Raw genomic sequence first — 109985 nt, 5'->3', positions numbered from 1 at the left:
CCGTCGGACCTCGTCGAGGAACTCCGTGGACGTCAAGTGGGCGGGCGTGCGGGCGCCGCTGAAGACGTCGGCGATGACCAGGTCGGCCCAGCCGTCGAGGACCTTGGCGAGCCCCTCGCGAGCATCCGTGGCACGTACCCGGATGCGGGCGTTCGGGTCCAACGGCAGCTCCCGGCGCACCAGTTGGACGAGGGCCGCGTCGCGCTCGACGACCTGCTGGGTGGAGCGGGGGCGGGTGGCGGCGACGTACCGGGCGAGGGTGAGGGCGCCCCCGCCGAGGTGCACGGCGTGCACGGGGCGGCCGGGCGGTGCGGCGAGGTCGATGACGTGGCCGAGGCGGCGCTGGTACTCGAAGGAGAGGTGGCCGGGGTCGTCCAGATCGACGTGCGACTGCGGCGCCCCGTCGATCAGCAGCGTCCAGGCACGCGCCCGCTCCCGGTCGGGTATCAGCTCGGCGAGCCCACCGTCGACCGCCTCGACGACGGCTTCGACACCACCGCCCCGCCGGCCGTTCCTGGACCTACCCATGCCCCCATTATCGACGGCCGCACAACGCCCTGCCCGCTCGGGCCCAGGTCACCGGCGCGAAAGTCGGCCCCGCCCGCCTCACCGGCAGCTGTCCGCCGCCTCGATCGTGCGGGCCGCCTCGCCCAGGGCCGCGCGCAGGACCGTCGGGTCGGTCGCGAGGTCGCAGGCGCCGGGGGGCAGCAGCCAGTCGGAGCCCTCGACGGGCGGCTCGGGGTTCAGGGTGAGTCCGCGGCCGTCGGTCTCCGTACAGGTGCTGCCCGGGACGTCCCAGGCGGCGGCCGTACCGGGCGGGACCAGGAAGCCGAGGGTGGCGCCGCCGTCGTGCAGTACGGGGCCGACCGCCTCGCGGGCCCCCCGGCGCAGGATGTCCACGGCCTCCAGCCCCTGCCGGGCCGGCACGGTGACGAGGTCGCAGGCGCCGCCCGGCAGGGGTGGCGCGCTGTACTCCGGAGTCGGTGTGTGCCCCGCCGTCGTCGGCGGCATCGTCGTCTGCATCCCGGCCTCCACCACGGAACCCCTCCTTGAACGAAGCGGGTCGGGAGACGGGCGGCTCCCGGTCCGCAGTGTTCAACGCACGCGCGCGTCAACAGAAACGGCGGAAGACCGCCGCAAAGGATGGCAGTTCATGGCAGATCCGGGATGAGATATCCGGTTTGTAGCCAAACCCTGCGTGGCGGGTCCGACACAGCAGGTACGTTCTTGCCCGCCGGAAACGGGGAGCCACTCGAACAACTCACCGCAATCCCGGCATGGTTCGACGGTTCGCACGAGAGGACCCGGCCATGGCGTCGTCAGAGCTGACCTCGTCCCAGCCCACCCGGCCACCCAGGCCGAACCTGGCCTTCCGCCGACTGCGCGGCAGGCGCTCACCGGCCGAGTTCGCCGCCGCGGTACGGCGGGCGGCCCGCGAGATCGGGGAGCGGGTCAGCTGTGACGCGCGCTATGTGGGCCGGGTCGAGGCGGGCGAGATCCGCTGCCCCAACTACGCGTACGAACGGGTGTTCCTGCACATGTTCCCCGGCCGCACGCTCACCGACCTCGGCTTCGCACCCCGCTCGTCCGTCCGCGGACGCCGGGCGCACGCCGCCGAGGACGCGCCCCCCGTCCACCTGACCGGCGGGGGGCGCGGGTCCGGTGAGACCGAGGGGGCGTACGAGCCGTATGAGACACCGCACCCGCAGAACGACGAGTTGTACGACGATGACGAGGAGAGCGACGTGCTGCGTCGCGCATTCATGACCGGGGGCGCCACCGTGGCCGCCGCCTCGCTGGGCCCCATCGGGCTCGCCTTCGACGCCGCGGCCGCGGGGCGCCCCGTGCGCCGCCCCGGGGCGAGCGACGCGTACGCGCTCGAGGAGGCCGTCCGCAGAATCCGGCTGCTCGACGACCGGCACGGCGCGGACGGGCTCTACCGGCGCGCGTCGCAGCCGCTGCGCGCCGCGTACGCGCTCCTCGACGCCGGCGCGACCCGGCAGACGACCGCCGAGCGGCTGCACTCGGGCGCCGGTGAACTCGCCATCTCGGTGGGCTGGCTGGCACACGACTCCGGGCGGTTCGACGACGCCCGCTCGCACTACGCGGAGGCGCTCGCGACCGCCCGGATGACCGGCGACGACGCCCTGGAGGCGCACGCGTTCTGCAACACGGCGTTCCTCGCGCGGGACGCCGGCCGGCCGCGCGAGGCGGTGCGGGCGGCGCAGGCCGCGCAACGCGTGGGCCGTTCGCTGGGTTCGGCCCGGCTGATGTCGCTGCTGGCGCTGCGCGAGGCGGGCGGCTGGGCGGGGCTCGCCGACCGCACCGGCTGCGAGCAGTCCCTGGCCCGGGCGCAGGCCCTCTACGATCGGGGCCCCTCGGAGGCCGACCCCGAGTGGATGAGCTTCTACGGGGAGGCCGAGCTGGAAGGGCTGGAGGCGCAGTGCTGGTCGACGCTGGGCGACTGGTCGCGCGCGTCCCGCCACGCCCGGCGCGCCGCGCAGCTGCAGGACCCGCACTTCACGCGGAACATCGCGCTCTACACGGCGGAACTCGCGGACGACCTGGCGCGGGGCGGCCGGCCGGACGAGGCCGCGGCGGCGGGGATGCGGGTGCTGGACCTGCTGGACCAGGTCCAGTCGTCCCGCATCCAGACCATGCTGGCGGGCACCGCACGCGTGCTGCTCCCGCACCGACGGGCGTCGGGCGTGTCGGCATTCCTGGACCGCCACGCCTCATCACCACGCACGCCCTGACCCACCCGGCCACAGCCCGAGCCGTGGGCACGGTCGGAGCCGCCCGGGCACGGTGTGACCCACCGGCCGCCGCCCGCACCACCCGCGCCGCCGTACCACCCGCGCCGCTGCACCACCCGCGCCGCCTGCGCACCGGCCGCGTCACCCGGACGCTGCCAGGCCCACCCGGCCAGCACCACGCCACCGGTCACCGCCCGGCCACCGCCTCAGCCACCCGGGCAGCGTCTGTGCGCTAGCCGCCCAAGTGCCCCAAGTCGTTCCAGCTCTCGATGGCCGGTTCGCCGTAGGCCCAGCCCAGTACGGACAGTGAGGTCGGGTTGAGGCGGATGCGGGCCGCGAAGTCGATCGGGAGGTCCAGCCAGCGCGCGCCGATCGTGCGCAGGATGTGGCCGTGCGCGAAGACCAGCACGTCCCGGTCCGCCGAGCGCGCCCACTCCACCACCGCGTCGGCCCGGGCGGTCACGCGGTCCAGGGACTCGCCGTCCGGGACGCCGTCGCGCCAGATCAGCCAGCCCGGGCGGACGTCCTGGATCTCCTCCGGCGTCATCCCCTCGTACGCCCCGTAGTCCCACTCCAGCAGCGCGTCCCAGAGGGCCGCCCGCTCCCCGAACCCGGCGAGTTCGCACGTCTCACGCGCGCGTGCCAGCGGGCTGGTGCGCACCTCGGCATCGGCCAGGCCCTCGAAGGGCGCGCGGTGCAGACGTTCGCCGAGCAGCTTGGCGCCGCGCCGGCCCTCCTCCAGGAGGGGCACGTCGGTCCTGCCGGTGTGCTTGCCGGACAGCGACCACTCGGTCTGTCCGTGCCGGGCCAGCAGGATGCGCGGTGCCATGAGGAGGAGACCTTCCGAGTTATTCGCAGGCGGAACCCCTCCATCATCGCGCACGCTGTCCTGGGGCAACCCGACGGTCGATCTCTGCGTCTTTGAGGGCCGGGGGCGCCCCACGGGGGCGCACGCGTACGCCGTAAAGTGGCACGACCCGCGACCACGGGACGCCGCGCGAGGATGAAGGGGGAGGCGATCGGATGCCGAAGACCGAGACGACACCTGGCACCGAGGCTGCGGCCCCGCCCACCCGTCTGCGCTGGTGGACCGAACTGCCGCTGATCATGCTGGTGTACGCCTGCTACTCGGCCGGCCGGCTCCTCGCCCGCGGTGACACCTCCGGCGCCATCGACCACGGCCTGGCGATCCTGCGCGTCGAGAAGTTGCTGCACATCAACGCCGAGCACCCGCTCAACCGGCTCTTCACGCGCGAGGCGTGGCTCGGCGTCCCGGCGGACTTCTGGTACGCCTCGCTGCACTACCTGGTCACCCCGGCCATCCTGATCTGGCTGTTCCGCTCGCGCGCCGCGCACTACCGGGCGGCCCGCACCTGGCTGATGACGTCCACCTTCATGGGCCTGATCGGCTTCACCCTGCTGCCGACGTGTCCGCCCCGTCTCCTCTCGGCGGGCCACGGGTTCGTGGACACGATGGCCCAGTACAGCTCGTACGGCTGGTGGGGCGGTGCCGCGAGCGCCCCGAAGGGACTCGGCGGCATGACCAACCAGTACGCGGCCATGCCGAGTCTGCACGTGGGCTGGGCGCTGTGGTGCGGGGTCATGCTGTGGAAGTACGGCAGGACGCGTACGACCCGGGTCCTCGCCGTCGCCTACCCGCTGCTGACGACGATCGTGGTCATGGGCACCGCGAACCACTACTTCCTGGACGCGGTCGCGGGCGCCTGCGTGATGGGCCTCGGGCTGTTCCTGACGCCGTACGTGCTGCGGGGCGTGGACGCGTTGAAGGCGCGGCTGCCGTTCGCCGCAGGGCGCTCTCGCGTCGCAGGTTCCTCAATTGTCAGTGGCGGATGCCAGACTTCCGCGGGTGAGCGAATTCCACGGCAGCGCGAGTCGCGGTTCGGAAGCGGAGCCGAGCCTGGTGCCTCTCCCTCGGACGCGGGGGAAGGCGCTGCGGCAGCGGCTCGCTGAGCTGCGCGGTCCCGACGTCCCGGCCAAGGCGCTGGACGCCCGTGCCCTGGCGGCCCTCGCCGCCAACCCGGGCTGCAGACGGCGCGCCATCCTGGACGGCGCCGGGGTGAACAAGGCGACGCTGGCGAGTTCGCTGGGCTCCCCGTCGGTGTTCGGGCAGTCACAGTTCGCCTTCACCCGGGGCAACGCGTTCGAGGCGAAGGTCAAGGCGGACGGCGGCGCGGAGCTGCTGCGGCTGGCGCACGAGAAGCTGGACCGCACCGCCGAGCCGCCCACCGGGGCGCAGGTGCCCGACCTCACCGCGGCCGGCCCCGAGGGGCGCACGGCCCGCACGGCGCTGGCCCTGCGCGAGGCCTCCGCCGAGCCGGGCGGCTGGACGCTCCTCGACCACCCGATGCTCGCCCTCGACGTCGCCGGCTCCCCCGCCTTCCTGGAGCCGGACGCGGTGGTCGTCCACCCCGACGGCAGCTGGACGGTCGTCGAGATCAAGTCCTTCCCGATGCTGGACGGTTCCGCGGACGCGGCCAAGGTCGGCGCGGCCGCCCGGCAGGCGGCGGTGTACGTCCTGGCCCTGGAGGAGGTCGCCGCCCGCCTCGATCCGGCTCCGGTGGTACGGCAGCGGGTCCTGCTCGTCTGCCCGAAGGACTTCTCCAACCTCCCGACCGCCTCCGCCGTCGACGTCCGCAAGCAGCGCGCGGTCACCGCCCGCCAACTGGCCCGGCTCACCCGCGTCGAGGACATCGCCGACACGCTCCCGGCGGGCACGTGCTTCTCCCCCGACCTGCCCGCCGAGGAGCTGACGGCGGCCGTCGAGTCGGTCCCGGCGACCTACGCACCCGAGTGCCTGTCCGCCTGCGAACTGGCCTTCCACTGCCGCGCCCGCTCCCGCGAGGCGGGCACGGTCACCGCCCTCGGCCGCTCGGTCCGCGCCGAACTCGGCGGCCTGACGACCGTCGAGGAGGTCTGGGCGGCGGCCCAGGGCACAGCCGGCGACCCGACGGACCCTGCCGTGGCAGCGCTGCGAAGGGCCGCCCAACTGCGCGCGGAGGCACTGAAAGCCATGGCGCCGCAGGCGCGGACCGGAGAGTCACCATGTCCCTGATCTCCACGCTCAGCCGGCTGGAGGCCGTCCGTACCGGGCGGGCGCAGCCCGCCGCCACCGTCCGGCACCGGCACCTGGCCGAGCGGCCGCTCGTCTTCGTGCCGTTGACCACCGCCGGTGAGGCCGGTGCCCCGCTGGGCGCGCTCGTCGGCACCGAACGGGACGCGCCCCGGCTGCTCGTCGTGCCGCAGCCCCGCGACCGGGACCTGCGGTTCACGTTCCTGGCCGAGCTGGCGGACGTCGTACTGCCGTACATCGACGCCCACGCCGAGGACGTGGAGGCGACCGAGCGGACCGAGACCGACCCGGAGACCGGCAAGCGGGTCAAGGTCGAGGTCGAACTGTGCGCCGACGCCCCGCAGTTGATCGTCCCGAGCCGCGCCGGCATCGACTTCGTACGGCTGCTCGGCCGCTCCATGCGCTTTCGCCGTACGGCGGAGCAGGACCCGGAGACCCCGTACCCGGCGCCCCCGCGCGTGCCGCTGCTCGGCCGGTGGCTGACCCACTTCGGGGAGCGCGCCCGTGTCCCCGGCTCGTCCCTGCTGCTGGCCATGACCGACGTGCTGTCCCGGCACTGGGCGACCGGCCAGTCCACCCTGGAGGACCAGCACCTGGGGGCCCTGCTCGCCTGGATCGCCCCGCCCGAGGGCATGTCCGGAGCGGAGGCGGCGCTGCGGGCCGAGCTCGCCCGCGGCCCCCGTGACCAACTGTTGTGCCCGCCCGCGGGCCCGGCCACCGACCCCGCGTTCGACAACAAGCTCCTCGCGCCGGCCATCGAGCGCTACGACCGCGCGCGGACCGCACTCGCCGCCGCCGAGGACGGTCTGGAGGCCGACGACCGGCTCGGTGAACTCACCGCCGCGGAACGGGAGATCCGTGACCTGATCGCGGGCGTCACCCGGCCCACCTGGGACCGGGTGTGGGACGGCCTCGGCCTGCTGCGTGCCCTGCCCGAGGGAGCGCATGTCGAGGAGCGGTGGACGCGCGACCGCTGGTCGTTCACCGCCCACCGCGACCGTGTCACGGCCGGCGAGCCTCCGCAGCCGCGCCGCGACGACGCGGTCACCGCCGCGAACAAGCTCGCCTCGCGCGAGCGGGAGCAGGCCCGGCTGGAGGCGCAGGAGGCCCTCGACGATCCGCTGGTGATGGCGGGGCGACGGCTGTCCGGGGAGGCGTTCGCGGGCGAGGTCACGGAGGTCGTGATGGCGTACAGCGAGAGCAAGCGGCCGAGCCCGCGCCCGCTGGTCACGATCCGCACCGACGACCGGCCGCACCTCGGCGAGCGGGCCAAGGCGTACCGCTCGCTGGACGGCAAGCCGCAGTCGGCCGAGTTCGTCGGCGCCGAGGAGTCCGAGGACGGCGGCACGCTCGTCGTGCTGCGCGTGCTCGACAAGATGGGCCGCGGCAAGGAGCCGGAGCCCGGCTCGGTCCCGGAGAAGGGCGACCGGGTCTGCTTCACCCTCTTCGAGCACGAGCAGCGCGGCGGCCCCAAGCTGCCCGATCCGGAGCAGACGCCGTGGACGCACGGCGGACCGCCCGGTGAGGCCGTGGCCGAGGCGGCCGATCCCCTGACCGCGGAGGACGTCCTGTGACCACCGTTCTCGACCCCGGGGCGGCGGCCGCCGAGGCCACCGACGCGATCCTCCACGACACGCTGCACGGCAGTCACCGAGGTGTGGTCGTCGACTCCCCGCCGGGCGCCGGCAAGTCCACGCTGGTCGTCCGCGCGGCGCTCGAACTGGCCGACGCCGGGCGCCCGTTGATGATCGTCGCGCAGACCAACGCGCAGGTCGACGACCTCGTCGTCCGGCTCGCCGAGAAGAGCCCGCAGCTTCCGGTCGGCCGGCTGCACAGCAGTGACGCCGACCCGTACGACAAGGCGCTGGACGAGCTGCCGCACGTGCGCAAGTCGGCGAAGGCGGCCGAGCTGGCGGGGCTCCCGGTGGTGATCTCCACGGCCGCGAAGTGGGCGCATGTGAAGGCCGACGAGCCGTGGCGGCACGCGATCGTCGACGAGGCGTACCAGATGCGCTCGGACTCGCTGCTCGCGGTGGCGGGGCTGTTCGAGCGGGCGCTGTTCGTGGGCGATCCGGGTCAGCTGGACCCCTTCTCGATCGTGGGCAGCGAGCAGTGGGCGGGGCTGTCGTACGACCCCTCGGCCTCCGCCGTGACCACTCTCCTGGCCCACAACCCGGAACTTCCTCAGCACCGCCTGCCGGTCTCCTGGCGGCTCCCGGCCTCCGCGGCCCCGCTGGTCTCGGACGCCTTCTACCCGTACACGCCCTTCCGCAGCGGCACGGACCACGACGACCGCCGTCTCTCCTTCGCCGTTCCCTCGGACGGCTCCGGCCCCGACCGGGTGATCGACGCGGCCGCCGAGTCGGGCTGGGGCCTGCTGGAGCTGCCCGAGCGGCACACCCCGCGCACGGATCCGGAGGCGGTGCGGGCGGTGGCGACGGTGGTACGGCGGCTGCTGGACCGGGAGGGTGCGGCGACGTCGGAACGCTCACCCGTCCCCGCCCCTCTCACCGCCGGCCGCATCGCCGTCGGCACGGCCCACCGCGACCAGGCGGCGGCCGTGCGGGCGGCCCTGGCGGAGCTGGGCGTCGCGGACGTCACCGTGGACACTGCGAACCGGCTGCAGGGCATGGAGTTCGACGTCACGGTGATCCTGCACCCGCTCTCCGGGCGCCCCGACGCCACCGCGTTCCACCTGGAGACGGGCCGCCTGTGCGTCCTGACCTCCCGCCACCGCCACGCCTGCATCGTGGTCTGCCGAGGCGGCGTCGGCGACCTGCTGGACGACTACCCGTCCACGGAACCGGTCCAGCTGGGAACCCTGGTGAAGTTCCCGGACGGCTGGGAGGCCAACCACGCGGTACTGGCACGGTTGGCGGAACACCGGGTGCCCTGGCAGCCCTGATCACCCGCCCGGCTCCACCAGGACAGGCGATCAGCACAACACCCCCACCCGCCGGACGGAGTCCGGCCCGCCGCCGGAGGCGGCCAATGAATACAGCCCCGGACGGCTGGGAAGCGAACCACGCGGTACTGGCACGGTTGGCGGAACACCGGGTGCCCTGGCAGCCCTGATCACCCGCCCGGCTGCACCAGGACAGGCGATCAGCACAGCACCCGCTCGATGCAGGCCGGGGGAATCGGGGCCCTCTTGCATGGGCGCGGGACAATGGACGGTGGCCCGTGCACAGGAGGGTCTTCCGCGACGTACGAGGAGGAGAAGACATGGCGGAGCAGACGCCGCGTCGGAACGAACCGCGGCTGCGCCCCGCGCCCCTGCTTTTCGAGCCCGCCGAGGCGGCCGCCGATCCGGAGCACTTCTTCGACCTGGAGTCCATCGACGACCCCCGCGCCCTGCTGGCCCGCTCGACGGAGCTGGCGCAGGCGTTCCGCGCGGCGGCCGACCGGGCCGTGGAGTTCCAGGCGATGGCGGCAGCGCAGCTCGCCGACCCGCGCCGCTTCGACCGGCTGACGCCGGCGGACATCGCGGAGCGGGCCGAATGGACCGAGGACTACGCCAAGAAGATGGTCGAGTTCGGCCGGGACCTGATGCGTGGGGTCGAGGGTGCCGGGTCCGCCGACCCCGTCTGAGCAGTCTGAATACGGCTCGCTTCGGTTTGGCATATGCCAGGCGGGCAAGATACCCGCTCCCGCCCGCCGCTGTCCCGGATTCCGGCAACCCTCGGAAACCACCCGTTCACAGCCGGTAGACATGTCCTCCATGAGCAGTGAACGCATCGACCCGTTCTCCGACGGCCTCGACGCCTGCGGGGTCACCCCGGACGGAGCCGCCTGGCTCGCCTCCGCCGGAACGTATCCGCGCAGCACGCTCGCCCTCTGGGAGGAGCGCCCGCACGCCCCGGTGGTCCTCGCCTGCGGCTCCGTCTTCGACGTCGTCAACGCGCCCGCGGTCTTCGGGCGCCGGATGGTCGACCGGCTGTGGGACGAGGGGCCGGGCTCCGGCCCGGTCGCGGCCTTCCGGGGCCGCATGCTGCTGTTCGCCGCGCCGGGCACGGCCCAGCGGCTGCCGTCGCTGCTGGGCTGGGAGGAGTTCGGCCGTACGGGCGCGATCCCGCCGCTGCTGTGTCACGGCCCCGGTGACGCGGTGACCGTGCCGGCCCCGCTGGGCACCGCCGCCCCCTCGACCTCCCGCTGGCTGGTCGCCCCCGACACCCGTCGCCCCTGGCTGCCGGGCCCCGAAATCGTGCTCTGGGCTGCGGTAAGGGCGGCCCGAGCCGCCGTCCGCATATCGATTTTTCCTCCCGCCGATCAGGATGCTAAGGTCTACGACGTCAGCAGGCGCCGCTAGCTCAGTTGGTTAGAGCAGCTGACTCTTAATCAGCGGGTCCGGGGTTCGAGTCCCTGGCGGCGCACAGACAGTGAAGGCCCCTCGCAGACGCGGGGGGCCTTCGCCATCGAGGCGAGTCCCCACCGGTACCGGATTCTCATCGGCACGGCAGGAGCGGCTGGGGGTCCGGGGGTTATCCCCCGGGGGATGCAGCATCAGCGGGTCCGGGGTTCGAGTCCCTGGCGGCGCACGATGTCGATGGCGAGGCATGTTCGCGGAAAGCGCGAACGGTCTCGCCATCGTCGTTTCTGCGCGGCTTCGCCGCGCGTCGTGGGGGCTCCGCCACCCACACCCCCGGCAGGCGTCGGCCCGGCGGCCGTCCGCCGAGAGCTCCCCGTTCGTGATCCTCACCGTCCACTCCCCGGGCATACGTCGGCCCGGCAGCCCCCCGCCGAGGGCTACCCGTCCGTGATCCTCACCGTCCACTCCCCCGCGACCGTCCGCCCCTCCGCCTGGACGTGGACCTTGGTGTCCGGGATCGTGAAGGTCTCGCCGGGGGCGATGGGGGCGTCGGCAAGGGGTGGGTAGACGGAGTTCTCCCAGCAGGCCTCGGTGCGGGGGTGGGCGTCGATCACCTGGATGGGGCCGTCGCCGGAGGGGGCGCCGCTGCGGACGCGGTAGACGAGGATGCCGGAGCGGCAGGTCGTCGTGTCGTTGCCGGCCGGCTCGCGCGCCTCGAAGGCGAGCACGCTGTCGGGACCGGTCCGCAGGACCGCGAGCTTGGTGCCCCGCCCGAGCCCGAAGGCGGGCGTCCCGGCAGCTCCCGTGACCGGCGGTCCCGGCGCCGCGTCCAGCGGCTCCAGCGTCAGCAGGGTCGTGCCGGACTCCCGCACGCACACCACCTGCCGCGGCTCCAGCCACCCCAGCTTCCACTTGTGCCAGCCGAACAGGTCCGGGGACAGTCCGAACTGGCTGCCCATCAGGTCCCAGTCGCCGACGTACGTGTCCCAGTCGCCCTTGCCGTCGACCGGCCGGTGGTAGAGGTCCGGCAGGTCGAAGACGTGGCCGGTCTCGTGGGCGAGGACCAGCCGGTCCGGCGGATGCTTCTCGAAGACCGTGACGACGCGGCGGATGTCCCGGCCGTCCGCCCGCAGCGGGACGTCCAGGTTGACGACCTTCGTGGCGTCCGAGTCCACGCCGGGCGCGTCCGGGTCGGCGACGAAGTAGACGACGTCGTAGCGGGAGAAGTCGACGCGTGGGTCGGCGGCGGCGAGCGCGTCGCGCAGATAGGCGGCGCGGCGCTCGGGGTTCCAGTCACGCTGTATGGCGTACGAGGTCGCCGGGTGCGGCATTCGGATCCAGCGCTGCAGGGGATGCGGACGCAGGGTGAACCTGCCGTAGGAGGCACGCTCGTAGAAGCGGGTGGTGGCCGGGAAGTGGTCGGCGGTCAGCTGGGCCGGCGTGGTGCGCGGGGCCGAGCCGGGGAAGGACAGGAAGACCATCACCGCGTCCAGCGCGCGGGTCGGGCGCGGATACGCGGCGTTCCAGGTGTCGAGGCCCTCGGAGTGGTGGGCCTCGGTGCGCTGCAGGGCGCACGGCACCGACGAGAAGGGCTCGGCGACCGACGGCCCGGTGAACAGGGAGGTCGCGGCGAGCGCGGACAGGGTGGTGCACACGGCGGCGGTGCTGCGCAGTCGGGGGCCCCGGAATCCCTTGGGGGGAGCCAAGAACGGGAACTGACGCGGCACAGGGACCTCCGGGAGCGGTACACGGGACACCGCACCCAGCCTGTGCATATTTGTCGTACTACGCCCTGTTTGCCTGCCCCAGATGAGTGAGCCGGCCGACGGATCCTCAGATCCGACACCCCCGAATCGCTCACGGAACGTCACAAGTGGTCTCAGCACCCATGAACCCGTCCAGCTGCGGGCAGAAACGATCTGTCAGATGTGCCGCTGGATCCGGGACACTGGACAGTGGCTGGAAGGCCCTTGGGTCTGCCTCTATGATCGGCACACTTTCCTGCACGGACAGAGATCGAGTGCACTGCGGGAGCTAGCGGTGAGCGGAACGTCCGAAGGGCCGGCGCCCGCGGCAGACCTCGACCGGGGCGCCGTAACAGAGAGTGACAGCATCTATCGGTCCGTCTTCAGGACCGCCTCCGTCGCCATGGCGGTCGTCGACCGCGAGGGCCTGGTGGTCACCGCCAACGACGGGTTCGGCGCGCTGCTCGGCAGCCCGCCGGACGCGCTGACCGGCAAGGTCGCCGCCGATCTGGTGGACCTGGCCTCCGACGCTCGTACCTGGCACGCCTATCGCGAGGTGCTGCGCGGCCGCGAGGCCCGGCTGCGCTGCACCCGGCGCATGAAGCACCCCGACGGTCAGTCCGTCTGGGTCCAGGTCGTGGTCGCCCCGCTGCCGGCCGGCGAGGACGGTGTCCTGCTGTCCGTCACCGACATCAGCGCGCAGCGTGAACTCCAGGGCCGACTGCGGCACTTGCAGATGCACGACCCGGTGACCCGGCTGCCCAACCGCACTCTGTTCTTCGAGCGACTGACGGCCGCGCTGGAGGCGGGGTCGTACGAGGAGAGCGGCACCGGGCGGATCGGCCTGTGCTATCTGGACCTGGACGGCTTCAAGGCCATCAACGACACCCTCGGCCACCGTGTCGGCGACCGGCTGCTGGCCGCCGTCGCCGAACGGCTGACGCGGTGCGCGGACGAGGCCGGGTACGCCAGAGCGAGCGCACCGCTGGTGGCCAGACTCGGAGGCGACGAATTCGCCCTGCTGGTCGAGGACTCGACGGGTACCGAGCAGCTCGCCGACCTCGCCGAGTCCGTCCTGAAGGCGGTCCAGGCGCCCTTCGACCTCGCCGGTCAGCGGCTGTCGGTGTCGGCCTCGATCGGGGTCGTGGAGCGGCACGCGGCCGGCACCAGCCCGACCGCCCTGATGCAGGCGGCCGACACCACCCTCTACTGGGCCAAGGCCGACGGGAAGGCACGCTGGACGCTGTTCGACCCGGAGCGCAACGCCCACCGCATGACCCGTCAGGCCCTCGCCTCCCATCTCCGCCCCGCCATCGAGCGCGGTGAGTTCGTGCTGGAGTACCAGCCGCTGGTGGGCATGGAGGACGGGCGGGTCAACGGCGTGGAGGCGCTGGTCCGTTGGAACCATCCGCAGTTCGGTGTCCTGACGCCGAATCGGTTCATCGGACTGGCCGAGGAGGACGGCTCGATCGTGCCGCTCGGCCTGTGGGTGCTGCGCACGGCCTGCCGCCAGGCCCGGCGCTGGCAGCTCGACCACCCCGAGGACCCGCCGCTGTTCGTCAGCGTCAACGTGGCCGTCCGCCAGGTCTGGGACTCCGACCTGGTCGCGGACGTCGCCCAGACCCTCGCGGAGACGGACCTGGCACCGGGGCTGCTGCAGCTGGAGCTGACCGAGTCGGCCGTGATGGGCTCCGCGGGCCGCCCGCTGCAGGCCCTGCAGGCGCTCAGCGACATGGGCGTCCGCATCGCCATCGACGACTTCGGCACCGGCTACTCCAACCTGGCCTACCTCAGCCGTCTGCCGGTGTCGGTGCTGAAGCTGGACGGCTCCTTCGTCCGCGGCTTCCAGTACGAGGGCGACAAGGAGGGGACGGTGGCGCCCAATCCGGCCGACGAGGTCGTTGTCGAGGCGATGATCCAACTCGCCCACCGGCTGGGCCTGACGGTCACCGCGGAGTGCGTGGAGACCTCGGCCCAGGCGACCCGGCTGCGCCGCATCGGCTGCGACACCGGCCAGGGCTGGCTGTACTCACGGCCGGTGTCGCCCGAGCGGATCGGCGAGTTGATGGGGACTCAGACCGAGGCGGTCGGCAACCCGTAGGCGTCCGCGACGAGTTCGTAGGAGCGCAGTCGCACCTCGCCGCGGTGGGCGTGCGAGGTGAGCATCAACTCGTCGGCGCCGGTGCGCTTGTGGAGGGCGTCCAGACCGGCGACGACCTCGTCGGCCGTGCCGTGCTCGATGTTCGAGGTCCAGGACGCGACGAACTCCTCCTCGTACGGGCTGAACTCGTGCTTCTCCGCCTCGTCCGGGTCGGGGAACAGGCCCGGCCGGCCGGTGCGCAGCCGGATCATGTTCAGGGCCATCGCGCGGGTCTGGCGGCGGGCCTCCGCCGGGTCGTCCGTGGCGAGGACGGAGACGCCGATGAGGGCGTAGGGCTCGTCCAGGACGTCGGAGGGGCGGAAGGACTCCCGGTACAGCTCCAGGGCCGGGACGGTGTTCTGCGCGGAGAAGTGGTGCGCGAAGGCGAAGGGCAGGCCGAGGACGCCGGCCAGGCGGGCGCTGAAGCCGGAGGAGCCAAGGAGCCAGATCGGCGGCCGGTGCGGGGACTGCCCGCCGCCGGGGGAGGTGGACTGCACGGGGCCGGGCACGGCGTGGATGCGGCGGTAGGGGTGGCCGTCCGGGAAGTCGTCGTCCAGGAAACGGGTCAGCTCGGCGAGCTGCTCGGGGAAGTCGTCGGCGCCCTCGTTGAGCCGCTCGGTGCGGCGCAGGGCGGCGGCCGTGGCGCCGTCGGTGCCGGGGGCGCGGCCGAGGCCCAGGTCGACGCGGCCCGGCGCCAGCGCCTCCAGCGTGCCGAACTGCTCGGCGATCACCAGGGGTGCGTGGTTGGGGAGCATCACGCCGCCGGAGCCGAGGCGGATGCGGTCCGTGTGGGCGGCGAGGTGGGCGAGGATCACGGCCGGGGAGGAGGAGGCCACACCCGGCATGGAGTGGTGCTCGGCGACCCAGTAGCGGTGGAAGCCGCGGGACTCGGCGTACCGGGACAGTTCGACGCTGGTGCGCAGCGCGTCGGTGGCGGTGCTGCCCGCGCCTACGGTGACCAGGTCCAGTACGGAGAGGGGGACGGGGGCGGTGCCCTGTACGGTGCCCCGGATCTCGTCTGCCGTCACGGTGGGTGCCTCCTGTTGGTGCGACGCGGTATGCCCGCACCGCTAACAGGAGGCGGTCTCCGCTTTATTCCCGGCGATCCCGACGCCCGACGATCGGCGAGGGGCGCTCACACCTGCACGAGCGGCTCCCTGGTGAACAGCGACCCCATCATCGGCGCGTTCACCCGGCGGTCCGCGAGGCGAAGGCCCTCCCAGACCGTGACCTGGTTGGCGGTGAGGACCGGTTTGCCCAGCTCCTTCTCCAGGGCCGGGATGTGGGCCGCCGTGTGCAGGGCCGTGTCCGGGAGAAGCAGGGCCTCGGCGTCCGGGCCGTCGGCCTCGCGGGCCAGCAGATGGATCTCCGCCTCGCCCCAGGTGGCGACCTCGGCGGCGGTGACGATGCCGGCGCCGCGGACGGAGGTGACCTCGACGCCCCCCGCGCGCAGGAAGTCCGCGAAGAGCTCCGCGACGTCCTCGGGGTAGGTCGCGGCGACCGCCACCTTGCGTACGCCCAGCTCGCCCAGCGCGTGGACGAAGGCGAAGGACGTGGAGGAGGCGGGCATCCCGGCCGTGACGGCGAGGGTGCGCACCTGCTCGTGGGCGCCCTCCCAGCCGTATACGAAGCTGCCGCTGGTGCACGCCCAGACCACCGATTCGGCGCCCGCCATGCGCAGTTCGTCGACGCCCGCCGCCAGCCGCTCGGCCGAGCCCATCTCCCGCAGGGCGTCCACCCGGTGGGCGTCCGTACCGATGTCGGTGTGGACGACGTCGAGGCGGATGTCGCTGCCGAGCAGTTGCTCGATGCGCGGGTAGTCGTCCTCGGCGGAGTGCCCCGGGTAGAGGAATCCGAGTGCGGTCATGACCTGCCTTCCTGCTGCTGTTCACCGTCCGGGAGTTCCGGCACCACGGGACCGGAGCGCGCCGCCGGATCGATCAGCGCCTGATACGGTCCCACCGCCCGGGTACCCATTCGGGCCAGCGCGGCCCACATGGTCACCTGGTTGGCCGAGATGACCGGGATGCGCAGTTCGGCCTCCAGCTGCGGGATGACGTCATAGGTCGGCAGGTTGGTGCAGCTGATGAACAGCACGTCGGTGGCGCGCCGGACCGCCCGGTGCGCCATGGCGACCACATCGCGGTACGGCACCTTCCAGATGTGCCGGGTCAGACCCATGTACGCGCACCCGGTGACCTCGGCCCCCGCCTCCGCGAGGTACTCCTCCAGCGCGCTTGTGACGGACCCGGTGTACGGCGTGACCAGCGCGACCCGCCGCGCGCCGAGCGCCGCCAGGGCCTGAAGGAGCGCGCCCGAGGTGGTGACCGAGGGGACCGCGCCGGCCCGGGTCATCGCCGCGCACATCGCCCGCTCCCCGGCGATCCCGCCGACGAAGCTGCCGGAGGTGCAGGCGTAGGCGACGACCTCGGGGGTGATCGCGGTGAGGGTGCGCACCGCGTCGTCCAGCGTCTGGTGTTCGCTGACCAGCCGGGCCAGGTCGAGGCTGACCTCGACCGGGACGTACGGGGTGCGGGTGAGGTGCAGCGACACCTCGTCGGGGACCCAGCGCCACAGCTCGCGGTCCAGGGCGAAGTCGAACGGGGCGACGACTCCGACACCGCGCTGCGGCCGGGGACCACCCAGGAAGGACACGTCCATGACGGCCACCGCCCTCACTGTGAGAAAGGGGTGAGCAACGGACCGTACGTACGCCCGTGTTGACGAAGGTAGGTTCGGGTGCGAGCGTGGTCAAACCTCGCATGTCAGACGGCCGCCCCGCTCCGGAATCGAGTCCTCGCGCATGACCGTCCCCACCGTCCTGGTCCTGGACGCCGATCCCCTCCCGCGCCTCGGGCGCCTCACGGGTCGCGCCCGTGTCGAGCACGCCGACTCCTCGACGCTGGCCGAGCGGTTGCCGCACGCGGACGTGCTGCTGGTCTGGGACTTCACGTCCCGGGCGGTGCGGGCCGCGTGGCCGGGCGAGGGGCCGCGGCCGCGCTGGGTGCACACGGCGAGCGCGGGCGTGGACCATCTGATGTGTCCGGAACTCGCCGCCTCGGACACCGTGGTCACCAACGCGCGGGGCGTCTTCGACCAGCCGATCGCCGAGTACGTCGCCGCCCTCGTCCTGGCCATGGCCAAGGACCTGCCGAGGACGCTGGAACTGCAGCGGGAGCGGGCCTGGCGGCACCGGGAGAGCCAGCGGGTGGCGGGCACCCGCGCGTGCGTGGTCGGGTCCGGGCCGATCGGCCGGACGATCGCCCGCACGCTCAGGGCGCTCGACATCACCACCGCGCTGGTCGGGCGCACCCCGCACACCGGCATCCACGGCCCCGAGGACCTGGACCGGCTGATCGCCCGCGCCGACTGGGTGATCGCGGCCGCCCCGCTGACCGAGCAGACGCGGGGCATGTTCGACGCCCGCCGCTTCGACGTGATGCAGCCCTCGGCCCGCTTCATCAACATCGGGCGCGGCGGCCTGGTCGTCGAGGAGGCCCTCGCGGACGCCCTCGCCAAGCGTTGGATCGCGGGCGCCGCCCTGGACGTCTTCGAGCACGAACCCCTCACCCCCGACAGCCCGTTGTGGCGGGCTCCGGGCCTGATCGTGTCCCCGCACATGAGCGGCGACACGGTCGGCTGGCGCGACGAACTCGGCGCGCAGTTCGTCGAGTTGTACGAGCGCTGGGAGACCGGCCGGCCCCTGCTGAACGTGGTCGACAAGCAACGGGGGTATGTACCCGGACGCTGAACCGCCGAGCGATGGAGGGCAGATGACGGACCTCGACCTCACCGAGCTGACCGCCGCACGACTCGTCGAGGGGTACCGCAAGGGCGAGTTCAGTCCGGAGGAGGCCACGCGGGCCGCGCTTGAGCGGGCCGAGCGGATCCAGCCGGAGGTCAACGCCTTCGTACGGCTGCTGGGGGACCAGGCGCTCGCCCAGGCGCGGGAGTCGACGGAGCGATGGCGGCGGGGCGAGCCGAAGGGGCTGGTGGACGGGGTCCCGACGACCGTCAAGGACATCATCCTGCTGAAGGGCGCACCCACCCTCAAGGGCTCCAAGAGCATCGCTGAGCAGGGGGGTTGGGACGAGGACGCCCCGTCCGTCGCCCGGCTGCGGGAGCACGGAGCCGTGTTCATCGGCAAGACGACGACCCCCGAGTTCGGCTGGAAGGGCGTCACGGACTCACCGCTGTCCGGCGTGACCCGCAACCCGCACGACCCGTCCCGCACCGCCGGCGGCTCCAGCGGCGGCGCGGCGGCGGCCGTGGCCCTCGGCGCCGGGCCCCTCGCGCTCGGCACGGACGGCGGGGGCAGTGTCCGTATCCCGGCCGCGTTCTGCGGGATCTTCGCGCTGAAGCCGACGTACGGCCGTGTCCCGCTGTATCCGGCGAGCGCCTTCGGCACGCTGGCGCACGTGGGGCCGATGACCCGGGACGCGGCGGACGCGGCGCTGCTGCTCGACGTGATCGGCGTGCCGGACAGCCGTGACTGGTCGGCGCTGGGACCGGCGCCCGGGTCGTTCACGGCGGGGCTCGCGGGCGGGGTGCGGGGGCTGCGGGTGGCGTACTCGCCGTCCCTCGGCGGGCAGGTGGCCGTGCAGCCCGCCGTGGCCGCCGCGGTGCGCCGGGCGGTGGAGCGGCTGGCGGAACTCGGCGCGTACGTCACCGAGGCCGACCCGGACTTCGCCGACCCGGTGGACGCCTTCCACACCCTGTGGTTCTCCGGCGCGGCCCGGGTCACCCAGCTGCTCTCGCCACGGCAGCGGGAGTCGCTCGATCCCGGCCTCAAGGAGATCCGGGCGGCGGGCGCGCGCTTCTCCGCGCTCGACTATCTCGCCGCGGTCGACGTCCGCATGGAGCTCGGCCGCCGTATGGGCCGCTTCCACGAGTCCCACGACCTGCTGGTCACCCCGACGCTCCCGATCACCGCCTTCGAGGCGGGCGTCGAGGTGCCGAAGGGCTCGGGGCACCGGCGCTGGACGGGTTGGACGCCGTTCACCTACCCCTTCAACATGACCCAGCAGCCGGCGGCGACCGTCCCCGTCGGCACGGACGGGGACGGCCTCCCGGTCGGGCTGCAGCTGGTGGCGGCCCGGCACCGGGACGACCTGGTGCTGCGGGCCGCCCACGCGCTGTGGGAGACCGGGGTCACGTCCGGCGGAAGCTGAGCGTCTCCCCCGCCGCCCCCGACCGCCACAGGTCGTTGCAGCCCTCCGCCATCGCCTCCAGGCCCTCGACGACCTGGCCCCAGACGATGCCGGGGACCCAGCCGACGTCGGCGTTGATCAGCAGGTTGTTGCGTTCGTAGAAGAGGGCGAGATCGACGACCGTGGTGCCCGCGCGGACCTCGCGGTCGTAGCCGTAGGCCTTCGTGCCGAGTTCCGTCCCGGCGAAGGAGAAATAGCAGAGATCTCCCGGAATGGGGGTTACTGTCGGATTTTCCAGGGGTGGTTCGGATGTCGCGAACGGAGGGAACAGGGCGTAGATCTCGTTGCGCGCGTATTTCGCGTGATAGACGTCACCCGCCAGCGGCAGGGCGTCCCACACCGCCGCGCAGGTGAGGGGAGCACGGTCGTCCAGCAGTTTTGCCGTGCAGGTGATTCCGCGTTTGACCAGCGAGACTTCCAGGAAACGGTCGGCCATGTCATCCATGGTGCATACATCGCATGCCTTCGGGTAGCCGCGCCGCCATGGCTCCACCTTTTCGGTACGAGAACGATCACAAAAACGACAGAGGAACCCCCGGGACCACGCGCCGGTCGCTGCTCGCGGGGGTGGCGGCGCTCGGCGCGCTGGGGGCCGCGGGCTGCAGCCGCGTGGCCACCGCGTCCACAGTCGAGGGCGGTGACCTGCTCGAACGGCTGCGCGCCGCCGGTGTGGTGCGGCTGGGAATCGCGGGTGAAATCCCCTTCGGATACATCGACAAGAACGGCGAGCTGACCGGTGAGGCACCGGAGCTGGCCAAAGTCATATTCAAGCGGCTGGGCATCGGCAAGGTGCAGCCGGTGCCCACCGAGTTCGGCTCGCTGATTCCCGGTCTGAATTCCCAGCAGTTCGATGTCGTGGCGGCCGGGATGTATGTCAATCCCGAACGCTGCCAGCAGGTGATCTTCGCGGATCCCGACTATCAGATGCTCGATTCCTTCATCGTCCGCAAGGGAAATCCAAAAGGTCTTCACAACTACAAGGACGTCGTCGCGAAGAAGGCCCGGTTCGCCACCGGCACCGGTTATGCGGAGATCCAGTACGCCGTCGACGCCGGATACAAGCAGAGCGACATCCTGATCGTCCCGGACCAGGTCGCGGGCCTGAACGCCGTCGAGGCCGGACGCGTCGACGTCTTCGCCGGTACGGCGCTCACCACCCGCGAGGTGGTGAAGAAGTCGAGCAAGGCCGAGGCCACCAAGGCCTTCGCGCCGCTCGTGGACGGCAAGCCGCACGTCGACGGCGGCGCCTTCGCGTTCCGGCCGACCGAGACCCGGCTGCGGGACGCCTTCAACGTGGAGCTGCGCAAGCTGAAGAAGAGCGGCGAACTCTTCCGCATCCTCAGGCCCTTCGGCTTCACCCGGGACGAGATGACCGACCTGACCGCCAAGGAGCTGTGCGGGGGAGGCAAGAGCGGATGACCACCGGACTGTGGGAACTCGTACTCAAGGGCATCTGGACCACCGTCCAGCTGCTGGTCCTCAGCAGCCTGCTGGCGGCCGCCGTCTCCTTCGTCGTCGGTGTCGCGCGCACCCACCGGCTGTGGATCGTCCGCTTCCTCGCGGGCTTCTACACCGAGGTGTTCCGCGGCACCTCGGCCCTCGTCATGATCTTCTGGGTCTTCTTCGTGCTGCCCCCGGCCTTCGGCTGGCAGCTGGTGCCGCTGTGGGCGGGCACGCTCGCGCTCGGGCTGACCTACGGCGCCTACGGCTCGGAGATCGTGCGCGGCGCGCTCGGCGCGGTCGACCCGGCGCAGAAGGAGGGCGGGATCGCGCTCAGCTTCACGCCCTGGCAGCGGATGCGGCTGATCCTGCTGCCGCAGGCGGTGCCGGAGATGATCCCGCCGTTCTCCAACCTGCTGATCGAACTGCTCAAGGGCACCGCGCTGGTGTCGGTCATGGGCATGGGCGATCTGACGTTCAGCGCCAACCTGGTGCGGCTCGCGCTGCAGCAGAGCGCGGAGATCTACACGTACGTCCTGCTCATCTACTTCGTGATCGCGTTCCTGCTCACCCGGGTCATGCGGGGCCTGGAGAAGAGGCTGAAGGCGGGGGTCGGCAAGGCGCCCGAGCGCAAGGTGACGGTTCCTGAGCCCGTGGGCGCGGGCGTCGGTGTCGTAGGGGGTTCCTGATGAAGTGGGACTGGAACGCCGTGAGCGAGTTCATGCCGCACTTCTGGGACGGTGTGCTCGTCACCCTGCAGGCCCTCGCGCTGGGTTCGCTGATCGCGTTCGCCCTGGGCCTGGTGTGGGCGCTGCTGATGCGGACGCCGAGCCGCTGGGTGCGCTGGCCGGTCGGTGTGGTCACCGAGTTCGTGCGCAACACCCCGCTGCTGGTGCAGCTGTTCTTCCTCTTCTACGTGATGCCCGAGTGGGGCCTGACGATGTCGGCGCTGACCACCGGCGTCCTCGGCATCGGCCTGCACTACTCGACGTACACCATGCAGGTCTACCGCGCCGGCATCGAGGCCGTGCCGGCCGGCCAGTGGGAGGCCGCGACGGCGCTGAACCTGCCACGGCTGCGGACCTGGCAGATCGTGATCCTGCCGCAGGCGATCCGCCGGGTGGTGCCGGCCCTCGGCAACTACGTCATCGCGATGCTCAAGGACACGCCGATGCTGATGGCGATCACCGTGCTGGAGATGCTCGGCCAGGCACGGCTCTTCTCCCAGCAGCACTTCCAGTTCACCGAGCCCCTCACGGTGATCGGCGTGGCCTTCATCGTCATTTCCTATCTGGCCTCCCTTCTTCTGCGAGCCCTGGAGCGACGCCTTGTCCACTGACGCCCCCCTGATGAACGAACCCGACGCCCACGCCAACCCGCCGGTGGACGGCAGCGAGCTGATCCGGCTCGAGCAGGTCACCAAGCGGTTCGGTGACAACACGGTCCTGGACCGGCTGGACTTCTCCGTCGACTCCGGCAAGCACGTCACCCTGATCGGCCCGTCCGGCTCCGGCAAGACGACGATCCTGCGGCTGCTGATGACGCTGACCAAGCCCGACGAGGGCACCATCACCGTCGACGGTCAGCAGCTCTTCCCGGCGCCCGAGAAGCAGGTCCGCGAGGTCCGCAAGAAGATCGGGATGGTGTTCCAGCAGTTCAACCTGTTCCCGAACATGACCGTGCTGCGCAATGTCACCGAGGCGCCGGTGACCGTGCTCGGGATGTCCAAGGACGAGGCGGAGCAGCGCGCCCTGGACCTGCTGGACCTGGTCGGCCTCGCCGACAAGGCCGGCGCCCGCCCCACCCAGCTCTCCGGCGGCCAGCAGCAGCGGGTGGCGATCGCCCGGGCGCTGGCGATGCGGCCGCGGGTGCTGCTGCTGGACGAGGTGACCTCGGCGCTCGACCCGGAGCTGGTGGCCGGCGTCCTGGACGTGCTGCGGGACATCGCCCGCACCACCGACATCACCATGCTCTGCGTGACCCACGAGATGAACTTCGCCCGGGACATCTCCGACCAGGTGCTGATGTTCGACTCCGGCCGGGTCATCGAGTCGGGGCCGCCGGAGAAGATCTTCAGCGAGCCGGAACAGGACCGGACGCGGGAATTTCTGAGCGCGGTGCTCTGACGTCGGAAGTTGAACACGGTTCAATCTCCGAGGTCGGGGGCGCGGGTCATGTCATTGGCATATGCCAGAGTGCCTGCGCCCCTGCTGAGCGCCGTGCACGGGCCCCGTTATCTCGTCAACAACCGCTCACAACAAGCCTCTTGGCCGTTATCGTGGTAATGATTCGCTGACCGGATTACGGCCCAGTAGTGAACGAGCGCAGGGGGAACCGTGGCGCTGAAGCACGAGCCGACCGCGCCGTACCACTCGGCCCAGGACGCCCTGCGCGTCCTGGAGACCGTGGCGCGGCACACCACCGGAATCACCGACGAACGACTCGCCCGGCACACCGACCTCGACCCGGAGCGGCTGACCACCCTCCTGAGGATGCTGCGCCGCGAGGGCTACGTCGAGCAGATCGCCGACGGCGCCTACGTCACCGGCGACGCCCTGACCCGTCTGAGCTCCGCCGAGGGCCATGAGCAGGCGCTGCGCGACAAGCTCCAGCGCACCCTGGACCGGCTGCGCGACTCGGTCGGCGCGGCGGTGTACCTGAGCCGCTACGTCGACGGCGAGGTGCGGGTCTCCCAGTACGCGGACGGGCCCACGACCCCCGTGGTCAACGAGTGGGTCGACTTCCGCTCCTGCGCCCACGCCACCGCGATCGGCAAGAGCCTGCTGGGCCAGCTCGACGTCAACGGCCGGCGCGACCATCTGTCCCGGCACAAGATGGCGCGGCTGACCTCGCGCACCATCACCAGCGACAAGCTGCTGCTGCACCGCCTGGAGTCCCAGCCGCCGAGCGTGCCCCACCTGGACCTCCAGGAGTACGCGATCGGCACGGTGTGTGCCGCCGTACCGATCACCGCCGGCTCCACGGTCGGCTGCCTGGCTCTGTCGCTGCCCGTCCAGGACGCCCACCGGCTCCGCCGGGCCGCGGACGCCCTGAACCGGAGCGCGGCACCGGTACTGCTCTCCCTGGCCATCTGAGGGTGGTCGGAAGCACCCCTCGGGACCAGGTAGTATTTTCTTCGTCGTCACCGGCGGGAAACACTTCGAGCCGGTGACGAGAGTCATGCGCCGCTAGCTCAGTTGGTTAGAGCAGCTGACTCTTAATCAGCGGGTCCGGGGTTCGAGTCCCTGGCGGCGCACAGTGAGTGAAGGTCCTTCGCAGACGCGGGGGACCTTCGCCATTGGGGCGGGGCACAAAAGCAGCGGCTGGGGGTCCGGGGGTTGTCCCCCGGGGAATGCAGCATCAGCGGGTCCGGGGTTCGAGTCCCTGGCGGCGCACGATGTCGATGGCGAGGCGTGTTCGCGGAAAGCGCGAACCGCCTCGCCATCGCCGTTTCTGCGTGGCTTCGCCGCGCACGGTGGGGGCTCCGCCACCCACACCCCCTCAGGAAGGGCCTCTCGTGGGAACGAGGGGACCTGTCGCGTCCTCCGGGGTCAGCGGGCGGTAGCTCCGCTCCCCCGGTGACCGCCACCACACCGGGTCGCCGCAGCGGACACCCTCCTTCCGTAGGCGTGCCCGGTGGATCTTGTTGGTCGCCGTGACCGGCATCCGCTGCACCACCCGCACGAACCGGGGCGCCATCTTCGTGCCGAGGTCGGGCTGCGCGGCCAGGAACTCGGCGAACCCGGCCGGCTCGAAGGACCCCGCGATCGTCGCCATCACCTGGTCCCCGGTCACCGGATCCGGCACCGCGTACACGGCGACGGCGTCCGCGCCCGGATACCGGGCGAGGATGTTCTCGATCATCGCGGCGGCCAGGTTCTCCCCGTCGACGCGGATCCGGTCGTCCGCGCGGCCGGCGAAGTAGAGGTAGCCGTCGGTGTCCCGGTAGAAGAGGTCACCGGTCCAGTACGCACCGTCCCGCCGCCGCTCGGCCTCCGCGCCCGGATTGCGCCAGTACCCCTCGAAGGGGTTCGGCGCCCGGTTGACCAGCTCCCCTATCGCCTCGTCCCCGTTCAGCAGCCGCCCCGCCCCGTCGAACACGGCAGGCGCCCGTTCCCGCCCCGTCTCCGGATCGAGTACGACGAGACCGGGCGCCGCCTTCCCCACCGCCCCGGCCGGCGTCCCCGGCGACCACTGGATCGCCGCCCCGCCCTCCGAGGAGCCGTACCCCTCCACCAGCCGCACCCCGAACCGCCGCCGGAAGGCCGCCGCGTCCACCGCCCCCGCCTCGGTGCCGAAGCCGAGCCGCAGCGGGTTGTCGGCGTCGTCGGCACGCTCCTCGGTGGCCAGGATGTACTGCACGGCCCGGCCGACATAGGTGAAGTACGTCGCCCCGAACCTCCGTACGTCCGTCAGGAACCCGGACGCCGAGAACCGCCGCCTGAGCGCCACCCCCGCCCCGGCCGCCAGCGCGGGCGCCCAGTCGGCGATCACCGCGTTGCCGTGGAACATGGGCATGCAGACGTAGTGCACGTCCTCGCGCCGCACCCCGAACTGCCCGACCAGCGAGGCCCCGGCGGCGGCCAGGCGGCCCTGACTGCAGATCGCCGCCTTCGGGGCGCCCGTCGAACCCGAGGTGAAGTACAGCAGCAGACGGTCGTCGGGCGTCGCCCGGGAGGCGTCCGGCACCGCACCCGCATAGGGCGCGAGCAGGTCGGCGTACTCCGCGGTGTCGGTCAACAGCAGGCGCACCCCGGGGAGTTCGAGGTCCTTGAGGAGCGGGAGGTGGGTGTGGCTCGTGACCAGGAGGCGGCACTCGGTGTGCAGGATGTCCCGGGCCAGCTCGGGGCCGCGGCGGGTGGGGTTGATCCCGGCGACGGCCGCTCCCGCGAGGGCCGCCGCGCTCAACCACAGCGGATATTCCGGGGTGTTGTCGAGCAGCACACCCACATGCGGCTCCGCGCCGGGCGGCAGGAGGTCGGCCAGCAGGGCCGCGCGGGCGGCGGCACCGGCGGCCACCTCGTGATGGGTGAGCACCTGATCCTCGAACCACAGCCCAGGACGGTGGTCGCCCCACCGCCCGGCCACCAGCTCCGCGACCGTGCGCCTCCTGGAGTCCATGGAGCCGCAGGTTAGTTGACGGTCCGTCAGATGTGGAGCGCTACGGCATGACCCCGTCGATGATGCCGAAGCCCAGATGCACGACAACCATGAACCCGACACAGAAGGCGATGAACACGCCGAAGAAGGCCAGCAGACAGCCCTGTTCCGCCATGAGCCGCCCGGGCGCTGGCGGCTTCGCCGTGGCCCGCTCCGGATGCTCGGCCGCGTAGCGCACCATGACGACGTCACCGGTGACGATCGTGCTCGGCCCGTTGCTCTCCTCGAAGCGGACGGGACGGCCCTCGCGGGTCGTGAACTCGTAGACGTGGTGGAGTGTCGTGCTCACGGAGGTCTCACCGCCCCCGCTGGTCGTGGTGTAGGTGTTCAGGCACCGCGCCTCGGCGGTGAGCCCGCTGTTCCAGGCGCTGCTGATGTGCCGGGCGCGGCGGAGCAGTGCGACCAGAGCGGTGAGCGCGAAGGCGATCATGAGCCCGGGCACGAGGTAGAAGAACGCTTCCATGGCATCCCCCGAGGTCGTACGCCGCCTCCGTTCGGCCGGCGTGGGAGGAACCTACCCACGCCGGCCGGGCCACGGACTCAAGAGAACCTCAGAACGTGACGTCCGAGCAGGAGTAGAACGCGTTGCCCGTGTCCGCGATCGTCCAGACGGCGACGATCACATGGTGGCCGCTGAGCCCGGACGGCAGGGTGCCGCTGTGGGAGAGCGTGGCCGGAGGGCGCTGACCGTTGTAGGGGACGGTGAGGAAGGGGGTGGTGTTGAGGTCGGAGCGGGCCAGGTTGTGGTTCTGGTTCCAGCCCTGCCGGGTGACGTAGTACTTGAAGTCGGTCGTGGCGTGCATGGCCGTGAACTGCCAGCGGAAGGTGTAGCTCTGACCGCCCGTAACCCTGGTGGTGGGCCAGGCGCCGCCGGACGGGGTCTTCGGCTTGTCGAGCTGGGAGAAGCGGGCGTTGCCGCCGGAACAGATGGAACCGTCGGCGGGCCCCGCGGCCGGGAAGCCCTTGGGACCCTCGACGCTCTGCGGCTCGTACTGGATGTCGCCGCAGTTCGTCACCGTGCCGTTGGCGCAGAGCTTCTGCCTGCTGATGGGGAGGTCGGTGTAGCCGTGGCTGCTCGCGCTGCCGGCCGAGAGCACGAAGGCCCCGGCCGTGGTGAGCCCGAGCGCGGCGGCGTACCACTTGGTCTTTCCGCGCATGCTGCCGCTCCTGGAGACGTGGGGGAAGTTCCGTGAGAGGTGCAGGTCTAGACCAAGTCCCAGATTATTGCCGTACCTTGAGCATGTCCATACCAATGCTGGGCTGGGTTACGGCCCCTGGGTCCGGCGTACCGGTCACGGCCCCGGGTCCCCGCGCCCCGCGCAGAACGCCACGGTGAGGTCCTTCACCAGGGCCTTGCGTTCGTAGTCGTCCAGCTCCACCAGCCCCCGCACGGTCAGCCGGGTCACCGTGTCCTCCACCGAGTCGACGACCGAGGCGAGCATGCCGGCCCGCTGCCGGGCGTCCAGCGCGGCGATCCGGCGGCGGTTCATCGCGGCGGCGACCTCGGGCGCGTACTCGGTACGCACCGGCCGCACGGAGAACACCTCGAGCCCGACCGGTGCCGCGTCCGCCGCGACCAGCCGGGTCAGCGTGTCCCCGGCCGCCTCGGCGGAGCCCCGCGTACCGCCCGGCATCTCCACCGGCACCCGCGCGAGCCCCGCCGCCACGCACTCGCGCAGATAGGTCTCGTGGTCCTCGACGCCCAGCACGGCCCGCGCGGTGTCCCGCACCCGCCACACCACCAGCACGGCCACCCTGAGCGCGACCCCGTTCCCGTCGGCCGCCGGGATCGGCTCGCTCCTCCAGTGCCGCAGCCGTACATCCACCCGGCGGCGCAGCAGCAGCGGGTTGACCCACATCAGCCCGGTACGCCGGACCGTCCCCCGGTACCGCCCGAACAGACCGAGCACCCAGGCCCGCCCGGTCCGCCCCCGGGCGAGCCCACCGAAACCGAACAGCCCGAGAGCACCGGCCCCCGCGTAGGCGGCCCACTCGACGGGCCCGAGCCCCGCCCCCGCGTGCGCCGGAAGCCGCAGCGCCGCCATCGCGAGCGGCGGCACGATCCCCGCCCACCAGGAGGTCACCGCGCACCCGGCCACCCCGCAGGCCCCGGCGAGCACCCCCACCACCCCGGGCAGCACCCTCGCCCGCCGCTCGACCAGTTCGGGGTCGACCTGGACCGCGGGACGAGCCTTCACCGGGACAGGACGTCGCAGGCGCGGCTGCTCGCCGGTGCCCTGCCGGCGGCCCACGACCGCCGGTCGGGCCGGGACCGGCGCCGGGTCGGGGTCGTCGCGGAAGAGCAGATGGATGGGGATCTCCATGGTCGACTCGTTCTGGATGAGCCGGCCTGGTCTGGCCGGTCCCTCGGACTCGGGTGTCTGTGAAGTGGTCGTCGTGCTCATGCGTGCCTCCAGCCTCCGCGCCAGATGCGTCATGACAGTGGGTTGGGTCGATCGGATCGGCTGCCCTCGAGCAGAAGCGGCTGCGCCACGAGAAGAACCCGTCGCCCTGTCGGGAATTACGAAAAGAGCCGCCGCCAGGTCTCCGGCCCCGGATAGCCGTCCGCCGCGCCGCCCCGCCAGCCCTGGGCGCGCTGGAAGGCCTCGACGTTACGGCGGTCCGCCTCGCTCCAGCGCGGACCGGGACCGGTCGTGTAGTACTTGCCGAACCCTTTCTTCACCAGCTGCCGGCCGAGCTGGGTGACGTACTTGTTGTCCGCCCCGGGCCGGAACATCCCGCGCCCGGGATAGCCGGGGACGCCGTGGGAGGCGGGTACGCCGGGTGCGCCGGCCGCCCCGCCGGTCGCCGGGCCACCGGTCGTGGCCGGTGGGATGTCCTTGCCCTTGCCGGTCACCAGCAGGTCCCAGGTCTGGGGTCCGGGCAGTCCGTCGGCGTCCGCGCCGGTCCAGCCCTGAGCGAGCTGGAAGGCCACGGTGGCCCGCAGATCCGCCTCCGACCAGCGCGGCCCGGGACCGTTGGCGTAGAACCGTGCGCCGCCGCGCGCCACGAGCAACTGCCCCAGCCGGGTGACGTAGGGGTTGTCCGAGCCCGGCCCGAAGAACGCGGCCCCGGGAAACGCCGCGGCACTCCCTCCGGCGGCCGGCGCACTCGGTGTGCCGGGCGTGCTCGGCGTAGTGGGCGTAGTGGGCGTGCTGAGCGTGCTCTGCGTCGGGCCCGCCGCGTTCGCCCCCAGCCCCTTGTACCGGTAGGGCACGTACTGGTCCGAGTGGCTCCAGTAGGCGTACGGCGTGGCCTGGCGGCGGGCGCCCGGGGGCGTCTCCTCGTAGGCGATGTAGTAGGTGTGGGTGTAGTCCGTCCAGCCGCCGAAAATGACGACGTGCGAGCCTTTCTCGGGGTTGGCGGGATTGTGGAACAGCAGAATGTCGCCGGGCTGCAGATCCTCCTTGGAAATGCGCACCCCGTACTTGTCGAGGCTGCCGGTCCATTCGTTCCCGGGCAGTCCCCAGGCCATGGAGACGAAGCCGGAGCAGTCCTGCCGGTAACCGTCCGTCCAGTAGTCGTCCATGCTGTACGGCACCTCGGCGGCGACCCAGGTCTTGGCCCGGTTGATGATCTCCGTACGGGTGGTGGTGGGCACCCGTACGGCGCTCTGCGGGCGCGCGGGCCTGCCCCCGGGGCCGTGCAGGGGGGCCTTGCTCCCCTGCGGGGTCTGGGGTTCGTCACCTGCGGGGACGCCGGGTCCAGGGGGTACGCGTTCAGCCGCGACCGCCGGTGCCGCGTGACCGGCGCCGAGGGCGGCGGAGGCGGCGGCGACGATCACGAAGGGGCGAGCGGCCGGATGCCGGGCCGTCCGTGCCGACGTCGAGTGCCGCAGGGCCGCGCGCCGGTGGGCGCATCCGGGGCAGTCGCAGTCGCTCGCGGGGTCGAATTCCTCGAATACCGGAGTCTCCATGCGATTCCCCTCACACCCGGGACGGAAATGACCGCGTTCATACACATCGATCAGTTTCCCAACTGTCCTCCCGACGCGCATTCTGACGGTCCGAATGACGTACGGCCCCGCCGCGTGCCCTGACCGGGGTGGTCCGGAGCACCCTCCGGGGTCCGGTAGAGTTACGACGTCAGCAGGCGCCGCTAGCTCAGTTGGTTAGAGCAGCTGACTCTTAATCAGCGGGTCCGGGGTTCGAGTCCCTGGCGGCGCACGATGTCGATGGCGAGGCATGTTCGCGGAAAGCGCGAACGGTCTCGCCATCGCCGTTTCTGCACGGCTTCGCCGCGCGCGGTGGGGGCTTCGCCACCCACACCCCCCTTCCCCCGGAACCCCGGCCGCCCGGAGCCCAGAAGCCCACCAGGCACAGCCACGCGCACCGCAACCCCCTCGCCAGAACCCCGGCCGCCCGGGGCCGACAAGCCGCCGCAGCACAACCGCGCGCACCGCAGTCCCCTCGTTTGAACGAGGGGGCTGGCGGCTGTTTGGCCGGATACTCTCTGGCCATGGCAGCGCGTGACCTCCAGGAGCGGATCAAGAAGCTCATCATCGACCGCCGGCTTCCCTCCGGAGCCCCGCTGCCGACGGAGCCCGAGCTGATGGAGTACCTCGGGGCGAGCCGGAACTCGGTGCGCGAGGCGCTGAAGGCGCTGCAGGCGATGGGCATCGTGGAGATCCGGCACGGCTTCGGCACGTACGTCGGCCCCATGTCCCTGGCCCCGATGATCGAGGGCCTCGCCTTCCGCACGGTCGCCGGGCACTACCGGGGCGAGGACTCCCTGCTGCAGCTGCTGGAGCTGCGCGAGGCGGTGGAGACGGGGCTCGTCTCCCGGCTCGCGGGACGCATCCCCGAGCGGGACCTCGCCGAACTCGACGCGCTCGTCTCCCGCATGGAGGAGCAGGCCGCGCAGGGCGGCGCCGGTCTCGCGGACACCGACCGCGCCTTTCACGCCACCCTCTACCGGGGCCTGGACAATGCCCTGCTCGGCGAGGTCCTGGAGGCGTTCTGGGACGCCTTCCACCGCGTGCACACCGACCTCGGGGGCACCCCGCAGGACCCGAAGGTCACCTGCCGGCAGCACCGGGACATCCTCGACGCGGTACGGTCCGGGGACGCGATACGGGCCGAGGCGGCCATAAGGGAGCACTTCGGCAACATTCGCGCCCGGTTGTCCACAGCAGGTCCACAAGACCCCCACACGTGTCCCAATGAACGCGTATGACCGGTAAACACCGCGTTTCGCGTCTTGCGATCATGACGAACGCCGTAGAACCCTGTGTCCAAGATGCCGCGGTTACACGGCAGTTGGGGGAGTAGGAAGCGGTTGCCTGATCTGCGGGGTTAAGGGGGCCCCGTTCACCAGCGGATGCCGAGGGGGGCATTCATGCAACCGGACGGCCGCCGTTCCATGTCCTGAGGTGTGGAGAGTGCGGCGACTGCGGCCAGCCACCGTTGCGCCTGCGAAGGTCGAGGGGGACCACCGGCAGGTGTGAGGAGAACCGACACAACACGCGGCGACCCGCGTGTGGGGGGTAATGACTCATGACGTCGACGCCGACGGGCGCCCGGCATAATTTCGACCCGTCAGAAACCACACAGCTACGAATGCCTTCGCAAAGGAACAGCCACACGGGCCAGTTCCGGCGGATCAAGAGAACACTGCCCAGATACGACTACGAGCACTACAGCAGGCTGGCCGGCCCCCTCACCCAGCCCGACCCCGACAAGCCCTACAAGGTGCAGTACCGCTCACTGCTCTCGCAGGAGCCGCACCGGGTCCGCGCCGCCCTGATGCTGGGCGCCGCGCCGCTGCTGTCGCTGGTCCTGCTCGCCTGGCTGCTGCAGCCGGAGCACTGGACCCAGCGCGACTACCCCACCTTCGACTTCCTGCCGGCGCTGGACGTCGTGATGCTGGTCTCGATCGGTCTGATCGAGTTCTTCCGCTGCATGAACGTGCTGTCCAACGCCCACGCCACCCTGGTCGCCCGCGACCCGGTCCCGGTGGTGCCCGAGACCGGCACGAGGGTCGCCTTCATCACGACGTACGTGCCCGGCAAGGAACCGCTGGAGATGGTGACCAGGACCCTCGAGGCGGCCGTGCGGCTGCGCCACCGGGGCCTGCTGCACGTCTGGCTGCTCGACGAGGGCGACGACGACGAGGTGAAGGCGGTCTGCGCGCGTCTGGGCGTGCACCACTTCTCCCGCAAGGGCGTCGAGGAGTGGAACCGCAAGAAGGGCCCGTTCCGCGCGAGGACCAAGCACGGCAACTACAACTCCTGGCTCCAGGCGCACGGTGACGCGTACGACTACTTCGCCTCGGTCGACACCGATCACGTGCCGCTGCCCAACTACCTGGAGCGGATGCTGGGCTTCTTCCGCGACCCGGACGTCGGCTTCGTCATCGGCCCGCAGGTGTACGGCAACTACGACAACCCCATCACCAAGGCGGCGGAGTCCCAGCAGTTCCTCTTCCACGCCCTCATCCAGCGGGCCGGGAACTTCTACGGCGCCCCGATGTTCGTGGGTACGTCGAACGCCGTGCGGATCAGCGCGCTCAAGCAGATCGGCGGTCTGTACGACTCGATCACCGAGGACATGGCGACCGGTTTCGAGATCCACCGCCACAAGAACCCGGCGACGGGCCGGAAGTGGAAGTCGGTCTACACCCCGGACGTGCTCGCCGTCGGTGAGGGCCCGGCGGCCTGGACGGACTTCTTCACCCAGCAGCTGCGCTGGTCGCGGGGGACGTACGAGACGATCCTCAAACAGTACTGGAAGGGCTGGTTCTCACTGCCTCCGGGCAAGCTCTTCAACTACACCATGATGATCATCTTCTACCCGATGTCCGCCCTCAACTGGATCCTGGCCGCGCTGAGTTGCGCGCTGTTCCTGGGACTGGGCGCCTCGGGTGTGAACATCGACCCGACCGTGTGGCTGATGCTGTACGGCAACGCCTCCGCGCTGCAGATCGGCCTGTACGTCTGGAACCGCCGGCACAACGTCTCCCCGCACGAGCCGGAGGGCTCCGGCGGAGTGGCGGGCATGGCGATGTCCGCGCTGTCGGCGCCCATATACGCGCGCTCCCTGATGGACGCCGTACTGCGCCGCAAGTCCAAGTTCGTGGTGACACCCAAGGGCGACTCGGCCAGCCCGGACACCCTGCTGGGGACCTTCCGCATCCACCTCTTCTTCATCCTGGTCTTCGGCGGTTCGATCGCCGCCGGTCTCACCCTGGGGCACTCGCACCCCGCGATGATCGTCTGGGCCTCCTTCGCCCTGCTGATCACCGCGTCGCCGATCTTCGCCTGGCGGTACCAGCTGCGCCAGGCGAAGCGGGAGCCCGCCGCTCCGGCGCAGGAGCAGGCCGAGCCGCAGGACGCCCCGCTCGCCGTGCCGTACCAGCCGCGACCGCTGCCGGAGCGGCAGACGCCGCGGCACGGCACCGGACAGAAGCCCAACTGGGCCTCCTCGCAGGGAGGTTCGGACCCGGGCGAAGACCAGACGATGCAGATCGCACTCGGTGGACTCGGGGGACGCAAGGAATGAACGACCGTGCAGGCCGCCGCCGCGCCCGCAGGCTCGCGATCGGGACGGCGGTGGTGCTGGCGCTGGGCGGGATGAACGGGCCCTGGCTGTACCGCTTCGGCACCGAGAAGTACCACCAGTACCAGATCAACAGACCCGAGTACAAAGCGGACAACGGGCACTGGCAGATCATCGAGTTCCCGAAGGCGTACCGCCAGGACACCATCCACGCGGCGCTGCTGCGGACGGGCAAGGTGCTGCTGATCGCCGGGTCGGGCAACAACCAGGACAACTTCAACGCGAAGAGGTTCGACACCCGGATCTGGGACCCGGTGAAGGGGACGATCAAGAAGATCCCGACGCCGAAGGACCTGTTCTGCACCGGGCACACCCAGTTGGCCAACGGCAACCTGCTGATCGCGGGCGGCACCAAGCGCTACGAGAAGCTGAAGGGTGACGTCACCAAGGCCGGCGGCCTGATGGTGGTGCACAACGAGAACCCGGACAAGCCCATGACGCTGCCCGCGGGGACCGTGTTCACCGGCAAGGAGAACGGCAAGACCTTCGTCTCCAAGGACCCGGTGCTGGTGCCCCGCGCCAAGAAGGTCTTCGACCCGAAGACCGGCAAGTTCCTGCGCAACGACCCCGGACTCGGCCGGATCTATGTCGAGGCGAGGCTCAGCGGCACCAAGTACGAGACCGGCACCCAGGACAACTACACGATCCACGGGCTGACCGGCGCCGACGCCCGCAACACCTACGGCATCGCGCAGAAACTCGCCCTGGACAAGAAGGACTTCCAGGGCATCCGGGACGCCTTCGAGTTCGATCCGGTCGCCGAGAAGTACATCAAGGTCGACCCGATGAACGAGGCCCGCTGGTACCCGACGCTCACCACCCTGAGCGACGGCAAGATCCTCAGCGTCTCCGGGCTCGACGACATCGGTCAGCTGGTCCCGGGCAAGAACGAGATCTTCGACCCGGCGAGCAAGAAGTGGACGTACACGAAGAAGATCCGCCAGTTCCCGACCTACCCGGCGCTGTTCCTCATGCAGAACGGGAAGATCTTCTACTCGGGGTCCAACGCGGGCTACGGGCCGGACAACGTCGGGCGTGATCCGGGCATCTGGGACGTGGACACCAACCGGTTCACCAAGCTGCCCGGGCTCAGCGACGCCAACAGGATGGAGACGTCCGGGACGGTGCTGCTGCCGCCCGCGCAGAACGAGAAGTTCATGGTGATCGGCGGCGGCGGGGTCGGCGAGTCCAAGCTGTCCAGCAACAAGACCCGGCTGATCGACCTGAAGGCGAAGAACCCGCACTTCGTGGACGGGCCGACGCTGGAGAAGGGCACGCGCTATCCGCAGTCCTCGATCCTGCCGGACGACACGGTGCTGGTGTCCGGCGGTTCGGAGGACTACCGGGGGCGCGGCGCCTCCAACATCCTCCAGGCGCGGATCTACCACCCGGACACCAACTCCTTCGACCGGGTGGCGGATCCGCTGGTCGGGCGGAACTACCACTCCGGGTCGATCCTGCTGCCGGACGGGCGGGTGATGTTCTTCGGATCCGACTCGCTGTACGGCGACAAGGCCAACACCAAGCCGGGCACGTTCGAGCAGCGGATCGAGATCTACACGCCGCCCTACCTCTACCGGGATTCACGTCCGTCGCTGTCCGGCGGTCCGCAGACCATCGCCCGCGGCGGGACGGGGACGTTCACGTCTCCGCAGGCCTCCGCGATCAAGAAGGTACGGCTGATCCGGCCGAGCGCGTCGACCCATGTCACGGACGTCGACCAGCGGTCGGTCGCGCTGGACTTCACGACGTCCGGGAACAAGATCACGGTGAGGATGCCCAAGAACCGGAACCTGGTGACGTCCGGCTGGTACATGCTGTTCGTCGACGACGATCAGGGGACGCCTTCGAAGGCGCAGTGGGTCAAGGTGCCGTAGCCGTCGGCTACTTGCCGGCCTTGGCGAGGGCGAGTGCGTAACTCGCCCACCACTGTCCCGCCTTCGGGCCCCCCTTGCAGGTGCCGTCCGACTCCCCCGGGCGCTTGACCCAGACATAGGCGTCCACCAGGTCGTCCGCCGTCCTGGTCGTCGGGGTCTCGCCCAGCGCCCGGCCCGGGGGGTTGCACCAGCGTTCGGCCGGATCGCCACCCGTGTAGGGGCCGTTGCCGTTGCGGCTGGTGTCGATGACGAAGTGCTTGCCGCCGACCTTGGCGGAGAGCTGCTTGCCGTAGGCGATGGAGTCCTGGGTGGAGTAGAAGTTGGCGACGTTGACGGCGAAGCCGTCGGCCCGGGCGATGCCCGCACGGGTGAGGGGCTGGAAGATCTGGTCCGGGTGGCCCCAGCCGGCGTTGCCCGCGTCCAGGTAGACCTTGGTGGACTTCAGCGACTTCAGCTTACCGATCGCGTAGCCGAGCAGGCTGTAGCGCTCCTCCTGGAACTGGACCTGGGTGCAGCCGTCCACCAGGTGCAGTACGGCGTCCGGTTCGAGGACGACCATCGCCGCGCGGTCCCCGATGCCGGCGGCCACCGCGTCGATCCAGGCGCGGTAGGCATCGCCGTCGGAGGCGCCGCCCTGGGAGTACTGGCCGCAGTCGCGGTGCGGGATGTTGTAGAGGACGAGCAGGGCGGTGCGGCCCGCCGTGTCGGCGGCCTCGGTGAAGCCCCGGGCCTCCTGCTCGGGGTTCTCCGGGCCGATCCACTCGCCGGTCGGCTGCTCGGCGATCTTGCGGATCTGCTCGGCGTCGGTGTCCTTGCCGGACCTCACGTACGCCTTCACCTGCCGGGCCGCGTTGCTGTCCGGGTTGACCCAGAACGGGTCCCGTTCCTTGGGCTGTTGGGTGATCGTCGCGCCGGCCTTCTCGTCGCCGCCGCCTCCCGAGGAGGAGCACCCGGCGACCAGCAGCACTGCCCCCAGCGCGGCCGCACACGCCCCCCTGCTGCCGTACATCCAACCCCCCCTTGGGTGCAACGGTCCTGGTCTCAATCCTGACATACGACCCGAGCCGCCCACGAGGCCGTCCCGCCCTTGTCGGCGACCTGTTACACCTCGGAAGGACCGACAGCCCCCGTGAAGGCGTCGGCCACCAGCGCGTATGACGGAGAGCCACCACAGGGGGACCTGACGTCATCCACCCTCTAGGCTCCGGCACTCATCCGTTCTAGAGTCTTCTCAGATGGCCCGAGCCCCGGCCGGCAGTGCACCACTGCGGCCCTGAACCTCCCGCGCCGGCGCCGGGTCACTCCCGCAGCCCGAGCGCGCGCGGTTGAGGACCAGCCCGGTCGGTGGCTTCAGGGGAGCGGGCCGCCGACCGGGCCGGGTGCCGGGATTCCGGCCGAATCCGCGGTCAGGTCCTGCGGCGTCTGACGACGAACACCAGACCGCCACCGGCGAGCAGCGCGCCCGCGCCCACCGCGGCGGCGACGGGCAGCACGCTGCTGCTGCCGGTGCTGGCGAGGGAGCCGGTCGCGGCCGTGTCGGCGACCGTCTGGGTCGTGGGGGCGTTGCCGTCGTCGCTGCCCGAGGTGGAGGCGGACGCGGAGGGCGAGGCACCGGTACCGCTGTCGTCGCCCTCGACCTTGACGGTGACGGCCGCGGTGTCGTTGGCGTGGTTGTGGTCGAAGGTCATGACGTTGCCGTACGCCGTCATCGCCTTGACCTCACCGGTGGTGGTCTTCGCACCCTTGCGGATCTCCAGGCCGAAGTGGAAGGTACGGGTGTCCCCGACGGCGAAGGCGTTGTCGCGGGGATCGCAGACGTACTGCGGTGCCCCCGGCGTCTGTTCGCCGGAGCCCGCCTGCGCTTCCTCGCTCCACACGCTGCATTCCTTGGGGATCTCCACCGCCTTGGTGCCGGTGGGAACGGTGAACAGCAGCGCCGGCTGGTCGTCGCTGAGGTTGTAATGCACCCAGCCCGGGCCCTCGTCGCTGAGGGAGATGTCGACGGGGACCACGTCACCCGGCGCGCCCTTGGCCTTGTCACCGCCGGCCACCATGTCGGCGGTGCTGTCGACGGTGATCACCTGGCGGCCGGTCCTCGATCCGCCGGGGGTCGCCGTGCCGTCCTCGACCAGGGAGAGCTTGTTGTCGCCCGACAACCTCCCGGCGGGGTCACCGGGCGAGGCCAGGACGTCGTCCTGGAAGTACTCGAACAGCGCCTGGTCGGTGACGTCCAGCTTGACCGGCTCCTGAAGCCGGTAGCGCTTGCCCGGCTCGAGCACCGTGTCGAAGGTGCACAGCGCCTGCTGGGTCGCCTCGTAGTCGGGATCCCTGACCGTGGAGTAGACGCAGTTGGAGTAGCGGTCCGCGTAGGAGAGGCCGGGGGTGGTACGCATCTGCAACTGGGCGCCGTGGGCGGGCAGCGAGCCGGTGTTGCTGATGGTGACCGGGTTCTCGATCGTGGAGCCGGGCTTGTCACCCTTGCGGTCGGTCAGTTTGTTGACGGTCAACTCCACGTTGCCCGCGGTCACTTCGACGTCGGTGGAGACCACGGTTCCGTTCGACGACGTGCCGCTCAGGGTCACCGTGCCCTTGGTGCCGAGCGGGGTGCCGGGCTTCGCGGCCAGGTCCACGATGTAGCCCCAGCCGTTGCCCTCAGGGACGTTGGCGATCGTGGACCAGGTGTAGGTGTCGACCGACTTCCCGTCGGCCGTGACCCAGTCCTTGACCTTGCTGAAGTCCGCTTTGACGGTGACGTCCTTCGCGGTGCCGGGGCCGTCGTTGAACAGGCCCCAGCTGATCTGCGGCGCATCCCCGGCCGGGATGGGAATCCCGATGTCGTCGCTCCGCACCGAGATGTGCACCACCGGACCGTCCGCGGCCTGCGCGGACGTGGCGGGCAGCCATGCGGCGACGGCGGCCGCGAAGGCGGCCAGCACCGCCCCCGCCTTGCGCTGACGGTCGGTCATTAGGTGTCCCTCCCCACGGGACGCCTCTCGTCCCGCCACCCTTCAGACACCCCAGGGACGCCAAGGGTTGTCCAGGAGTTCGAGTCACCGCCGCGCGTTCTACAGCCCGCTGCCCGTCAGGTACGCCGACACCACCACGTTCGCCGTGTAGCTCCCCCGCGCCCGGTCGAAGCTGCCGCCGCACGTGATCAGCCGCAGCTCGGCCCGCCCCGACTGCCGCTGTCCGTAGGCCTTCTGGGCGTCGAAGCCGTCGCGGGCGATGACCCGGATGTCGTCGACGGTGAACTCGGCGACCTTGCCGTCGTCCCGGACCACCCGGACCGTCTCGCCGGGCTTGAGCGCGCTGAGCCGGTAGAAGACGGCGGGCCGGGTCTCGGTGTCGACGTGCCCGACCATCAGCGCGGTGCCGGCCGCGCCGGGCCTGGCCCCGGCCGCGTACCACCCGACCACGCCCGCCTGGTCGAAGGGCGGCGGATCGACCGCCCCCTTCGCGTCCAGGCCCCGCGCCACCACCGGCGCCTGCACCCGCAGGTCGGGAATGTCCAGCCGCTGCGGCAGCGCGTCGCCCAAGGGGCGTACCGCGGGCGGGAGTTGCGCGTCCGGCGGGCGTCCGACCGCCGCCATGTCGCCGGTGGCCGGGGCGGATATGCCCTGCCGCAGGTCGGTGACGCCCCGCCCCCAGAGCCACAGCCCGAGCAGCAGTACCGCCCAGGCCACCCCCGTCAGCAGCCGGCCCGAGCCGGAGGAACGCTCGTGTTCGGACATGGTCAGCCCGTTCCGCGTCTCCGGCGCCCGCTGAGCACGGCGACGGCGGCAGCGGCGGCCCCGGCCAGCACCAGGCCGGTCACCGCGTGGGCGGTACCGGGGCCGGCCGCGTGCGCGTCGGTGGCGGCGAGGTGTGCGGTGCCGCCTCCGCCGGCGGGCACGGGGGCGACCGGCGAGGAGGGTGAGGTGGGAGTCGCCGGCCGGCCCGTGCCCTGGCCGACGGTGATCGTGCTCTTGCGCTCGGAGCTGCCGCAGGTGACCGTCACGTCGTAGGTGCCCACGGTGAGCGTCGAGCGGATGCGCGTCTCGCCGACGAGCGCGCCGTCCGTGACGGCGAGCCGGACGTCCGTGACGAAGGCGGCGGAGACGGCCGTGGCGGTCTTCTCGGCGCAGTCGCCAACTCGCAGGGCGACATCGCTGCCGGGCGCCGGGGAGGCCGGGGTGACCGACACGCCCCCGTCCCCCGCGTGAGCCGCCGGGGCGAAGGAGACGACCGCCGCAGCCACCGCCGCCGCACAGAGAGTGATTCTTGCTGAACCCATCGTGAACCTCCAGACACCTGGAGACTCCCCCGTGCGGCGGGGCCCCGCATCCGGAGCGGGGCCCCTGCTGCTCCGAACGGGTGGTGACGGGTTTCAGACCCGCTCGACGAGATCCGCGATCGAGTCCACGACCTTGGACGGCCGGTAGGGGAAGTCCTCGATCTGCTCCGGCCGGGTCAGCCCGGTGAGCACCAGGAACGTCTGCATCCCGGCCTCCATGCCGGCCAGCACGTCGGTGTCCATGCGGTCGCCGATCATCGCGCTGGTCTCGGAGTGGGCGCCGATCGCGTTGAGCCCGGTGCGCATCATCAGCGGGTTGGGCTTGCCCGCGAAGTACGGCTTCTTGCCGGTCGCCTTGGTGATGAGCGCGGCGACGGCGCCGGTGGCGGGCAGCGGCCCCTCGGTGGAAGGGCCGGTCTCGTCGGGGTTGGTGGCGATGAAGCGGGCGCCGTCCTGGATGAGCCGTACGGCCTTGGTCATGGCCTCGAAGGAGTACGTGCGGGTCTCGCCGAGGACCACGTAGTCGGGCTCGTGGTCGGTCAGGACGTACCCGATGTCGTGCAGGGCGGTGGTCAGGCCCGCCTCGCCGATGACGTACGCCGAGCCGCCCGGCCGCTGGTCGTCCAGGAACTGGGCGGTGGCCAGGGCCGAGGTCCAGATGGACTCGACCGGCACGTCCAGGCCCATGCGCCGCAGGCGGGCGTGCAGGTCGCGCGGGGTGTAGATGGAGTTGTTGGTCAGCACCAGGAAGGGCCGTCCGGACTCGCGCAGCTTCTTCAGGAAGGCGTCGGCACCGGGGATCGGTACGCCCTCGTGGATGAGCACACCGTCCATGTCGGTGAGCCACGACTCGATGGGCCTGCGTTCTGCCATGTGCGCGTTCTCCTGCCGTACGCCCGTGCGCGGTACTGCCTGGGCCCCCCAGCCTAGACACTGGCCGGATCTTGGGGAACGGCCGTCTCAGCGGCGCCTTCCGGGCCTGCGGGCCAGCAGCAGCCCGCCACCGGTGACGAGGAGGACGGCGGTGACGGCGGCGAGGACGGCGCCGGGGGTGCCGAGGCCGGTGCGGGCGAGTTCGTCGGCGAAGGGCAGATCCGGGAGGGGGCCCGGCGAGGCGGAGGGGCTGGACGGGCCGGGGGTGGAGGCGTCCGGGGCGCCCTCCTCGACACGGAAGCGGTAGTCGCCGGACTGGCCGACCCAGTCGCCGTCGTCCTCGTGCCGCTGGACGACGGCCGCGTTGACCGTGACGTCGTTGGGGGCGGTGTCGGGGGCGAGGGCGAGACGGACCTTGACGCTGACGGTCCGGCGAGGGCCGACGGTGAAGCCGGGGAGGCCGTCGTCGAAGGCGCCGACGAGTTCGTCCTCGTCGGTCCGTACGAAACGGACGGGGTGCGGGTGGCCGTCGTGGGTGTCGTAGAAGTCCAGTCGGGGCTGGTCCGGCTTCAGGGCCCGCTTGTCGTCGACGAGCACGACGACGGGGTGGATGGCCGCGCACGTCCGGGTGGTGGTGTTGGTGAGGTCCAGGTACCACGTGCCGTAACCGCCGCCGGCCTCGTAGGTGTCGGGGCCGCCGCGGATCCGGGAGGTGAGGGGGAAGCGGCCGCCCTCGGAGCAGCTCGGGACGGGGGCGGCGGACGTGGGGGTCGCCGCGGGGAGGAGGAGGGCGGCGGCTGCCAGGCAGGGGGACAGGGGCGTGTGCAGTCGCATGAACACATGACCATGCCGGGTGCGGGCGGCGGTTTCGGTGTGCCGCTCCGTACGGCGCCCCCGATCCCCTCGATCGGCCGAGACGGGCGCCGGCTCAGCCGTCCGCCCGCCCGAACAGCGGCGCCAGCAGCAGCTGCGCCGCGCCCTCGGCGACCTCACCGGAGGCGAGCCGCACCGGCACCGGCTCCTCGCCGCCGCGCCGGGCCCGTTCCTCGAGGACGGCGGCGACGCCCCGTACGAAGGCCTCGGGGGCGGCGGCGACGGTACGGCCGCCCAGCAGGACGACGTCCACGTCGAGCAGCGCGACCAGGTTGCCCGCCCCGACGCCGAGCACCCGGGCCGCCTCGGCGAGGTCACCGCGGGCCACGGCGTCGAGACACAGCACCTCGACACAGCCCCGGTTGCCGCAGCCGCACAGGGGTCCGTCGAGCCGGACCACCTGGTGCCCGAACTCCCCGGCGCCGGTACGGGCGCCGCGGTGGACGGTGCCGCCGATCACCAGTCCGGCCCCGAGCCCCGTACTCAGATGCAGATACGCGAACGATCCGCGCTCCCCGGCGACGGCGAGCCCCAGCGCGGCGGCATTGGTGTCCTTGTCGACGACGACCGGCGTCCCGAGCCTCCCCGCGAGCGCGTCCCGCAGGGCGAAGCCGTCCCACTCGGGGAATCCGGTGACCCGGTGCAGCACTCCACGGACGTGATCGAGGGGCCCGGGGAGAGCCACGCCCACGCCGAGGAGGGAGCGGGGCGGAGGCGCGGGCGGGCGTACGGCCACCGACGCCTCGGCAACCCCGCCGCCCGCCGACGGCTCGACCACCCCGGCGCTCTCCATCGCCTCAACGTCCCCGCCGCCCACCGACACCGCGGCAGCCCCGCCTCCCGCCGACGGCTTGACTCCCCCGCCGCCCGTCAACGCCTCGACCTCCCGGGCCACCGTCCGTACCACCGCCTCCGCCCCCGCCCCGAAGTCCAGTGCAGCCCGGCGCTCTCCCACCACGGTCCCCGCCAGGTCGACCAGCACCGCCCGCAGCTCGTCCCGGTCCAGATGCACCCCGACCGCGTGCCCGGCCTCCGGCACCAGACGCAGCACCGTCCGCGGCTTGCCGCCCGTCGAGGCGCGGTGCCCCGCCTCTGCCACCAGACCGTCGGCCCGCAGCCGGGCGGTGATCTTGCTGACGGCCTGCGGGGTGAGCCCCGTCCGTTCGGCGAGCTCGAGCCGGCTGATGCCGTCCGCGTCGGCGGTGCGCAGCAGGTCGAGGACGAGGGCGGCGTTGTGGCTGCGCAGGGCGAGAAGGTTCACCCCTCCATTCAGGTTCACGCCTCCATTGTCTTCGCCACTTGCGCTTTGGCAACAGCGTTGCGAAAGTGGAGGGCATGACTGGTACGACTGCCTCTCCCCGCCGCGTCGGCCTCGTCGGCTACGGGCTCGCGGGCTCCGTCTTCCACGCCCCGCTGATCGCCGCCACCGAGGGCCTCGTCCTCGACACGGTGGTCACCTCCAACCCGGAGCGGCAGGAGCAGGCCCGCGCCGAGTTTCCGGACGTGCGCATCGCGGCCACCCCCGAGGAGTTGTTCGCGCGGTCCGCCGAGCTGGACCTGATCGTCATCGCCTCGCCGAACAAGACGCACGTGACGCTGGCGGCCACCGCGCTCAAGGCCGGCCTCCCGGTCGTCGTCGACAAGCCGATCGCCGGCACCGCGGCCGAGGCCCGCGAGCTCGCCGCGCTCGCCGAGGACCGCGGGCTCCTTCTCTCCGTCTTCCAGAACCGCCGCTGGGACAACGACTTCCTCACCCTGCGACGGCTCCTCGACGCGGGCGAGCTGGGGGACGTGTGGCGGTTCGAGTCCCGGTTCGAGCGGTGGCGGCCACAGCTCAAGGGCGGCTGGCGGGAGTCCGGCGACCCCGCGGAGATCGGAGGTCTGCTGTACGACCTCGGCAGCCATGTCGTCGACCAGGCCCTGACCCTCTTCGGCCCCGTCACCGCCGTGTACGCCGAGTCGGACGTCCGCCGCCCCGGCGCCGAGGCCGACGACGACACCTTCATCGCCCTCACCCACGCGAGCGGCGTCCGCTCCCACCTCTACGTCTCCGCCACCACCGCCCAACTCGGCCCGCGATTCCGGGTGCTGGGCTCCAAGGCGGGGTTCGTCAAGTACGGTCTCGACCCGCAGGAGGCGGCCCTGCGCGAGGGCGAGCGCCCGGGCCCGGACTGGGGGCGGGAGCCCGAGTCGGCGTGGGGCCGGATCGGCTCCGGGGAGTCCCCGGCGACCGGCGGCGGCACTCCCGTACCGACCCTGCCCGGGGACTACCCCGCGTACTATGCGGCCGTGGAAAGGGCCCTCGACGGCGACGGCGCCAATCCGGTGACCGCCGCGGAGGCGGCCGCCGCGCTCGACGTGCTCGAGGCGGCCCGCCGTTCGGCCCGCGACGGAGTGGTGGTGAAGCTGTGACGCACAACACCGAGCTGACCCCGAAGTTCCACCCGGAGCTCACCCCGCCGCTGGAGGAACTGGAGGCGCAGGAACGGCGCCTGGTCTTCCGGCAGTTCACCCACGAGGACGCGTGGGCCCTCGGCTCCCTGCTCGTCGAACTGGCGCGGGAACGCCAGGCCCCCGTCGCCATCGACATCCACCGCGCCGGCCAGCAGCTCTTCCACGCCGCCCTGCCCGGCTCCACCCCCGACAACGACGCCTGGATCGCCCGCAAGCGCCGGGTCGTCGAACGCTACGGTTCCGCGTCCTACCTGGTCGGCGCCCGTTTCCGCGCCAAGGGCACGACCTTCGAGGACTCCTCCCGCCTCGACCCGGACGAGTACGCGGCCCACGGCGGCTCCTTCCCGATCACCGTCGAGGGGGTCGGCGTGATCGGCGCGGTGACGGTGAGCGGACTGCCGCAGCTGCAGGACCACCGGCTGGTGGTGGAGGCGCTCGAGGAGTTCCTCAAGCACTGACGCCCGCAAGGGGAAGATCCTCGGCCCCCCTCCGGTTGGCACCGTCGTACGTGGTTATAAGCGGTTGTACGCGCCACCGACCGGAGGGAAGGGAACCCGTGAGTGACACCCTGAAGGAATCCGTCGGCCGCTACGGCGTCTGGAGCGCCGCCCTGCGCTCGGAGGACCCGTCCCGCCGGGGCGAACTCACGGAAGCCGCCGCCGAGTTGGAGCAGCTCGGCTACGGCGCCGTCTGGCTCGGCGGCAGCAGCGCGCCCCGGCATGCCGCACCCCTTCTCGACGCGACCTCGACGCTCACCGTCGGCACCAGCATCCAGTCCATCTGGCAGTACGAGGCGGCGGAGAGCGCGGCGGGCTACGCCGGCCTGGAGTCGTCCCACCCCGGCCGCTTCGTCCTGGGCCTCGGCGTCAGCCACGCCAAGCTCGCGGACCAGTACCGCCGCCCGTACTCCGCGCTGGTCGCCTACCTCGACGCCCTCGACGAGGCGGGCGTCCCCGCCGACCGCCGTCTGCTGGCCGCCCTGGGCCCGCGCAGCCTGGAGCTGGCCCGCGACCGCGCGGCGGGCTCGATCCCGTATCTGGTCACCCCCGAACACACCGCGTACGCCCGCGAGATCCTGGGCGAATCCCCGCTGCTGGCCCCGGAGTTGAAGGTGGTCCTGGAAACGGACCCGGCCCGGGCCCGCGCGGTGTCGCGCGACTACCTGGCCATGTACCTGGCCCTCCCCAACTACACCAACAATTTCCTCCGCCACGGCTTCACGGAGGAGGACCTGGCCGACGGCGGCAGCGACCGCCTGGTCGACGCGGTCTTCGCCTGGGGCGACGAAACCACCATCAGCACCCGCATCAACGCCTTCTTCGCAGCGGGCGCCGACCACGTGGCCCTCCAGGTGGTCGACGGCGGCAACCGAGACCACCTCCCGCGGGAGGCATGGCGCCGCCTCGCGTCTCTACTGGCCTAGCGACAAGCGCCCCGTCAGGGGCGCGGGGAACTGCGCGAGCAACCACTAACAACCAGCACCCGCCCACATTGCGCAGCTCCCCACCCCTTAGGCGTCTTTGAATTCCTGCCGCTGCCGCCCAAGCCCCGAAATCTCCAGCTCAACCACATCCCCGGCCCGCAAGAACGGCTTGGGCTCGGGCTGCCCCAACGCCACCCCCGCCGGCGTACCGGTATTGATGACATCCCCGGGATACAGCGTCATGAACTGACTGACGTACCGCACGACTTCCCCCACGGGAAAGATCTGCTCCGCCGTCGTCCCGTCCTGCTTCAACTCCCCGTTGACCCACAGCTTCAACGACAGCGCCTGCGGATCCGGCACCTCGTCCGCCGTCACCAGCCACGGCCCCAGCGGGTTGAACGTCTCGCAGTTCTTCCCCTTGTCCCAGGTCCCGCCGCGCTCGATCTGGAACTCCCGCTCGGACACGTCGTGCGCGACGGCGTACCCGGCGACATGCGCGAGCCCTTCCTCCACCGACTCCAGATAACGGGCCGTACGTCCGATGACGACCGCCAGTTCGACCTCCCAGTCGGTCTTCACCGAGCCGCGGGGAACCAGCACCGTGTCGTTCGGTCCGACCACCGTGTCCGCGGCCTTGAAGAAGATGACCGGCTCGGCGGGCGGCTCGGCCCCGGTCTCGCGGGCGTGGTCGTGGTAGTTGAGCCCGATGCACACGATCTTGCCGATCCGCCCGAGCGGCGGGCCGACCCGCAGCCCCGCCGGGTCGAGGACGGGCAGGTCACCGGCGTCGCCCGCGGAGCGAATCCGCGCGAGTGCCGCGTCGTCGGCGAGCACCGTCCCGTCGATGTCGGGCACGAGACCCGACAGGTCCCGCAGCACCCCCTCGGCATCGAGCAGTGCGGGCGTCTCCGCTCCCGCCGTACCGACTCGCAGCAGCTTCATGGTCACAGTCTCCCTCGATCGCGGGCGCCCGCCCGATGGGTGCAGCCATCGGAGGACTGGTCGATCCTCCAAGCTCGGCGTGCGGTATGCAATACCTGGTTCACGTACTGGACCGTAGCCCCGTCACCGGTACAGCACGGCCCGCTCCACCGCGCTCCACGCCGTACTGGTGACGACGTACAGCGCGGCCGCCAGCGGCACCACGGCCACGGTGAAGAGCGTGGCGAAGGACAGGAACGGCATCGCCTTGGTCACCGCTCCCAGCCCCGGAACCTGCTCCCCCTCCCCCACCGGCAGGGCACTGCCGGCGGCCATCGTCCGCTTGGTGCGCCGGTAGTTGAAGGCGGCGACCGCCGCGACCACGACGAACAGCCCCAGGTACACGAGCCCCGCCGCCCCGAACACGCCCCCGCTCCCCAGCGCGTCGGCCCACCGCCCGCCGAGCGGCGCGGCGAGCAGCCGGTGGTCGAGCAGGCCGTTGCTCTCCCCGCCGATCCTCGGGCTGGAGAAGAGGTGGTACAGCAGGAAGAACGCGGGCAGCTGCAGCAGCCCGGGGAGGCATCCCGACAGCGGCGACACCTTTTCCTCCGTGTGCAGTTCCAGCACCGCCTTCTGCAGCTTCTCGGGGTCCTCGGCGTGCTTTCTGCGCAGCTCGGCGATCTTCGGCTGCAGGGCGGTCCGGGCCTTCTGCCCGCGCGCCGAGGCCCGGGACAGGGGATGCACGAGGAGTCGTACGAGCGCGGTGAACAGGACGATCGCGGCGGCCGCCGCCGCGGCGCCGAACAGCGGTTGGAGCAGGTCGGCCAGCTGGTCGACGACGTCGGCGAAGACGGTGAAGACGGACATGGGTGAACCCTCCGAGGGTCATGCCGGGGTGAGAGCGGTGCTTACGGCATGACGACCCGCGCGGGGTCACGGACGTGCCCCTACGCGACGGTCGCCGGGAGGGCGCGTCCGGGGGCTCGGGGCCGGGTGCGTCCCCTGGCGTCGGGGTCGCGCTGGGGCAGGAAGGCCGTACGACGGGCCCGGTCCCGTATCGCCGTACGCACGCGCGTCGGGGGCACGGCGGGGGCGCACCGCGCGGCGACCAGCGCGCAGGCGGCGAGCGCGGCACCGACGGCCGCGGTGGCGGCGAGGGCGACGGTGGCGGTGAGGGTGCCGGCGTCGAGGAGCGCGAGCTGGAGGAGCAGCAGGAGGAGCGCGGCGAAGGGACGCGTAGAGAGGCGGTCGCGGAACACACGGTCCCCGAACGCTCGGTCCCGGAACACGCGGTCCCGGAACGCTCGGTCCCCGACCACTCGGTCGCGGATCATGCCCCTCCCCCCTAGGCGCTCGTGGTCTCCACCGGCTCCAGCAGGCGCTTCGGCTTGAGCAGCGCCTTGCTGACCGGATCGGCCGGGTCCGGACTGAGACCGGGTTCCGGCACCATGAGAACGTCGGCGACCGGTACGAGAGTTCCGCACGCGGGACATTCGCCGTACGTCCCGAGTTCGGTGCCGCAGTCGGCGTGCCGGAAGGAGCGCAGCCGGGCCTCCTGGAAGTGCTCGCGGCCCCAGATGCCGAGCAGGCGGAGGGTCGGCCACAGGGCGATGCCGCGCTCGGTGATGACGTACTCGTCACGCGGCGGCGATTCCTGGTAGCGGCGCTTCTCGAGGATCCCCTCCGCGGTCAGCGTCTGCAGGCGGGCGGCGAGGACCGCGCGCGGGATGCCGAGGTGGACGAGGAAGTCGTTGTAGCGCCGGACGCCGTAGAGCGCGTCGCGGATCACCAGCAGCGTCCACCGCTCGCCGACGACCTCCAGCGCGCGGGCGATGGAGCACTCCTGAGTCGCGTAGTCCTTGCCCAGTGCCATGCCGTCCACTGTAACCATTTTTCGCGAGGTTGGTTCAATGACCGAACCTACGGTGTTACGGTGGCCCACATGACTAGGTTCAATGAACGAACCCTCACCCCCTCCGAGGCCCCGCACGCCGGCCCCGCGCCCCACCAGACCGCCTCCCACCAGACCGCGTCCCACCCATCCGCCTCCCACCCAGCCGCCCCCCGCGCCGAGGCGCCCCCTCATCCCCGCGCCACCCTCGCCCTGACCAGCGCGGCGACCGCCGTGACGCTGATGACGTACACCGCGCCGATCGTCACGCTCCCCGACACCGCCGCCGCCCTCCACACACCGCTCTCCGCGCAGGCCTGGCTCATCAACGGCACCCCGCTCGGCCTCGCCGCCCTCCTCCTGGTGGCCGGCAGCCTGGCCGACGACTACGGCCGCCGCCGGATCTTCCTCCTCGGCACCCTCACCCTCGGCATCACCACGGCCCTGGGCGCCCTGGCCTCCTCCACCTGGCTCTTCACCCTGGCCCGCGTCGCACAGGGCGCGGCCAGTGCGGCGATCCTGGCGAGCAGCCTCGGCCTGCTGGTGCACGCCTTCCCGACGCCCCGCGGCCGCCTGCACGCGACCGGCGTCTGGGGCGCCTTCGTCAGCGGCGGCATCGCGGCGGGTCCCCTGCTCGCGGGCTCCCTGCCGAACTGGCGGTTCGCGTACGGCGTCCTGGGCGCGGCGACCCTGCTGGTCACGGCGCTGAGCGTCCGTACGCTGTCGGAGTCCCGCTCCCCGAGAGGCGGTCGCCCCGACATCGTGGGCGCACTGACCTTCGGCCTCGCTCTGGTCTCCCTGGTGGCGGCGCTGACCCTGGGCCGCGACGGCTGGCTGCGCCCCGAGGTCGGCCTGCTGTTCCTGGCGACCGTCGTCCTGCTGGGCCTGTTCGCCGTGGTGGAACTCCGCACGGCGACCCCGATGATCGACCTGACCCTGCTGCGCCGCCCCGGCTTCCTGGCCTCCTCGGCCGGCGGACTGTTCACGGGCCTGGCGGTGATCGGCCTCTTCAGCTTCTTCCCGGTCCTCTTCCAGCAGGTGCTCGGCCTGACCCCCATGGACACGGCCTGGCTGTTCCTGCTCTGGTCCGGCCTGTCCTTCCTGGTCGCCCTCCAGGCCAAGCGCCTGGCCGGCCGTGTGCCGCCCCGCCACCAGCTCGCCGCGGGCTTCACCCTGCACGCCGCCGGTGTGCTGACGATGCTCGGCGCCATCGACTCCGGCACCTGGCACCGCCTTCTGCCGGGCCTTGTCCTCGGGGGCGTGGGCAGCGGCCTGCTCAACGCCGCCCTGCCCCTGCTCTCCGTCGAGTCCGTCCCGGCGGCCCGCGCGGCCATGGGCTCCGGCGCCCAGCAGACCTTCCGCTACATCGGCTCCTGCGCCGGCGTCGCCCTGACGATCGCCATCGTCACGTCCTCCGGGGGCGGCCTGGGCCACGGCGCGAACGTCGCCCTCGTGGTGTCGGCGGCGCTGGCGCTGCTGGCAGCGGTGGCGGTGCTGGCGCTGCGGGAGCGCGCCTGACTCGGCCGAACTCCCCCCGCCCGTCCACGACTCAGCCCCTCGGCCGCATCGACACCAGCTTCCCCCACACCACCATCCGGTACCGGGACGTGAACTCCGGTGTGCACGTCGTCAGCGTGATGTAGTAGCCGGGTTGGGCGTAGCCGTGTCCCGGCTTGACGACGGAACGCGGAATCGGCCGAATGACCCCGGAGTCCCGCGCCGAGGTCTGCGGCAGGGTCTTGTCGACCGAGTACGTGTACGTCGCCTCGCGGGTCTCCACCTCCACCAGGTCCCTGATCCGCAGGTGGTTGAGGTGGCGGAACGGCTCGCCGTGGGTGTTGCGGTGGCCTGCGAGGGCGAAGTTGCCCGCCTGGCCGGGCTGAGCGGTGCCGCGGTAGTGACCGACGTACCCCTTGTTGAGGACCGCCTGCTTGCCGACGCCCTCGGCGACGGGGACGCGCAGGCCGAGGCGCGGGATGACCAGCACGGCGTACGCCTGGGACCAGGAGGGGCTCGACTGCCGTACGGCGGTGGTCCGTCGACCCGTACCACCGCCCCCGCCGCCCGAGCCGCCGTACGACCGGGGGACCGCCGGCGTCACGGCCGTACCCGACCCGCCACCACCCTCCGCGCCTCCCCCGCCCTTCCCCCACTCCCGCTCCAGCGCCTCCACCTTCCGTTCGGCGCCCCGCTTGGCCTCCCGGTTGGTCCACCACAGCTGGTGGCCGACGAGGAGGAGCAGCACCACCCCGACGGTGACGAGGAGTTCGGCCCCGCTCCACAGCGCGCGCCGGCGCCGGGCCGAGCGGCGCCGGCTGCTGTGCTGCACGACGGGAACGCGCATCCGCAGACCTCCTCGCGCCGCCTCCTGGGCCGGGTCCCGCACCGGGCCGCCCGCACCATAAGGGGCCGTCCCGCAACTCACCAGCCACACGCGCCGTTTCGATTGTTCGGTACTTCGTACATAGGTTTTAGAAAGGGCTGTCGTAGCTCTCGACAACCCCACCCGTCACACCCGATGCTTCGTGCTGGCACCAACGGGACAGGCCACCACGCCGGGCCCCGCGACCGGTTCAGGGACCGGTGCGCCCAGGCCCGTGAGCGAAGCGGAGTAGCAGCCATGATCAGACGCAGAACCCTGCTGGCCGCGGCCGGCGGCACCCTCCTCGGCAGCGCCCTCGCGACCGGCACCGCACGCGCGGACGCCACGATCAGCGTCAGCCCGGGAACGTCATACGGCACCTGGGAGGGCTGGGGCACCTCGCTGGCCTGGTGGGCGAACGTCTTCGGCGGCCGGGACGACTTCGCCGACATCTTCTTCACCACCAAGTCAACGACGTACAACGGCACTTCGCTCCCCGGCCTCGGCCTGAACATCGCCCGCTACAACCTGGGCGCGAGCAGCTGGAACAGCGTCGGCGGCACGACCATGGTCGCCTCCCCCAACATCCCCGCCTTCAAGCAGATCGAGGGCTACTGGCAGGACTGGAACAACGAGGACCCCACCTCCTCCGCCTGGAAGTGGACCGCGGACGCCACCCAGCGCGCGATGCTGACGAAGGCGGTGGCCCGCGGCGCGACCACCGAGCTGTTCGCCAACTCCCCCATGTGGTGGATGTGTCTGAACCACAACCCCTCCGGCGCCTCCGACGGCGGCAACAACCTCCAGTCCTGGAACTACCGCCAGCACGCCTCCCACCTCGCCGCGGTCGCCCTCTACGCCAAGAACAACTGGGGCGTGAACTTCGCGACCGTCGAGGCCTTCAACGAGCCCAGCTCCAGCTGGTGGACGGCGACCGGCACCCAGGAGGGCTGCCACATCGACTCGACCGTCCAGTCCGCCGTATTGCCGTACCTGCGCAGCGAGTTGGACAAGCGGGGTCTGACGGGCACCAAGATCTCCGCGTCCGACGAGACGAGTTACGACCTCGCCCGCACCACCTGGAACTCCTTCAGCTCCACCACGAAGGGGTACGTGGACCGCGTCAACGTCCACGGCTACCAGGGCTCCGGCGGCCGCCGCGACCTCCTCTACACGGACGTGGTCACCACGGCGGGCAAGGCCCTGTGGAACTCCGAGACCGGCGACAACGACGGCACCGGCTACACCCTCGCCTTCAACCTCCTCTACGACTTCCGCTGGCTGCACCCCACCGCCTGGGTCTACTGGCAGGTCATGGACCCGTCCACGAACTGGGCGATGATCGCGTACGACGAGAGCACCCTGCAGGCGGGCGCGGTGCAGACGAAGTACTACACGATGGCCCAGTTCAGCCGGCACATCCGCCCCGGCATGAAGATCCTCGACACGGGCGTGAGCAACGCGGTGGCGGCCTACGACTCCTCCGCCAGGCGCCTGGTGATCGTCGCCCTCAACACCTCGACCTCCGCCCAGACGCTGACTTTCAACCTCTCCAACTTCACGACCGTGAGCGGCGGTTCGGGCGGTCTGGTGCCGCGCTGGAACACGGTGACGACGGGCGGCGACCTCTACAAGTCGTACTCGGACACCTACGTGAGCGGAAAGACGGTCGCCGTCCCCTTCGCCGCGAAGGCGGTGCAGACCCTGCAGATAGACGGGGTGGTGATCTGACTGGGAAGCGGTACTTCCCCCCACGGGAACCGCGGTCCGGGGTCCGCCCCCGGCCCCGGACCGCGTCCCGGACCCGGTCTCGCGGCGCTCGCCCTCGGCGGTTTCGGCATCGGCCTGACCGAGTTCGTGATCGCCGGACTGCTCCCCCAGGTCGGCCGCGACCTCCGGGTGTCCGAGGCCACCGCGGGCCAGCTGATCTCCGGTTACGCCCTCGCGGTGGCCGTCGGCGCGATCGCGCTCACCGCCCTCACCGCCGGCCTGCATCGCAAGGCGGTCCTGATCGGCCTGCTGGCCCTGTTTGTCGCCGGCAACCTGCTCTCGGCCATCGCCCCCACCTACCCGGTCATGCTCCTCGGCCGCGTGGTGGCCGCCGCCTGCCACGGCACGTTCTTCGGTATCGGCTCACTGGTGGCCCGCCGCATGGTCCCGCCCGAGCGGGCCTCCCGCGCCGTCGCGGTGATGTTCGCGGGCCTGACGGTCGCGAACGTCCTGGGTGTCCCCTTCGGCGCCCTGATCGGCGAACGCTGGGGCTGGCGCGCGACGTTCTGGGCGATCACGGGGATCGGCCTGCTGGCCCTGACCGCCATCGCCGTCCTGGTCCCCTCCTCGGCGGGCACGGTCCCGCCCACCAGAACAGGCCTCCGCACGGACCTCCGCGCCTTCCGCTCCCCCCAGGTCTGGCTGACCCTGACCGCCACGGCCCTCGGCTACGGCGGCATGTTCGGCGCCTTCAGCTACCTCACGTACACCTTCACCGAGGTCACCGGCTTCACCGACACCGACATCCCCTGGCTGCTCGTGGTCTACGGCACCGGACTGGTCGCCGGCAACATGGCGGGCGGCCGCGGCGCCGACCGCAACCGCGACCGCACCCTCGTCATCAGCCTGACCGCCCTGACCGCGACCCTCACGGCCTTCGGCCTCCTGGCGGACAGCAAGCCGGCCGCCGTCACCCTGGTCTTCCTCCTCGGCGTCTTCGGCTTCGCCCCGGTCCCCGGGATGATCACCCGCGTCACCGACCAGGCCCACGGCGTCCCCCTGGCCGCGAGCGCCAACGTCTCCGCCTCCAACATCGGCAACGCCCTGGGTGCCTGGCTCGGCGGCCTGGCCATCAGTGCGGGCCTCGGCTACCGGGCGCCGCTGTACGTGGGCGCGGCGATCGTCCTGACGGCGGTGGCGGTGATGACGTACGCGACCCGCACCACACCGCACACCGAAGAACCGCCCATCCCCCGGTCTTCGGCGACCCACCCCTCCCCCCGAACCGGAACGAAGTGATCCACCCCCGCATCACCCCTCGCGGACCGACGACCTGCGCACATCTCACCGTCTCCTCCCCCGCCTCCCTCCGCCTCCGTAGGCCATCGGCAGTACGGTGTCGTCCATGCGCCCCGACACGCCTGCCGAGAACGTCGACCACACCGCCGAAGCGGCACGCCTGGAGCGGACCGCCGGCCTGTACCCCGAGGACGCCGAAGCCCTGCTCCTGCAGGCCGCGGCCCACCTGGAACTCGCCGGCGACCGCCCCGCCGCGACCGCGCTCTACGACAGCCTGCTCTCCTCCCCGACCGGCCTGGAGCACCCCTACCTGGTACGGGCCCTGAAGGCCTCCAACCTCTGGGAGTACGGCCACGAGGCCGAGGCCCGCGCCATCATCACCGGCGTCCGCGCGGCGGCCCCCCGCGACCCGGCCCCCTGGGTGATCGTCGCGGAGGCCCTGGAGGCCCACGACGAGCTGGAGGCGGCCCAGGAGACGTTCACGGAGGGAGCGCGCCTGCTCCTGACCGACGTACCGGAGCCCCCGTACTCCACGCACCCCTTGTTGTTCGGCCGCCACCGGGTCCGCCGCATGCTCGGCGTCCCCCACGACGACTGGGACCGCCTGGCCGACACCCTCCACTCCTCCTCGGTCTCCCTGGACGAGCTCCACGACCCCAAACGCGTCTGGTCCCTCGGCTCGGACAACCCGGCGGAACTGGAGGCGGAGATCTCCCGCCTGCGCGCGGAACTGTTCACCTACCGCGAGGCCCTGTCCCGCCCGTTCCCGGTGGCGGTCCTGCACTGGCCCAAGGGCGAACTGGCGGAACTCCTGGACGCGTACCCGACCCTGACCACGGAGTACCCCTCCCACGAGGAGCACCTGACGACGATAGAGGCGTCCCTGAGGGAACTCTCCGCCTCCGGCACCCCGAACCTCGGCATCGTCACGGGAACGGTCCCCTCCTACGAGGCCTTCGCAGCCTCAGAGGCCACGTCCCCCGCAGACCCGGGACTCCTCCCCCAGTACGCGACGACCCTGGCGGCCCGGGGGCGGGCCGTGGAGTGGCCGCCGCAACGGGGGGCGGCGTGCTGGTGCGGCTCGGGCCAGCCGTACGAAACCTGCCACGGAGCCTGACCCACACCCCGACGCCCCGCCCATCTCGTGGACGGGCGGGGCGTCGGCGTATCTGTGCCCGGTCGCGCGTCCACTCGGCAACACCGCCCCCGACCCCACATACGCACCGCAAGCCGCTGAGCCTGCCCGGCGTGCCCCCACGAAGCGACCGCGCCCCAGCTCCGGCCAGCAAGTCGACGCCCCGAACACCTCCCACCTGGCCCCCGCTTTCCCCGGGCCGCCCGCTCGCTTCTCCCCCGTGATTCCGCGGCCCGGGTCAAGGGTCGGCCGCAGGCCGATCGCCGAAGGCGACGCGACCGGAGGGAGCGCCCTTGATGCGGGCTGCGGAATCACGACACTGGCAAAGAAGCGGGCGGCCGTACGGCACCGGCTCAACGAACGCCGTCTGCATGCCCCACCCCCGTGCCTATTCCTGCTGGGAAATGATCACTTTTCGGCACTTGGCCTTCGTATGTCAGTGACGGCTGTTAGAACAGATCCACAGCGACAGCAGGGAAAGAAGGAGCGGCCGTGGCGGAACCGGGGGACCTCAAGGCTGGCGTCCACGAGCGACTTGTCACTCAGGAGCTGCAGGAACAGATACAGGGCCTCGAGGCCACCGGTTGGAAAGCCATCGATGCGGAGGTCAGTCCGGAGTCCACTCCACACGTGCTGGCTCGGCACATCGGGGAAACCGTCGGTCGTCGATTGGCGCAGCTGCCGCAGGACAAGCAGGTGGCCGTCGCGAACAAGATCATGGAGTCACTCGCCGCCAACGCTCCCGACTCACACGTAGACGCGAGCAACGGCACCATCATCGACGGCCCCCGACAGCTACTCGCCCTCGCCGAACAGGAAGCTCCGGGCGTCTACGCCATCCGCCCGCTGACGCCGCTCTCCGAGACAGCGTTGATCACCAATGCTCCGGACGACCCGAGCCTCGGCGCTGAGCTGCGGGCGGAGCTGGCGACGGCTGACAGTATCGACCTGCTGTGCGCCTTCGTAAAGTGGTACGGCATCCGCGTCCTGGAGAAATCGCTTCGCGAAGCCGCCCACCGCGGTGTGCGCATTCGCGTCATCACCACGACATACATGGGCGCCACAGACCGACACGCTCTCGACCGTCTCGTCCGCGATTTCGACGCCGAGGTGAAGGTCAACTATGAGACCCGCTCGACTCGCCTGCACGCCAAGGCCTGGTTGTTTCGCCGCAATAGTGGCTTCGATACCGCGTACGTGGGCAGTTCCAATCTCTCGAAGAGCGCCCTTCTCGACGGCTTGGAGTGGAACGTACGGCTGTCGTCCGTCGCAACACCGACTGTGTTGAACAAGTTCGAGGCCAGCTTCGACTCGTACTGGAACGACATCGCATTTGAGAGCTACGACCCGGATCGCGACGCCCTCAAGTTGGACGAAGCCCTGGGTGTGGCAGGCAACTCAACGGCCGGCCAGGAGTCCAAGATCAGCCTCTCGGGGCTTGAGGTTCGGCCATACCCGCACCAGGCGGACATGCTGGAGCGGCTGCGGGTCGAGCGAGAAGTCCGCGGCCACCGTCACAACCTGCTCGTCGCTGCGACCGGGACGGGTAAGACCGTGATGGCGGCCCTTGACTACCGCAATCTGCATAAGCAGTGGGGTGGCAAGCACTACCCTCGGCTGCTCTTCGTGGCACATCGGAAGGAGATCCTCAAGCAGTCGCTACGCAAGTACCGTGAAGTGCTCGACGACGCGTCCTTCGGGGAACCGCTCTTCAGCGGAGAGCTACCGCGGGACTGGCAACACGTGTTCGCCAGCGTCCAGTCGCTCACCGACCAGCGACTCGACCAGTTCGACCCGGAACACTTCGACATCATCGTCGTTGACGAGTTCCACCATGCCACGGCTACGACATATCGGCGCGTCCTCCAGCACTTCAAGCCGAAGCAGCTCCTGGGTTTGACCGCTACCCCTGAGCGTGCCGACGGGCTCAATGTGCAGGACGAGTTCTTCGAAGGCAGGATCGCCGCCGAGATGCGGCTGTGGGAGGCACTCGACAACGACTTGCTTTGTCCGTTCCACTACTTCGGGGTGCCCGACGGTACCGACCTCACCCGTCTCAATTGGCGCTCGGGCACCTACGACCAGAGCCAACTCGGTGAGTTCTTCACCGCCGATCATGCCCGGGCTCGCATCGTCATCAAGCAGGTGCGGGACAAGGTGTCCGACCCAGCGAGCATGCGGGCGCTCGGCTTCTGCGTCACCAAGAAGCATGCTCACTTCATGGCGAAGTACTTCCAGGACGCGGGAATCAAGGCTGCGGCTCTGGACAGTGACTCCAAGCCCGAGATCCGTGACCGGATGCTGTCTGAGCTCAAGGCCGGGGAGATCCAGGTCATCTTCTCGGTAGACCTCTTCAACGAGGGGCTGGACATCCCGGACGTCGATACGCTTCTGCTTCTCCGTCCGACGAATAGTGCCACAGTGTTCCTTCAGCAGCTAGGCCGAGGTCTGCGCCGCACACCAGACAAGCCGGTGCTCACAGTGCTCGACTTCATCGGCCAGCATCGTGCGGAGTTCCGGTTCGAGGAGCAGTTCCGCGCGATGACCAACCTGTCACGCAACCGACTCCTCGAACACGCTGAGCGCGACTTCCCCCTACTGCCGTCTGGCTGCCAGATCATCCTTGAAGGCAAGTCCAAGGATCTCGTTCTGGACAACATCCGCACCCAGATCAAGGCGACCGTTCAGACCCTCGCCAAGGAAGTCAGGACCTTCGATACGCCGCTCCTCGCCGACTACCTCAGGGAGAGCCGCCGCGAAATCAAGGAGCTGTACAAGTCGTCCAACTCATGGACGTCCGTCTTACGCCGCGCTGGCCTCGCCGACCTACCGGAACAGTCCGGCGAAGCAGATCTGTTGAAGCGCGTGCACGCCTTCCTCCACGTCGACGACCTCGAGCGCGCTGAGGCCTATACCCGTCTCCTGAGCGATGACGCCCCACCGTACGAGGCTCTCCATCCGAGAGACAAAACGTACGCGCGCATGCTCTTCTTCAACCTCTGGGACAAGGCAGGAGGTTTCACCTCCTACGCACAAGGGCTGGACTCACTCCGTGACCAGCGAGCCCTTCGCAGCGAGCTGCGACAAGTACTCGACCATGTGATGGGCCAGGCCGATCATTTCCCCATTCCTCTGGAGGGTCCGCACGCGCACATACCCCTAAAAATCCACAGCGCATACAACCGCTCGGAGATCCTGGCCGCTCTTGGCGTCGCTCGCCTCAACGGCCAGATGCCCGGTTCCTTCGCCCAGGGCGTCCTGTGGGACGAGCCGAATCAAACAGACGCCCTGCTCATCACTCTCGAGAAGAACGAGAAGGACTTCTCTCCCAGCATCCGGTACAAGGACTACGCGCTGAGCCCATCTCTCTTCCACTGGGAGTCGCAGAGCACAACGGCAGACACCTCGCCTACCGGCCTCCGCTATCAACAACACGTCCAACGCGGCAGCCATGTACTGCTGTTCATGCGGCGCTACAAGGACACCGACATCGGCAAAGCCCAACCGTGGATGCTGCTCGGCCCGGCGACCTATGTCCAGCATGAGGGCAGCAAACCCATGGCGATCACCTGGCGCCTGCACCACGATCTGCCGGCGGATGTGTGGTCGTACTCAACCATCGCCACGGGCTAGCAACTCGACTCGCTCATACCGCCTTGCCGATCTCAGCCTCAAAGTGGGTCTGGGCCCGGTCAAGCACGGCGTCGGGGTCGTGGCCGTGCGCCCACAGCCAGTGCAGCAGGTCTGCCATGACCCCGATGGCTGCATCCTCTGCGGCTGCCGCGCCTAGCAGACTGCCGCCCTCTGCCGAGGCCCTACCGTGCGCGAGCGACCAAGAGCCATACAGATCTAGAAGTGCCTCGGCCCTGGTAACCCGCGGGCCGTTAGCCGATTTGCCAACCAGGGCCGGATCGACGGTGAGCTCACACCACACCACCTTTGACTGCCCTGTCACAAGCACACCCCACCGGTGGTCCGTCATGGCGTCGACGAGCGCCATCCCTCGCCCCGACTCTAGGGCGCTGCTGGCAGCAAGCAAGGTGGGGAGCGAGCGCGTATCGGGATCCTCAACTTCCACCCGGAGATACGGCCCACGCAGTGCCACCCGCAAAGTCACCGGCGTGCCCTCACCGACATGTTGAACGACGTTGGTGACCAACTCCGATACGCACAACTGCGCCACGTCAACATGATCGACCAGCCCCCACAGAATGAGCCGGATTCTCAGCGTACGGCGCAGTTGGGCGACCTCATCCGCGCGAGCGGTGAACTCATGCAGCCAGGGCTCTCGTCCAACAGAACCACTTGCGTAGATCATCTTTCGCCTTCCGCTGCCCGTTGCACATCGCAATCAAAGGTGACTCGCAGTAACAGATTCGCAGTGCTCATCCCTCTATGCAACGTGCACGAAGGGTTTCCCTCTTTGGAGTGATTGGCCTTTGGTGCCCCTTCCGGTGGGATGGACCTTCCGCTAATCCACGAGGAGTTGCCATGGCCGGATCCCCTACGGCTCGCCGTCGTCGACTTGCGATTGAGCTCAAGCGGCTGCGCGAAGAACGCGGCCTGACCTGCAGCCATGTAGGGAAAGAGCTGGACTGGAGCAGTTCGAAGGTCAGCCGTATGGAGACGGGGCAGGGGCGCGTCCAACCCTCAGACATCGACGCCCTATGCCGCTTCTACGGGACGCCAGTGGAGCTACGTGATCTACTGAAGTCCCTGGCCAAGGACTCCAAGACCAAGGGGTGGTGGCACGCCCACAGCGATGCGATCCCCGCCTGGTTTTCCGTGTACGTCGGACTCGAACAGGCTGCCTCCAATATGCGTAGCTACCAGGGGGAGTTCATCCCAGGGCTGCTGCAAACCGCTGAGTACGCAGCCGAACAGTGCCGCGCATGGGTCGATCACACCCCCGAGGACGTGCAGCGCATGGTCGACGTGCGGATGCGTCGCCAAGAGTTGCTAGCCGGGGAGGCTGCTCCCGATCTGTGGGCTGTTGTCCACCAGAGCGCGCTGCAACATGTGGTGGGCAACCGTCAGGTCATGGCCCGACAGCTCGAACGTATGCTGGAAATCGGCAGGATGAGAAACGTCACCGTCCAGGTTCTGCCGTTCGACGCGGGTGCCTACCCCACCACCGGCTCGTACACGATCCTCGGCTTCCCAGAGCAGGAGGACCCGGACCTGGTCTACCGCGAGGGACTTACCGATTCGGTCTACCTTGAAGAGCCCAAGGATGTGACCCTCTACACGAAGGCCTTTGACCACCTCAGGGCCTTGGCGCTCAGCCCTCAGCGCTCAGCTTTGTTCATCACGAAACTCTTGGAGGAACACCTTCGATGATGCTGCCATCGAGCATTCCATGGCGTAGGAGCAGCTACAGCAACGGCATGGGGGGCGAGTGCTTGGAGGTTGCCTCACTCACCGAGGTAGTCGCGATACGGGACTCCAAGGTCACCCCGGGGCCTCTGCTTGTGTTGAGCACATCAGCGTGGCAGAGCTTCGTTCGGTCTCTGCCATCAACCCACCATGGACGGACTAGCTGATTGGCTGCCGTGGGTCGCGAACGATCTCTCCGGCCCTTTGAAGGAAGGCGGCATGAGCCCGGCCCATCTCTTCTCTAGCCCCGCTAAAGCGAGCCCAAGCCGCAGTCGAGTCGCCCGACCGCACACCATCTACCTGCAACAAGCATCCCACTGCTTCCATCGACTTTCCGGTTAGCGCGTAAGCCAACTCGTATGCCTCACTTGGCCCCCAGAGTGCCAATTGGCTGGTTTTAGCCTGCATTTCAAGCGTCCGCTCACCCAAGTCGCGCCGTGCTGCCCCATCCACCCCACCTCCGTGTCGCACCTCGGCTGCAATAGCCGCCAACGCATCATCAAGGGCAACATAAGCCGCGAAGAGGGCAGCAAAGGCTTGATGCCGCTGGCTGCGTACCCACTGCCAGTGTTCGGCAGCAGCCTGACCGTGCACCTGCGCCAGCGCCGCCTCAACTGCCTTACGTCCGCCGGCCTCTGCTCCGCTTTGGGCGTACCTACCGGCGATCACAGCCCCAATGACTGCGGATGCGAAAGCAATAACACCCGCGATGACTGTCCCGGTCGCATCACTCATCGCACCATCCTCGCCTGAGCTGAGAGTCGCCACAACGCCCTCAGTAGCAACTTCCATCACCCACCGCACTCTGCGAGCACTGAACCCATTAGCCTCGACGCATGACGACGCACCCCTCCGGCTTCCAGCCCGGTGACATCCTCACACGTGATGAGATCCACCCAGTGCTCGGCGGCAGCAGCTATGCCGGAATCTGTCCAGCGGTGAAGAAGAAAAACGTACTCATCTTCTCCGACAGTGAGATCGGTAAGCGCTATGGATATCGCGACGGATGGCTTGCCGAGGATGACGAGATAGGACCTATCTTCACTTATACAGGAACCGGAAAGAGAGGTGATCAGGCTCTCGAGGGCGGAAATTCAGCCATCCTGAATCACGCTCAAATGGACCGCACCCTGCACTTATTCATTGCAGTGGGTAAGGTTGCTGGAACCGGTACACGACAGCATAAATACATAGGTACGTTCAAGGTTGACGAACGGAAGCCGTTCGAGACGCAAAGAGCCAAAGATGAATTAGGCAACGACCGCAATGTCATCGTTTTCCGGCTGCGCCCTGTCGGCCCATATGTCCGGGAGGCTTCCGAGACACTACGACCGGCTCCAGAATCCCGGTCTCGATTCCATGCGACCGCCGGTCGCTTCGCTCGGGCAGTGCGACGTCAGAGACGTCATCTTCAACCACTGACTGACATCGACCGACTGGAAGCAGCCCGGGATGACCTAGCCGACAGCTTCCAGGAGCGCGAAGCCGCAGTTGGAGAGACGATCGGCCAACTGGAAGTGTCCATGCGGAACAGGTCCGATCGCCTGATGGTCGACCTGTACAACCCTTTGCACAACACGGTGTACGAGCCGACGGCCAGTGCTGCTGGCGATTCGATTACCCAAGCACTTGCCCAACTCCTGCGTGCACGGCGTTACTTGCGAGACCTTCAACACGATCAGCCCCTCCATCTGATGGTGTTGGCGCCAGCTCTCCCCGACGAGGATCTCCGCGAACTGCTCGCTGAACACGGAATCGGCATCGTGTATCGAAACCAGAACGGCAGTTTCTCCGAGTTCGAGGGCCACTCCGTCTGGAACAGCGATCCTCGAGGTTTCCGCTGCGCGGATTGCCCAGCAGCTGGCAACTGACAGGCCAGCCAGTGTGGTCACATCGTTTGGGCCGCCTGGGACCGGTCGGCATCAGGCGGGTCGGTGCCGTTCTCGAACCTCGCCCCGGTGCGCACGCTGCGCGCTCGAGATCCCTGCCGTGAGTATGCGAAATGCTGGCCTGTCGCCTAGCCACACGACGAGGTGATCGGCTGGTATCAGCCCACGTGGCACCGGAAGTCGTACGCTCCCGAAATGATCTGGAGCAAGCTGCAGACCGAAAGCGCACAAAACGCAGCGACACCCGGGGGTGCGGCGCCGCCACTGGAGACCATCGGCGACCTTCGAGCCGCCCTTCGGTCGGGGCATGGCTTCCCGGGCGACCGGGAGTCCTTCGAAGAGGATCTGCAGCGTGCCCTGGATGCCTCGTCGGAGACGGACCTCACTGCTGTCGCCGCAGTGATCGTCGACTACCGGGGCAGGATCCGCCTCCACCAAGACCCCGACTTCGACATCGCCGTCCTGGAGGGCACCGACCTCGCAGCACAGTTGAAGCAGGAGGCACAGGGCCGGTGAGCGACGATTACACCTGCCTCCCCCACCGCCCCCAATGCACCACCTCCCCCACCCCCTTCCTCCGCTCCCGCACCCGCCCGCTCTGCGCCGGTACATCCTCCGCCCGGTACCCCACCGTGATGCCCCCGATGGGGTCGTACTCCTCCGGTACGCCGAACTGCTCCCGGAACGGGGTCAGATGCTCGGGCATGATGCCGAAGAAGCAGGCGCCCAGGCCCTCGTCCACCGCGGTCAGGAGCATGAGCAGGGCCGCCATGCCGGTGTCGATGTACCAGTACGGGGCCGGCCAGCGGGCCTCGGCTCGGTCCTGCCAGCCCTTGTCGGGCTCGGCGTAGCGCTCGAGATAGGCGGCCTTGTGGGCGAGGGGGACCACGACCAGCGGGGCGTTCTGCATGGTGGGGGTCTTCTCGACTCGGGTCGGGACGTACGGCCAGAACCGGGCGCGGTCGGCCGGGTCGGTCAGGGCTAGGAAGGCCCAGCCCTGGGAGAAGCCGGCGGAGGGGGCTCGGAGGGCCGAGGCGAGGACGCGTTCGATGACGTCCGGGGGCAGGGGCTTGTCGGAGTAGTGGCGGATCATGCGACGGCGACGTACGACCTCGGAGAACTCCATGGGGATTGCCATGCCACGGCCGCCCGGAGCGGAAACGGCGGCAGGCGGACCGATACGGCTCCTTGGGGAAACGGTGACGGCATCATGGCTGTATGGGTCGTATGGGTCCTGCACCGGTACCGGGTGCCTCCCGCGCTCGCCTTCGTCCCGCAACTTCCGCAGACGCGGCGGCAGTTGCTGACATCTGGCGGACCGGGTGGCGGGACGGGCATCTCGGTCATGTGCCGGACGCGCTGGTCGCCGTTCGTACGCCCGCGTCCTTCGTGGAGCGGGCGGCCGGGCGGGTCGGGGACACCGTCGTCGCGGAAGTGGGCGGCACCCTCGCCGGGTTCGTGATGGTGGTCGGCGACGAGGTCGAGCAGCTGTACGTGGGGGCGGCGTACCGCGGGACCGGCGTGGCGGGCCTGCTGCTCGACGATGCCGAGCGGCGGGTACGGGAGCGGGGGCACCGGCGCGTCTGGCTCGCCGTCGCCACCGGTAACGCACGCGCCCGGCGGTTCTACGAGCGCCAGGGGTGGGTCGACGAGGGTCCGTTCGAGTATCCGGCGAAAGGGCCCGACGGGCCGGTCCCCGTTCCCTGCCACCGGTACGTCAGGTAGCGCAGCAGCCCCCGGCCACCCGACCGCTCACACCCCGGCCGCCGCCTGGGCCCGGCTCGCGTAGCGGCCCGACAGGGCGAACGGGAGGACGAAGCCCAGCACTTGGGCCGCTATCAAAGGTACGGCGGCCCCGTGGTCGTACCCGACGATGAGCGCGCAAGCGACCGCGGCGGCGGCGAAGCCGGTGGCCCAGATGGCGGTCAGGACCATGTTGACCCGGATGAAGCGCGGGGCGTTCCAGTACTCGCGGGGCACCTGGGCGCGGGCGAAGGGCAGGGTGAAGGGGCGGCGTACGGCGAGGGAGGCCGCCGCCACGGCCGCGAGGGTGGCGTTGGCCAGGGCGGAGATCCAGTGACGCAGGCCCGATGACGGGTCCGAGACCGCGATGACGGCCATCACCACGAAGAACACGCAGGTGGCACCGGCCAGCAACTCCACGCTTCGGGCCCGCAGTTGGGCGGCGAGCAGCAGCAGGGCGGCCAGGGCGGCGGCGCACGTGCCGAGCCGCCAGTCGACGGGGCTCAGGGCGGCGTAGCACAGCCACGGCGCGAAACCACGCACATAGTTCACTGACGATCTCCTTCACGCAGTCAAGAGCGATGCGATGTGATTCCCGGGGGCAGCGACATTACGAGAATGACATGTCACTCTTGGAACGTCCAGATCCGACAGGTGAATTGAAGAGGTTGTTAGGGTGAGCCGCATGAGTCTGCGTCACGCCCTCCTCGGGCTCCTCGCCGAGAAGCCGGCCAGCGGGTACGACCTGCTCAAGCGGTTCGAGACCTCGCTGGCGATGGTGTGGCCCGCACAGCAGAGCCAGATCTACGGCGAGCTGGGCAAGCTCAACGACAGCGGCCTGATCGAGGTCACCGGCACGGGCGCGCGCAACCGGCGGGAGTACGGCATTACGGAGGCCGGGCGCGCGGAACTGCGCCAGTGGCTCACCGAACCGGGCCTGGACCTGGCGTTCCGCAGCGCGGCGCTGCTCCGTGTCTTCTTCCTGTGGACCCTCACCCGCGAGGAGGGCACCGCCTTCCTGGAGGAGTTCGCCCGTCACAACCGGGAGCGCCTGACCGCGCTGGAGTCCATCCGCGACAACGTCGACTGGGTCGGCGATCCGGCACAGATCAGCGGCTGGCTCATCCTCGAGTACGGCATCCGGGGCTCCCGTACCGCCGAGGAATGGGCCCACTGGGCCACCGAGCGGCTCGCCGAGCACCTGCCGGAGAAGTAACCTCCCGGTCAGCCTTCGGCCGGCTCGTTCCCGTCGGCGTTCAGGCGCCGGAGCAGCCCCAGCAGCTCGGCCCGCTCCCCTGCCCCCAGCCCCTCGAAGCACTCCGCCAGCACCCGGTCCGCCACCTCGTGCCCGGCCGCGAGCACCCGCTCCCCCTCCGCCGTCAGGTGATGCTCGATACGGCGGCCGTGGCCGGGGCGGCGGTCGACCAGGCCCTGGGATGCCAGGCGTCCGACCAGGCCCCCGAAGGCCTGCTCGGTCTGGAACGTCGCCGCGGCCAGCTCACGCGCCGAGGCACCCGGCGTACGACTGACGGCGCGCAACGCGTCCCATTGCGCCAGGGTCGTACCGACCGCCGTCAACGCGCTGTCCAGTGAGCGGTGTTGGCGGTACTGGGCCTGCTTGATCGCCCGGCCGAGGAGTTGCAGGTCAGCATCCATGAGGCAAGCCTACTCCAGAAACTAAGCTTCCTTATATAAAGATCCTTAGTTACACTGTCGGCATGACCTCAGAGAGCACCACTTCAGACGCCCACACTTCAGACGCCCACACTTCAGACGCCAACACTTCAGACACCGCGATCCTCACCATCGCCGAAGCGGGGCCGGCCCTCGAAACCGGCGCCCGCCCCGTCCTGATCCTCCACGGCGGCGGAGGCCCCCTGACCGTCGCCCCCATCGCCCGGCACCTGTCCGGGACCGCCCACACCCTCACCCCCGTACACCCGGGCTGGGACGGCACCCCCCGCCCCGCCTGGTGCACCGGCGTCGACGACCTCGCGCTCCTCTATCTGCACCTGCTGGAGGAGCGCGGACTGGAGGACGTCCTGGTCGTCGGCTCCTCCCTCGGGGGCTGGATCGCCGCCGAGATGGCCGTACGGGACAGCGCGCGCCGTATCACCGGACTGGTGCTGATCGACGCGGTCGGTGTGTACGTCGAGGACGAACCCATCGCCGACTACTTCGCCCTCGACCCCCGTGCCGCCGCCGAGCTCTCCTGGCACGACCCGGACCGCTACTACATCGACCCGGCCCAGCTGCCCGCCGACCAACTCGCCACCCGCCAGGCCAACATGGCGACCATGCGCGCCCTCGCCGGCGACCCCTACATGCACGACCCCAAGCTGCTGCGGCGCCTGGCCCGGGTCCGGCAGCCCGCGCTCCTCGTCTGGGGCGAGAGCGACCGGATCGTCACCCCGGCGTACGGCGCCGCCTACGCGGCCGCGTTCGGCGACGCCCGTCTGGAGATCGTCCCCAAGGCCGGCCACCTCCCCCAACTCGAGCAGCCGGAGGCGACGTTCGAGCTGATCGACGCCCATCTGCGACGCACGACGACCAGCCGATGACGACCGACGCCGATGGAGCGGGTCAGACCAGGCTCATCTCTCTCGCACTCCGGGCCAGTTCGGCCCGGCCGAACAGCAACGCATAACCGCGCGGGAGTTGACGCAGGATGCGGTCCACCAGGTCGTCTCCGACGAACTTCGGCAGGACCGACAGGACCGAGCTGACGTCCCAGCGGGCCGTGGCCGGGGTCGCGCCCTCGATGCGCACCGCCACCGAGTCGACGAACTCCTGGGCGGTCAGGGGGCGGGTGGCCGGGATCTGGGCGGCGATCAGCCGGGCCGCCGCTTCGGGCAGGGCTCGGGCGAGGTCGACGCGCTCGTCGCCGACGACGTGGCCGCCGAGGGCCGACAGGACGATCCGGGTGACCCGTTCCGCCTCCGCTCGGGTCGGGTACTGCCCCAAATCCCGTACCTTCTCGATCAGTTCGCTCCATCCGGTGTCGGTCCGCGGGGCCTCGATCGTGCTGGGCGCCGTCGTCACGGTCATGGGCGGGCTTCTCCTCCAGTGCGCGCGGGGGCGTGCCGCGTCCCGCAGACGGCCGGCGTGGCACGGACTGCGGGACGCGGCGGCTGAACCGATTACTTGCCGATTTCCTTGCGGTCCCGGCCGCCCGAGATCTGGATGCGGCGCGGCTTGGCCTGTTCGGCCACGGGGATGCGCAGGGTGAGCACGCCGGCGTCGTACGAGGCGTCGATGCGTTCCGTGTCGAGGGTGTCGCCGAGGAAGAGCTGACGGGTGAAGGAGCCCGTGGGCCGTTCGGCGACGAGCAATTCGGCGCCCTCGGGGGCGGGGCTGCGGCGCTCGGCGCGGACGTTGAGGACGTTGCGCTCGACGTCCAGCTCGATCGTCTCGGGGTCGATGCCGGGGAGGTCGAAGTGGACGATGAAGTCGTCACCGGACCGGTAGGCGTCCATCGCCATCGCGACGGGGCGGCCACCGGAGCCGAGGACCTGCTGCGCGAGACGGTCGAATTCGCGGAACGGGTCGGTACGCATGAGCATCACGGGTCACTCCTCTCTTACGGGGCTGAGGTGCGATGCCCTACGGCTTCTTATATAGCTCGGAGGAGGAAACTTGACAAGCCCAGACTCAGGTACGGGGGGACGCCCAGGTGGGAGCTAGCCTCGAGAACTCGGGGGCGGGCGTATCAGTCAAGGCGGCAGGAGGCAGACATGGCCGGGGTTCCCAGCGCGGTGGTCGCGGCGGGCGGGCTGGTCGGCGGGTACGGCGTGGCCCGCTGGACGAAAAAGCGGCAGCTGGGCGGGGCCGTACTGGCCGTCGCCGGTGCCGCGGCGGCGCAGCAGTGGCGGCAGCGGGCGGGCGGGAGGGCGGCCGGGGCGCTGACGGCCGCGTATGTCGCCGGGTTCGCGGGATCGCATCCGCTGGCCAAGAAGGTGGGCGCGTGGCCGGCGGTGTTCGGCGTGGCGGGTGCCGTGGCACTGGCGTCATGGGCGGTGGCGGACCGGCGGGGATAGAGGCGCCGAGCGGCCCGCTCTTCCTGCGGCGCCGAGACAGGGTTCGACGCGAAGGCGCTGAATAGAACCGCGGGCCCACCGCACAGGCGGGGTGGCGCAACCCGGCGCCACGGGGTGCCGCCCGCGCCCACCCGTGCCGCCCCAGCGGCACGCCTGCCCGCGGGCGGCGGGGTGTCGCGGACCGGCCGGTCGGCGGACCGGCACCGAGGCGCTACGCCCGCCCCCACCGAACCCGCGGTTGCGCCGCAGGCATCACAGTCACCGCCACTACACCGCAGCCGTCCCCGGCTCCCGACGGGACCGCGTCCGCGAGGAGACCGCCGACGCCGCCGCCGTCAGCGGCTTCGCGATGTCCTCCAGCGACCGCCGCTCCGCCCGCACCGCCAGGAACGCCGCCACCAGCCCCGCCGCGCACATCAACGCCGCGCCGATCTGGAACGCCAGCACCGTGTCACCGACCTTCCCCGTCCCCGTGAGGTCCGCGAACAGCAGCGGCCCGCTGATACCGCCGGCCGCCGTACCCAGCGCGTAGAAGAAGGCGATCGACATCGCCCGCGTCTCCATCGGGAACACCTCGGACACGGTCAGGTACGCACTCGACGCCCCGGCGGACGCGAAGAACAGCACCACGCACCAGCACGCCGTCATCGTCGTCGCGTTCAACGACCCCCGGTCGAACAACCACGCCGTACCGAACAGCAGCAGCCCCGACAGCAGATACGTACCGGAGATCATCACCCGCCGCCCGACCGTGTCGAACAGCTTCCCCAGCAGCAGCGGCCCGCAGAAGTTGCCCACCGCGATGACCGCGAAGTAGTACCCCGTGTCCCCGGTCGGCACGTCGAAGAACGTCGTCAGGATCGCCCCGAACCCGAAAGTGATCGCGTTGTACAGGAACGCCTGCCCGATGAACAGCGAGAACCCCAGGATCGACCGCCGCCGGTAGTCGGCGAACAGCGTCCGCGCGATCTCCACGAACGACACACTCCGCCGCTGATGGATCGTGATCTCACCCTCGGGACGCTCCAGTGCCCGCCCCTTCTCCGCCTCGACCCGTTCCTCGATCGAGGTGACGATCTCCTCGGCCTCCCGGTCCCTGCCATGGATCAGCAGCCACCGCGGACTCTCCGGAACATGACGTCGTACGAGAAGGATCACCAGAGCCAGCACGGCACCCAGCGCGAACGTCAGCCGCCACCCCACGTCCTTCGGCAGGAAGTCCGTGTTCAGCGCGAGGATCGACAGCAGCGACCCACCGACCGCGCCCAGCCAGAAGCTGCCGTTGATGATCAGGTCCACCCGCCCGCGGAACTTCGCCGGGATCAGCTCGTCGATCGCGGAGTTGATCGCCGCGTACTCGCCGCCGATACCGAATCCGGTCAAAAAGCGGAACGTGAAGAACCACCAGCTGGAGAACGACACCGCGGTCAGCGCGGTCGCCGCGAGGTACACCGCCAGGGTGATCATGAAGAGCTTTTTACGCCCCCATTTGTCCGTCAGCCGCCCCCAGAACAGGGCACCGACACACGCACCCGCCACATACAGCGCGGCGGCGACGCCGGTGATCTCACCGGAGGTGATCGGCAGCCCGCTCCCGGACTCCGACAGACGGCTCGCGATGTTGCCGACGACCGTGACCTCCAGGCCGTCGAGGATCCACACGGTCCCGAGACCGATGACGATCGTCCAGTGCCAGCGCGACCAGGGCAGCCGGTCGAGGCGGGCGGGGATGTTGGTGGTCACGGTGCGGCCGGTCTCGGCCTGCGCGGTGGTCATGGGCTCCCTCCTCAGTGCTCCCTCTTCATCGAGAGGAACCCGATTCGAGTGCCCGCTGTCACCGGCCTTACGCCGACAGCGACCACCCCTGAGCCCGCACCACCCGAGACAACGTCAACTCCCCACCACCCGGACAACGGCGAAGATCGACAACTCCCCTACGCCCCCACCACCCGCGACAAGGTAAAGATCAACAACCCCGCCAACGACCCCACCACCGTGCCGTTGATCCGGATGAACTGCAGGTCCCGCCCGATGTGCGCCTCGATCTTCCGCGTGGTGTGCTCGGCGTCCCACCCGGCCACCGTGTCCGTGATGAGCGAGGTGATCTCCTTGCGGTAGGTGCTGACGACGTACACCGCCGCCCCTTCCACCCACCCGTCGACCTTCCCCTGCACCTTCGGATCGACGGCCATCCGCGCCCCCAGCGACAGCAGGGACGCCCGCACCCGCAGCCGCAGCTCACTGCGCTCGTCCTCGGCCGCGGCGACGATCATCGACCGTACGGCCGTCCACGCGGAGGCGATGAGGTCCTGCACCTCGCCCCGCCCCAGCACCTCCCCCTTCAGCCGCTCGACGCGCGCCCGCGTGTCCGTGTCGGACTGCAGGTCGGAGGCGAAGTCGGACAGGAACCGGTCCAGAGCCCCGCGCGCCGGATGCGACGGCATGTCCCGCATCTCGGTGACGAACCGCAGCAGCTCCTTGTAGACCCGCTCGCCGACCTTCCTGTCGACGAACCGCGGAGTCCACCCGGGCGCCCCGCCCTGCACGGCGTCCATGATCTCGGTGTCGTGCCAGACGAGCCAGTCGTGCGCCCGCGTGACGACGAGATCGACGACCCGCCGGTGCCCCCCGTCCGCGACGACCTTCTCCAGCATCTTCCCGATCCCGGGCGCGATCTCCTGCGCGTCGGCCCGCCGCGTGATCGCCTCGCCGACCACCGCCTGGACGTCCGAGTCCCGCAGCACGGTCAGCGCCCCCCGCAGCGCGGCCGACAGCTCCGCCGTCACCCGGTCAGCGTGCTCGGGGTCGGCGAGCCACGCGCCCAGCCGGCTGCCTATGCCGACGGCGCGCAACCGCTGCCGTACGACGTCCTCGGAGAGGAAGTTCTCGCCGACGAACTCACCCAGGGACACCCCCAGCTGGTCCTTCTTCGTCGGGATGATCGCGGTGTGCGGGATGGGCAGGCCCAGCGGATGGCGGAACAGCGCCGTGACCGCGAACCAGTCGGCCAGCGCGCCCACCATGCCGGCCTCCGAGGCGGCGGCGACATACGCGGCCCACGCACCGGCGCCGGAGTTGTCCGCCCACTTGGCGAGGACGTACACCACAGCCACGAACAGCAGCAGCCCGGTCGCCGTGAGCTTCATCCGGCGCACCCCGCGCTGCCGCTCCTCGTCGGCGGCGGTGAAGGTGTTCATGGCGCGGGCGGCCGTGGCCGGGACGGCCCGACCGCCGGAGGGAACCGACCGAGCACCGTCCGCAGGCTCTATCGACTCCGGCTCCGACTCCACTGCGCCATCTGCCCCTTTTTCATCAGCTTTCGTACGTTCCATCCATCCACCCGTTCGTGATCCCCTGCACACATTGTCCCTTCCTGACCGACTCCTGGAACGGACGGGGAGTTCCCGGCGTCTGTCATCATTGGGATGATCACTTCGGAGCCTCGGGCTCCCATTTGTCTGAGGAGACATGCACCGCATGACCAAGCGTCATGGTTATGCCCTGCTTTCCGCGATCGTCGCTCTGGTCGTGGGCCTTTCGGCCGCCATATACGTCGGTGCTGGTGCCGACCACGGAAGCATCGGCACCGCCGCTCTCGGCAAGAACGGCGCCCCGCACAACCCCGCCGCCCCCGCCTCCACCGGCGTCTGGGTCGGCGCCTGGTCCGCCTCGCCGGCGGGCGCCGAGCCCGGCACGGAGACCGAGGGGCTGGCGGGCCGTTCGGTCCGCAACGTCGTCCACGCGAGCGTCGGCGGTACGAGTGCCCGTATCACGCTGTCCAACCTCTACGGCCAGTCGGCCCTGACCATCACGCACGCGTCGATCGCCGTGGCCGTCGCCTCCGACAGCGCGGCGGCGAGCGCGGAGAGCATGCGGCGGCTGACGTTCGGCGGCAACACGACGGTCGTCATCCCGGCCGGTCACCAGGTGCTCAGCGACGTGGTGCGGATCCTCGTCCCGCAGGGCGGCGACGTCCTGGTCACCACGTACTCGCCCACCGCGTCGGGCCCGGTCACCTACCATCCGCGCGCCCGCCAGATCTCCTACGTCGCGGACGGCGACCTCACCGAGGACACGTCCGGCGCCCCCTACACCGAGCAGACGCCGTACTGGCGCTACCTCACCGCGCTGGACGTGCTCAGCAACGACGCGGACGGCACGCTGGTCGCCTTCGGGGACTCGCTGACCGACGGGGTCACCTCCACGCAGAGCGCCAACCACCGCTGGCCGGACGTCCTTTCGCAGCGGCTGCGCACGGCGCTGCGGTCCGGCCACGACGTGCCGCGCTACAGCGTGGTCAACGAGGGCATCAGCGGCAACCAGGTCCTCGCGAGCGGGCGCGGCCGTCCGGCCGACAACCAGAGCGGCCTGGACCGGTTCTCCCGGGACGTGCTCTCCCGGACGAACGTCAAGGTCGTCGTGATCGACCTGGGCGTCAACGACATCCTGCGCAACCGCCGGCTCGCCGACCCGGACAAGGTCGTCGCCGGTCTGCGCACCCTGGTCGGCGAGGCGCACGCCCACGGCATCAGGGTCATCGGCGCGACGCTGATGCCCTTCCAGGGCCACCGCGGCTACAGCGCGGCCCGCGAGGAGGTGCGGGAGGAGATCAACGCCGAGATCCGGTCGGGGCGGGTGTACGACACGGTGGTCGACCTGGACAAGGCCCTGCGAGACCCGTACAACCCGCGCAGGCTCCGCCCGGACTACGACTCCGGCGACCATCTGCACCCCAGCGACCGGGGCTACGAGCGGATGGCGGACGCGATCGACCTCACGTCCCTGAAGGGCTCCCCGTCGGCACGGCTCTGAACCGCTCACGGATCATCGCGGCGCCTGCTTACCAGTCGTCGTGACGGCGTCGGTCCCGGCGCTCCCGGTGCCGTTCGCGGCGCTCCTCTTGCCGTTCACGGCGCTCGTCGCGCAGATCGCGGCGCCACTCGCGGTGCTCCTCCAGCATCCGCCGATGGCCGTCGTACCCCTCGGCCAGGGGCCGCCCCGCCTTGCGGTCCAGCTTCTGCTGGCGGCGCTCCTCCTTGAGGCGGCGGCGTTCCTCGCGGGTCAGTTTGCGCTCGACGCCGACGCCGCCCCAGAAGGCGAACCCGGTGATGATCACGCGCGGGGCGCCGGGCTCGGCCGGTACGCCCTCCTCGCGGTGGTCGAACCCGCCCATGATCCCGATGCCGCGTACGACGACCTCGACGCCGGGCGGCACGATGACGTTCATCCCGCCCATGATCGCGATGCAGTTGATCTCGACCTCGCGGTCGGCGAAGTTCGCCTCGCGCAGGTCGAGTTCGCCACCGCCCATGAGGGCGAAGCAGTTGAACTGCCGGGGCACGGTCCAGCGCCCCTTGCGCTCGAACCCTGACATCACGGCGACGGCCCACGACGAGGACCCCTCGCCGCCGACGATGCGGCCCGCCCAACTCCCGCTCGGCTCCGGCTCCTTGGTCAGCGACACGGAGGGGGGCGGGGTGACTCCGGCGACCGGCAGGTCGCGGGTGATCGGCGTCAGTTCGCCGTACGTCCGCGCCTTGTACGTGGCCTCCAGCCGCTCCTCGAACTCCTCCATGTCGAGACGCCCCTCGGCGAGGGCGTCCCGCAGGACCTCGGCGACTCGTTCACGGTCGGCGTCGGATGCGCGAAGTTCCGGGACTGCGGCGTCTTCGGTCATGGCAGCAGCCTACGAGTTCCCCCGGCGGGAGGCTACGAGACCGCTTACCCGACGGCGTTCCCTGGCGGGGGCTGGGAGACCGCTTACGCGGCCGCGATCCCCGGCGGGAGGCCACGACACGGCCTGCCCGCGCGATCCCCCAGCGGGAAGCCACACCACCGCCCGCCCAACCGCGATCGCCCGGTGGGAGGCTACGACACCGCCTGCCCCGCCGTGCCGGACGCCTCGCCCGCGTACATTCTGGCGATCACCGCCTCGATGTCCGGCTCCCGCACCGACAGGTCGACCAGCGGATACTCCGCCGCGACCCGTGCCACCAGCGTCGCCGCCGACTCGGCCGCCGGGAACGCCAGCCACTGCCGGGGCCCCTCCACCCGTACCGCCCGCGCGGGCGCCATCTCGATCGGCGGCAGCTCCCGTTCCAGGTCCACCACCAGGGTCCGTTCGCTCTCGCCGACCTCGTGCAGCCCGGTGAGCGGGCCGTCGTACATGAGCCGTCCGTGGTCGATGACCATCACGCGTGAGCACAACTGCTCGATGTCCTGCAGATCGTGGGTGGTCAACAGGACGGTCGTGCCGCGCTCGGCGTTCAACTCCCGCAGGAATCCACGCACCTTGGCCTTGGAGATGACGTCGAGTCCGATGGTCGGCTCGTCGAGGTAGAGCACCTCGGGGTCGTGCAGCAGCGCCGCCGCGATGTCCCCGCGCATCCGCTGCCCCAGGGACAGCTGTCGTACCGGCACGTCCAACAGGTCGCCGAGTTCGAGGAGTTCGACGCAGCGGTCGAGGTTCTCACGGTAACGGGCGTCGGGGATGCGGTACATGCGGTGCATCAGCCGGTACGAGTCGATCAGGGGAAGGTCCCACCACAGCGTCGTGCGCTGCCCGAAGACCACGCCGATGCGGTGCGCGAGGCGGGTGCGCTCACGGGAGGGGTCGATGCCGGCGACCCGCAGCCGGCCGCCGCTCGGGGTGAGGATGCCGGTCAGCATCTTGATCGTCGTCGACTTCCCGGCGCCGTTCGGCCCGATGTAGCCGACCATCTCACCGCGCGCCACGGTGAAGGAGATCGAGTCGACGGCACGGACCTCGCGCCGCTCCCGTTTCATGAAACCGATCTTCTTGCGCACGTCGAAGACCTTCTCGACGCGGTCGAGTTCGATGAAGTGATCGTCCACAGTCCTCAACTGCCCTTACCAGTCGTCAACTTCCCGTACTCCTGTACGACCTGAGCCCCGCCCGCCACGCCAGCCCCGCGAGCCCGCAGCACGCCCCCGCCACCAGCGGCGGCGCGAACGCCACCCAGTCCGGCAGACCCAGCGGGATCGGCCGCCCCAGCACATAGGCGGCCGGGATCCAGGTGACGAAGGCCAGCGGCAGCAGGAAGGTCACCCCGCGCACCAGCTCCCGTCCGAACACCGTCGGCGGGTACTGCAGCAGCGTCGCGCCGCCGTAGGTGAACGCGTTCTGCACCTCGGAGGCGTCCTGCGCCACGAACTGGAAGGCCGCGCCCGCCACGAACACCGCGCAGAAGATCGCCGCGCCGCTCACCACGGCCACCGGCATCAACAGCAGCCGCAGCGGCGTCCAGTGGATGTCGACGGCGGCCAGCGCGTACCCGAGCACCAGCGAGCCCTGCGTGATCCGCCCGAGCCGGCGCAGCGCGAAACGGTCGGCGGCGACCTGGGCCAGCACCGGCGCCGGACGCACCAGCAGCGTGTCCAGGGTGCCGTCGCGCACCCGCTGTCCGAGCCGCTCCATCGAGCCGATCGCCAGGTCAGCGAGACCGAACGCGACGCTCGACAGGCCGTACAGGAAGGCCACTTCGGGCAGTGGCCAGCCGCCGAGCGCGTCGATCCGCGAGAACATCAGCAAAATCGCGACGAAGTCGAGCGCGGTCACCGCGAAGTTGGCGAACGTCGTCATCGCGAAGGACGCGCGGTAGGCCATCGTGGAGCGGATCCACATCGCGCCGATCAGCCGGTAGGCCCGCAGCCCCTCCGCCAGCCGGCCGTTCCCCGGCACCCCTGCTTCAGCCACCCTGAACGACCACCCTCCGTGTCGCCACCGACTGCACCAGCCGCCCCGCCGCCAGCAGCGCAACCGCCCACGTCCCCTGGAAGGCGAAGGTGCCCCACGGGTCGGCCTCCCCCAGCAGCAGGTCCGCCGGCTTCTGCAGCAGCGACGACCACGGCAGATCCCGTACGACGTCGCCGAGCGCCCCCGGGAACACGTTGAGCGGCAGCATCATGCCGGAGCAGAAGAACCCGGCGAGCATGGTCATGTGGGTCATGCCGGTGCCGTCCATGAACCAGAACGTCAGCAGCGCGATGAGATACCGGATGCCGAAACTGACCACGGTCGCCAGCAGGAGGGACACCACGAAGGCGGCCCAGGTCGCCGGGTCTTCGGGCAGCGCCACCTGGAAGAGCAGCGCGCCGAACGCGAACGGGATCACTCCCCGGCCCAGCAGCTGGAACAGCGTGCGGCCCAAGTCGGCTGCCAGCCACCACAGTTGCAGATCGGCGGGCCGGTAGAGGTCGATCGCGATGTCGCCCGTGCGGATCCGCTCCATCAACTCGGACTCGACGCCGCTGCCGCCGATCGCGAGCGCGGCGAAGATCGCCTGTCCCAGCCACACATAGGTGACGGCCTGTGCCTGGTCGTACCCCCCTAGGTGTGGCTTCTCGTCCCACAGGGCGAGGTACGTGTACACCAGGATCAGGCCGAAGACGGTGTTGGTGAACACCCCCGCCGCGGTGGCCGCCCGATACGTCGCGTATCTTCTGAATCCGCCCGCCGCGACGGCAACGTACAACCGTCCCGAGCCCACGCCACAGCCCTCCTCAGCCCGCCCGGCACCGAAGCGCAGGAGCCTACTGCCCTGGCAGTGACGGACGCCACGCATTTTCCGGGCCGGAAGCGTGCCGTGGTCCGGGAACGGAACGCTTGGTGCGAGAGTCTTCAACAGGGGGCGCAGAAGGCGTTCGAGGGCGTACGGGAACGTACGACGCGAAACAGGAGTCCGTGCAACACATGAGCGACGAGCCGCAGCAGCCGAACCAGGCCTCGGCACCGAGTGACCCACCACAGGGCACCGAACAGCCGGGGGCGGCAAGGTCGAACAGCCCAGAGCCGACGGATCCACCGGGGAGCGCGGTGACTTCCGGGGCGGTTGATGACGCTGCGACTGATGAGGTGACTGAGGGATCTGAGGGTTCTGCGGCTGACGGGACCAACGAGGATTCTGCGGCTGACGGGACCACCGAGGCTTCCCCGGCCGGGGGTTCGGTAGCTGGGGTGGCTGAGGGTTCCCCTGCCACCGGGGCTGCCGAGGCAGCGGATCGCGACGAAGACACTGCAGAACGGCCCGACGCGGTCGAGCGGCCCGAGGGGCCTGGCACGTCGTCCTCGTCCGGTGCTGTCGCCGCTAAGGTTCCTGTCGAGTCTCCGCAGGCCAGTACGCCCAGCCGGCCCCAGACGCCGGACGCGTCAGCCCGGCCGAAGGCGGTCGACTCCCCCACCCAGCGCCTCGCACCCGTGCCCGCCGAAGACGCCGATCGTCCCGAAGACCCCGGTACGCCCGGCGACCCCACCTCGCCCAAGGCACCCGGCACTCCCACCCCCTCCCCGGCGTCCGGCGTCTCCCCCCGCCGCCCGGTGGCCGACTCCCCCACCCAGCGTCTGGCGCCCGTGAAGCCCGCGTCGATGGGGGCGGCGTCTCCTGGGGGGCGGGTCACCGCGTCTCCGCAGGCCGCCGCGTCCGCCGCCGCTGCCGCCGCTGCCGCCGCCGCGTCCGCCGCTGTCGCGGGCGGTGCGGCTGCCGTCGCCGGGGCTGCGGGTGGCGGGGCCGGTGGGGGCGCTGGTGATGCGGCCACTGCCGCACCCGCCGCTGCCGGTGCCGGTGGCGGGAAGAAGGGGAAGCGGCCCAAGCGGACCGGTTGGCGGCGGATCATTCCGACGTGGCGGATGGTGCTCGGCACCTTCGTCATCGGCGTGCTGCTGGTGGTCGGGCTGTTCTTCCTCGGGTACTCGCTCGTGAGGATCCCGTCCGCCAACGCCCTCGCGATGAAGCAGGCCAACGTCTACCTCTACGCCGACGGCTCCCAGATCGCCCGCGACGGCGACATCAACCGGGAGAACGTGACCCTCGCCCAGGTCTCCAAGGACGCCCAGCACGCCGTCCTGGCCGCCGAGGACCGCGACTTCTACACCGAGTCCGCCGTCGACCCCAAGGCGATGCTGCGCGCCGGCTGGAACACCGCGACCGGCAAGGGCAAGCAGTCCGGTTCGACGATCACCCAGCAGTACGTGAAGAACTACTACCTGGCGCAGGAGCAGACCGTCACCCGCAAGGTGAAGGAGTTCTTCATCTCCATCAAGCTGGACCGCGAGAAGTCCAAGGACCAGATCCTCGAGGGCTACCTCAACACCAGCTACTTCGGCCGCAACGCCTACGGCATCCAGGCCGCCGCCCAGGCCTACTACGGCGTGGACTCCACCGACCTCGACCCGGCCCGCGCCGCCTACCTCGCCGCGCTCGTCAACGCGCCCAGCGAGTACGACGTCGTGGCGCACCCGGAGAACAAGGCGGCGGCCGTGGCCCGCTGGAACTACGTCCTGGACGGCATGGTCAAGATGGGCTGGCTGACCGAGGCGAAGCGGGCGACCCTGCAGTTCCCGATGCCGAAGGAGCAGACCCTCTCCACCGGCATGTCCGGCCAGCGCGGCTACATCGTCAAGGCCGTGGAGAGCTACCTCGCCAAGAACAAGATCGTCAGCTCGGACGAGCTCGCGGCCGGCGGCTACCGCATCACCACCACGCTGGAGAAGAACAAGCAGAACGCCTTCGTCAAGGCGGTCAACAACCAGGTGATCGACCACCTCGACAAGAAGAACCGCAAGGTCGACAAGTACGTCCGCGCCGGCGGCGCCTCCGTCGACCCGAAGACCGGCAAGGTCGTCGCGATGTACGGCGGCATCGACTACGTCAAGCAGTACACGAACGGCGCGACCCGCGGCGACTTCCAGGTCGGCTCCAGCTTCAAGCCGATCGTGTTCGCCTCGGCCGTCCAGAACCACTCCGAGACCCAGGACGGCCAGGTCATCACCCCCAACACCTACTACGACGGCACCAACAAGCGCCCCGTACAGGGCTGGGCCGGCGGAAGCTACGCGCCCGCCAACGAGGACGACGTCTCCTACGGCAACATCACCGTGCGCACCGCCACCGACAAGTCCGTCAACGCGGTGTACGCGCAGATGGCCGTGGACGTCGGCCCGTCGAAGGTGAAGCAGACCGCCATCGACCTGGGCATCCCCGCCGACACGCCCGACCTGACCGCGACCCCGTCCATCGCGCTCGGTGTGAACACCGCCAGCGTGCTCGACATGGCGGAGGCCTACGCGACGCTCGCCAACCACGGCGAGCGGCACACGTACACGATCATCGCGTCGATCACCAGGAACGGCGAGAAGGTGGAACTGCCGAAGGACAGGACCACCCAGGCCGTCAGCCGGGAGGCCGCCGACACGACGACCTCGATCCTGCAGAGCGTGGTCGAGAACGGCACCGCGACCGCCGCGCAGGGCGCAGGCCGCCCCGCCGCGGGCAAGACCGGCACCGCGGAGGACGACAAGGCCGCCTGGTTCGCCGGCTACACCCCCGACCTGGCGACGGTCGTCTCCGTGATGGGCCAGGACCCGGTGACGGCCCGGCACAAGTCGCTGTACGGCGCGCTGGGGCTGCAGCGCGTCAACGGCGGCGGCCCGCCGGCCCAGATCTGGGCGCAGTACACCAAGGCGGCGCTGAAGGGGCGGTCGGTGAGCGACTTCGACCTGCAGCTGATGCCGGGCGCCGACGAGACCCAGGCCCCGCCCCAGTCGGCGGCCCCCGGCACCGGCGGCCAGGACAACGGCGGTACGACCACCACGGGCGGCCAGACCGACCAGGGCCCGACCCAGGGGCAGACCAACGGCGGTACGCCGACGACCGGCGGGACGCCCACGACGGGCGGCCCGACGACCACCGGCGGCACCACCGGCGACACGACCAACGGCGGCACGGGCGGCGCGACCAACGGCGGCACGACGACGGGCACGACGAACGGCGGTACGACGACCGGCACCACGGGAGGCGACACCGGCGGCACGGACGGGGGCACGAACGGCGGCACGAACGGAGCGGACAACGGAGGCACGACCACCGGCACGGCGGCGGGCCCCCAGTCCACCAGCCGCAGACAGTGACACTCCGCGGGCAGTGAACGCCGAAGGGGCCGGTGACGGAGGTCACCGGCCCCTTCGGCGTTCTCGGAACCGTTGCTGCGGAGACGTCGGAGATTCAGAGATAGAGGCCCGTCGTGTCCTCCGAGCCCTCGAAGCGGTCCGCGGCCACGGCGTGCAGGTCGCGCTCGCGCATGAGCACGTACGCCACGCCCCGTACCTCGACCTCGGCGCGGTCCTCGGGGTCGTACAGGACGCGGTCGCCCGGCTCCACCGTCCGCACGTTCTGGCCGACGGCGACGACCTCGGCCCACGCCAGCCGCCGTCCCACCGCCGCGGTGGCGGGGATCAGGATGCCCCCGCCGGACCGCCGCTCGCCCTCACCGGTCTCCTGCTTGACCAGCACCCGGTCGTGCAGCATCCGGATGGGCAGCTTGTCGTGGGTGCTCTGCTCGTTTCTGTTGGCGCTCACGTCCCGAACCTACAGCTCTCCGTCAGCTCTTGCGCCGTCGGGTGCCGAGAGCGAGCAGCCCCACCAGGCCGACGGCGACCAGGGCGACCGGCACGATCCGCTCCAGCCGGGGCGCGCCCTCCTCGTCCACGAACCGTGCCCTGACGTCGGTGACGGCCTTGTTGACGCCGACGTACGCCCGGCCCAGCGTGTGATCGATATTGGACACGACCTTGGCCTTGGCGTCACCGACGATGGTCTTCGGGTGCACACGCACCCCGATCTCGTCCAGGGTCTCGGCCAGCACTACGCGGCGGGCTTTGATGTCCGCCTCGATCTGCGCCGGGGTTCTGGTGTCCGACGTGTCCGCCACCGTGGGGCCTCCGAAGTCAGCCGATGCCTTGTTGTCGCTTGTTCTGGACAGTCTGTCAGCTCCGCGTGCCGCCGCACTGTCAGGACCCCCGGTTACGCTGTTCCGATGAGCGAGCGACTCCAGCCCGGGGACGTGGCCCCCGACTTCACCCTCCCCGACGCCGACGGCAACGACGTCTCCCTGTCGGCCCACAAGGGCCGCAAGGTCATCGTCTACTTCTACCCGGCGGCCCTCACGCCCGGCTGCACCAAGCAGGCCTGCGACTTCACGGACAACCTCGACGTCCTGGCCGGCGCCGGCTACGACGTCATCGGCATCTCCCCGGACGCCCCGGAGAAGCTGGCGAAGTTCCGCGAGAAGGAGTCCCTGAAGGTCACCCTGGCCGCCGACCCGGACAAGAAGGTCACCGAGTCCTACGGCGCCTACGGCGAGAAGAAGAACTACGGCAAGACCTACATGGGCGTCATCCGCTCCACGATCATCGTCGACGAAGAGGGCAAGGTCGAACGGGCCCTCTACAACGTCCGAGCCACCGGCCACGTAGCCAAGATCATCAAGGACCTGGGCATCTGAGGTCCCTGCCCGGCCAGTAGCATGGCCGGGCAGCACCAGGCGGCCGTGGTGGAATTGGCAGTCACGCTGGGTTTAGGTCCCAGTGGGGTAACTCCCGTGAGGGTTCGAGTCCCTCCGGCCGCACCGATGTTCAGCCCAGCAACTCCCGGACCACCGGCACCAGCGCCCGGAAAGCCTTGCCCCGGTGGCTGATCGCGTTCTTCTCCTCGGCGGTCAGCTCGGCGCACGTCCGTGTTTCTCCCTCCGGCTGGAGGATCGGGTCGTAGCCGAAGCCGTTCGTGCCGACGGGGGCGTGGCGCAGCGAACCCCGCAGGCGGCCCTCCACCACCCGTTCCGTGCCGTCCGGCAGGGCGAGGGCTGCGGCGCAGGCGAAGTGGGCGGCGCGGTGGGTGTCGTCGATGTCGGAGAGCTGGGCCAGGAGGAGGTCCAGGTTGGCCTTGTCGTCGCCGTGCCGGCCGGACCAGCGGGCCGAGAAGATGCCGGGGGCGCCGCCCAGGACGTCGACGCAGAGACCGGAGTCGTCGGCGACGGCGGGCAGGCCGGTGGCGCGGGCGAGGGCGTGGGCCTTGAGGAGGGCGTTCTCGACGAAGGTCACGCCGGTTTCCTTGACGTCGGGGACGTCGGGGTAGGCGTCCGCGCCGACCAGTTCGTGGGGCAGGCCTGCGTCGGCGAGGATCGCCCGCAGTTCGGTGATCTTTCCGGCGTTGCGGGTGGCGAGGATCAAGCGCGTCATGCCGTTCAGTATCCCGGTCCCCGGCCGGCGCCCGTCACGACGTACAGACCTTGGTGAGTTCGCCTGCCGCGTCGGTCACGGGGGTGACGTCGGGTGTGTTGTCGCCGTTCTTCACAGCCGTACGGACGTTGTCCACGGCCTTGCCGAGGTCGTCGACCGCCTTGTTGACGTCGACGTTGTCGGTCCTGTCGCCGATCTTGTCGAGGTTCTTGTCGATGGAGGCGAGCGACTGGTCGAGCTGGGTGGGGTCGCTGCCCGCGTTCTCGACGGCCTGCTGGAGCACGGTGACGCTGTCGGCGATGGTGTCGGCGGTCTGGACGCAGTCGATGGCCTTGTCGACGGCGTCGCAGCCGGTGGCGAGGCCCGTCGTCAGGCCGAGGACGGCCAGGGCGGCGAGGGCGGTGACGGTACGGCGACTGCGGCGGCCCCGGCTCGCGGCCATGACGGTGTGTCCTCCCTGTCCCAGGCCCCCGATGAGGCCCCCGTGGTCGGGCGCACGGTGGTGTGCCGTGCGCCCGCACTTGTAGGGACGCCGGGGCGGGCGGCGCGGGTTGCCCCGGCCGCCCGCCTTTCTTGGTGCGCCCTTTACTTTTCGAGGACGGTATCCAGTGCCTTGTGCTGGAGGACGGCGAGTTCCGCGCAGCCGGTGACGGCCAGGTCGAGGAGGGTGTCGAGCTCCTCGCGGGCGAAGGGCTCGGCCTCGGCGGTGCCCTGGACCTCGACGAAGCGGCCGTCGCCGGTGCAGACGACGTTCATGTCGGTGTCGGCCCGTACGTCCTCCTCGTAGCGGAGGTCGAGGAGCGGGACGCCGCCGACGATGCCGACGGAGATCGCGGAGACGGTTCCGGTGAGGGGCTGGCGGCCGGGCTTGATCAGTTTCCTGCCCTGTGCCCAGGCAACGGCGTCGGCGAGGGCGACGTAGGCGCCGGTGATGGCGGCGGTGCGGGTGCCGCCGTCGGCCTGGAGGACGTCGCAGTCGAGGACGACGGTGTTCTCGCCGAGTGCCTTGTAGTCGATGACGGCGCGCAGGGAGCGGCCGATGAGGCGGGAGATCTCGTGGGTACGGCCGCCGATCTTGCCGCGGACGGACTCGCGGTCGCCGCGGGTGTTGGTGGCGCGGGGCAGCATGGAGTACTCGGCGGTGACCCAGCCCTCGCCGCTGCCCTTGCGCCAGCGCGGGACGCCTTCGGTGAAGGAGGCGGTGCACAGCACCTTGGTGTCGCCGAAGGACACGAGGACGGAGCCCTCGGCGTGCTTGCTCCAGCCGCGTTCGATGGTGATCGGGCGGAGTTGTTCGGGGGTGCGGCCGTCGATTCGAGACATGCCGCTGAGCCTATCCGCCCATGCGGAAGGGGCTCCTCCCGCGTCAGGAGGAACCCGTGCATCCCGTGGAAGTCCGGTCCGCCCGGGCGCGGGTCACATCATGTCTTCGATCTCCGCGGCGATCGGGTCGGCGTCGGTACCGATCACGACCTGGATCGCGGTGCCCATCTTGACGACGCCGTGGGCGCCGGCGGCCTTCAGGGCGGCCTCGTCGACCAGCGAGGCGTCGTTGACCTCGGTGCGCAGGCGGGTGATGCAGCCCTCGACCTCTTCGATGTTGTCGATGCCGCCGAGTCCGGCGACGATCTTCTCAGCCTTGCTGGCCATGTCGGTCTCCTCACGCACTGTTGGCCCAACTTCGCGAGACTGGTCTACACCACTTGAGGGGCGGCCGCCAACTGATGAGTGCCGAGACGGCGATTTCCCCTGCCCGGAGGACCGGAAGGACGCCATGAAGGCGTAGCGGAAAGTAGCCCGACCGTCACGGGAATCGCGGGTTCCTTATGCCACCTTCATCTGCTACAACAGGTCTACACCACTGAGTGGTGTAGACCACCACCCGATGGAGGAAGTCTATGAGCACCGCCACCGCGCCCCCGGCGGCCCCTGCCAAGAAGCGGGGATCAGGCCTGTTCCAGGGCCTGCAGAAGGTTGGTCGCAGCCTGCAGCTCCCGATCGCCGTGTTGCCGGCGGCGGGCATCCTGCTGCGTCTGGGCCAGCAGGACATCCACGACAAGCTGCACCTGCCCGACAAGGTCACGGCGGTGTTCGCCACGGCGGGTGGCGCGATCTTCGACAACCTGCCGATGCTGTTCTGTATCGGTGTCGCGATCGGCTTCGCGAAGAAGTCGGACGGCTCGACGGCCCTCGCGGCGCTCGTCGGCTTCCTGGTCTACAGCAACGTCCTCAAGGCGTTCCCGGTCACCGCGGCGAAGATCCAGGCGGGCGCGGACATACCCGCGACCTACAACAACCCCGGTGTGCTCGGCGGCATCATCATGGGTCTGCTGTCCGCGGTGCTGTGGCAGCGCTACCACCGCAAGAAGCTGGTGGACTGGCTCGGCTTCTTCAACGGCCGCCGGCTGGTGCCGATCATCATGGCGTTCGTCGGCACCGCCATGGGCGTCTTCTTCGGTCTGGTCTGGAAGCCCATCGGTGAGGGCATCTCGCACGTCGGCGAGTGGATCACCGGTCTCGGGGCCTTCGGCGCCGGTCTGTTCGGTCTGATCAACCGTGGCCTGATCCCGATCGGCATGCACCAGTTCGTCAACTCGGTGGCCTGGTTCCAGATCGGCGACTTCAAGGACGCGACCGGCACCGTCGTACACGGCGACCTCACCCGGTTCTTCGCGGGTGACCCGACCGCCGGTCAGTTCATGTCGGGCTTCTTCCCGATCATGATGTTCGGTCTGCCGGCCGCCGCCATCGCGATCGCCCACTCGGCCCGTCCCGAGCGCCGCAAGGCCGTGATGGGCATGATGATCTCGCTCGCGCTCACCTCCTTCGTGACCGGTGTGACCGAGCCGATCGAGTTCTCGTTCATGTTCATCGCCCCGGTGCTGTACGGCATCCACGCGGTGCTCACCGCCCTGTCCATGGCGGTCACCTGGGCGCTCGGCGTGCACGCCGGCTTCACCTTCTCGGCCGGCGCGATCGACTACGGCCTGAACTGGAGCCTGGCCACCAAGCCCTGGCTGATCATCCCCATCGGTCTGGTCTTCGGCGCGATCTACTACTTCGTCTTCCGCTTCGCCATCACCAAGTGGAACCTCCCCACCCCGGGCCGCGAGCCCGAGGAGGAGGTCGAGGAGCTCACCACGGCGTGAGAACCGGCACCACCCGCGCGAAGGCCCCGGCACCGAGGAGGTGCCGGGGCCTTCGTCGTGCCGTGGGAGTCGTGCCGTGGGGTCAGATCTCGTACGACAGTCTCGGGGCCGCCAGGTCGACCGGGCCGTCGAAGACCGCGCGGGCGTCGTCCACGTTGATCTGCGGGTCGGTCCACGGGGGGATGTGGGTGAGGACCAGGCGGCGGGCGCCGGCGCGGGCCGCCGTCTCCCCCGCCTCGCGGCCGTTGAGGTGCAGGTCGGGGATGTTCTCCTTGCCGTGCGTGAAGGCGGCCTCGCACAGGAACAGGTCGGCGTCGCGGGCGAGTTCGTCCAGGGCGGGGGTGACGCCCGTGTCGCCGGAGTACGTCAGGACCCGCCCGCCGTGCTCGACGCGGATGCCGTACGCCTCCACCGGATGGGCCACGCGTTCCGTGTGCACCGTGAACGGGCCGATCTCGAACGTGGACGGCTTGACCGTGTGGAAGTCGAAGACCTCGCTCATGGAGGAGGCGGTGGGGGTGTCCGCGTAGGCGGTGGTGAGGCGGTGTTCGGTGCCCTCGGGGCCGTAGACCGGGATCGGGTCGCAGCGGCCGCCGTCGTGGCGGTAGTAGCGCGCGACGAAGTACGCGCACATGTCGATGCAGTGGTCGGCGTGCAGATGGCTGAGGAAGATCGCGTCGAGGTCGTAGAGACCGCAGTGGCGCTGCAGCTCGCCTAGGGCACCGTTGCCCATGTCGAGAAGCAGCCGGAAGCCGTCGGCCTCGACGAGGTAGCTCGAGCAGGCCGATTCCGCGGACGGGAACGACCCCGAGCAGCCGACGACGGTGAGCTTCATGAAACAGAAACCTCCGCTGGCGGGACTTTTCCGGAAGGAGACGGGGGTCGTGCGGTCCGTCGAGCGTAAGGCGCAAAACCCCTCGTCGCTCCTCCACCAGGGGCTGTTGTGGGCGAACTCACCTGTGGTGTCACCGGTTCGGCTGGAAGCGGGGCGGGTGAGGCGCGAGAGAGGGCGCGCGACGCGACGCGCGCCCCGGTAACGTCTTCGTATGGACACGTCATGGTGGCTGGCGCTCGCCGCGGTCGTACTGCTCGCGCTGGTCGCCACGCTCGTCGACGGATGGGGGCGGGGGCGGCGGCCCTCGGGACGGCGGTCCCGGCCGCCGGGACGGCCGGGCGGGCGGAAGGACGCACGGCCGCGGCCGGCGGAGATCTGGTGGGCGAACGTGCCGTTCGAGGACGGGCCGGGCCGCAAGGACCGGCCCTGTCTGGTGCTGGTGGTGCACGGCGAGCGGGTGACCGTCGCGAAGATCACCAGCAGGTACCGCGACGAGCGGGCCGGGGTGATCCCGCTGCCGCCGGGTGCCGTCGACGATTCCCGTGGGCGGGCCAGCTTCCTGGAGACCGCCGAGTTGCGCGAGGTGCCGGTGTGGGAGTTCCGGCGCAGGGTGGGGATGGTGGACCCGGTCCTGTGGGACCAGGTCCGTCACCTGGCGACGTGAGGCGGACGGCCGGGCACTACGCCCAGAGCTGGCCGTGCAGCGTCTCGATCGCTTCCTCCGTCGTCGCCGCCGTGTAGACGCCGGTCGACAGGTACTTCCAGCCGCCGTCCGCCACGACGAACGCGATGTCGGCGGACTCGCCGGCCTTGAGGGCCTTGCGTCCGACACCGATCGCCGCGTGCAGCGCCGCGCCCGTGGAGACGCCCGCGAAGATGCCCTCCTGCTGGAGGAGTTCACGGGTACGGGTGACGGCGTCGGCGGAGCCGACCGAGAAGCGGGTGGTCAGCACGGAGGCGTCGTACAGCTCGGGTACGAAGCCCTCGTCGAGGTTGCGCAGGCCGTACACCAGGTCGTCGTAGCGCGGCTCGGCGGCGACGATCTGCACGTCGGGCTTGTTCTCGCGCAGGTAGCGGCCGACGCCCATCAGGGTGCCCGTGGTGCCGAGGCCGGCCACGAAGTGCGTGATGGAGGGGAGGTCGGCGAGGATCTCGGGGCCGGTGGTGGCGTAGTGGGCGCCGGCGTTGTCCGGGTTGCCGTACTGGTACAGCATCACCCAGTCGGGATGCTCGGCGGAGAGCCCCTTGGCGACGCGGACGGCGGTGTTGGAGCCGCCCGCGGCCGGGGAGGAGATGATCTCGGCGCCCCACATGCCGAGCAGGTCCCGGCGCTCCTGGGAGGTGTTCTCGGGCATCACGCACACCATGCGGTAGCCCTTGAGCTTGGCGGCCATGGCGAGGGAGATGCCGGTGTTGCCGCTGGTCGGCTCGAGGATCGTGCAGCCCGGCGTGAGGCGGCCGTCCTTCTCCGCCTGCTCGATCATGTGCAGGGCGGGACGGTCCTTGACCGAGCCGGTCGGGTTGCGGTCCTCCAGCTTGGCCCAGATGCGGACCTCGGCGGACGGCGACAGCCGCGGCAGGCACACCAGGGGGGTGTTGCCGACCGCGGCCAGCGGGGAGTCGTACCGCATCCGGATCAGGCCATGCCGCCGGCCACGGCCGGCAGGATCGTGACGTTGTCGCCGTCGGCGACCTTGGTGTTGATGCCGTCGAGGAAGCGGACGTCCTCGTCGTTGAGGTAGACGTTGACGAAGCGGCGCAGTTCACCGCCGTCCACGATGCGGGCCTGGATGCCCGTGTGGCGGGTCTCGAGGTCGGCGAAGAGTTCGGCGAGGGTGTCCCCGGTGCCCTCCACCGCCTTCTGGCCGTCGGTGTAGGTGCGGAGGATGGTGGGGATGCGGACCTCGATGGCCATGGTTGCGGGCTCCTGTCGGAAGGTGTCGGATCGGTGGGCGCGCGGCGGCGCGAAGTGCGGGTGGTGCTCCGGGTGCCGCGGCTCACGGCCGTACGGCGGCAGGGCAGCGTCAACAGATGGCGCTGTTCAGCCTGCACAGGTCGACGTGCAGCCGCGCCACGAGCAGCACGCTCGGCGCCTGGATGCTCACGTCGTTCAGAACCATGGGCTCATCGTATCGATTCCCGGTCGCCGGGCCGGAGTGTGATCCCGCATGGTGGATGAATTCTGTCCGAACTGCGAGATCAGTACGCCTCCACGACCGTGACCTCCTCCTCCGTGACCTCGCCTTCCACGATGCGGTACGAGCGGAACTGGAAGTCGCCGAGACCGTCGGTGTCCGCGGTGGAGACCAGGACGTAGTGGGCGCCGGGTTCGTTGGCGTAGGAGATGTCGGTGCGGGAGGGGTAGGCCTCGGTGGCGGTGTGGGAGTGGTAGATCACCACCGGCTCCTCGTCGCGGTCGTCCATCTCGCGGTAGAGCCTCAGCAGATCGCCGGAGTCGAACTCGTAGAACGTGGGCGACATGGCCGCGTTCAGCATCGGGATGAAGCGCTCGGGGCGGTCCGAGCCGGCCGGTCCCGCGACGACGCCGCACGCCTCGTCGGGGTGGTCCTTGCGCGCGTGCGCGACGATCTGGTCGACGAGGGCCTGGGTGATGGTCAGCATGCTCGCCAGGATAAGCAGGAGGGCCGCTCCGTACCGAGGGACGGTACGGAGCGGCCCACATGCCGGACAGCCACATGCCGGACAGTCAGCCGACTTTCTCCAGTTCCGGCTCGCGGCGCCGGGTGACCTCGGGGTTGCGGGTCCTCAGCACGGCCCAGCCGACGCCCAGGGCCGCGGCCCAGCCCGCCATCACGTACAGGCAGACGCGGGAGTCGGCGTCGTAGGCGATCAGGCCCGTGACGAAGAGCAGGAACACGATGGCGATCCAGCTGCACACCGCGCCGCCCGGCGCCGGGAAGGAGGACGCGGGCAGACGGCCCGCGACGACCGCGCGGCGGTAGAGGACGTGGCTGACCAGGATCATCAGCCAGGTCCAGATGCCGGCCGCGGTGGCCACCGAGGTGACGTAGCCGAACGCCTTCTCCGGGACGACGTAGTTGAGGACCACGCCGATGCCCATGAACAGGACCGAGACGGTGATGCCGAGCGCCGGCGTCTTGGTGGCGGACAGCTTCTGGAAGCCCCTCGGGGCCTCGCCGTTGTCGGCCAGGGTGCGCAGCATGCGGCCGGTGGAGTACATGCCGGAGTTGCAGGACGACAGGGCCGCGGTGAGGACGACGAAGTTGACGATGCCGGCGCCGGCCGGGATGCCGATCTTCGCGAAGGCGGCGACGAACGGGGAGACGCCCGGGGCGAACTCCGTCCACTTCACGACGCAGAGGATGACGGTGAGCGCGCCGACGTAGAAGAGGGCGATGCGCCAGGGGAGGGTGTTGATCGCCTTGGGGAGGGTCTTCTCGGGGTTCTCGGACTCGCCGGCCGTGACGCCGACCAGCTCGACCGCGAGGTAGGCGAACATGACGCCCTGCAGGGTCATCAGGGACGAGCCGATGCCCTTGGGGAAGAAGCCGTCGAACTGCCAGAGGTTGGAGACCGCGGCGGTGTCGCCGGCGGAGCTGAAGCCGAAGGTGAGGACACCGAGGCCGATCACGATCATGCCGATCAGCGCGGTGACCTTGACCATCGAGAACCAGAACTCGAGCTCTCCGAAGAGCTTCACGGAGATCAGGTTGACCCCGAAGAGGATCACCAGGAAGACCAGGGCGGTCACCCACTGGGGGATGGCCGGGAACCAGTAGTTGACGTAGATCGCGGCGGCCGTCAGCTCGGCCATGCCGGTGACGACCCACATCAGCCAGTACGTCCAGCCGGTGAAGTAGCCGAAGAACGGGCCGAGGAACTCACGGGAGTACTCCGCGAAGGAGCCCGAGACCGGGCGGTACAGGAGCAGTTCGCCGAGCGCCCGCATGATGAAGAAGACGATGGCGCCGGCGAGGGCGTACATCAGGATGAGGCTGGGGCCGGCCTTGGCGATGTTCGCCCCGGCTCCCAGGAAGAGGCCGACGCCGATGGCGCCGCCGATCGCGATCATCTGGACCTGGCGGCTGCCGAGTCCGCGCTCGTACCCCTCTTCGGAGGCCTGCTCCGAGGTGTCGACCTGAGCGGAGGTCATGTGTGGTGCGCCTTTCTCCATGTCCCGGCCCGGGCCTCTCGTCGGCCGCGGACCGGATCTCGATCCCCCCGGATTGCGATGGAGCTGTGCCTGGCCGACGGTCGCCGGCTCGGTGGCGCACCCGGCGCACATGGGTGGTGTTCGCCGGGCGGTCGTGAAGATTTATCACGGCCGCAACATTGATCACCGGGGGCGGAAGTGGCGCACGCCACAGGGAGAAGCGGACAAAGAAGACGCGACGCGGGCATTCGTGACAGTCACGGTGACGTGATCGTTATCCGGATTTGAGCGTCCTCTGAGCGAACACGGAACCGTCACATATCGCCGTGAAGGTGTCGCCGGGAGGGTCAGGGCAGGAGAGTGTTCACGAGGGTCTCCTGGAGCCCGCCCAGCCACAGATAGGCCATCACCATGGGCTTGCGGGGGTCCTCGTCCGGGAGCCGGTAGAGGACGTCGGTGTCGTCCTCGTCGGTGATCTCCAGCCGGGAGCCGATCGCCAGGCGCAGGTCGTTGAGGGAGCCCAGCCACTGCCGGGACTGCTCGGGCGACAGCTTGAGCACCGCGCCGCCGTCGGCGCCCGGGGTGAGCGCGTCCAGGGTGCGGATCACCGCGAGCGCGTTGTCGCGCTTGCCGGCGCGCAGGTCGTTCTCCGTGTAGCGGCGGAACTCTGCGGAGTACGCCTGGGCCTCCTGCGCCTCCTGGGGTCCCGGGGCGCCCTCGGGGTCGGAGTAGGCGTCCGGGAAGAGCCGCTTGAGCACCGGGTCCTTGGGCGGCTCGCTCGGACCTTCGGCGAACAGCTCGGCGAGCGGGTCGTCGGGCGCGTCCTCGCCGGGCCCGGGGCCGATGAGTTCCAGCAGCTGGACGGCGAGCGACCGGATGATGGAGATCTCGACGTCATCGAGCGCGACGGCCGCACCGCCGCCGGGGAGCGGTTCGAAGTGTCCTGGCATGGAGGAGGTTCGCTACTTCCGGTGCTGCGCGCGGGAGGGGGTCATTTCCGGTCCTGCTGGAGGGTGGCCCACAGGCCGTAGCCGTGCATGGCCTGCACGTCGCGTTCCATCTCCTCGCGGGTACCGCTGGAGACGACCGCCCGGCCCTTGTGGTGGACATCGAGCATGAGCTTGGTGGCCTTGTCCTTGGTGTACCCGAAATACGTCTGGAAGACGTACGTCACGTAGCTCATGAGGTTGACCGGGTCGTTGTGCACGATCGTGACCCAGGGGACGTCCGGCTCGGGTACGGCGAAGACCTCCTCCGCCGACTCGGTGCGTTCGATCTCTACGGGAGCGGGTGACGTCACATGGCCCATGCTGCCACGGGCCGCACAAATCGTCACACTGACGCGAAGGGTGTAACATCCCCTGCCATGAACACAGCGGACCTTGGGCTGCCGGTGGACGTTCCCTCGACGGCGCTCTTCACGGACCAGTACGAGCTGACGATGCTGCAGGCCGCGCTGAAGGCCGGTACCGCCGAGCGGCGCAGTGTCTTCGAGGTCTTCACCCGGCGGCTGCCGGACGGGCGCCGCTACGGCGTCGTCGCGGGCACCGGGCGTGTCCTGGACGCGGTGGAGAACTTCCGCTTCGACGCGGGCGTCCTCGGCTTCCTGCGCGAGCGGAACATCGTCGACGAGCCGACCCTTCAGTGGCTCGCCGGATACCGGTTCAGCGGCGACGTCTGGGGCTACCCCGAGGGCGAGGTGTACTTCCCCGGGTCGCCCATCATGCGCGTCGAGGGGTCCTTCGCCGAGTGCGTGCTGCTGGAGACGGTGATCCTCTCCATCCTCAACCACGACTCCGCGATCGCGGCGGCCGCCTCCCGCATGTCCTCCGCCGCGGGCGACCGCCCGCTGATCGAGATGGGCGCCCGCCGCACCCACGAGCTGGCCGCCGTCGCCGCCTCCCGGGCCGCCTACGTCGGCGGCTTCGCCTCCACCTCCGACCTCGCAGCCGGCTTCCGCTACAACATCCCCACCGTCGGCACCTCCGCGCACGCCTTCACCCTGCTCCACGACCACGAACGGGACGCCTTCCGGGCCCAGGTCGACTCGCTGGGCCGGGGCACCACCCTGCTCGTGGACACCTACGACGTCACCGAGGCCGTACGGCTGGCCGTCGAGGTCGCCGGGCCGGAGCTGGGCGCCGTGCGCATCGACTCCGGCGACCTGCTGCTGGTCGCGCACCGGGTGCGGCAGCAGCTGGACGAGCTGGGCGCGAGGGGCACGAAGATCATCGTGACCTCGGACCTCGACGAGTACGCCATCGCCTCACTGGCGGCGGCGCCGGTGGACGCGTACGGCGTCGGTACGCAGCTGGTGACCGGGTCCGGGCATCCGACGGCCTCCATGGTCTACAAGCTGGTCGCCCGCGCCGAGTCCGACGACCCGAAGGCGCCGCTGGTGCCGGTCGCGAAGAAGTCCAGCGGCGGCAAGACGTCCGTCGGGGGCCGCAAGTGGGCCGCGCGGCGCCTCGACGCGGACGGGGTGGCGGAGGCGGAGGTCGTCGGCACGGGCGCCGTCCCGGCCGAACTGGCCGAGCGGCAGCTGATCGTGGAGCTGATCAAGGGCGGTGACGTGGTCGCCCGCGAGCCGCTGGACGCCGCACGCGACCGGCACGTGGCGGCACTCGCCAATCTGCCGCTGTCCGCGACCCAGTTGTCACGCGGAGAGGCCGTCCTTCCGACGGAGTACGCGCAGGGGCGCTCGGGTAGCTAAATCCGGTGCGCCCTCCCGCAGTGCCGCCCGAGTCTCTAGGCTCGTAACCCACACAAGTCGAAGGACACCCACCATGCGCCGCGCCTTGATCGTCGTAGACGTGCAGAACGACTTCTGCGAGGGGGGCAGCCTCGCCGTGGCCGGGGGTGCCGAGGTGGCCGCCGCCGTCACCGAGCTGATCGGACAGGCGGGCGGCTCCGGATACCAGCACGTGGTGGCCACCCGGGACCACCACATCGCGCCCGGCGGGCACTTCGCCGACAACCCCGACTTCGTGCACTCCTGGCCGGCGCACTGCGTTGCCGGCACGGAAGGCGTCGGCTTCCACCCGAACTTCGCCCCCGCGGTCGCCTCCGGCGCGATCGACGCCGTCTTCGACAAGGGGGCGTACTCGGCGGCCTACAGCGGGTTCGAGGGCGCCGACGAGAACGGGACGAAGCTCGGCGACTGGCTGCGCTCGCGCGGGGTCGCGGAGGTGGACGTGGTCGGCATCGCCACCGACCACTGCGTGCGCGCCACCGCGCTGGACGCCGCGCGGGAGGGGTTCCGTACGCAGGTGCTGCTGGACCTGACCGCCGGGGTCGCCGCGGAGAGCACGGAGCGGGCGGTCGAGGAGCTGCGCGAGGCGGGCGTGGAACTCACCGGGAAGCCGGTCGTGGCGTAGGTCACAGGAGGGATCCCGGGGAGTGGTCCGGGCGGGTCATGCCGAGGCCGCCGGGCTGCGCATCAGGGCCCTGATCGGGTGCCACAGCTCGGTCACGGTGACACCGTTGTCCGGGGCCGTTCGCCATATCAGCCCGTCGGGGTGGTGCAGGACGGCGGTGATCTCGTCCGGGGTCGGCGGGGCGGCGTTGCCCCGCAGGTAGACCGCGCGCATACCGAGGTTGCGCAGCCTGGTCAGGGCGCGCGCCCGGTTGCGGGCGTGGACGAGGACACGGACGGAGCCCGTGCCGTGGGCGGTGGGTCTGGGCAGGTTCAGAGCCACCACCACGCTGCCGGTCGGCAGCTTGCAGAAACCTCCTGCGGCCATGCAGGTCACACCCCGTGAGTGTCGGCGTCGAATGGGACTGTCAATAAGAACAGCACAGGACGCACCTAAACACGATCGGCGGCGACCCGCCAGGGGGTCACCGCCGATACGCTTCTGACCTGCGGAAATACCGACTACTTCGCCGCGGGACCGACCCGGAGGGAGATCGTCGAGCCGTCCAGGGCCTCCCGGACGATCTTGATCTTGGTGTTGGTGTCAGTGATCTTGACACCGCCGGTCGGGTTCGACGCGTCGTAGTAGGTGTTCGTGCGGTCGTTGAAGACCGGCACCCCGAAGGACCACTTGATCTTGGTCGCCACGTCCGCGTTGTGCAGCGTGATGCCGTCCGTCGGGTACAGGCTGAACGGCGAGTCGTAGGACTGGATGCGGTTGCGCATCAGCGTGCCGTCGGACCACTTCAGCGCCGTCGGGTGGGAGTCGACCGGCAGGATCAGACCGGTGCCCGGGTGGACGCTGGTGTTGTCGTCCGCCTGGGAGGTGTCCCACTTCCAGATCAACAGGCCGTTCTGGTACGGGTAGTGCTCCACCCAGTCCGGACGGGTCGTCGAGAAGCCGAAGTTGTACGGGCCGACCTTGAGGGTCTTGTCGTACGACACGTACTGGCGGTTCTCCGCGATGTAGTACTGCTTGTAGTCCTTGGTGAAGGACGCGCCGACGCGGGAGAAGCCGCTCGCGGTCCAACCCGCGTCCGCCGTCTCGGCGTTGTCGGAGAAGACGGCCGTGCCGTCGGCGGTGACGGTGATCTCGTCGGCCGCGAAGCCCTTGAGCGCGACGCCGCCGTCGGTCTGGTAGCGGAAGCGCAGCTGGATCTTCTGGCCGGCGTAGGCGTCCAGCGGGTAGGCGAGCTTCTTGTAGGCGTCGGCCGTGCCGGTGAGCGCCGGCTTGTCGCTGCCGTCGCGCGGGAGGGCCTGGCCGTCGACCGTGCCGTCCAGGGCGGTCCAGTTGGCGCCGCCGTCGGTGGAGACCTCGGTGTAGAGGTAGTCGTAGCCGGACTCGATGTCGTACCAGCCGTCGAGCGTCAGGGCCGCCGACTTCTTGCCGGTCAGGTCGACGTCACGGGTGAGCGTGTTCTTGAGGTTGTCGCCGCTGCCGCTCCACCACTGGGTCGAGCCCTGGGTCGGGGTGACGATCTCGGTGGTGACCGCCTTGTCGGGCAGCGTGACCACCAGGGCCTGCTTGTTCTTGGTGTTGTACTCGGCGACGCCCAGCTTGTGCGCGGACCTGGTGCCCGCCTTGGCGACGTCGTAGTTGAGCCAGCCCAGCTGCAGCTTGTCCCAGGCGTTCATGTCGCCCGGCAGGTCGCCGATGGCCTGCTTGCCGGTGCCGAGCCAGGAACCGGAGGACATCAGGGTCCAGAAACCGGTGGAGTTGTCGCCGCCGTTGGTGTCGTACTCGTCCGGCAGACCGAGGTCGTGACCGTACTCGTGGGCGTAGACGCCGAGTCCGCCGTTCTCCGGCTGCATCGTGTAGTCGCCGACCCAGACGCCGGTGTCGCCGACCTGGGTGCCGCCCAGCTTGTTGTTCGCGGGGCCCGTCGCGCCGGCGTCGGTGCCGAAGGCGTACCAGCGGTGCGCCCAGATGGCGTCGGTGCCCTGGGCGCCGCCGCCCGCGGACTCGTCCTCGCCGGCGTGCACGATCTGGAAGTGGTCGACGTAGCCGTCGGGCTCGTTGAAGTCGCCGTCGCCGTCGTAGTCGTAGCGGTCCCACTGGTCGTACTGGGCGAGGTCCGCCTTGATGTCGGCGTCGGACTTGCCGGCCGCCTTCTGGCCCGCGACCCAGGCGGTCAGGCCGTCGCGCACCAGGTTCCAGACGCTGGAGCAGGTCGTCGAGCCGCAGGCGTTGTTGCCGTAACGGGCCTCGTTGTAGGGGACCTTGACCCAGTCGGTGACCTCGCCGTCGACCGAGTAGCGGCCCGAGGACTGCTTCTCGTAGTACTTCTTCAGCGACTCGGTGTTCTTGCCGGTGCCGAAGTAGAGGTCCTGGAAGTGCTTCTGGTTGTAGTCCGCCTGCCAGGCCGTGGAGTTGTCCTTGGTGCGGTCCGGCTGGGCGATCCGGTTGTGCAGCGGGCCGGCCGTGCCGCCGTAGCGAGGATCGCTCTGGTCCCCGAACTCCACCAGGATGGTGAAGATCCGGTCGGTCTTCTCCCGGCCGAGCTCGACGTACTTGCTGTCGCCCTTCTTGCTCCTGAGCTGGACGACCCGCGAACCGTCGCGGTCCTTGACTTGGCTCCTGCCGGATATGACCTGGTCGAGCGCCTCCCTGCGCTGGGCATCCTGGGTCTTGGAGAGCGGACCGTCGAGGTCGTGCTCCTTCATGCTGCCGACCGCCGCCGGGTCATGGCGGTCCACGGTGGCGGACTTGGCGCTGTCGGCGGCCTGCGCCACTGCGAACGTCGAGAACGTGGCGGTGGCCGCGGCCAGCGCGACTCCGACCGCTGCCGTCCTGAACGTCCAGGCTCTATGCGTCACTTGAGTTCCTCGTGGTCAAGGTGGTAAGTGAAGTGACGCAATTCGACTAGAAGTTGTTAAGAAAAAACAGGCTTGACTTGCGCATATCAATTGCACTATGCGGAAGCCAAAGTCCGCTTACCGGACACCGTGGACACTGTGGCGATCCTCGAGCGCACACCTGCCTACTGGTCGAACGGGCGCGCGAGTTTGTCCACGTGGTGGACGGTATGACTCCGTGCGCCCCCCGTGCACCGGCCGTGTCGGTTAGGTCACGCTTACTGTTCGTTCCGCTCGGGCACACACGCGATTAGAGTCGATTGGCGGCACGCCCCAGAACCGGCGGAAAGCCAGGCCGACACTCCCGTGGACCCCCACTTCCGAGGACACGATTGCCATGCCTCGTCCGACTGCCGCACAGCTCGCCTACGGATCCTGCACCGTGATCTTCTCGACGCTCGCCATGCTGCTGCTGTCACAGACGAGTTCGGGCGTGGGGATCGCCATCATCGCCGCGGCCGCGCTCGCGCTCGGGCTGCTGGTCGCCATGACGGTGCCGCTGCCCAGGTCCCGGGTCGTCGCCGCGCACCGGCCTGCGGCCGAACACGCCGAACAGACCGAAGAGCCCGTGCCGGTGGCGGCGACGGGCTCCTCGACGTCGGTGTGACGTACGGCCGTTAGACCTGCGGCGGTTCGGCGTACGGCGGTCGGCCCACGGCGGCCATGGTGCCTCAGCCGGCCGCCTTCGGGCCTCAGTTGGTGCTGACCACCACCGTCTTCGCCGCCTTGTCGTGCAGGCCCTGCTTGTAGGGCCGGTCGAAGTAGCTCCAGCCGCCCGAGATCGCGGTCCAGATGCACGCGCAGCAGAACGCGAACGGGATCCACAGCACGGCGGCGCGGGCCAGGTTGCTCTGGACGGACGGTGTGGCGCCGTTGTCGAGGTTCGCGACCCGCATGTTGAGCCACTTCTTGCCGAGCGTCTGGCCCGACTTGCTGATCATGACGGTGTCGTAGCCGATGTAGAGGACGGCCGCGACCAGGGACTGCGCGAAGGACTTGCCGTACTCGACCTTGTCACCGGTCACCGTGTACGCGTGGATCGGCCAGGTGACCAGCCAGACGACGATGCCGACGAGGATCAGGTCGATGATCCGCGCGAGCGTGCGCTTGCCGCTGTCGGCGAGCGGGGGCATGCCGGCGAGGGGGTCGCCGCCGTGGGGGGCGCCACCGCTGTAGGGCGGCTGACCGTACGGGGGTGGCTGCTGGCCGTAGGGCGGGGGTTGTTGGCCTTGCGGCGGCGGCTGGCCGTACGGCGGCGGCTGTGGGGAGTCGTAGGGCGAGCCCGAGCCCGCTCCCGGCGTTCCGGGCGCTCCGGGCGGGGGCTGCTTCCTGAACGGGTCGTCGTCCGGCGGCTGGGCGCCGGAGCCGGGGGGTTCGCTGCTCATGGCCCGAGTGGACCGCGAACCCCGCGGCTTTGCATCCGGCGGACGGCCGTCCGGAGTACGAAATCAGCTGCGCCGTACGGCGTAGTCGGTCATCCGGCGACGAACGTACGGGCAGCCTTGTCGTGCCAGCACTGGTGCCAGGGGCGGTCGAACAGGCACCACAGGACGCCGACGACACCGATGGCGAGGACGCCGGGGACGCTGTAGACGAGCCAGCGGCGCAGGGCGGCACCGAAGGCGGGCGGCTCGTGCGCCTCGATGTCGCGGACCTCCAGGCCGAGCAGCCGCTTGCCGAGGGTGCGGCCCCAGCGGGCGGTGGGCAGGGCCTCGTAGAGGACGCCGAAGACGAGCAGGACGGCGAGGACGATGCCGAGGTAGACGGAGGTCGTGCCGTCCAGGAGCCAGACGGTGACGGTCCGGCCGCTGAGCTTGGCCGCGTCGATCTTGTCGTTGACGTGGTCGATCGCCTTCGTGCCGAGGGGGACGGCGGCGACGGCGGTGACGGCGCCGATGACGAGGTTGTCGACGATCCGCGCGATCAGCCGCTTGCCGAGCGGGGCGGGCCGCGCGGCCGACTGACGCCGGGCGGCGGCCTGGAACACGTCCTCGACCGGGGGCTTCCAGGGCACGACGGGCTGCTCGCCCTCGGATCCCCCGGCCAGCCGATGCACTTGCTGCGCCCAGGAGGGCTGCCCCCCGCCGGGACCGCTGGTCATGGGGGCGGCCGGGGCGGACTGGTCGGCTCCGGGCTGGCCGACGGGCGCGGGCTGGGCGGCACCCGGCTGCTGCGGGACCGCGGGAGCGGGCTGCTGGGGGCCGGAGAGGGCGGTCGGGGCGGCGGCCGCGGCCCGCTCGGCAGCGGCCTTGCCCGCACCGAACCCGGGGCCGCTGGATGGGGCGGGTACGGCGGGAGCGGCCGCGGCGGCCGAGGACGACGGCCCGAACGCGGGCCCCCCGGAGGCACCGGGGCCTCCGGCGAGGCCGGGCGCCCCGAAACCGGCGCCATGGCCCCCGGGACCCACGGCGCCCTCAGCGCCGGGCACGGACCGCGCCCCGGCGCCGGATCCGCCCGGGCTGCCGTCGGGCGCCCCCGTGCCCCCCGCCTGCGCCCCTCCCTGCTGCCCCGTGCGCGGGGAGACGGCGCGGAACGTCATGGTGCCCTCGTCGGAACGGGGGCCGGCGGGGTGGGGGATGCCGGGGGTGGAACCACCGGCGCCCGAACCCGTCGAGCCTCCGGCACCCGGGCCGCCCTGAACTCCCGCTCCTCCCCCGCCGGCCGCGGGCCGGCGGAAGACGAACGTGCCGTCGGAGCGGACGTCCGAGGCCGCCTCGTCCGTCGGGGGGATCGTCGCCGTGCCGTCCGTGCTGGTGGCGTCGCCCGTCGGGTGGGGGACGCGGGGGTCGGCGCCCCAGGAGACGCGGCGGTCGTCGCCGAAGCCGGACTGGTGGGCGCGGTCGGCGCCCCAGGCCGGGGCCGGGCCGGGGCGGCTGCCGTGGGGGAGGTCGGAGGGGGACGGTTCGGGGTCCTCGTCGAAGAAGTGGGGGCCGGTTTCCTCCACGGACGGGGAGGGAGCAGAGCCGGCGGGCGGGGACAGGGGCTCGCCGGCCGTCGGCGCCGGGCGGCTGGTGCCCGGTACCCAGGAGGCGCCGTTCCAGTACCTGACGTAGCCGGGGATGGACGGGTCCGGGTAGTAGCCCTCGCGGGGCCTGTCGTCACCGGGGGCCGGGGTTGGGGCGCTCATGTCCGTCGTCCCGTATCTGCTCGGGGGTGGGTTTGGGGGGCTCCACATCTATCAGACCGACGCAACCCTCACCGCCAGTCCCGTACTACCCACCCCTTTCCGGGCAACCTCGCGCACCCGCTCCACATGTTCGGAGAAAAGTTCTCGCAACCCGCGTAATGCCCGCGCCCCCTTCCGGCTCTCCACCGGTACGGGCCCACCGCAGGGCCCCGTACACCTGCCCGAGAGAGGAACCGCACGCCATGCACTACACCGTGGTGGAACGAGAGCTGGAGCTGAGACTGGTCCTGTCACCGGAGCGCAGCATCCCGGTCCCGGCGCGGCTGAGCTACCGCACCGACGACCCGTACGCCGTCCATGTCGCCTTCCACACCAACTCCGAGCACCCCGTGCACTGGACGTTCTCCCGCGATCTGCTGGTGGAGGGGGTGTTCCGGCCGTCCGGGCACGGGGACGTGCGGGTGTGGCCGACGAAGACGGAGGGCCGCAGCGTCGTGCTGATGGCGCTGAGTTCGCCGGACGGGGACGCCCTGCTGGAGGGACCGGCCGCGCAGGTGTCCGCCTGGCTGGAGCGGACGCTGCGCGCGGTGCCGCCGGGGACCGAGGGCGAGCAGCTGGGGATCGACGAGGCGCTCGACCAGTTGCTCGCCCAATGAGGGCACCCGCGCGCGGGTCAGAACAGCTTGCCGGGGTTGAGGATGCCCAGCGGGTCGAAGACCTGCTTGATCTGCCGCTGCATCTCCACGCCGACCGGGCCGATCTCGCGCGCCAGCCACTCCTTCTTCAGTACGCCCACGCCGTGCTCGCCGGTGATCGTGCCGCCGAGCCTGAGACCGAGGCCCATGATCTCGTCGAAGGACTCACGGGCGCGCCGGGAGGCGTCGGGGTCGGCCGCGTCGAAGCAGACGGTGGGGTGCGTGTTACCGTCGCCGGCGTGCGCGACGACGCCGATGGTCAGGTCGTACTTCTCGGCGATCCGCTCGACGCCCTCCAGCATCTCGCCGAGCCGGGAGCGGGGCACGCACACGTCGTCGATCATCGTGGTGCCGGCGACCGCCTCCAGCGCGGTCAACGAGAGCCGCCGGGCCTGCAGGAGGAGTTCGGACTCGGCGACGTCGTCGGCGGGGACGACCTGGGTGGCGCCGGCGGCCTCGCACAGGGCGCCGAGGGCGGCGAGGTCGGCGGCCGGGTCGGGGGTGTCGAAGGCGGCCAGGAGGAGGGCCTCGGTGGTCTCCGGCAGACCCATGTGCGCCAGGTCGTTGACCGCCTTGACGGTCGTACGGTCCATCAGTTCGAGGAGCGAGGGGACGTGGCCGCCGGCCATGATCCGGCAGACGGCGTCGCAGGCGGCGGCCGCGGAGGCGAACTCGGCGGCCAGCACGAGCTGCCGCGGCGGCTGGGGGCGCAGCGCCAGGACGGCCTTGACGACGATGCCGAGCGAGCCCTCCGAGCCGACGAACAGCCGGGTGAGGTCGTAGCCGGCGACGCCCTTGGCGGTGCGGCGGCCGGTGGACATCAGGCGGCCGTCGGCGAGGACGACGTCCAGGCCGAGGACGTACTCGGCGGTGACCCCGTACTTCACGCAGCACAGGCCGCCGGACGCGGTGCCGATGTTGCCGCCGATCGTGCACATCTCCCAGCTGGAGGGGTCCGGCGGGTAGTAGAGGCCGTGTTCGCCGACCGCGCGGGACAGGGCCGCGTTGACGACCCCCGGCTCGACGACGGCGATCCGGTCGACGGGGTTGATCTCGAGGATGCGGTCCATCCTGGTCAGGGACAGGACGATGCAGCCCTCGGAGGCGTTGGCGCCGCCGGACAGGCCCGTGCGGGCTCCCTGCGGGACGACCGGCACGTGTAGTTCGGTGGCGATGCGCATGACGTGCTGGACCTGCTCGGCGGTGCGCGGCAGGACTACCACCGCGGGGGTGCCGGCCGGGCAGAAGCTGGCCATGTCGTTGGCGTAGGACGCCGTGATGTCGGGGTCGGTCAGGACGGCCTCGGCGGGCAGACCGGTCAGGAGCCGGTCGACGAGGTTTCCCGTGGCTGCGTCGGAGGGCGCTTCGATACGGCTCATGATCACAGCGTCGCACCCGGGGCCATCGGTGTGAACCCCGTCCACGGCACTGGAGGCATGCCGGGATGTGCTCGTCGTACTGACGCACAGTGAGCGCCATGGAGACGCAAGAGGAGGGCCGGCGGCCAAGGGCCGGACGCCGCGCTCTGATCGCCGCCGTCGCCGGGTGTGCCGTGCTCGGCGGGGCGCTGGCGCTGTGGCCCTGGGAGCGGCCGGCCGCCCACCGGCCCGTCGCACCGGCGCCCGGGGCCCAGGCGCTCACCGCCGTCACCACGGGCGTTGCGGCCGGTCTTCCCGAGCTGGCGGCGCTGATCGAGACGCGACAGGCGCGGGTACGCGCCCGGCCGGCGGACGCGGTGTCGTGGGCGGTGCTGGGGAGCGCCTATGTGGAGCGGGGACGGCGGACGGCGGACGCGGCCGACTATCCGCGGGCGGAGCAGGCGCTGGAGACCTCGCTGCGGGTGCGGCCGAGCGGGAACGCCGAGGCGCTGGACGGGATGGCCGCGCTGGCCAACGCCCGGCACGACTTCCTGTCCGCGCGGATGTGGGGCGAGGCGGCGCTGAAGCTGGCGCCGAAGCGCTGGACGACGTACCCGCTGCTGATCGACGCCTACACCGGGCTCGGCGACTACAAGGCGACGAAGAAGACCCTGGACCGGCTGCTGGAGCTGCGGACGGGGCCGGCCGTGCAGGCGCGGGCGGCGGCGGTCTACCGCGACCGGGGCTGGCGCGAGGACGCGGCGGCCGCCCTCACCGACGCGGCGGCCGCGGCCGGCTCCCCCGCCGAGCATGCGCAGTGGCTGGAGCGGACCGGGCAGCTGGCCTTCGAGCGGGGTGACCTCAAGGACGCGCTGCGGCACTTCCAGGAGGCCGTCCGGGTCGACCCGGACCAGCGGGCCGCACAGGCCGGGCAGGGGCGGACACTGGCGGCGATGGGCAGAACGACGGAGGCGCTGAGCGCGTACCAGGTGGCGCTGGAGAAGCAGCCGTGCCCCCAGTACGCCCTGGAACTGGGCGAGTTGTACGAGTCGCTGGGTCTTGGGCAGGCGGCCCGGGTGGAGTACGACCAGGTGCGGGCGCTGGTGCGCGAGGACCGGTCGGGGGGTGTGGACGACGAGCTGGTGCTCGGGGTGACGGAGACCGACCACGGGGACCCGGCGACGGCCGTACGGCGGCTGCGGGCCGAGTACGCGCGGCAGCCCGGGATCGCGGTGGCCGACGCGCTGGGCTGGGCGCTGCACCGGGCCGGTGACGACAAGGGGGCGCTGCGGTACGCGACGGTGGCGACGGACAAGGCGCACGGCGGTGGGGTGCGCAGCGCGCTGTACTCGTACCACCGGGGCATGATCGAGCGGGCGCTGAGGCAGGACGGGGCGGCACGGCTGGATCTGACGGAGGCGCTGCGGATCAACCCGTACTTCTCGCCGCTGGACGTCCCGGTGGCGCGGTCGGCGTTGGCGGGCCTCGGTGAGCCGCCGGACGAGCCGGTGCCCACCGCCCGGGCGACCCCGGAGGGCACGGAGGAGGAGGGGTGAGTCAGACGGCGGCCGTACCGATCAGCGCGTTGCGGGTCACCAGCGCCGCCAGCTGCTCCTCCCCCAGCCCCTCCGTCCCCTCCGGCCGGCGCGGCAGCACCATGTAGCGGGTCTCCGCGCTGGAGTCCCAGACGGTGATCTCGGTTCCGGCGGGCAGGTCGAGGCCGAACTCCGCGAGCACCGCGCGGGGTTCGCGGACCACGCGGGAGCGGTAGGCCTCGGACTTGTACCAGCTGGGGGACGGTCCGAGCAGCCGCAGCGGGTAGCAGGAGCAGAGGGTGCAGACGATGACGTTGTGCGTGCCGGGGGTGTTCTCGACGACCCTCAGCCGCTGGTACGAGCCCTCCATGAAGCCCAGTTCGCGCACGGCGGCCGTGCCGTCCGCGAGGAGCCGGGACCGGTAGTCCGGGTCGGTCCAGGCGCGGGCCACCACGCGGGCGCCGTTCGCCGGGGAGGCACCCGACAGATACGCGTCGATGGTCTCGTCCAGCTGCGCGCCGGAGAGCACGCCCTTCTCCTCCAGCAGCGTCTCCAGCCGCCGTACGCGCTGGGCGATCGTCGCGTCGGAGTGGTCACCGCTCATCGGCCCGGTCCTCCTCCAGATAGCTTTCCCACAGGTCCAGTACGACGTGGTGGTCGCCCTCGCCCCACAGGTCGCGGGCGTCGAAGCGGACGGCGTAGATCTGCTCGACCGGCGCGTGCCCGTCGCCCCGCGCGCTGACGTCGGCCAGCTCGGCCGGTCCCTCCGGCTCGACGACGACACCCCGCTTGCCGCGCGCGTACCGCGGCAGCCGGGTGTGGTGGGGCGGGTCGTGACGGAAGGTGCGCACGCGGGTGCCGGGCGGGAAGCGGTCCTCAGCCATCGAGCTCACCCGGTTCATCGAGCTCACCCGGTGCCAGGACGCCCTTGCGCTCCAGCAGCACGCACACGGCGTGGAACCAGCGCTCGTAGTACGAGGTCGACAGGTACTCCCGCGGTGGCATGGACTCGATCGCGTCCCGGAACTCGTTGGTGTTGAAGATCCCCTTGGCGCCCAGGGCGTTGACGAGGCCCATGACCCGCGCCTCCCAGTCCGCGTGGAAGGGCTCGGGGTCCTCGGTGATGTCGACGGCCCCGAAGCCCTCGGTGCCGCCCACGTCGTTGATCCTGGCCATGCCTCAGACTACGGCGGGCGCTACTCGCTGTCGTCCTTGACGTAGATCGAGAAACGGCGGGACCCGAGCTCTCCGGAGGCGAGCCCGATGCACAGCTTCGGTTCGGCGCCCCCGCGCACGCCGAGGCCCTCCGGTTCGCGGTAGGTGAGCGAGTACCCGGCCTGGGTGCGCATCCGCTGGAGGAGCTTCCCGGAGTGGATGTCCAGGCAGGACAGATAGGCGTTGCCGTGTTTCGCCGGCGGGTTGGTGACGTCGTCGTAGGCGGTCCCGGCCAGCTGGTAGACGTGGTCGCCGTGCAGGGCGTAGCCCTGGAAGGCGATGTCGGGGTCGGGGTGCAGGCCGGTCTGCGCGAAGTCGGCGAGCGGGTCGTCGTAGTTCTTCGCGAGGAACGCCTCGAGGTCCCAGACGCGGTAGCGGGGCAGGCCCTTCATACGGTGGCGGACGGCTATGCGCTTCGACGTCATGCACACGGAGGGCTGGTTGCTGGTGGAGCCGGCTATCGGCTTGAGTATCTCGATGTCCGCGTTGGTACGGGTGGCCCTGTCGGCGAAGCGGAAGCGGGTGACGCCCCGGCCGTAACCGCCCCTGGCGTCGCACTCGGTCCAGATCCAGGCGGTGCCGTCGTCGTCGTTCTGCACGCCCATGCTGACGCCGTGCCCGAAGCCCTTGAGGTACATGTGACCGAGCCGATTGCCCTGGTAGTCCAGCTGGTTGAGGCAGAGATCGCCGGCCTCGTGGCCGGTGGCGGTGATCTGCAGGACGTACAGGTGTCTGTTGTGCTCGTCGAAGGCGAACGACTGCAGGACCGTCGGCTCCTTCAGTGTGGCCTTCTTGGACAGCCAACTCTTCGACGGGACGGCCAGGTTGACGCGCGTGGGCACCTTGCTCCCTCAAGTCCTGGGGGCACCCCAGCGGCACCCGCAGGACTTGAGGGTGTCAACCGGCGTTCACCGGTTGCAAGGTTGTGGGCTCACAGGTTTCCGCGCTTGGCCTGCTCCCGCTCGATCGCCTCGAACAGGGCCTTGAAGTTGCCCTTGCCGAAGCCCATCGAGCCGTGCCGCTCGATGATCTCGAAGAAGACGGTCGGCCGGTCCTGGACCGGCTTGGTGAAGATCTGCAGCAGATAGCCGTCCTCGTCGCGGTCGGCGAGGATCTTCAGCTCGCGCAGGGTGTCGACCGGCACGCGGGTGTCGCCGACCCACTCGCCGAGGGTGTCGTAGTACGAGTCCGGGGTGTCCAGGAACTGCACACCGGCCGCGCGCATGGTCCGTACCGTGCGGACGATGTCGTTGGTGTTGAGCGCGATGTGCTGGACGCCCGCGCCGCCGTAGAACTCAAGGTACTCGTCGATCTGGGACTTCTTCTTGGCCACGGCGGGCTCGTTGATCGGGAACTTGACCTTGAGCGTGCCGTCGGCCACCACCTTCGACATCAGCGCGCTGTACTCGGTCGCGATGTCGTCGCCCACGAACTCCTTCATGTTCGTGAAGCCCATGACCTTGTTGTAGAAGCCGACCCACTCGTTCATCCGGCCGAGCTCGACGTTGCCGACGCAGTGGTCGATGGCCTGGAAGGTGCGCTGGGCGGGCGGCTCGACGATCGGGGCGGCGGCCACGAAGCCCGGGAGGTAGGGGCCGTCGTAGCCCGTGCGCTCGACCAGGGTGTGGCGGGTCTCGCCGTAGGTGGCGATCGCGGCGAGGACGACCGTGCCGTGCTCGTCCTTGAGCTCGTACGGCTCGGCGACGCTGCGCGCGCCGTGCTCGAGCGCGTAGGCGTACGCGGCGCGGGCGTCCGGGACCTCGATGGCGAGGTCGACGACGCCGTCGCCGTGCTCGGCCACGTGCTGGGCGAGGAAGTGGCCCCAGGTGGTGGCGGGCTTGATGACCGAGGTGAACACGAAGCGGGCGGAGCCGTTCTCCAGGACGTAGCTCGCGGTCTCGCGGCTGCCGTTCTCCGGTCCGGAGTAGGCGACCAGCTGCATGCCGAAGGCGGTGGAGTAGTAGTGCGCCGCCTGCTTGGCGTTGCCCACGGCGAAGACGACCGCGTCCATTCCCTTGACCGGGAAGGGGTCGGCCTGCCGGGCGGTGTCGGGAGTGTGGTGTGTGGTCTGCGTCATGTCCGCAGCCTGGACCGTGCGGGCAAGGTGCGCAATAGTTCGCGTAATCGCTGAACAATTTGCTTAGTGTAGGGCCCCGAACTGCGGCTCTTCTGTACAGGATGACCACCGGCTGAGGAGGCTGCTGTGGCGATCGACGGACTGGACGGCAGGATCATCGTGCTGCTGGCGCGGGAGCCGCGGATCGGGGTGCTGGAGATGTCCCGGCGGCTGGGGGTGGCGCGCGGGACCGTGCAGGCGCGGCTGGACCGGCTTCAGTCGAACGGAGTCATCCGCGGCTTCGGTCCCCAGGTGGACCCGGAGGCCCTCGGCTACCCCGTCACCGCCTTCGCCACGCTGCAGATCCGCCAGGGCCAAGGAACCGACGTACGGGCCCACTTGGCGACCGTGCCGGAGGTGCTGGAGCTGCACACCACCACCGGCAGCGGGGACATGCTGTGCCGGCTGGTGGCCCGCTCCAACGCGGATCTCCAGCGGGTGATCGACCGGGTCGTCGGTTTCGATGGGATCGTCCGGGCCGCCACCGCGATCGTGATGGAGAACCCCGTTCCGCTGCGGATCATCCCGCTGGTGGAGCAGGCGGCTAAGGACGAGGAGAGCACCTGACCGGCCGGCGGGGTGAGCGCGCGTGACCTTCTGGGAGTACCTGGGCGACCGGCACCGGCAGCTGCTCACGGACGCCTTCCAGCAGGCGGGCGCGGTGCTGCAGTGCATGGTCGCCGCGACCGTGCTCGGCGTGCTGATCGCCGTCCTCACCTACCGCAGCGACTGGGCCGGCAACCTGGCCACCACGGCAGCCTCGACGGTCCTGACCATCCCCTCCCTCGCCCTGATCGGCCTGCTCGTTCAGGTCGTCGGCCTCGGCGTGCCGCCCACGGTGGCCGCGCTGACGCTGTACGGGCTGCTGCCCGTCGTGCGCCACACGGTCGTCGGGCTGCGCGGGGTCGATCCCTCGCTGGTGGAGGCGGCGCGCGGGATCGGGATGTCCCGGTCGACGCGGCTGGTGCGGGTGGAACTGCCGCTCGCGTGGCCGCCGATCCTGACCGGCATCCGGGTCTCGACGCGGATGCTGATGGGCATCGCCGCGATCGCCGCCTACGCCTCCGGGCCCGGGCTCGGAGGCGAGATCTTCCGCGGGATCGCCTCGCGGGGCAGCGGGAACGCGCTCGACCAGGTCCTAGCGGGCACCCTCGGGATCGTCGCCCTGGCGCTGCTGTTCGACGCCGCGTACGTCCTCCTGGGACGGCTGACCATCCCGAGGGGGATCCGTGTCTGAGCGTGCCACGACCGGGGCGGCCATCGGGCTGGAGAATCTCACCAAGCGCTATCCGGGCAATCCGGAGCCCTCCGTCGACGACGTCAGCATGGAGATCGAGGCGGGCGAGACCGTCGTCCTCGTCGGGCCGTCCGGATGCGGCAAGTCCACCACGCTCAAGATGATCAACAGGCTGATCGAGCCGTCCAGCGGCCGCATCCGGATCGACGGCGAGGACGTGACCGGCATCGATCCGGTGAAGCTCCGCCGGAAGGTGGGCTACGCGATCCGGTCGGCCGGTCTCTTCCCGCACATGACGGTCGCCCAGAACATCGCACTCGTCCCGAAAATGATCGGCTGGCCGAAGGCACGGATCAGGGAGCGGGTCGAGGAGCTGCTGGACCTCGTGGGGCTGGATCCCGGCGAGTTCCACGACCGCCATCCCCGCATGCTCTCCGGCGGGCAGCAGCAACGGGTCGGTGTGGCGCGGGCGTTGGCCGCCGATCCGCCGGTCCTGCTGATGGACGAGCCGTTCGGCGCGGTCGACCCGATCACCCGGGACCATCTCCAGGACGACTTGATCCGGCTGCAGCACGAGCTGCGCAGGACGATCGTGTTCGTCACGCACGACTTCGACGAGGCGATCAAGCTCGGCGACCGGATCGTCGTCCTGCGCGAACGCTCCCGCATCGCCCAGTTCGACACCCCGGAGGCCATTCTCACCAACCCGGCCGACGACTTCGTCTCCGGATTCGTCGGCGCGGGCGCGGCCCTGAAGCGGCTGAACCTCACCCGGGTCCGGGACGTCGGGATCACCGCCTGCCCGACGCTGAGCATCGACGACCCGCTCCAGGAGGTCGTCGGCCGGCTCCGCGGCAGCGCCACGAACGAGATCCTGCTGCTCGACAGGCGCCGCCGCCCCTACAAGTGGCTACGGCGCGGGGACCTCGTGCGGGCGCGGGGTTCCCTGGCGCGGGCGGGCACCCCGGTGCGCTCCACGGTGACCAGGGACGCGACCCTCCGGGACGCCCTGGAGGCGGTGCTCACCGACCATGCCGGGCGGGTCGCGGTGACCGGGCCGGGCGGCGAGTACGAGGGCGTGGTCGACATGGAGACGCTGATGAAGTCCGTGCACCGACTCCTGCAGGCCGACCGGCTGGAGGCGCTGGAACGCCGGCACGAAGTGGAGGAGGCGCGGGCCGGGCGGAGGTCGGTCGGGCGGAGTCCGGTCGGGCGAGAGAGGCCGGGAGAGGTGACGGGGGCGTGACGGCCCCGGAGCTGGGGGGCCGGGCGAGCGGGGAGCGTGGTGTGGGCCTGGAGGGCGGTGTGGGCCTGGGGGGCGGTGCGGAGGTCTGGAGGGACGGGTCCGTGGGCGTCTCGGTGGACGCCTCGGTGGACGTCTCTGTTGAGGCCGGGGTGGCCGGGCTGTCGCCCAGCCCTGCGCCACCGCGGATCACCTGGCAGGAGCTGACCGTCCTGCCGGCCGTCATCCTCGCCGTGCTGCTGGCGACCTGGCTGTGGTTCCGGCAGGCCACACTCGACCGGGTCTCCGAGCACGCCCTCTCGGACGGCCAGGTGTCCAAGGCGCTGTGGCGGCACGTCGAACTGACCGCGGTCTCCACCTTCTTCGCCCTGGTCACCGCGATCCCGCTGGGCATCCTGCTGACCCGCGGGGCGTTCCGGAAAGCCACCCCGGTGGCGATGGCGCTCGCCGACACGGGCCAGGCGACCCCGGCGATCGGCGTCCTCGCCCTGCTGGTGATCTGGCTCGGCACCGGCATACGTGCCGCGCTCATCGGCATGATCGTCTACGCCGTCCTGCCCGTGCTGTCGAACACCGTCGCCGGCCTCAGGGCGAACGACCCCACGCTGCTGGAGGCGGCGCGCGGCATCGGCATGTCACCGCTGGGCGTGCTCGGCCGTGTGGAACTGCCGCTCGCCGTCCCGGTCATCCTCGCGGGGGTGCGCACCGCCCTCGTCCTGAACGTCGGCACGGCGACCCTGGCGATCTTCGCCGGGGGCGGCGGCCTGGGCGCCCTGATCACCACCGGCATCACCACCCAGCGGATGCCGGTACTGATCCTGGGCTCGGTCCTCACGGTCGTCCTGGCACTACTGGTGGACTGGCTGGCGTCCCTCACCGAACTCCTGCTCAGGCCACGGGGGTTGGAGGCCAGGGGCTCGTGAAGCAGGGCAGGGCGCGGCTTACAAAGAAGTTGTTGCAAAGAAGGCGTTGCAAAGAACCCTTTGCATAGTTACTTTGTACGCATGCCGGAACCAGAGCCCGAGACCCGCAAGGTCCGCCATCTCGACGCGCGTTCACTGCGTGGGCTGGCCCATCCCCTGCGCATGCAGCTGCTGGACTCGCTGCGCTTCGGCGGTCCCGCCACCGCCTCCCAACTCGCCGAGAGACTGGGCGAGTCGAGCGGCGCCACGAGCTACCACCTGCGCCAGCTGGCGACCTACGGCTTCGTCGAGGACGCACCCGAGCACGGCAAGGGGCGGGAGCGATGGTGGAAGGCCGCCGACGACGGGCTGTACTTCGACGACGCCCTGTTCACGGACGCCAGCCCGGCCGTCCGCGGGGCCATCGACATGGTCATGCACGAGGTGGCCACGAAGCACGCCCAGGAGCTGTCCACCTGGCTCGGCAACCGGCACACCTGGTCCGAGGAGTGGGTCCAGGGCACGGACATGAGCGACATGACGCTACGGCTCACGCCCCGGCTCGCTCACGAACTCATCGAGAAGATGC

The 109985-nt window shown here is 70.5% G+C and carries 111 protein-coding genes and 4 tRNA genes (2 of these 115 cut by a window edge); 53 read left to right on the top strand and 62 right to left on the bottom strand.

The genetic code is table 11. The features are described 5' to 3' along the window. Positions 1–528: the 5' portion of a spermidine synthase gene (locus ACWCQ1_RS01025; protein ID WP_358593838.1), read on the bottom strand. Its footprint begins 339 nt before the window's first position; 528 of the gene's 867 nt are visible here — the first part of the coding sequence; its start codon is at positions 526–528; the stop codon falls past the left edge of the window. 78 nt (positions 529–606) lie between these two features. Continuing rightward, the gene (locus ACWCQ1_RS01020) at positions 607–1038 is read right to left on the bottom strand and encodes a hypothetical protein (RefSeq protein WP_358593839.1); all 432 of its coding nucleotides are present in this window, start codon (positions 1036–1038) and stop codon (positions 607–609) included. A gap of 272 nt (positions 1039–1310) precedes the next feature. Here ACWCQ1_RS01020 and ACWCQ1_RS01015 point away from each other — a divergent pair, with 272 nt between their 5' ends. Beyond that, positions 1311–2756 carry a hypothetical protein gene (locus ACWCQ1_RS01015; RefSeq protein ID WP_451025549.1) on the top strand — a complete coding sequence of 482 codons (1446 nt, stop codon included), beginning with the start codon at positions 1311–1313 and terminating at the stop codon, positions 2754–2756. A gap of 232 nt (positions 2757–2988) precedes the next feature. Here the strand turns inward: ACWCQ1_RS01015 and ACWCQ1_RS01010 are convergent, their stop codons facing one another. After that, positions 2989–3585 (bottom strand): histidine phosphatase family protein, encoded by a 597-nt coding sequence (locus ACWCQ1_RS01010; protein WP_358593840.1) that lies wholly within the window; start codon positions 3583–3585, stop codon positions 2989–2991. 194 nt (positions 3586–3779) lie between these two features. Here ACWCQ1_RS01010 and ACWCQ1_RS01005 point away from each other — a divergent pair, with 194 nt between their 5' ends. The 7 genes from ACWCQ1_RS01005 to ACWCQ1_RS00975 all read left to right on the top strand — a co-directional run bounded on the left by ACWCQ1_RS01005 (position 3780) and on the right by ACWCQ1_RS00975 (position 10220). Continuing rightward, positions 3780–4727, top strand: a complete 948-nt coding sequence (locus ACWCQ1_RS01005) for a phosphatase PAP2 family protein (protein WP_451025548.1) — start codon at positions 3780–3782, stop codon at positions 4725–4727. After that, positions 4678–5829 (top strand): hypothetical protein, encoded by a 1152-nt coding sequence (locus tag ACWCQ1_RS01000; RefSeq protein ID WP_451025547.1) that lies wholly within the window; start codon positions 4678–4680, stop codon positions 5827–5829. The genes ACWCQ1_RS01005 and ACWCQ1_RS01000 overlap by 50 nt, the downstream gene beginning before the upstream one ends. Continuing rightward, positions 5820–7421, top strand: coding sequence for a hypothetical protein (locus ACWCQ1_RS00995; RefSeq protein ID WP_451025546.1), 1602 nt, complete (start codon positions 5820–5822; stop codon positions 7419–7421). Before ACWCQ1_RS01000 ends, ACWCQ1_RS00995 begins: the two co-directional genes overlap by 10 nt. After that, complete coding sequence (locus ACWCQ1_RS00990; protein WP_451025545.1) at positions 7418–8752, top strand: AAA family ATPase; 1335 nt, start codon at positions 7418–7420, stop codon at positions 8750–8752. The genes ACWCQ1_RS00995 and ACWCQ1_RS00990 overlap by 4 nt, the downstream gene beginning before the upstream one ends. A 320-nt stretch (positions 8753–9072) precedes the next feature. Beyond that, positions 9073–9438, top strand: coding sequence for a hypothetical protein (locus tag ACWCQ1_RS00985; protein ID WP_133046399.1), 366 nt, complete (start codon positions 9073–9075; stop codon positions 9436–9438). A 130-nt stretch (positions 9439–9568) separates the two neighbouring features. Beyond that, a complete protein-coding gene (locus ACWCQ1_RS00980; RefSeq protein WP_133046398.1) occupies positions 9569–10156 on the top strand; it encodes a bifunctional DNA primase/polymerase in 588 nt (195 codons plus the stop codon). Next, a tRNA-Lys gene (locus ACWCQ1_RS00975) sits at positions 10147–10220 on the top strand. Before ACWCQ1_RS00980 ends, ACWCQ1_RS00975 begins: the two co-directional genes overlap by 10 nt. A gap of 373 nt (positions 10221–10593) precedes the next feature. Here ACWCQ1_RS00975 and ACWCQ1_RS00970 read toward each other — a convergent pair. Then, complete coding sequence (locus ACWCQ1_RS00970) at positions 10594–11913, bottom strand: M6 family metalloprotease domain-containing protein (RefSeq protein WP_358593846.1); 1320 nt, start codon at positions 11911–11913, stop codon at positions 10594–10596. Between the two features lie 283 nt (positions 11914–12196). Here ACWCQ1_RS00970 and ACWCQ1_RS00965 point away from each other — a divergent pair, with 283 nt between their 5' ends. Continuing rightward, positions 12197–14002, top strand: a complete 1806-nt coding sequence (locus ACWCQ1_RS00965) for a putative bifunctional diguanylate cyclase/phosphodiesterase (protein ID WP_358593847.1) — start codon at positions 12197–12199, stop codon at positions 14000–14002. Here ACWCQ1_RS00965 and ACWCQ1_RS00960 read toward each other — a convergent pair. From ACWCQ1_RS00960 to ACWCQ1_RS00950, 3 genes are all read right to left on the bottom strand, one after another. Beyond that, positions 13975–15069, bottom strand: coding sequence for an LLM class flavin-dependent oxidoreductase (locus tag ACWCQ1_RS00960; RefSeq protein ID WP_451025544.1), 1095 nt, complete (start codon positions 15067–15069; stop codon positions 13975–13977). The genes ACWCQ1_RS00965 and ACWCQ1_RS00960 overlap by 28 nt on opposite strands. Positions 15070–15176: 107 nt before the next feature. Further along, a complete protein-coding gene (locus ACWCQ1_RS00955) occupies positions 15177–15908 on the bottom strand; it encodes a maleate cis-trans isomerase family protein (protein WP_358593849.1) in 732 nt (243 codons plus the stop codon). Then, positions 15905–16702: a maleate cis-trans isomerase family protein gene (locus tag ACWCQ1_RS00950; protein WP_133046429.1), complete on the bottom strand. Its 798-nt coding sequence runs from the start codon at positions 16700–16702 to the stop codon at positions 15905–15907. Before ACWCQ1_RS00950 ends, ACWCQ1_RS00955 begins: the two co-directional genes overlap by 4 nt. Positions 16703–16844: 142 nt before the next feature. On the opposite strand from ACWCQ1_RS00950, the gene ACWCQ1_RS00945 reads away from it, so the two are divergent. Continuing rightward, positions 16845–17792: a D-2-hydroxyacid dehydrogenase gene (locus tag ACWCQ1_RS00945; RefSeq protein WP_358593850.1), complete on the top strand. Its 948-nt coding sequence runs from the start codon at positions 16845–16847 to the stop codon at positions 17790–17792. 22 nt (positions 17793–17814) lie between these two features. Next, positions 17815–19212, top strand: a complete 1398-nt coding sequence (locus ACWCQ1_RS00940) for an amidase (RefSeq protein ID WP_358593851.1) — start codon at positions 17815–17817, stop codon at positions 19210–19212. Here ACWCQ1_RS00940 and ACWCQ1_RS00935 read toward each other — a convergent pair. After that, the gene (locus ACWCQ1_RS00935; protein ID WP_165954980.1) at positions 19193–19687 is read right to left on the bottom strand and encodes a DUF3830 family protein; all 495 of its coding nucleotides are present in this window, start codon (positions 19685–19687) and stop codon (positions 19193–19195) included. The genes ACWCQ1_RS00940 and ACWCQ1_RS00935 overlap by 20 nt on opposite strands. A gap of 47 nt (positions 19688–19734) precedes the next feature. Between ACWCQ1_RS00935 and ehuB the strand changes: the two genes are divergently transcribed. The 6 genes from ehuB to ACWCQ1_RS00905 all read left to right on the top strand — a co-directional run bounded on the left by ehuB (position 19735) and on the right by ACWCQ1_RS00905 (position 23947). Beyond that, positions 19735–20670, top strand: a complete 936-nt coding sequence (gene ehuB / locus ACWCQ1_RS00930; protein WP_358593852.1) for an ectoine/hydroxyectoine ABC transporter substrate-binding protein EhuB — start codon at positions 19735–19737, stop codon at positions 20668–20670. After that, on the top strand, positions 20667–21380 hold the full coding sequence (gene ehuC, locus ACWCQ1_RS00925) for an ectoine/hydroxyectoine ABC transporter permease subunit EhuC (protein ID WP_451025543.1): 714 nt from the start codon (positions 20667–20669) through the stop codon (positions 21378–21380). The genes ehuB and ehuC overlap by 4 nt, the downstream gene beginning before the upstream one ends. Next, complete coding sequence (gene ehuD, locus ACWCQ1_RS00920) at positions 21380–22030, top strand: ectoine/hydroxyectoine ABC transporter permease subunit EhuD (protein ID WP_133046388.1); 651 nt, start codon at positions 21380–21382, stop codon at positions 22028–22030. The genes ehuC and ehuD overlap by 1 nt, the downstream gene beginning before the upstream one ends. Before the next feature lie 10 nt (positions 22031–22040). Continuing rightward, positions 22041–22817, top strand: a complete 777-nt coding sequence (ehuA, locus tag ACWCQ1_RS00915) for an ectoine/hydroxyectoine ABC transporter ATP-binding protein EhuA (protein WP_208785481.1) — start codon at positions 22041–22043, stop codon at positions 22815–22817. A gap of 210 nt (positions 22818–23027) precedes the next feature. Continuing rightward, positions 23028–23786 carry an IclR family transcriptional regulator gene (locus ACWCQ1_RS00910; RefSeq protein WP_133046386.1) on the top strand — a complete coding sequence of 253 codons (759 nt, stop codon included), beginning with the start codon at positions 23028–23030 and terminating at the stop codon, positions 23784–23786. 87 nt (positions 23787–23873) lie between these two features. Next, positions 23874–23947, top strand: a tRNA-Lys gene (locus tag ACWCQ1_RS00905). 245 nt (positions 23948–24192) lie between these two features. Here the strand turns inward: ACWCQ1_RS00905 and ACWCQ1_RS00900 are convergent. From ACWCQ1_RS00900 to ACWCQ1_RS00880, 5 genes are all read right to left on the bottom strand, one after another. Continuing rightward, entirely contained in the window at positions 24193–25812 is a 1620-nt protein-coding gene (locus tag ACWCQ1_RS00900) for a long-chain-fatty-acid--CoA ligase (protein ID WP_451025542.1), read from the bottom strand. A 40-nt stretch (positions 25813–25852) separates the two neighbouring features. Further along, positions 25853–26314 carry a DUF3592 domain-containing protein gene (locus tag ACWCQ1_RS00895; protein WP_133046384.1) on the bottom strand — a complete coding sequence of 154 codons (462 nt, stop codon included), beginning with the start codon at positions 26312–26314 and terminating at the stop codon, positions 25853–25855. An 88-nt stretch (positions 26315–26402) separates the two neighbouring features. Beyond that, complete coding sequence (locus ACWCQ1_RS00890; RefSeq protein WP_133046383.1) at positions 26403–27008, bottom strand: lytic polysaccharide monooxygenase; 606 nt, start codon at positions 27006–27008, stop codon at positions 26403–26405. A gap of 135 nt (positions 27009–27143) precedes the next feature. Beyond that, a complete protein-coding gene (locus ACWCQ1_RS00885; RefSeq protein ID WP_451025541.1) occupies positions 27144–28256 on the bottom strand; it encodes an SPFH domain-containing protein in 1113 nt (370 codons plus the stop codon). A 116-nt stretch (positions 28257–28372) separates the two neighbouring features. Beyond that, entirely contained in the window at positions 28373–29767 is a 1395-nt protein-coding gene (locus ACWCQ1_RS00880; protein WP_451025540.1) for a peptidoglycan-binding protein, read from the bottom strand. Positions 29768–29943: 176 nt separating this feature from the next. Between ACWCQ1_RS00880 and ACWCQ1_RS00875 the strand changes: the two genes are divergently transcribed. From ACWCQ1_RS00875 to ACWCQ1_RS00860, 4 genes are all read left to right on the top strand, one after another. After that, positions 29944–30017 (top strand) — tRNA-Lys (locus ACWCQ1_RS00875). 292 nt (positions 30018–30309) lie between these two features. Next, entirely contained in the window at positions 30310–31026 is a 717-nt protein-coding gene (locus ACWCQ1_RS00870) for a FadR/GntR family transcriptional regulator (RefSeq protein ID WP_133046380.1), read from the top strand. 320 nt (positions 31027–31346) lie between these two features. Then, entirely contained in the window at positions 31347–33350 is a 2004-nt protein-coding gene (locus ACWCQ1_RS00865; protein WP_133046379.1) for a glycosyltransferase family 2 protein, read from the top strand. Next, positions 33347–35284 carry a radical copper oxidase GlxA gene (locus ACWCQ1_RS00860; RefSeq protein ID WP_358593859.1) on the top strand — a complete coding sequence of 646 codons (1938 nt, stop codon included), beginning with the start codon at positions 33347–33349 and terminating at the stop codon, positions 35282–35284. The genes ACWCQ1_RS00865 and ACWCQ1_RS00860 overlap by 4 nt, the downstream gene beginning before the upstream one ends. A gap of 7 nt (positions 35285–35291) precedes the next feature. On the opposite strand, the gene ACWCQ1_RS00855 is transcribed toward ACWCQ1_RS00860, so the two are convergent. The 7 genes from ACWCQ1_RS00855 to ACWCQ1_RS00825 all read right to left on the bottom strand — a co-directional run bounded on the left by ACWCQ1_RS00855 (position 35292) and on the right by ACWCQ1_RS00825 (position 42582). Next, positions 35292–36293: a glycoside hydrolase family 6 protein gene (locus ACWCQ1_RS00855; protein ID WP_451025539.1), complete on the bottom strand. Its 1002-nt coding sequence runs from the start codon at positions 36291–36293 to the stop codon at positions 35292–35294. Positions 36294–36690: 397 nt separating this feature from the next. Beyond that, positions 36691–38250: an LPXTG cell wall anchor domain-containing protein gene (locus ACWCQ1_RS00850; RefSeq protein ID WP_358593861.1), complete on the bottom strand. Its 1560-nt coding sequence runs from the start codon at positions 38248–38250 to the stop codon at positions 36691–36693. A gap of 99 nt (positions 38251–38349) precedes the next feature. After that, positions 38350–39015 (bottom strand): class F sortase, encoded by a 666-nt coding sequence (locus ACWCQ1_RS00845; RefSeq protein ID WP_358593862.1) that lies wholly within the window; start codon positions 39013–39015, stop codon positions 38350–38352. A 2-nt stretch (positions 39016–39017) separates the two neighbouring features. After that, positions 39018–39557 carry a hypothetical protein gene (locus ACWCQ1_RS00840; RefSeq protein ID WP_133046374.1) on the bottom strand — a complete coding sequence of 180 codons (540 nt, stop codon included), beginning with the start codon at positions 39555–39557 and terminating at the stop codon, positions 39018–39020. Between the two features lie 93 nt (positions 39558–39650). Further along, positions 39651–40430, bottom strand: a complete 780-nt coding sequence (locus ACWCQ1_RS00835) for an HAD-IIA family hydrolase (RefSeq protein ID WP_133046373.1) — start codon at positions 40428–40430, stop codon at positions 39651–39653. Between the two features lie 87 nt (positions 40431–40517). After that, positions 40518–41270 carry a hypothetical protein gene (locus ACWCQ1_RS00830; protein WP_358593863.1) on the bottom strand — a complete coding sequence of 251 codons (753 nt, stop codon included), beginning with the start codon at positions 41268–41270 and terminating at the stop codon, positions 40518–40520. An 88-nt stretch (positions 41271–41358) separates the two neighbouring features. Then, positions 41359–42582, bottom strand: coding sequence for an ROK family transcriptional regulator (locus tag ACWCQ1_RS00825; protein ID WP_451025538.1), 1224 nt, complete (start codon positions 42580–42582; stop codon positions 41359–41361). A 56-nt stretch (positions 42583–42638) separates the two neighbouring features. Between ACWCQ1_RS00825 and ACWCQ1_RS00820 the strand changes: the two genes are divergently transcribed. The 3 genes from ACWCQ1_RS00820 (at position 42639) to ACWCQ1_RS00810 (ending at position 45180) form a co-directional block, all read left to right on the top strand. Further along, a complete protein-coding gene (locus ACWCQ1_RS00820) occupies positions 42639–43715 on the top strand; it encodes a Gfo/Idh/MocA family protein (protein ID WP_358593865.1) in 1077 nt (358 codons plus the stop codon). Next, the gene (locus ACWCQ1_RS00815) at positions 43712–44215 is read left to right on the top strand and encodes a heme-degrading domain-containing protein (protein ID WP_358593866.1); all 504 of its coding nucleotides are present in this window, start codon (positions 43712–43714) and stop codon (positions 44213–44215) included. The genes ACWCQ1_RS00820 and ACWCQ1_RS00815 overlap by 4 nt, the downstream gene beginning before the upstream one ends. A 98-nt stretch (positions 44216–44313) precedes the next feature. Continuing rightward, positions 44314–45180: an LLM class F420-dependent oxidoreductase gene (locus ACWCQ1_RS00810; RefSeq protein ID WP_451025537.1), complete on the top strand. Its 867-nt coding sequence runs from the start codon at positions 44314–44316 to the stop codon at positions 45178–45180. An 87-nt stretch (positions 45181–45267) separates the two neighbouring features. Here the strand turns inward: ACWCQ1_RS00810 and ACWCQ1_RS00805 are convergent, their stop codons facing one another. From ACWCQ1_RS00805 to ACWCQ1_RS00790, 4 genes are all read right to left on the bottom strand, one after another. After that, the gene (locus tag ACWCQ1_RS00805; RefSeq protein ID WP_358593868.1) at positions 45268–46125 is read right to left on the bottom strand and encodes a fumarylacetoacetate hydrolase family protein; all 858 of its coding nucleotides are present in this window, start codon (positions 46123–46125) and stop codon (positions 45268–45270) included. 123 nt (positions 46126–46248) lie between these two features. Beyond that, positions 46249–46971 carry a YidC/Oxa1 family membrane protein insertase gene (locus ACWCQ1_RS00800; RefSeq protein ID WP_451025536.1) on the bottom strand — a complete coding sequence of 241 codons (723 nt, stop codon included), beginning with the start codon at positions 46969–46971 and terminating at the stop codon, positions 46249–46251. Between the two features lie 80 nt (positions 46972–47051). Then, positions 47052–47438, bottom strand: coding sequence for a DUF6412 domain-containing protein (locus ACWCQ1_RS00795; protein ID WP_451025535.1), 387 nt, complete (start codon positions 47436–47438; stop codon positions 47052–47054). A gap of 11 nt (positions 47439–47449) precedes the next feature. After that, a complete protein-coding gene (locus ACWCQ1_RS00790) occupies positions 47450–47977 on the bottom strand; it encodes a winged helix-turn-helix transcriptional regulator (RefSeq protein ID WP_165954979.1) in 528 nt (175 codons plus the stop codon). 69 nt (positions 47978–48046) lie between these two features. Between ACWCQ1_RS00790 and ACWCQ1_RS00785 the strand changes: the two genes are divergently transcribed. Then, on the top strand, positions 48047–49513 hold the full coding sequence (locus tag ACWCQ1_RS00785) for an MFS transporter (RefSeq protein ID WP_451025534.1): 1467 nt from the start codon (positions 48047–48049) through the stop codon (positions 49511–49513). Positions 49514–49544: 31 nt separating this feature from the next. Here the strand turns inward: ACWCQ1_RS00785 and ACWCQ1_RS00780 are convergent, their stop codons facing one another. Continuing rightward, positions 49545–50339: a class E sortase gene (locus ACWCQ1_RS00780; protein WP_451025533.1), complete on the bottom strand. Its 795-nt coding sequence runs from the start codon at positions 50337–50339 to the stop codon at positions 49545–49547. 276 nt (positions 50340–50615) lie between these two features. On the opposite strand from ACWCQ1_RS00780, the gene ACWCQ1_RS00775 reads away from it, so the two are divergent. The 4 genes from ACWCQ1_RS00775 (at position 50616) to ACWCQ1_RS00760 (ending at position 58134) form a co-directional block, all read left to right on the top strand. Further along, the gene (locus ACWCQ1_RS00775; RefSeq protein ID WP_358593872.1) at positions 50616–52088 is read left to right on the top strand and encodes a glycoside hydrolase; all 1473 of its coding nucleotides are present in this window, start codon (positions 50616–50618) and stop codon (positions 52086–52088) included. 126 nt (positions 52089–52214) lie between these two features. Beyond that, positions 52215–53366 (top strand): MFS transporter, encoded by a 1152-nt coding sequence (locus ACWCQ1_RS00770; protein ID WP_451025532.1) that lies wholly within the window; start codon positions 52215–52217, stop codon positions 53364–53366. Between the two features lie 106 nt (positions 53367–53472). Then, positions 53473–54483 carry an SEC-C domain-containing protein gene (locus tag ACWCQ1_RS00765; RefSeq protein ID WP_451025531.1) on the top strand — a complete coding sequence of 337 codons (1011 nt, stop codon included), beginning with the start codon at positions 53473–53475 and terminating at the stop codon, positions 54481–54483. Between the two features lie 510 nt (positions 54484–54993). Continuing rightward, positions 54994–58134, top strand: coding sequence for a DUF3427 domain-containing protein (locus ACWCQ1_RS00760; RefSeq protein ID WP_451025530.1), 3141 nt, complete (start codon positions 54994–54996; stop codon positions 58132–58134). A 13-nt stretch (positions 58135–58147) separates the two neighbouring features. Here the strand turns inward: ACWCQ1_RS00760 and ACWCQ1_RS00755 are convergent, their stop codons facing one another. After that, positions 58148–58819: an ATP-binding protein gene (locus ACWCQ1_RS00755; protein ID WP_451025529.1), complete on the bottom strand. Its 672-nt coding sequence runs from the start codon at positions 58817–58819 to the stop codon at positions 58148–58150. 173 nt (positions 58820–58992) lie between these two features. Between ACWCQ1_RS00755 and ACWCQ1_RS00750 the strand changes: the two genes are divergently transcribed. Together ACWCQ1_RS00750 and ACWCQ1_RS00745 are read left to right on the top strand one after the other, a co-directional pair. Next, complete coding sequence (locus tag ACWCQ1_RS00750) at positions 58993–59841, top strand: helix-turn-helix domain-containing protein (protein ID WP_451025528.1); 849 nt, start codon at positions 58993–58995, stop codon at positions 59839–59841. Then, positions 59838–60044 carry a DUF397 domain-containing protein gene (locus ACWCQ1_RS00745; protein ID WP_451025527.1) on the top strand — a complete coding sequence of 69 codons (207 nt, stop codon included), beginning with the start codon at positions 59838–59840 and terminating at the stop codon, positions 60042–60044. The genes ACWCQ1_RS00750 and ACWCQ1_RS00745 overlap by 4 nt, the downstream gene beginning before the upstream one ends. On the opposite strand, the gene ACWCQ1_RS00740 is transcribed toward ACWCQ1_RS00745, so the two are convergent. Then, complete coding sequence (locus ACWCQ1_RS00740; protein ID WP_451025526.1) at positions 60037–60612, bottom strand: hypothetical protein; 576 nt, start codon at positions 60610–60612, stop codon at positions 60037–60039. The genes ACWCQ1_RS00745 and ACWCQ1_RS00740 overlap by 8 nt on opposite strands. 101 nt (positions 60613–60713) lie before the next feature. Here ACWCQ1_RS00740 and ACWCQ1_RS00735 point away from each other — a divergent pair, with 101 nt between their 5' ends. Together ACWCQ1_RS00735 and ACWCQ1_RS00730 are read left to right on the top strand one after the other, a co-directional pair. Continuing rightward, on the top strand, positions 60714–61748 hold the full coding sequence (locus ACWCQ1_RS00735) for a hypothetical protein (RefSeq protein WP_451025525.1): 1035 nt from the start codon (positions 60714–60716) through the stop codon (positions 61746–61748). A 213-nt stretch (positions 61749–61961) separates the two neighbouring features. Then, positions 61962–62282: a DUF6247 family protein gene (locus tag ACWCQ1_RS00730; protein WP_451025524.1), complete on the top strand. Its 321-nt coding sequence runs from the start codon at positions 61962–61964 to the stop codon at positions 62280–62282. Positions 62283–62289: 7 nt separating this feature from the next. On the opposite strand, the gene ACWCQ1_RS00725 is transcribed toward ACWCQ1_RS00730, so the two are convergent. Further along, positions 62290–62904, bottom strand: coding sequence for a nitroreductase family protein (locus ACWCQ1_RS00725; RefSeq protein ID WP_451025523.1), 615 nt, complete (start codon positions 62902–62904; stop codon positions 62290–62292). 209 nt (positions 62905–63113) lie between these two features. On the opposite strand from ACWCQ1_RS00725, the gene ACWCQ1_RS00720 reads away from it, so the two are divergent. Next, positions 63114–63491, top strand: a complete 378-nt coding sequence (locus ACWCQ1_RS00720; RefSeq protein ID WP_451025522.1) for a GNAT family N-acetyltransferase — start codon at positions 63114–63116, stop codon at positions 63489–63491. 27 nt (positions 63492–63518) lie between these two features. On the opposite strand, the gene ACWCQ1_RS00715 is transcribed toward ACWCQ1_RS00720, so the two are convergent. Beyond that, positions 63519–64061, bottom strand: coding sequence for a hypothetical protein (locus ACWCQ1_RS00715; protein WP_451025521.1), 543 nt, complete (start codon positions 64059–64061; stop codon positions 63519–63521). A gap of 133 nt (positions 64062–64194) precedes the next feature. Between ACWCQ1_RS00715 and ACWCQ1_RS00710 the strand changes: the two genes are divergently transcribed. Then, positions 64195–64725 (top strand): PadR family transcriptional regulator, encoded by a 531-nt coding sequence (locus tag ACWCQ1_RS00710; protein WP_451025520.1) that lies wholly within the window; start codon positions 64195–64197, stop codon positions 64723–64725. 8 nt (positions 64726–64733) lie between these two features. Here the strand turns inward: ACWCQ1_RS00710 and ACWCQ1_RS00705 are convergent, their stop codons facing one another. Then, complete coding sequence (locus tag ACWCQ1_RS00705) at positions 64734–65165, bottom strand: MarR family winged helix-turn-helix transcriptional regulator (RefSeq protein WP_133046348.1); 432 nt, start codon at positions 65163–65165, stop codon at positions 64734–64736. Between the two features lie 62 nt (positions 65166–65227). Here ACWCQ1_RS00705 and ACWCQ1_RS00700 point away from each other — a divergent pair, with 62 nt between their 5' ends. After that, positions 65228–66070 (top strand): alpha/beta fold hydrolase, encoded by an 843-nt coding sequence (locus ACWCQ1_RS00700; protein ID WP_451025519.1) that lies wholly within the window; start codon positions 65228–65230, stop codon positions 66068–66070. A 22-nt stretch (positions 66071–66092) separates the two neighbouring features. Here ACWCQ1_RS00700 and ACWCQ1_RS00695 read toward each other — a convergent pair whose 3' ends face one another. After that, the gene (locus tag ACWCQ1_RS00695; RefSeq protein WP_358593891.1) at positions 66093–66557 is read right to left on the bottom strand and encodes a DUF2267 domain-containing protein; all 465 of its coding nucleotides are present in this window, start codon (positions 66555–66557) and stop codon (positions 66093–66095) included. Between the two features lie 92 nt (positions 66558–66649). After that, complete coding sequence (locus ACWCQ1_RS00690) at positions 66650–67072, bottom strand: Hsp20/alpha crystallin family protein (protein WP_451025672.1); 423 nt, start codon at positions 67070–67072, stop codon at positions 66650–66652. 171 nt (positions 67073–67243) lie between these two features. Between ACWCQ1_RS00690 and ACWCQ1_RS00685 the strand changes: the two genes are divergently transcribed. Beyond that, positions 67244–67546 carry a hypothetical protein gene (locus ACWCQ1_RS00685; protein ID WP_358593892.1) on the top strand — a complete coding sequence of 101 codons (303 nt, stop codon included), beginning with the start codon at positions 67244–67246 and terminating at the stop codon, positions 67544–67546. A 267-nt stretch (positions 67547–67813) separates the two neighbouring features. Here the strand turns inward: ACWCQ1_RS00685 and ACWCQ1_RS00680 are convergent, their stop codons facing one another. Both ACWCQ1_RS00680 and ACWCQ1_RS00675 read right to left on the bottom strand, forming a co-directional pair. Beyond that, a complete protein-coding gene (locus ACWCQ1_RS00680; RefSeq protein ID WP_133046344.1) occupies positions 67814–69322 on the bottom strand; it encodes an MFS transporter in 1509 nt (502 codons plus the stop codon). 158 nt (positions 69323–69480) lie between these two features. Next, entirely contained in the window at positions 69481–70878 is a 1398-nt protein-coding gene (locus ACWCQ1_RS00675; protein WP_451025518.1) for a DUF445 domain-containing protein, read from the bottom strand. A gap of 145 nt (positions 70879–71023) precedes the next feature. Between ACWCQ1_RS00675 and ACWCQ1_RS00670 the strand changes: the two genes are divergently transcribed. After that, positions 71024–72358 carry an SGNH/GDSL hydrolase family protein gene (locus ACWCQ1_RS00670; protein ID WP_451025517.1) on the top strand — a complete coding sequence of 445 codons (1335 nt, stop codon included), beginning with the start codon at positions 71024–71026 and terminating at the stop codon, positions 72356–72358. A gap of 28 nt (positions 72359–72386) precedes the next feature. Here the strand turns inward: ACWCQ1_RS00670 and ACWCQ1_RS00665 are convergent, their stop codons facing one another. From ACWCQ1_RS00665 to ACWCQ1_RS00650, 4 genes are all read right to left on the bottom strand, one after another. Then, complete coding sequence (locus tag ACWCQ1_RS00665; protein WP_358593895.1) at positions 72387–73223, bottom strand: DUF1707 SHOCT-like domain-containing protein; 837 nt, start codon at positions 73221–73223, stop codon at positions 72387–72389. A 191-nt stretch (positions 73224–73414) separates the two neighbouring features. Next, complete coding sequence (locus tag ACWCQ1_RS00660) at positions 73415–74401, bottom strand: ABC transporter ATP-binding protein (protein ID WP_358593896.1); 987 nt, start codon at positions 74399–74401, stop codon at positions 73415–73417. A 25-nt stretch (positions 74402–74426) separates the two neighbouring features. After that, the gene (locus ACWCQ1_RS00655; protein ID WP_451025516.1) at positions 74427–75263 is read right to left on the bottom strand and encodes an ABC transporter permease; all 837 of its coding nucleotides are present in this window, start codon (positions 75261–75263) and stop codon (positions 74427–74429) included. Then, entirely contained in the window at positions 75256–76056 is an 801-nt protein-coding gene (locus ACWCQ1_RS00650; protein WP_165954978.1) for an ABC-2 family transporter protein, read from the bottom strand. The genes ACWCQ1_RS00655 and ACWCQ1_RS00650 overlap by 8 nt, the downstream gene beginning before the upstream one ends. Positions 76057–77192: 1136 nt before the next feature. On the opposite strand from ACWCQ1_RS00650, the gene ACWCQ1_RS00645 reads away from it, so the two are divergent. After that, positions 77193–79472, top strand: a complete 2280-nt coding sequence (locus ACWCQ1_RS00645; RefSeq protein ID WP_451025671.1) for a transglycosylase domain-containing protein — start codon at positions 77193–77195, stop codon at positions 79470–79472. Positions 79473–79566: 94 nt separating this feature from the next. Here the strand turns inward: ACWCQ1_RS00645 and ACWCQ1_RS00640 are convergent, their stop codons facing one another. Both ACWCQ1_RS00640 and ACWCQ1_RS00635 read right to left on the bottom strand, forming a co-directional pair. After that, positions 79567–79869: a GroES family chaperonin gene (locus ACWCQ1_RS00640; protein ID WP_244373722.1), complete on the bottom strand. Its 303-nt coding sequence runs from the start codon at positions 79867–79869 to the stop codon at positions 79567–79569. 73 nt (positions 79870–79942) lie between these two features. Continuing rightward, on the bottom strand, positions 79943–80272 hold the full coding sequence (locus tag ACWCQ1_RS00635; RefSeq protein ID WP_133046336.1) for a DUF3618 domain-containing protein: 330 nt from the start codon (positions 80270–80272) through the stop codon (positions 79943–79945). Between the two features lie 105 nt (positions 80273–80377). Between ACWCQ1_RS00635 and bcp the strand changes: the two genes are divergently transcribed. After that, complete coding sequence (bcp, locus tag ACWCQ1_RS00630; protein ID WP_133046335.1) at positions 80378–80845, top strand: thioredoxin-dependent thiol peroxidase; 468 nt, start codon at positions 80378–80380, stop codon at positions 80843–80845. 39 nt (positions 80846–80884) lie between these two features. Further along, positions 80885–80968 (top strand) — tRNA-Leu (locus ACWCQ1_RS00625). A 7-nt stretch (positions 80969–80975) separates the two neighbouring features. Here ACWCQ1_RS00625 and rdgB read toward each other — a convergent pair. The 4 genes from rdgB to ACWCQ1_RS00605 form a co-directional block, all read right to left on the bottom strand. Further along, complete coding sequence (gene rdgB, locus ACWCQ1_RS00620) at positions 80976–81578, bottom strand: RdgB/HAM1 family non-canonical purine NTP pyrophosphatase (protein ID WP_451025515.1); 603 nt, start codon at positions 81576–81578, stop codon at positions 80976–80978. 34 nt (positions 81579–81612) lie between these two features. Further along, positions 81613–82020 (bottom strand): hypothetical protein, encoded by a 408-nt coding sequence (locus ACWCQ1_RS00615; protein WP_451025514.1) that lies wholly within the window; start codon positions 82018–82020, stop codon positions 81613–81615. Between the two features lie 143 nt (positions 82021–82163). Then, positions 82164–82901: a ribonuclease PH gene (rph, locus tag ACWCQ1_RS00610; RefSeq protein ID WP_451025513.1), complete on the bottom strand. Its 738-nt coding sequence runs from the start codon at positions 82899–82901 to the stop codon at positions 82164–82166. A 93-nt stretch (positions 82902–82994) separates the two neighbouring features. Then, positions 82995–83228, bottom strand: coding sequence for a glucose PTS transporter subunit EIIB (locus tag ACWCQ1_RS00605; protein WP_109498534.1), 234 nt, complete (start codon positions 83226–83228; stop codon positions 82995–82997). A gap of 248 nt (positions 83229–83476) precedes the next feature. On the opposite strand from ACWCQ1_RS00605, the gene ACWCQ1_RS00600 reads away from it, so the two are divergent. Continuing rightward, positions 83477–84727, top strand: a complete 1251-nt coding sequence (locus ACWCQ1_RS00600; RefSeq protein WP_133046331.1) for a PTS transporter subunit EIIC — start codon at positions 83477–83479, stop codon at positions 84725–84727. A gap of 82 nt (positions 84728–84809) precedes the next feature. Here ACWCQ1_RS00600 and ACWCQ1_RS00595 read toward each other — a convergent pair whose 3' ends face one another. Beyond that, positions 84810–85562 (bottom strand): MBL fold metallo-hydrolase, encoded by a 753-nt coding sequence (locus ACWCQ1_RS00595; RefSeq protein WP_133046330.1) that lies wholly within the window; start codon positions 85560–85562, stop codon positions 84810–84812. A gap of 211 nt (positions 85563–85773) precedes the next feature. Here ACWCQ1_RS00595 and ACWCQ1_RS00590 point away from each other — a divergent pair, with 211 nt between their 5' ends. After that, on the top strand, positions 85774–86226 hold the full coding sequence (locus ACWCQ1_RS00590; protein ID WP_133046329.1) for a type II toxin-antitoxin system PemK/MazF family toxin: 453 nt from the start codon (positions 85774–85776) through the stop codon (positions 86224–86226). Between the two features lie 16 nt (positions 86227–86242). Here ACWCQ1_RS00590 and ACWCQ1_RS00585 read toward each other — a convergent pair whose 3' ends face one another. From ACWCQ1_RS00585 to clpS, 7 genes are all read right to left on the bottom strand, one after another. Beyond that, the gene (locus ACWCQ1_RS00585) at positions 86243–87193 is read right to left on the bottom strand and encodes a PLP-dependent cysteine synthase family protein (RefSeq protein ID WP_358593902.1); all 951 of its coding nucleotides are present in this window, start codon (positions 87191–87193) and stop codon (positions 86243–86245) included. 5 nt (positions 87194–87198) lie between these two features. Next, positions 87199–87477 (bottom strand): MoaD/ThiS family protein, encoded by a 279-nt coding sequence (locus ACWCQ1_RS00580; protein ID WP_133046327.1) that lies wholly within the window; start codon positions 87475–87477, stop codon positions 87199–87201. 109 nt (positions 87478–87586) lie between these two features. Beyond that, positions 87587–87682, bottom strand: a complete 96-nt coding sequence (locus ACWCQ1_RS00575) for a putative leader peptide (protein ID WP_358593903.1) — start codon at positions 87680–87682, stop codon at positions 87587–87589. Between the two features lie 79 nt (positions 87683–87761). Next, positions 87762–88184 carry a Mov34/MPN/PAD-1 family protein gene (locus tag ACWCQ1_RS00570; RefSeq protein ID WP_133046326.1) on the bottom strand — a complete coding sequence of 141 codons (423 nt, stop codon included), beginning with the start codon at positions 88182–88184 and terminating at the stop codon, positions 87762–87764. Positions 88185–88269: 85 nt separating this feature from the next. Beyond that, complete coding sequence (locus ACWCQ1_RS00565; RefSeq protein WP_358593904.1) at positions 88270–89697, bottom strand: amino acid permease; 1428 nt, start codon at positions 89695–89697, stop codon at positions 88270–88272. Between the two features lie 347 nt (positions 89698–90044). Further along, on the bottom strand, positions 90045–90647 hold the full coding sequence (locus tag ACWCQ1_RS00560) for a DUF2017 domain-containing protein (RefSeq protein ID WP_133046324.1): 603 nt from the start codon (positions 90645–90647) through the stop codon (positions 90045–90047). A 41-nt stretch (positions 90648–90688) separates the two neighbouring features. Beyond that, positions 90689–91006 carry an ATP-dependent Clp protease adapter ClpS gene (gene clpS, locus ACWCQ1_RS00555; protein ID WP_133046323.1) on the bottom strand — a complete coding sequence of 106 codons (318 nt, stop codon included), beginning with the start codon at positions 91004–91006 and terminating at the stop codon, positions 90689–90691. Positions 91007–91063: 57 nt separating this feature from the next. Here clpS and ACWCQ1_RS00550 point away from each other — a divergent pair, with 57 nt between their 5' ends. Together ACWCQ1_RS00550 and ACWCQ1_RS00545 are read left to right on the top strand one after the other, a co-directional pair. Continuing rightward, positions 91064–92410 carry a nicotinate phosphoribosyltransferase gene (locus tag ACWCQ1_RS00550; RefSeq protein ID WP_358593905.1) on the top strand — a complete coding sequence of 449 codons (1347 nt, stop codon included), beginning with the start codon at positions 91064–91066 and terminating at the stop codon, positions 92408–92410. Between the two features lie 73 nt (positions 92411–92483). Next, positions 92484–93074: an isochorismatase family protein gene (locus tag ACWCQ1_RS00545; protein WP_133046321.1), complete on the top strand. Its 591-nt coding sequence runs from the start codon at positions 92484–92486 to the stop codon at positions 93072–93074. Between the two features lie 36 nt (positions 93075–93110). On the opposite strand, the gene ACWCQ1_RS00540 is transcribed toward ACWCQ1_RS00545, so the two are convergent. Then, complete coding sequence (locus ACWCQ1_RS00540; protein WP_133046320.1) at positions 93111–93440, bottom strand: hypothetical protein; 330 nt, start codon at positions 93438–93440, stop codon at positions 93111–93113. 134 nt (positions 93441–93574) lie between these two features. Then, positions 93575–95929, bottom strand: coding sequence for an immune inhibitor A domain-containing protein (locus ACWCQ1_RS00535; RefSeq protein ID WP_451025512.1), 2355 nt, complete (start codon positions 95927–95929; stop codon positions 93575–93577). A 376-nt stretch (positions 95930–96305) separates the two neighbouring features. On the opposite strand from ACWCQ1_RS00535, the gene ACWCQ1_RS00530 reads away from it, so the two are divergent. Then, entirely contained in the window at positions 96306–96575 is a 270-nt protein-coding gene (locus ACWCQ1_RS00530) for a hypothetical protein (RefSeq protein ID WP_165954977.1), read from the top strand. Positions 96576–96660: 85 nt separating this feature from the next. Here the strand turns inward: ACWCQ1_RS00530 and ACWCQ1_RS00525 are convergent, their stop codons facing one another. Both ACWCQ1_RS00525 and ACWCQ1_RS00520 read right to left on the bottom strand, forming a co-directional pair. Continuing rightward, the gene (locus ACWCQ1_RS00525; protein WP_358593908.1) at positions 96661–97353 is read right to left on the bottom strand and encodes an RDD family protein; all 693 of its coding nucleotides are present in this window, start codon (positions 97351–97353) and stop codon (positions 96661–96663) included. 89 nt (positions 97354–97442) lie between these two features. Beyond that, on the bottom strand, positions 97443–99095 hold the full coding sequence (locus ACWCQ1_RS00520) for an RDD family protein (protein WP_358593909.1): 1653 nt from the start codon (positions 99093–99095) through the stop codon (positions 97443–97445). Positions 99096–99337: 242 nt separating this feature from the next. Here ACWCQ1_RS00520 and ACWCQ1_RS00515 point away from each other — a divergent pair, with 242 nt between their 5' ends. After that, positions 99338–99751: an SsgA family sporulation/cell division regulator gene (locus ACWCQ1_RS00515; protein ID WP_208784711.1), complete on the top strand. Its 414-nt coding sequence runs from the start codon at positions 99338–99340 to the stop codon at positions 99749–99751. A gap of 17 nt (positions 99752–99768) precedes the next feature. Here ACWCQ1_RS00515 and ACWCQ1_RS00510 read toward each other — a convergent pair whose 3' ends face one another. Further along, positions 99769–101175 carry an FAD-binding oxidoreductase gene (locus ACWCQ1_RS00510; RefSeq protein ID WP_358593910.1) on the bottom strand — a complete coding sequence of 469 codons (1407 nt, stop codon included), beginning with the start codon at positions 101173–101175 and terminating at the stop codon, positions 99769–99771. Between the two features lie 92 nt (positions 101176–101267). Here ACWCQ1_RS00510 and ACWCQ1_RS00505 point away from each other — a divergent pair, with 92 nt between their 5' ends. Then, entirely contained in the window at positions 101268–102704 is a 1437-nt protein-coding gene (locus ACWCQ1_RS00505; RefSeq protein WP_451025511.1) for a tetratricopeptide repeat protein, read from the top strand. A gap of 1 nt (position 102705) precedes the next feature. Here ACWCQ1_RS00505 and nthA read toward each other — a convergent pair whose 3' ends face one another. The 5 genes from nthA to hppD form a co-directional block, all read right to left on the bottom strand. Beyond that, positions 102706–103287 carry a nitrile hydratase subunit alpha gene (nthA, locus tag ACWCQ1_RS00500; protein WP_133046312.1) on the bottom strand — a complete coding sequence of 194 codons (582 nt, stop codon included), beginning with the start codon at positions 103285–103287 and terminating at the stop codon, positions 102706–102708. Next, positions 103277–103567, bottom strand: a complete 291-nt coding sequence (locus ACWCQ1_RS00495) for an SH3-like domain-containing protein (RefSeq protein ID WP_358593912.1) — start codon at positions 103565–103567, stop codon at positions 103277–103279. The genes nthA and ACWCQ1_RS00495 overlap by 11 nt, the downstream gene beginning before the upstream one ends. Further along, the gene (locus ACWCQ1_RS00490; protein ID WP_133046310.1) at positions 103560–103859 is read right to left on the bottom strand and encodes an SH3-like domain-containing protein; all 300 of its coding nucleotides are present in this window, start codon (positions 103857–103859) and stop codon (positions 103560–103562) included. Before ACWCQ1_RS00490 ends, ACWCQ1_RS00495 begins: the two co-directional genes overlap by 8 nt. A 20-nt stretch (positions 103860–103879) precedes the next feature. Continuing rightward, positions 103880–104740: a phage baseplate protein gene (locus ACWCQ1_RS00485; RefSeq protein WP_451025510.1), complete on the bottom strand. Its 861-nt coding sequence runs from the start codon at positions 104738–104740 to the stop codon at positions 103880–103882. Positions 104741–104829: 89 nt separating this feature from the next. Then, positions 104830–105975, bottom strand: a complete 1146-nt coding sequence (gene hppD / locus ACWCQ1_RS00480) for a 4-hydroxyphenylpyruvate dioxygenase (protein ID WP_133046308.1) — start codon at positions 105973–105975, stop codon at positions 104830–104832. A gap of 126 nt (positions 105976–106101) precedes the next feature. On the opposite strand from hppD, the gene ACWCQ1_RS00475 reads away from it, so the two are divergent. The 5 genes from ACWCQ1_RS00475 to ACWCQ1_RS00455 form a co-directional block, all read left to right on the top strand. Then, entirely contained in the window at positions 106102–106581 is a 480-nt protein-coding gene (locus tag ACWCQ1_RS00475) for an Lrp/AsnC family transcriptional regulator (protein ID WP_358593914.1), read from the top strand. Positions 106582–106603: 22 nt separating this feature from the next. Next, entirely contained in the window at positions 106604–107251 is a 648-nt protein-coding gene (locus tag ACWCQ1_RS00470; RefSeq protein ID WP_451025509.1) for an ABC transporter permease, read from the top strand. Further along, positions 107244–108497 (top strand): ABC transporter ATP-binding protein, encoded by a 1254-nt coding sequence (locus tag ACWCQ1_RS00465; RefSeq protein ID WP_451025508.1) that lies wholly within the window; start codon positions 107244–107246, stop codon positions 108495–108497. Before ACWCQ1_RS00470 ends, ACWCQ1_RS00465 begins: the two co-directional genes overlap by 8 nt. Positions 108498–108646: 149 nt before the next feature. Then, positions 108647–109417, top strand: coding sequence for an ABC transporter permease (locus ACWCQ1_RS00460; RefSeq protein ID WP_451025670.1), 771 nt, complete (start codon positions 108647–108649; stop codon positions 109415–109417). Between the two features lie 81 nt (positions 109418–109498). Continuing rightward, a protein-coding gene (locus ACWCQ1_RS00455; RefSeq protein ID WP_133046304.1) for a winged helix-turn-helix domain-containing protein crosses the window boundary here: on the top strand, positions 109499–109985 show its 5' portion. The gene runs 104 nt beyond the window's last position; only the first 487 of its 591 coding nucleotides appear in the window; the start codon lies at positions 109499–109501; its stop codon lies off the right edge, out of view.

It is taken from the genome of Streptomyces sp. NPDC002144 (assembly GCF_053593695.1).
The sequence above is the reverse complement of the archived record's forward strand: the minus strand, read 5'-3'. Positions and strand labels throughout refer to the sequence as shown.

Bases quoted from the DNA above. Each gene is read 5' to 3' on its own strand.
- ACWCQ1_RS01015 (WP_451025549.1), top strand. From the start codon at position 1,311: ATGGCGTCGTCAGAGCTGACCTCGTCCCAGCCCACCCGGCCACCCAGG.
- ACWCQ1_RS01010 (WP_358593840.1), bottom strand. From the start codon at position 3,585: ATGGCACCGCGCATCCTGCTGGCCCGGCACGGACAGACCGAGTGGTCG.
- ACWCQ1_RS01005 (WP_451025548.1), top strand. From the start codon at position 3,780: ATGCCGAAGACCGAGACGACACCTGGCACCGAGGCTGCGGCCCCGCCC.
- ACWCQ1_RS00995 (WP_451025546.1), top strand. From the start codon at position 5,820: ATGTCCCTGATCTCCACGCTCAGCCGGCTGGAGGCCGTCCGTACCGGG.
- ACWCQ1_RS00985 (WP_133046399.1), top strand. From the start codon at position 9,073: ATGGCGGAGCAGACGCCGCGTCGGAACGAACCGCGGCTGCGCCCCGCG.
- ACWCQ1_RS00980 (WP_133046398.1), top strand. From the start codon at position 9,569: ATGAGCAGTGAACGCATCGACCCGTTCTCCGACGGCCTCGACGCCTGC.
- ACWCQ1_RS00955 (WP_358593849.1), bottom strand. From the start codon at position 15,908: ATGACCGCACTCGGATTCCTCTACCCGGGGCACTCCGCCGAGGACGAC.
- ACWCQ1_RS00950 (WP_133046429.1), bottom strand. From the start codon at position 16,702: ATGGACGTGTCCTTCCTGGGTGGTCCCCGGCCGCAGCGCGGTGTCGGA.
- ACWCQ1_RS00945 (WP_358593850.1), top strand. From the start codon at position 16,845: ATGACCGTCCCCACCGTCCTGGTCCTGGACGCCGATCCCCTCCCGCGC.
- ACWCQ1_RS00940 (WP_358593851.1), top strand. From the start codon at position 17,815: ATGACGGACCTCGACCTCACCGAGCTGACCGCCGCACGACTCGTCGAG.
- ACWCQ1_RS00935 (WP_165954980.1), bottom strand. From the start codon at position 19,687: ATGGCCGACCGTTTCCTGGAAGTCTCGCTGGTCAAACGCGGAATCACC.
- ehuB (WP_358593852.1), top strand. From the start codon at position 19,735: ATGGCTCCACCTTTTCGGTACGAGAACGATCACAAAAACGACAGAGGA.
- ehuC (WP_451025543.1), top strand. From the start codon at position 20,667: ATGACCACCGGACTGTGGGAACTCGTACTCAAGGGCATCTGGACCACC.
- ehuD (WP_133046388.1), top strand. From the start codon at position 21,380: ATGAAGTGGGACTGGAACGCCGTGAGCGAGTTCATGCCGCACTTCTGG.
- ehuA (WP_208785481.1), top strand. From the start codon at position 22,041: ATGAACGAACCCGACGCCCACGCCAACCCGCCGGTGGACGGCAGCGAG.
- ACWCQ1_RS00900 (WP_451025542.1), bottom strand. From the start codon at position 25,812: ATGGACTCCAGGAGGCGCACGGTCGCGGAGCTGGTGGCCGGGCGGTGG.
- ACWCQ1_RS00895 (WP_133046384.1), bottom strand. From the start codon at position 26,314: ATGGAAGCGTTCTTCTACCTCGTGCCCGGGCTCATGATCGCCTTCGCG.
- ACWCQ1_RS00890 (WP_133046383.1), bottom strand. From the start codon at position 27,008: ATGCGCGGAAAGACCAAGTGGTACGCCGCCGCGCTCGGGCTCACCACG.
- ACWCQ1_RS00885 (WP_451025541.1), bottom strand. From the start codon at position 28,256: ATGAGCACGACGACCACTTCACAGACACCCGAGTCCGAGGGACCGGCC.
- ACWCQ1_RS00880 (WP_451025540.1), bottom strand. From the start codon at position 29,767: ATGGAGACTCCGGTATTCGAGGAATTCGACCCCGCGAGCGACTGCGAC.
- ACWCQ1_RS00870 (WP_133046380.1), top strand. From the start codon at position 30,310: ATGGCAGCGCGTGACCTCCAGGAGCGGATCAAGAAGCTCATCATCGAC.
- ACWCQ1_RS00865 (WP_133046379.1), top strand. From the start codon at position 31,347: ATGACGTCGACGCCGACGGGCGCCCGGCATAATTTCGACCCGTCAGAA.
- ACWCQ1_RS00860 (WP_358593859.1), top strand. From the start codon at position 33,347: ATGAACGACCGTGCAGGCCGCCGCCGCGCCCGCAGGCTCGCGATCGGG.
- ACWCQ1_RS00855 (WP_451025539.1), bottom strand. From the start codon at position 36,293: ATGTACGGCAGCAGGGGGGCGTGTGCGGCCGCGCTGGGGGCAGTGCTG.
- ACWCQ1_RS00850 (WP_358593861.1), bottom strand. From the start codon at position 38,250: ATGACCGACCGTCAGCGCAAGGCGGGGGCGGTGCTGGCCGCCTTCGCG.
- ACWCQ1_RS00845 (WP_358593862.1), bottom strand. From the start codon at position 39,015: ATGTCCGAACACGAGCGTTCCTCCGGCTCGGGCCGGCTGCTGACGGGG.
- ACWCQ1_RS00840 (WP_133046374.1), bottom strand. From the start codon at position 39,557: ATGGGTTCAGCAAGAATCACTCTCTGTGCGGCGGCGGTGGCTGCGGCG.
- ACWCQ1_RS00835 (WP_133046373.1), bottom strand. From the start codon at position 40,430: ATGGCAGAACGCAGGCCCATCGAGTCGTGGCTCACCGACATGGACGGT.
- ACWCQ1_RS00820 (WP_358593865.1), top strand. From the start codon at position 42,639: ATGACTGGTACGACTGCCTCTCCCCGCCGCGTCGGCCTCGTCGGCTAC.
- ACWCQ1_RS00805 (WP_358593868.1), bottom strand. From the start codon at position 46,125: ATGAAGCTGCTGCGAGTCGGTACGGCGGGAGCGGAGACGCCCGCACTG.
- ACWCQ1_RS00800 (WP_451025536.1), bottom strand. From the start codon at position 46,971: ATGTCCGTCTTCACCGTCTTCGCCGACGTCGTCGACCAGCTGGCCGAC.
- ACWCQ1_RS00795 (WP_451025535.1), bottom strand. From the start codon at position 47,438: ATGATCCGCGACCGAGTGGTCGGGGACCGAGCGTTCCGGGACCGCGTG.
- ACWCQ1_RS00790 (WP_165954979.1), bottom strand. From the start codon at position 47,977: ATGGCACTGGGCAAGGACTACGCGACTCAGGAGTGCTCCATCGCCCGC.
- ACWCQ1_RS00785 (WP_451025534.1), top strand. From the start codon at position 48,047: ATGACTAGGTTCAATGAACGAACCCTCACCCCCTCCGAGGCCCCGCAC.
- ACWCQ1_RS00780 (WP_451025533.1), bottom strand. From the start codon at position 50,339: ATGCGCGTTCCCGTCGTGCAGCACAGCAGCCGGCGCCGCTCGGCCCGG.
- ACWCQ1_RS00775 (WP_358593872.1), top strand. From the start codon at position 50,616: ATGATCAGACGCAGAACCCTGCTGGCCGCGGCCGGCGGCACCCTCCTC.
- ACWCQ1_RS00765 (WP_451025531.1), top strand. From the start codon at position 53,473: ATGCGCCCCGACACGCCTGCCGAGAACGTCGACCACACCGCCGAAGCG.
- ACWCQ1_RS00755 (WP_451025529.1), bottom strand. From the start codon at position 58,819: ATGATCTACGCAAGTGGTTCTGTTGGACGAGAGCCCTGGCTGCATGAG.
- ACWCQ1_RS00750 (WP_451025528.1), top strand. From the start codon at position 58,993: ATGGCCGGATCCCCTACGGCTCGCCGTCGTCGACTTGCGATTGAGCTC.
- ACWCQ1_RS00745 (WP_451025527.1), top strand. From the start codon at position 59,838: ATGATGCTGCCATCGAGCATTCCATGGCGTAGGAGCAGCTACAGCAAC.
- ACWCQ1_RS00740 (WP_451025526.1), bottom strand. From the start codon at position 60,612: ATGAGTGATGCGACCGGGACAGTCATCGCGGGTGTTATTGCTTTCGCA.
- ACWCQ1_RS00735 (WP_451025525.1), top strand. From the start codon at position 60,714: ATGACGACGCACCCCTCCGGCTTCCAGCCCGGTGACATCCTCACACGT.
- ACWCQ1_RS00730 (WP_451025524.1), top strand. From the start codon at position 61,962: ATGATCTGGAGCAAGCTGCAGACCGAAAGCGCACAAAACGCAGCGACA.
- ACWCQ1_RS00725 (WP_451025523.1), bottom strand. From the start codon at position 62,904: ATGGCAATCCCCATGGAGTTCTCCGAGGTCGTACGTCGCCGTCGCATG.
- ACWCQ1_RS00710 (WP_451025520.1), top strand. From the start codon at position 64,195: ATGAGTCTGCGTCACGCCCTCCTCGGGCTCCTCGCCGAGAAGCCGGCC.
- ACWCQ1_RS00705 (WP_133046348.1), bottom strand. From the start codon at position 65,165: ATGGATGCTGACCTGCAACTCCTCGGCCGGGCGATCAAGCAGGCCCAG.
- ACWCQ1_RS00700 (WP_451025519.1), top strand. From the start codon at position 65,228: ATGACCTCAGAGAGCACCACTTCAGACGCCCACACTTCAGACGCCCAC.
- ACWCQ1_RS00695 (WP_358593891.1), bottom strand. From the start codon at position 66,557: ATGACCGTGACGACGGCGCCCAGCACGATCGAGGCCCCGCGGACCGAC.
- ACWCQ1_RS00690 (WP_451025672.1), bottom strand. From the start codon at position 67,072: ATGCTCATGCGTACCGACCCGTTCCGCGAATTCGACCGTCTCGCGCAG.
- ACWCQ1_RS00685 (WP_358593892.1), top strand. From the start codon at position 67,244: ATGGCCGGGGTTCCCAGCGCGGTGGTCGCGGCGGGCGGGCTGGTCGGC.
- ACWCQ1_RS00680 (WP_133046344.1), bottom strand. From the start codon at position 69,322: ATGACCACCGCGCAGGCCGAGACCGGCCGCACCGTGACCACCAACATC.
- ACWCQ1_RS00675 (WP_451025518.1), bottom strand. From the start codon at position 70,878: ATGGAACGTACGAAAGCTGATGAAAAAGGGGCAGATGGCGCAGTGGAG.
- ACWCQ1_RS00670 (WP_451025517.1), top strand. From the start codon at position 71,024: ATGACCAAGCGTCATGGTTATGCCCTGCTTTCCGCGATCGTCGCTCTG.
- ACWCQ1_RS00665 (WP_358593895.1), bottom strand. From the start codon at position 73,223: ATGACCGAAGACGCCGCAGTCCCGGAACTTCGCGCATCCGACGCCGAC.
- ACWCQ1_RS00645 (WP_451025671.1), top strand. From the start codon at position 77,193: ATGGTGCTCGGCACCTTCGTCATCGGCGTGCTGCTGGTGGTCGGGCTG.
- ACWCQ1_RS00640 (WP_244373722.1), bottom strand. From the start codon at position 79,869: ATGCTGCACGACCGGGTGCTGGTCAAGCAGGAGACCGGTGAGGGCGAG.
- bcp (WP_133046335.1), top strand. From the start codon at position 80,378: ATGAGCGAGCGACTCCAGCCCGGGGACGTGGCCCCCGACTTCACCCTC.
- rdgB (WP_451025515.1), bottom strand. From the start codon at position 81,578: ATGACGCGCTTGATCCTCGCCACCCGCAACGCCGGAAAGATCACCGAA.
- ACWCQ1_RS00615 (WP_451025514.1), bottom strand. From the start codon at position 82,020: ATGGCCGCGAGCCGGGGCCGCCGCAGTCGCCGTACCGTCACCGCCCTC.
- rph (WP_451025513.1), bottom strand. From the start codon at position 82,901: ATGTCTCGAATCGACGGCCGCACCCCCGAACAACTCCGCCCGATCACC.
- ACWCQ1_RS00605 (WP_109498534.1), bottom strand. From the start codon at position 83,228: ATGGCCAGCAAGGCTGAGAAGATCGTCGCCGGACTCGGCGGCATCGAC.
- ACWCQ1_RS00600 (WP_133046331.1), top strand. From the start codon at position 83,477: ATGAGCACCGCCACCGCGCCCCCGGCGGCCCCTGCCAAGAAGCGGGGA.
- ACWCQ1_RS00595 (WP_133046330.1), bottom strand. From the start codon at position 85,562: ATGAAGCTCACCGTCGTCGGCTGCTCGGGGTCGTTCCCGTCCGCGGAA.
- ACWCQ1_RS00590 (WP_133046329.1), top strand. From the start codon at position 85,774: ATGGACACGTCATGGTGGCTGGCGCTCGCCGCGGTCGTACTGCTCGCG.
- ACWCQ1_RS00585 (WP_358593902.1), bottom strand. From the start codon at position 87,193: ATGCGGTACGACTCCCCGCTGGCCGCGGTCGGCAACACCCCCCTGGTG.
- ACWCQ1_RS00580 (WP_133046327.1), bottom strand. From the start codon at position 87,477: ATGGCCATCGAGGTCCGCATCCCCACCATCCTCCGCACCTACACCGAC.
- ACWCQ1_RS00575 (WP_358593903.1), bottom strand. From the start codon at position 87,682: ATGGTTCTGAACGACGTGAGCATCCAGGCGCCGAGCGTGCTGCTCGTG.
- ACWCQ1_RS00570 (WP_133046326.1), bottom strand. From the start codon at position 88,184: ATGCTGACCATCACCCAGGCCCTCGTCGACCAGATCGTCGCGCACGCG.
- ACWCQ1_RS00565 (WP_358593904.1), bottom strand. From the start codon at position 89,697: ATGACCTCCGCTCAGGTCGACACCTCGGAGCAGGCCTCCGAAGAGGGG.
- ACWCQ1_RS00560 (WP_133046324.1), bottom strand. From the start codon at position 90,647: ATGCCAGGACACTTCGAACCGCTCCCCGGCGGCGGTGCGGCCGTCGCG.
- clpS (WP_133046323.1), bottom strand. From the start codon at position 91,006: ATGGGCCATGTGACGTCACCCGCTCCCGTAGAGATCGAACGCACCGAG.
- ACWCQ1_RS00550 (WP_358593905.1), top strand. From the start codon at position 91,064: ATGAACACAGCGGACCTTGGGCTGCCGGTGGACGTTCCCTCGACGGCG.
- ACWCQ1_RS00545 (WP_133046321.1), top strand. From the start codon at position 92,484: ATGCGCCGCGCCTTGATCGTCGTAGACGTGCAGAACGACTTCTGCGAG.
- ACWCQ1_RS00540 (WP_133046320.1), bottom strand. From the start codon at position 93,440: ATGGCCGCAGGAGGTTTCTGCAAGCTGCCGACCGGCAGCGTGGTGGTG.
- ACWCQ1_RS00530 (WP_165954977.1), top strand. From the start codon at position 96,306: ATGCCTCGTCCGACTGCCGCACAGCTCGCCTACGGATCCTGCACCGTG.
- ACWCQ1_RS00525 (WP_358593908.1), bottom strand. From the start codon at position 97,353: ATGAGCAGCGAACCCCCCGGCTCCGGCGCCCAGCCGCCGGACGACGAC.
- ACWCQ1_RS00520 (WP_358593909.1), bottom strand. From the start codon at position 99,095: ATGAGCGCCCCAACCCCGGCCCCCGGTGACGACAGGCCCCGCGAGGGC.
- ACWCQ1_RS00515 (WP_208784711.1), top strand. From the start codon at position 99,338: ATGCACTACACCGTGGTGGAACGAGAGCTGGAGCTGAGACTGGTCCTG.
- ACWCQ1_RS00505 (WP_451025511.1), top strand. From the start codon at position 101,268: ATGGAGACGCAAGAGGAGGGCCGGCGGCCAAGGGCCGGACGCCGCGCT.
- nthA (WP_133046312.1), bottom strand. From the start codon at position 103,287: ATGAGCGGTGACCACTCCGACGCGACGATCGCCCAGCGCGTACGGCGG.
- ACWCQ1_RS00495 (WP_358593912.1), bottom strand. From the start codon at position 103,567: ATGGCTGAGGACCGCTTCCCGCCCGGCACCCGCGTGCGCACCTTCCGT.
- ACWCQ1_RS00490 (WP_133046310.1), bottom strand. From the start codon at position 103,859: ATGGCCAGGATCAACGACGTGGGCGGCACCGAGGGCTTCGGGGCCGTC.
- hppD (WP_133046308.1), bottom strand. From the start codon at position 105,975: ATGACGCAGACCACACACCACACTCCCGACACCGCCCGGCAGGCCGAC.